The following is a 115,343-nucleotide window of genomic DNA, read 5'->3' as shown; positions in this document are numbered from 1 at the left end:
CCTCTTTTTGTCTTTCGCTGTCATCATTGCCAAGATTGACATTTTGTTTATGCTCCTGTTTTATTACAGTTTTCCGCTGCTTTTCAGTATTTTCCTCTGTACTGTCGGCAGCAAACCCGCTGATTATCTGTCCCCTCTGCTGAAGCTGATCCTGAATTTTACCTGCTTCGAACGTTCTGGGAAGTGCTATCTGCAGTTCTATTGATTTCAAACTCATCCCAGATCACATCCTTGATAACGTCTCACTTCTTATTTTCACTTGCCAGATCTTCATTTTTTTCCTTTGCAGAAAGAAATGTCATAAATCTATATGGCTTTTTCCAACAGCTGTCTCAGCTTAAAAATTGACTTTGAATGGATTTGGGATATTCGGGATGTTGATAGTCCCATTACTTCGCCAATTTCTGTAAGGGTTAATTCCTCTTTGTAAAATAAACTTAGCACAAGCTGCTCTTTTTCATTTAATTGTAAGATTTTTTCAGCCATTTCTTCCAAGATTTCATTCTTTAATACCTTTTCTTCCGGAATAATTGCTTTTTCATCCTTAATTGAATAGCTGGCATCTTTTTCTTCTGAATCAGGCTGCTCATCGATTGAGAGGATATTGGCGTAAAAGTGTTCGTTCATAATAGAATAAACTTCGTCTTCCTGCATTTCTGTTTCTTCAGCAATTTCACGCACTGTTGCATTGCGCATCAGCCGCTGCTCCAGCATCTCAGTGGCAGCTTCAATTTTTTTCGCCTTATCCCTCGTACTTCGGGGAAGCCAATCTTCTTTTCTTAATCCATCTAGAATTGCACCGCGAATTCGAAAGGAAGCATATGTATCAAATTTCAAATCTCTTGCAGGCTCAAACTTTTCCAGCGCATCGTACAAACCCATTAGCCCAAGACTTCGTATATCATCTCTTGAAACATTCTTCGGCAGGGCAGCGGATATCCGCTGTACATGATAGCTTACAAGAGGCAAATATTTTTTCACAAGAAAATTCCCCGCTTGAGCATCACGAGAGTCGACCCATTTAGCCCAGTAAGTGCTTTCTTCAGTTATCATGTCTGCCATGGCCATCCTCCTCAAACGTTTCCATTTCTATTAATTATTGTTAGTATATCAAAATGTTTCCTATAAAAATATTATCTTACATCCAAACTGCTTGGTTCGAAACCAATAAATAAGGGGTGTGTCCTTCGAGGAAATAATTAGAGAGAATAATTAATAAGACGGAGAGAAAATCAGCTTTTATGGCTGGCTGTGATCATCCGGCAGCATTTAAAACCTGTAAAGCCGACCAATATAAAGCTGATTCACTTGTAACTGCCCATACCTTAGAGCGGGAGCTTAAATAACAACTTTGTCTTTATTAACAGTCCGAATCACCAATTCGCCTGATTCAGGATTGAATTCAATTGTTCTGCCGCTATGCCCGCCAACATCTTCACCTAAAATAGCAATCTTTAAGGAATATAGTTCCTTTTTAACCGCTTCCACATTCCTTGGGCCAATCCTCATTAAATCACTTCCGGAGGAGTATTGGAACATCTGGGCTCCACCGGCAATCTTGGCATTTAATCGGGAAGCTTTTGCACCGTTTTTCATCAGAAGGCTCACTAAATCCCTGATTGCTGTATCAGCATATTTAGCTGAATTAAAGCTTGTGTTCTTTGCAAGAGAAGAATCAGGCAGCATAATATGCGCCAGCCCGGCAATTTCTGCACTAAGATCATAAAGAACCACACCGACACAGGAACCAAGTCCTGATGTCCTGATTAACCCGGGAGTTTTAACTATATTCATATCTGCTATGCCAACTTTTACAATTTCTAAAAGACTATTCATAATCCGGAACTCCCAATGCCTTAAAGATTATTTGAAAGGATTCAGGATCAGGAAGCAGAAAGAAATGGCCATTAACAGCATTCGTATTTTGAAGTTCATCATTTAAAGCTGTATCAATTACGATGGCGTAATCACTCACCTGCGAAATTTCAAGGAGACCCGTACCAATAATTGCCCCCACCATATCAATGCTAAGCATCGGCACTGAAGGGAAAAGTGACAGCTTAGTAAAATCCGATAATGATGATAAATATGATCCTGATAGAATGTTGCCAAGCTCCTGGAGTGCGGATACAGCAAGTTCATCATATGGCAGCTCATCTGCACAGAAAGGAATGTTTCCAGGCAGTTCCCGAATAAAGATTTCAGCCTGTTCAAGAGGCAGGACAAAAAACATGCTGCCAGGGGCGTCTCCTTCTATCCTTAGGAACACCCCTGCCACAACATTTTCCGGTCCTCCGGCCATATCAATCATTTCATCAAAAGAAACAATTTTCACATCCGGGACAGACATATCGATTTTTTTATTAAGCAGCGTTGATAATGCAGTAGCCGCATGACCCGCACCAATATTCCCGATTTCTTTAAGAATATCCAATTGAATGCTGCTGATATTTTTTTCTGAAAAATTCATCCCGCTATTCCTTTTCCATCCTGAGCTGCCAATTCTTCCGGATTCAGGACTTTTTCCAAATCTATTAGGATAAATAAACGTTTTTCGATTTTTGTAACACCTTTTATAAAATCGGCCTCTTCTGAACCGATTACCTCCGGAGGTGGTTCAATTGATTCAGGCGCCACATCAATCACATCATTTGCTGAATCTACAATCAATCCGACTTCCATATCATTCAATACTGCGATGATGACTCGTGAATGCTCATTATATTCAGCCTCTTCCAGATTAAATCTGCTTCTGAGGCTAATGATAGGTGTCACTACACCCCTTAAATTGATCACTCCTTTAACAAAGCCGACTGTTCGAGGAACCCGGGTTATATGCTCAACCTTTTCTATGGAACGCACCTGATTAACGGGAATCGCATATTCCTTATCTTTCAGCTGAAATACAATCAATTTTAAATCCGCGGCTGTCATCTCACTCATCATGTTCACTCCTCGTCAAAATTTATTTAATCAATGCATTGCAGTCCACTATCAGGGCAACCTGTCCATCTCCTAATATAGTTGCTCCGGAAATGGCAAACACACTTGTTAAGTAGTTTCCAAGTGATTTTAAAACGACTTCCTGCTGCCCGATAAAGGAATCCACCACAAGCCCGGCCATCTTTTCCCCTTTTCTTACGATAACAACGGAAATAAATTCATCTTCATGATTGTCAGATGGCACTTCAAAGATTTCCTTCAATGAAAGGAGCGGAACAACCTTGCCTCTGAAATCAATCACTTTCTGATTATGTGCACTTAAGACATCTGCTTTCCTGATAATAGCAGTTTCAATAATAGAAGATAGAGGGATTGCGTATTTTTCCTTCTCAATCTCGACGAGCATGACAGAAATAATGGATAAAGTTAATGGCAGCTGAATGGAGAATATGGACCCCTGTCCAACTTTTGAATCAATTGAAACTGATCCTCCCAATGACTCAATTGTATTCTTGACAACATCCAGCCCTACACCCCGTCCGGAAACATCTGAGATTTTATCCGCAGTTGAGAATCCTGAGGCAAAAATAAGTTCATATGCCTGCTTGTCCGTTAATGCTGAAGCGCTTTGCTCTGTAATGATGCCATTTTTTAATGCTTTCTTTATAACCTTATCTTTGTTTATGCCTGCGCCATCATCCTCTATTTCTATGAAAACATGATTGCCGCTGTGATAAGCCTTTAGAATGACATTTCCTTCTTCGTTTTTACCAATTGCTTTACGGACTTCCGGTGTTTCTACACCATGGTCTAATGCATTTCGGATTAAGTGAACAAGCGGATCGCCAATTTCATCGATAACCGTTCGGTCCAGTTCAGTATCTGCACCGACAATTTCTAGATTGATCTTTTTATTTAAATCTCTTGCTAATTGTCTGACCATTCTCGGGAAACGATTGAATACTGTTTCTATTGGGACCATGCGCATATTCAGAATAATATTCTGCAGGTCTCCGGATATCCTTGACATATGCTCAACTGTTTCATGAAGTTCCTGATTGTTTAATTCCTTGGATATTTGTTCAAGCCTGCCTCTGTCAATCACCAATTCTTCAAACAGGTTCATAAGGATATCCAGTCTCTCGATATTCACCCTAATGGTTTTGTTGCTGACTTGCTTTGCTGCAGGCGCCTTCTTTTCCTCTTTTGGCATCTCTGAAGCACGATCTGCCTTCTCCTCCACATCAGGCTTCAGGGTACCTTCATCCTTCACGGTTTCCCGGGAGATGTAATCCCCCATAGAAACCTCGACCACATCTATCCTATCCACTTCTGAGACCTTCAACAATTTCTGACGGATAACTTCGGGTGTTTCTTGGGTCACAATTGTTACAGAGAATTCCTGATCAAATTGCTCCTCTTCAAGCTGCTCAACAGAAGGAGTGGCTTTGATCACTTCCCCGCTCTTCTCAAGGACCTCAAAAACCATATAGACTCTGGCTGCTTTCAGCAGACAATCTGCCCGCAAGGCTATTGAAATTTCATAGGTTTCAAAGCCCTGCTCCTTCGATTGCTGAATCACGGTCCACTCGAAATCATCATATGTACTCTTGACTGGTCCTGGAGGTTCAGCAATTGCTGCTGCCGTTTCGGCTCTTGCTTTTGACAGTGCCGGGCTTTCCCCTTTTTCAATAAGCATCAACTTTTCAACAGCTATGGAAACATCCCTTTTTCCGTCTCCGCCTTCTGCTATTGATAGGACCATTGCTTCAAGATCATCAACAGCCAGAAAAACAACATCGAGAATTTCACCATTTACCTTAATCTTCTGATTTCTGATTGCATCAAGAACATTTTCCATCTGATGAGTTAGATTTGCGAGATCTTCATACCCCATGGTGGCCGACATGCCTTTCAGCGTATGAGCAGACCTGAATATCTCATTAACTATTTTTATATCATCAGGATTTTTTTCTAATTCAAGAAGCTGTTCATTGCACGACTGCAAATGCTCCTTGCTTTCTTCGATAAATACCTCTAAATATTGGTTCATCTCCATGTGCCTGCCCCCTCGGCTTTAAACATATTTCAATATGGATTCTGCTATACGTTCAATATTCTGCACCTCATCTGCAAGGCCAGATTCAATCACTGCTCTTGGCATTCCAAATACAATTGATGATTCTTTTGATTCAGCAATGGCTTTCACTTCACCGCTTTTCTTCATTGCCACCAGGCCATTTCTGCCATCTGCTCCCATTCCTGTCATTATGACAGCAATTTTTCTGATCTCTTTAATTTCACCTACAGATTCAAACATCACATCAACTGAAGGCCTGTGTCCGTTCCTTGGCGGTGATTCATCCAGATGAATCACAAGATCCCTGCCTGACCTTGCTGCTGTCAGGTGAAAGCCACCAGGAGCAATATAGGCTGTGCCGTTTTTAAGAATATCCCCATCTTCGGCTTCCTTAACAGATAACGACGATAATCCGTTTAGTCTGCTTGCCAGTGACTTCGTAAATCCGGCAGGCATATGCTGTACAATCAGAATCGGTGCGTTAAGATTTCCTGGAAGATCATTCAGCACTTTTTGAAGTGCACGAGGTCCGCCCGTGGAAGTTCCTATACAGATAATCTGTTTGACTTTTAGGCTCGGTTCATCAGCAGAACGATTGAGCTGAATAGATTTACACGGTTCTATTTTACTATAACTCCGGTGAAGTCCGGCAGTTTTTTTCCACTACCTGAAAAATTAACCAGCCCTTTCATATTCGCTTTGCTTGCCTGCACTACTTTATCTGTTAATTCAGTTTTTATTTTATGCAGGTCAAGTGAGATTGGCCCAGATGGCTTCGCTATAAAATCTACTGCCCCATATTCCATGGCTGTAAAGGTGTTTTCAGTACCTTCCTTCGTTGTGCTTGAAAGCATGACTACAGGAACAGGCATAGTTTTCATAATTATTTTGAGAGCCTCCAGGCCGTTTAGGACCGGCATTTCAACATCCATGGTTACTGCATCAGGATTTAATTCTTTAATTTTCCTTAAGCCCTCTTCTCCGTTTCTGGCTGTCCCAATAACTTGAATTCTCTCATCTTCAGACAAGAGATCCGCAATCAGTTTCCTCATAAAGGCTGAATCATCTACTACAAGCACTTTGACACTCTTCAAGCTGATTCACCCCCTATTAAAAAGAAATTTTTTGAGCTTTGAAATAAACTGGGAAGTATGATATTCACCAGTCTCCCCGCCAGCTCCGCCGCCAACTTTCTCAGTCATATTCCGAATCGCTTTTGAAGCAGCTGAATTTTCCTGATAAATAATGAAAGGAATTTGCCGTTTCACAGCCTGCTTTATGCTGCGATCATCCGGAATAATTCCCAGGAGGTCAGCATCTCTCCCTAAGAATCTTGATGCAACAGCAGAAATCCTCTTAAATGTTTCCTGCCCTTCTCTCTCTCCTTCAGACCGATTAATTACCAAATGAAATGGTATCTTATCATCCAAAAGATGTATATGCTTCATTACTGAGTATGCATCAGTGATGGACGTTGGTTCAGGTGTAGTAATGACCGCAATTTCCTGAACTGAGAGTATGAACTTCGCGGATTCTTCTGTAATGCCTGCACCCATATCAAAGATGATATAATCATAATTTTGAATTAGTTGGGCAAGTTCTCCGGTGAATCTTGAAATTTGCTCATCATCGAGTTTCACAATATGCGAAAGACCCGTCCCGCCTCCAATATAATCCAGTCCATATGGTCCCTCTGAAATAATATTATTTAAAGGCATATTCTTTTCTAAAAAATCAGCAATTGAATAACTGGCTGATCTTCCCATAAGAATCTCAACATTCCCCATGCCGATATCCATATCGAATAACAATACTCTGTGGCCCCTTTTGCATAGGGAAATAGAGAAATTCAATGAGAAATTTGATTTCCCTACTCCCCCTTTTCCGCTAACCACCGCTATTGTTTTAAATTGATGACTTCGGCTGTCTTCTTCTTTCAGCCTGGCTCTTAGCCTTTCTGCCTGATCGTTCATTTCTTATTCCCCATTAGTTGTTTTACAATATCTACCGGCCCTGCCGTCAGGATATCATCAGGAACATCCTGGCCATTTGTAATATAAGCTGTGCCCTTTTTATATTTATGAATGATGTTGTACATCGCACCGTAAGTTGACGTTTCATCTGCCTTTGTGAAGATAAGCTTATCAATGTCTATAATTGAGAACTGATTAAATATATCTTCCATATCCTTTTGTTTCGCAGTAAGCGAGAGCACTAAAAAAGTTTCCATCTCCTGCTCGAAATCAATCACATTCTTTAAATCTTCTACATACTTTCTGTTCCTGAAATTCCGTCCGGCTGTATCTATTAAAACAAGGTCATATTCTTTCAGTTTCTCTGCTGCCTGTCTGAAGTCATCTATTGTGTAGCAAACTTCTAAAGGTATATCCAGGATGCCTGCATATGTTTTTAATTGATCGATCGCAGCTATCCTGTAGGTGTCGGCTGTGATAAATGCAGCCTTTTTTTTATGTTTAATCACACACTCTGCTGCCATCTTCGCCAAGGTAGTTGTTTTCCCTACTCCAGTAGGACCTGCTACATTGATATATTTTTTGGTGAAAGAAATCCCGCAGAATGGAATATCCTCAATTTGCTTTATAAGCTCTTCTTGCATCCAGGCTTCCACTTCAGCAGCTTTAGCTTTGGCACCGCCCAAGTACCATTTTTCCAGCAATACTTGAAGTACCTGATCCTGTATTGACTTGTCAATTTCCTGTTCATTAAGTAATTGCATGACTTTTCTTATCGCTTCAGGGTAGACAGTACTTATCTGCTTTCCACCTGCCAATGAGGACATCATTTGTTTCAGGCTGCTTATCTCTCTAATCAGCTCATCTGATGTTCCTGATCCGGGAAATTGAGAATCTTCAGTGTTTCCCTTGAAATGATTTGAAGCAGCAGGGATTGCTGCAGGCTTAACAGCGGGTTTTTGCTCTATTTCCTTATTTGAATCCGCCGCTGCCATTATTTCTATATTTCTCTTTTTAAAAAAGCCTAAAACCCCGCCTGTATATACTACTCGTGAATTTATAATTACTGCATCCTTACCCAGTTCCGCGCGTATTTGTTTCATCGCATCAGGCATGGACGCTGCCATGAACTTTTTTACCTTCAATCTATATTCACCACCCCGACACTTTGAACTTCCGCATTTGCTTCCAGCTCGTTATAGGAAAGGATCGGTATCTGCGGGAAATACCTTTCTGTTAATTGCCTGACATACATTCTGACTGCTGGAGAACAAAGGACAATTGGCGTCTGCTCCATCAATGAAAGCTGTTCAACCTGGGAAGCAATTGATTCAAGAATATTCTGGGATACCGTTGGATCCATGGATAAATAATTCCCATGTTCTGTCTGCTGAACACCTTCTGCAACCATTTTCTCGACTCTCCCTGATAGGGTAACGACTTTTATAGAGTCACCCTGCTGTGAAAACTGGCTGGTAATTTGTCTGGCCAAAGCCTGACGGGCATATTCTGTAAGCAAATCTGTATCACTTGTAGATTTGGCAAAATCAGCAAGTGTTTCAAAGATAACCGGCAAATTTCGGATCGAAACGTTTTCCCTCAATAGTTTTGCAAGCACCTTTTGAACTTCACCAACAGACAATGGATTTGGTGTAACTTCTTCAACAAGGATTGGATAGCTTTCCTTAACATGATCAATCAGCTGCTTTGTTTCCTGGCGGCCTAATAACTCATGAGCATTGCTTTTTATAATTTCTGTAATATGAGTAGAAACAACAGATGGCGGGTCAACGACTGTATAGCCGAAAATTTCTGCCTGCTCCTTCATTTCTTCTGTTATCCATTTTGCCGGCAGGCCGAAGGAAGGCTCAATCGTATCAATTCCTTCGATGCTATCATCTTCAATACCAGGACTCATTGCCAAATAATGATCTAGCAGAAGCTCGCCGCGGGCCATTTCATTTCCTTTAATCTTCAATCTGTATTCATTCGGCTGCAGCTGAATATTATCACGTATTCTAACTACCGGAATGACTAGGCCCAATTCAATCGCCAGCTGCCTTCTGATCATTACAATCCTGTCAAGAAGGTCCCCGCCCTGATTCGTATCGGCAAGAGGTATTAACCCATAGCCAAACTCGAATTCTATCGGATCTACATTTAATAGGTTAACCACGCTTTCAGGACTTTTCATTTCATCGCTTTCGACCTCTTCTTCCATCTCCAGCAGCTGATCTTTATCCGGCTGTGGAGTCTTAGCTATCGTATATCCGCCAAAAATCATCAAGCCGCCAATCGGCAGTGTTAAAACAAGCCCTATCGGTGTCAATAACCCTAGCAGAATGATAGTTCCGCCAGTGACATATAACATTTTCGGATAAGCAAACAGCTGGGAAGTAATGTCTTTTCCAATATTTCCATCTGATGCTGCCCTTGTTACTACAATACCCGTTGCTGTGGAGATTAACAGAGCCGGAATTTGACTGACAATTCCGTCTCCAACCGTCAGCATTGAATATTTCATGGCAGCCTCTGCAAACGGGAGCCCCAGCTGCACCATGCCAATGACAACGCCAAATAATAAGTTGATAAGCGTAATAATGATCCCGGCAATGGCGTCACCTTTAACAAATTTACTGGCACCATCCATCGAACCGTAAAAGTCAGATTCACGGCTGATTTTTTCACGGCGTTCCCGGGCTTCATGCTCAGAGATCATACCTGCATTTAAGTCTGCATCGATGCTCATCTGTTTACCCGGCATGGCGTCAAGTGTAAAACGCGCCGCCACTTCGGAAACCCTCTCAGATCCTTTGGTAATGACGATAAATTGAATAATAATAAGAATTAAGAATACAACGAGTCCGACTATAACATTACCGCCGGTTACAAATGAACCGAATGTTTCAACGACCTTTCCTGCTTCCCCTTCCGATAAAATGGATCTGGTTGTAGAAACATTCAAACCCAGCCTGAATAATGTCATTAACAATATTAAGGAAGGAAAAATGGAAAATTCGAGCGCTTCCTTCATATTCATGGCCGTCAGCAAAACCATAAGTGCAAGCGCAATATTAATGATTATCAGTACACTTAAAAGCCAAGGCGGAAAAGGAATAATAAGCATGGCTACTATTAAAATTACACTCATCAATACTGATAAGTCTCTTACTTGCATCAAAACTCTCTCCTTACAAGAAAAGCGCAAGCGCCTTGCTCACCCCCGACACCTCGAGGGGGTAGGCGCTGGAGCTAGACAGTTATCGCAGTTCAAAGATCAATACTTTCTTATTTTACAAAAGCGGAAACGCCTTGGCAGCCATTCAACAGCTTCCTATGACCAGCTATTCCATATTTCTCTGGTTAAATTTTGTTTTTAGTTCTGTACACATATGCTAAAATCTCTGCAACAGCTTTGAAAAATTCTTCAGGGATGGCTTGGCCAATTTCCGCCTGACTATAAAGAGCCCTGGCAAGCGGCCTGTTTTCAACTGCAATCACATCATGCTCCTTTGCAATCAATTTAATCTTTTGGGCAACAAAGTCCACACCTTTCGCAACTACAATCGGAGCATCACTTTTTGTTTCATCATAGCTCAGGGCTATGGCAAAATGTGTAGGGTTCGTGATAACCACATCCGCTTTAGGGACTTCCTGCATCATCCTTCTCATTGCCATTTCCCTCTGTCTTTGTTTGATCTTGGATTTAATTAAAGGGTCTCCTTCACTATTTTTGTGTTCGTCTTTAATGTCTTGTTTAGACATGCGGATATTTTTTTCAAAATCATATTTTTGATAGAGATAATCCAAAACTGATAAAAATAGGAGAGCTGCTGATGCTATTAAGCCCATTTGAACGGTTAGACTTGCAATGGTGGCCAGCGCCGTTCCAACTGATTTTTGAGAAAGAATTAATATTTCATCTATTCTTAACCATAAAACCGCAAATGCAGCGACACCCACAAAAGCAATCTTGAGCATCGACTTCAGCAGCTCCACGATCGCCCTCATGGAAAAAATGCGCTTAAAGCCTTTTATTGGATCCAATTTCTCCAATTTAGGCTGTATTGCTTCTGTTGACAAAAGAGTACCTACCTGCATGAAGTTAGCAAGCACACCCGCAAGCATAGCAATCAGCATGATCGGACCTAAAAAAAGTACCAGTTCCTTTAAGACATCAAGAAAGATCACCTGAACATTCGCCTCTGTCAGAGGCATCATCATATAATCATTAAATGAGTGCGTAAATATATAAAGGATGATATTCTTCAAATACGATCCGGCAAACAGCAAAAACAGAAACACCGCTAAAAGGACGATGGCTGTATTAACATCCTGGCTTTTGGCTACTTGTCCTTTTTTTCTGGAATCCTGCCTCTTTTTCGGAGTGGCTTTTTCTGTTTTTTCTCCGGAAAACAGCTGGAGATCTAAAGAAAGCAATAACTTCATTCTATGAACCTCCCATAAGCTCCATCAGCCCTCTCATTGTTTCCAGCATCGTTTCAATTGCAATGGAAAACGCGTATATTAATACACTCATAACAATTATGAGGACAATAAAACTGACGCCTATTTTCAAAGGAAGCCCGACGACGAAAACATTTAGCTGCGGAACTGTCCTTGCGACAATCCCTAACGCGACATCCACGAGAAACAGACTGCCGACAACAGGGATGGACATCTGAAAGGCAATAACGAACATCGTATTCATGGCTTTTATGACATATTCAGTCATATTTTCATTCCCGAAAGAAATCCATGCCTGATCAAGCGGGATAAAATTATAGCTGTAAAACACTCCATCAAGCATGAGATGATGTCCATTGACAGTTAATAAAAAAAAGAGAGCGATCGTGTACAAATACTGTCCCATTAATGGGCTCTGCGCTCCTGTCTGCGGATCAATCACATTCGCTATGGCAAAACCCATCTGAAAATCAATAAATCCTCCGGCAATTTGAATGGCTGAAAGAATCAAATAGGCAATAAATCCAACCATCAGCCCAACCAATGCTTCTTTTATGATTAATAGAAAATAAGTACCGTCAATTTCAAGAGCCGGGACATCCATTCCGAGGAACATAATCCAGGCCAAAAAGAAGCCAAGGCCAATTTTGTGTGATGCCGGAATGGATCTGTATGAAAAAAGGGGCATCATTAAAAAGAAAGATGTCACCCTTACAAAAATAAGTAAAAAAGCAGGAAAAGAAGGCAGAAAATCTAACATGTCATCAGCCTACAAACCTGGTCAAATTAGAAAAAATCTCATTTGCATAAGATAGCATATGGCTAAGCATCCATGGTCCAAAGAAAACAACACCGACAAGGACCGCTACAATTTTAGGAATAAAAGCCAGTGTCTGTTCCTGAATTTGGGTTGTAGCCTGAAAGATGCTGACTACCAAGCCGACTACTAGTGCCAGAATTAGCAAGGGACCGCAAATCATCAATACGGTGATGATCCCTCTTTCTGCAATGGATATTACTGTTTCTGGAGTCATTCTGAATGTTCACCTGCTTAAAAGCTTTGTAAAAGGGATTTAACTACTAAGTACCATCCGTCCACCAGTACAAATAATAATATTTTGAACGGAAGCGAAATCATAACGGGAGGAAGCATCATCATCCCCATGGACATCAATACACTGGCAACAACCATGTCGATCACCAGAAATGGAATAAAAATCATAAAGCCAATTTGAAAAGCTGTTTTAATTTCACTTATGGCAAAGGCCGGAACAAGACTCGTAAGCGGAATATCTTCAATGGAAGCCGGTGCTTCAGCTCCGGAGTATTCAAGAAATAAAGCCAAATCCTTCTGCCTCGTATGGGCACTCATAAATTCTTTAAAGGGTATTGAAGCTTTTTCATATGCTTGTTCCAGATTTATTTCTTCATTGAATAAAGGTGTTAAAGCCTGTTCGTTCACTTCCTGCATGGTCGGAGCCATGATAAAGAATGTCAGGAATAAGGATAAGCCTATTAAAACTTGGTTCGGCGGCATTTGCTGAGTAGCAAGCGCCGTTCTGACAAAGGAAAGAACGATGACTATCCTTGTAAAACAAGTCATTAATATTAGAATACTCGGCGCGAGAGAAAGTACCGTCAGCAATAAAAAAAGCTTCACAGATGTAGATACATTTTCAGGAGAGCTGCTATTAAAAAACTCCATGAATTCATTCATCTTTCTTCTGGCCCTTTCTTTCTAACTCATCAAACAGTTTTTTTCTGCCCTTTTTCATTTCAGCCAGCTGAATCCCGAGCAGTGTACTGAAATTTTGGCTGCCTTGCTTGCTTTCATCTGTTTGCTGTGTTCTTTTCATCACCTTTGTCACAATATCGCTTGGACGGATAAGCTGTTCCAGTTTGTCATTATGCTCTTTGATGATCTGGCTGTACTCTTCTGAGTTGTCTATTTCTTTTAACAGCTGAATATTTTCTCCTACCCCTACTACCAAAATGCGCTTTCCCACTTTAATCAGCTGGACTGACCTGTTTGCACCTAAAGCTGTACCACCGAGGTTTTCAACTAATTGCGACCTGTTATATACTTTGCTTTTTTTATTGATGAACTTTAGGAGAGCATAGAGTAATCCAATAGTAAAGCCTGTTGCTAAAATCATTTTTATAAAATCCCAGGAAGTAAGACCGATCTTTCCGCTTTCATCCTGTTCAGGCTGTCCTTCAGCTGCCTCTGAATCCTTTGATTCTTTTGTTTCCTTTGATTCTTTTGTTTCCTTTGATTCCTGTTCCTTGCATTTTTCCGGGTTATCCATACATTCTTTAACACTATTATTCAATTGCTCTGCCTGGGCCAGCGGCTGCATGCCCAGCAGAACAATTGATAACAACAGCAGCAAAGAAATCACTTTCTTTACATTCCACACTATTTTGCACCCTCTAAAAAGAATAATCACTAGCCCAAAGTTTTGCCGATTGCTTCAAGAACTCTATCAGCCTGGAATGGTTTTACGATAAAATCCTTCGCGCCAGCCTGAATGGCATCAATGACCATCGCCTGCTGGCCCATTGCAGAACACATAATGACTTTAGCACTTGGATTCAATTTTTTGATCTCTTTCAGAGCTGTAATTCCATCCATTTCCGGCATGGTGATATCCATTGTGACAAGGTCAGGCTGTGTTTCCTTATATTTTTCAACAGCCTGTGCACCGTCAGCAGCTTCACCCACTACGTCATAGCCATTCTTGGATAAAATATCTTTTATCATCATTCGCATAAAAGCTGCATCATCAACTATTAAAATTTTATGTGCCATTCTTATAACCCCCACTTATTATCTTAATTTTTTTATACGGTCACTCTGGCTGATAATATCTGTAACCCTCACACCAAAGTTCTCATCAATGACAACTACTTCACCCTGGGCGATTAACCGGTTATTCACCAGAATATCAACAGGTTCACCGGCCAGTTTATCCAGTTCAATAATTGAACCGGAAGACAATTCAAGAATCTCCTTTACGGAACGTTTTGTCCTTCCCAGCTCAACCGTTACCTGAAGCGGTATGTCCAAAAGCATATCCAAATTCTTTGTTTCAGTCTCTTGCATATGGTATGGTTCAAAGCTCGAAAAAGCTGCCGGCTGTACATTCGGCTGCACCCCGTTTGCATAAGAGCCTCCGAAATGCTGCGGTCCGGACTGCTGAGCATGGTTTTGTGCAGGTGTATAGCTTTGAGGGTTCGATGCCTGATTCATAACCGGCTGTGAATAAGCCGGGGTCCCTGGATAATTTGTTTGAGCGTACTGCTGGTCATAACCCGAAGTGCTTACTTCTGGTTTTTTATCAAATGAAAGCTGACTATCCTGAAAATCAGAGTGAGACTGCATAACTGGTTTTTCATCAGGAGCCGCCCCCTCTGCCGGCAGACCTTGACCCGGATTCAATAATTCATTTACAAGACTTTTACCAAATTCCAAAGGAAGCAGCTGCATAATATTCGAATCAATAAGACTGCCTATCTTTAAGCGGAACGATATTCTTACCAGCATTTCTTCCTCAGGAACTCGTTCAGCACCTTCTCCATGCGGCAAATCAAGAAGATCAATTGCCGGTGGCGAAATATCAACCTTTTTACCAAAGATGGTTGACATCGAAGTGGCTGCAGAACCCATCATCTGGTTCATTGCCTCCTGAACAGCGCTTAACTGAATTTCACCCATTAGTTCAGCAGGGCTGGTCCCGTCTCCCCCAAGCATTAAATCAGCAATGATGGCAGCATCCGATTGCTGTATTACAAGCAGGTTGCTTCCGAAGAAGCCTTCCGTATAATTCACCTGAATTGCTACATAAGGATGCGGGAATTCATCAGCTAATTTCTTGCGCAAAACAACTGAAACAGCCGGAGTTGTGATATCAACTTTTTGATTTAATAACGTAGACAATGCAGTTGCAGAGCTTCCAAAAGAGATATTGCCGATTTCACCTAAAGCATCCTGTTCCATATGTGACAAATAATCCTCAGTTTGAAAAAATGCCTCATTATAACTTTCTGTTTCGTCACTGTCGTCAGCTGCTCCCCTTAATAGAGCATCAATCTCATCTTGCGAAAGCATATCATCACTCATCATCCTCATCTCCCCCTTTCACAGTGTCTAAAATTTGCACAGCCATTTTTTTGTTCAATTTTCCGGGTTGTCCAATGAATTTAGGGATATTGCCGACTTTTATAGTAAGCGGCCTATCAATTCCCTGGTTTAACTCAATGACATCTCCAATATCAAGTGATAAGAATTCCTGGATGGCTATGTCAGAACTGCCGAGTTCACATATGACCGGAACTTCCGCTTTCTGAATGTTTCGTTCAAGCCGGGCAATGACCTCCGGCTCCCTTTCCTTTTTGTCCGTCTGCATCCAATAATGTACAGACAGCTTAGGAATAATGGGCTCCAGAACGACGTGAGGTATACATATATTAATCATTCCACTCGTTTCACCAATTGTCGTATTTAGTGATATAACGACAACTGTTTCATTTGGCGAGACCATTTGCAGAAATTGCGGATTTACCTCAAAATCAGACAATATCGGATCAATGTCAGCGATTGTACTCCAGGCTTCCCTTAAGTTTTCAAATGCTCTTTCAAATGTAGCTGACATGATTTTTGTTTCAATTTCTGTTAAATTATCAACTTTATTGATGCTTGTCCCTCGGCCGCCCATCAGCCTGTCCATCATGGCATAGGCGACGTTTGGATTCACTTCCATAAGAATTCTTCCAGCCAGAGGGGGCACCTCAATTACATTCAATATAGTCATTTTAGGGATGGACCGGATAAATTCTTCATATGGTATCTGATCCGCAGAAGCAACCGAAATCTGGACATAGGTCCTCAGCTGGGCAGAAAAAAAGGTGGTTAGAAGCCGGGCAAAATTCTCATGAATTCTAGTTAAACTTCGAATTTGATCTTTAGAAAATCTTAATGCTCTCTTAAAATCATAAACTTTTACTTTTTTCTCAGTTTGTTCCTTTTTCAGCTCATCTGCATCCATTTCTCCGGTAGAGAGAGCCGAAAGCAGAGCATCAATCTCGCTTTGCGATAAAACCTCACCTGACATGAATCCTCACCTCCATCTATTGCAGTTAATTATTTGGTTATCACTGGAGGAGAGATTCAGTTATGTACACCTGAACGATCTTTCCTTCTTGCATTAAACCATTTATCTTGGTTTTCAAATCTTCCTGCAGCTTGATTTGGCCTTCTTTCCCCTGTATATCCTCTGATTTCATTTCAGACAATTCCTGGATGATGAGATTTTTAACCTGGAAATCTCTTTTTTGCAGTTCCTCTTTTGCTTTTTTGTTTTCAGTTTGTATCTTAAAAGAAATCCGGATATAATCATCACTCGCTAAATTGGCTGTAACTTGCGGAATATCCACAGAGGCCTCCAGCACTTCATCAATTGTCGGCTCTTTTGTTTCATTATCACCCGAAAACTTCATTACAAGCACAAGGGCAATAGCTCCTATAAGCGTGATTGCTACAAGCATCATTAACATTATCATTAACAGCTTATTGTTCTTCATTTTCAATTCCCTCCGCCAGCTGCTGCCCCAGTAGATTAACAGATTGATAGAATCCTAAAATCAAATGCATGACTCGGTCTTCAGTTTCCTTTACAACAAACTTCTTTCCATTAGTGAGCGTAATAGTCGTATCTGGAAAAGACTCTACTGTTTCTATGTACAAAGCATTCAATACAAAAGTTTTGCCGTTCAGGCGAGATACTTTAATCAATGTTTTTTTCAGGGCTCAAGATCCTGTATCTTCAGCCCTGACCCTCCTTTAGATTAACGTTTTAAATTAACAAGCTCCTGCAGGATTTCATCTGATGTTGTAATGATGCGGGTGTTTGCCTGGAAACCGCGCTGGGCTGTAATCATTTCAGTGAATTCTTCTGATAGGTCTACGTTGGACATTTCCAGGGAGCCGGAAGCGATAACTCCACGACCTTCTCCTGCTACGTTTATATTTGCAGTGCCTGAGTTGATAGATTCTTGGAATAAGTTATTACCAGTTTTTGTCAGACCTGATGGGTTACTGAATTTTGCTAGAGCTATGAAGCCAAGATTTTGTATCAGTCCATTAGAATAGACACCATTTATTTCACCCATTGATCCTATATTAAAACTTTCAAGGCTTCCTGAAGTGTTTCCATTCGGATCTGCCATGGCAGTCAGTTCGCCATCTGCAGATGTCAATTGATCAACATTGATATTGATATTTGCATCTGTAAAATCAGCATTACTATCTCCGTCTAAATCAATAGTCCATGATGATTCATTAAATGAAGCAGCCAAAGGAGTACCACTAAATGTTATATTTCCTATATCCGCCTCTTTAGTGCCTGAAATAAGCTTGACTGACCAAGTGTTGGTTGCACCTCTTTCAAACTGAACCTCAAAGTTGTGGCCATTTCCATTTTTATCAATTAACTTCATTTGTTGAGTAAATAATTCATTTTCTTGACCATAAAGATTCCCAGAAAAGGTAATAGTATCTGTTGCTTTTGAGGGCATAACCGAGTTAACGTTAACTGCTACATCACCAAGAATATTCGTTGGTTGTTTAGTATTGGGATTAACAGTATATGCTTGCACTTTTAGCCCATCGGCATTTACGAGGTTTCCATTGTCATCTAAATATAAGTTACCCGCCCTTGTATAATATTGTGCATCTCCTTGTCTTACAACAAAATACCCATCACCATCAATCCCAAGGTCTAACGAACGCCCAGTTGTCTGCAAACTTGAACCTGTATGAATCGTATCAATCGTAGCAATGGTCGAACCCAGTCCAACCTGCATCGGGTTTTTACCACCACGATTATCCTGGGCGGCACTTGCTCCAGAAATTGTCTGGTTCATCGTATCTTTAAAAGTTACACGGCCCTTTTTGTAGCCGAATGTATTTACATTCGCAATATTATTTCCAATGACATCAAGCTTCGTTTGAAAGTTTTTCATTCCGCTTATTCCCGAGTACATCGAACGTAGCATATCTTAAATCGCTCCTCTCTTTATTGGCAGCTTCTGTCATTCCGCAGCCCAGGCTTCCTTTATAAAGGTCCAGCCTTGTTAATTTAATCAAGAATAATAGTTCCATTGATGTTGGTGAAAATTTGAGTACCTGCTTCTTGTCGATCCATAGCAGTTATTACTGTATTGTTTTTGGCGCTTACAACAAGTGCTGCATCCTTCAGTAATACAAGGGATTCATTTACACCAAGCTTTTTTGCTTCATGCATTTTATTTTCAATTTGCTGCCAGCGCTCACCTGTAATTTCTATGCCTCTTTGGTTCATCCGCTGTTCTGCATGTTTACTGACAATTAGTTTGCTGTTATTTTCCAGGGCAGTCTGCAAATGTTTTGAAAAACCATTTTGCCCCTTGTTTGTTAAATGAACAGGTTTAGCCTGTTTGGTGACTACATTCTGGGTATGGATCGGACGAAACATCAACTTATCCATCCAATAACGCTCCTTTACTTATTCAACACCGATAATTTGAGACGCTGTTATGCTCATTTTGCCATCTTCCAATTGGAAAAGTGTCTTGCCATCTCTAAAAGAAACTGACTTGATTAGAGAAGAAACTTCCTTTTCGTCAGCATCCAGAAAAGTAACCTTCTTGCCAATCATCATACTGGCCTGCTGTACATGACTATCGTTAGATGCTTCCTTAACCTGTGATATATTTGCAGGTTCAAGTTTGGTTCCATCTTCTAAAATAAAGAGGACACTGCTGTCCTTAAACTGAATAGAAGCTACTTTGCCATTCCCCTCTTCAATAGTTGGCGGCTTAGCCGGGTCATCTGATTCTTTCAATTTATGCCATGTAACATTTTTCCCAACAAATTGATTGTAAGAAATTAATTGATTTTGCTCGTTGGCTTGAACAAACTTCTCCATCGTCTTATTCATATTGGTCATCTGCTCCAAAGACGAGAAGGTTGCCATTTGCGCAATGAAGTCCTTGTCCTGCATCGGATTCATTGGATCCTGGTTTTGCAGCTGTGTCATTAGAATTTTCAGGAAATCATCTTTTCCTAATATATCTGAGCCGGTTTTTCTGGTTTGGCTTTGATAGTTTGATAGCATCAGGGAAGAATCTATTGTGTTTGCCAATTACTATCACTCCTATGCTTCTGTATTAAGAAGTGCTTCTTCAAAAGAGCTGTTAAATTCTCTCTCAGGCTGCTGATTATTATGTTCATCCTTGTTTTGCTGCTGCCTCTGTTCCTGCTGCTGGGGATCTCTGTTGAAAGACCGATCCTGCTGTGTCATTTGCTGAGAGATTTCTATTCTCTCGATCTGGATGTTTTGTGAACTAAAGGCCTGCTTCAATCCATTAATATGTGAATCCAGAATTTCTTTAGCTGCTCCAGTGGAAGTAAGTATCCTTGCAATCATCGCAGAGTCTTTTTGAATAAGCTCTATCCGCAGCGCTCCAAGATGGTCTGGGTTCAGTTTGATAAATAACTTTTGCGCCCCTCCCATTTTTAGGAAATTACTCCGGGATAATATGTTTTCAAATTGCTGCATAAGCTGGTCTGCACTTACTGTCTTTCCCTGAGGACTCAGGAGAGACATCTGTTCAGGCTTTGAGAAGGATTGCACCTGAATAAATCCCTGTAAACCAGTTTCTGCTCTGTGAGCAAATTTACCGGCAGTCTCGCCCGCAGGTTCATTAGCAGCATTATTTGATTGTTTTATAGAGTTTAATTCGGCTGCAAGCGGGGTAAAAAGCTTCTGTAAAATACCCTCTCTATTTTTTATCAGACTCTCAATTTTCACTTGAACATTATTCAGGAAATCTTTCAGGTTTAGTTTACTAGTGTGAAAGTCCTGTTTCGCAGACAGCAATTCATACAATTTCAGAGCTTTTAATACCCCGTTAAAATCTTTCCCCTGCATGCTGATGCCTTCTTTTTGATCAAAATCGGAGATTGCTGAAATTAATAAACGGATTTTGTTTTCTGGATCTATATCTTCTTTGGAATATACACCCTTAAGCTTTACTTCCGGCAGTACCTGCTCAATAAATCCCTCAAGCATCTGCACCAATTCTTCCTGTGAAAGATCCAGCTGCTCTGAAATGATATCAATGATGCCAGTTTCATTTTGTAGTGAAATCTTCTCTAGCAGCTCGCTTCCGTTTTCTAAGTCGGTAATCTCACTTACTTTAAGAAATTCAATTATTTCCTTTAACTGTTCGATCTTATTCTCATCTGCTGCAGAAGTTAAACTTTCTCCTTGCGGTTTGGCTGATCCGGTTAAAGCGAAGAAAAGACTACCAAAACCTGGGCTGCCTGTGTCCTGCTGTGATAGTTTATCTTCAGATGAAAATTGTGACTGGATGAATCCTACCCCTCCAATTTGCACTTATTTCACCTCCTTTCAGGATTTCTGTTAATTATCCGATCCTCCTGCTTCTTTAGCTGCTGTCAGGAGTCCTGTATAACGTGCAGCATCTTCGGGATTCATCTTCTCCATGATGGCAGCCAGTGTATCAGAATTAACATTTGATAGGATTTTTACTGCTTCTTCATCCTTCATCTCCGTTAAAATGGGTGCAGCTTTTTTAGCAGAAATACTTTCATATGTCTTTACGATATCTTTAAATGCCCGCTTGTTCTCTTCCTTTATAGCTGTTAGCTCGCTGATTTCTTCCTCCAGCCTTTGCTTTTCCATCCCTGCCCTTTCTATTTCCAGCTCTTTGCTGTCAAGCTCGCTTTCCAGCTGAGATATCCTTGCTTCACGATCTTTTACTTCTGCCTGCAGCCCGATGAGCTGCTCCTCCATCACTTCCTGCGAACGGGAATTTGTATCATCAAAAACTGAAGCTATAAATGGCACTTTCCCGCTAAATTCTTTAGCTGTTTCAAAAATATTATTTCCGGTAATTGTAAAAACCAGCAGAGCTACAGTTATTCCGAACAGGATCGGGATTAAGAAAGCATATATAAACCACTTAAACCTGCTTGTTTTTGGTTTCTCTTGTTCTTCTGAAATTCTTTCCATTTAACCACCTAATTTCCCCGATTCATATACAGCTGAATCGAGATATCATCCATTTGCCTTCCTTCTGCTTGCTTCATGCTTTCCAAAAAGCCTGCTAAATCTTTTTCCTGCATTTTTTCATATTTTTTTACTTCAATATTTTTTTCCATCAGTTTCTCCTGCTGGAAATTCATTTGGCTTCTTGCATTTGCCACCATCTTTTGATAGTGGTCAATTGTTTTCTCAAGGCTGCTCACAAAATGCTGGTGATGCCTGATTTCCTGAACAGGAAGTCCTTTAGTCAGTCTTGATAGCTGATATTCTTCCAGATCTTCTTTCTTTTTCAGCAGGTCGTACAGTTTCTTTGCAGTTTCTTCGAATCGTTTTACAGCCTGATTGTATACATCAAACGCCTGATCTTTTTCTCTTTCTTTAATCTTCAGAATTTTATTGAATTTAAATTGGTACTGCATATTTTATTCTCCTTTTCCAGCTAATCCCTTTAATTGGCCAATGCTTTCCAAGATAGAAATTTTTTCATTCGTTTCTTGTTTCAAAAAAGAGATTATCGAAGGATACAATCGTATGGCTTCGTCTATTTCCATAGATGACCCGCGTTTATAGGCTCCAATATTTATTAGATCCTCTGCATTGATATATGTGCTCAGCATTTCTCTTACTTTTTCTGCTGACTTAATATGAGAGGCATCTGCGATATGATTCATTACCCTGCTTACACTTTTCAGGACATTTATAGCGGGATATTGCCCCTTGTTCGCTAATGACCGGTCCAGGACAAAGTGTCCATCCAGTATTCCCCTGACTGTATCTGCGATTGGCTCATTCATATCGTCGCCGTCCACCAATACGGTATAAAATGCCGTTATAGAGCCATATTCATTTGTTCCTGTTCTTTCAAGCAGCTTAGGCAAAACGGCAAAAACAGATGGCGTATATCCTTTTGTTGTTGGCGGTTCACCGACTGCAAGGCCGACTTCCCGCTGCGCCATTGCCACCCGTGTTACGGAATCCATCATTAACATGACATTTAAGCCTTTGTCCCTGAAATATTCAGCAATTGCTGTGGCTGTGTATGCCCCTTTAATTCTCATGAGTGCCGGCTGATCAGACGTAGCGACAACCACGATGGATCTTTTTAATCCCTCCGGCCCTAAGTCCCTCTCAATAAACTCCCTAACTTCCCTGCCCCTCTCGCCAATAAGGGCAATCACATTTAAATCTGCATTAGTATTACGTGCTATCATTCCAAGAAGTGTGCTTTTTCCAACTCCGCTGCCTGCAAAAATCCCGACCCGCTGTCCGTTTCCTACAGTCAGCAGGCTGTCGATCATTCTTACACCCACTTCAATAGGTTCAGAGATTGGCGGCCTTTTCAGCGGATTTGGAGGAGTTTGTTCCGTTAGGACAGGCGTCAGCCCTTTTGGCAGCATTGACCCATCGAGAGGCTGTCCCAGTGAGTCTATCGCCTGACCAATTAGAGTTGGACCTATCTTCACCTCAAGAGGTCTCGCGGTTGTCTCGACAAGAGAGCCTGGTGAAATATCTTGTACATCTGTATAAGGCATAAGAATCACATTCTCATTCTTAAATCCGACAACTTCCGCCTGGATCTTTCTTGTGCTCCCTTTGCCGATATGAATAATGCATACATCCCCAATCGAACTTTCCGGGCCTTGGGACTCAATCATCAGACCCACTACTCTTTTTACCCTGCCAAAACGCTTAAAGCTATCTACTTTTTCAATCTCGCTGATCAGCTGTCCAAGTTTCAATTTGGTTCACTCTCCAGCATTTCAAAGAGTTTTATTTTTATTTCTTCAAGCTGGCTGTCAACACTGGCTTCAATTCTTCCGTTTGCTGATTCAATTATGCAGCTTGTATTGCTTAGTTCATCATTTGGATAAATATATAAATCTGTCTCTTTAGGAAATACCCGGATTAGTTCTTCCTTATGGGATAGAAGCAAATCATAGTGCATTGGGTGCACATGAAGCTGAATCTCAGTATATTCTCTCGCTTCCTTTAAAGCCCTTTTTACAATTGAAAGGAATTGGTCACTATTCTGTTCAAGAACTTCGCCGAGTATTTTTCCTGCAACCTTTAAACCGATATTCAGAATGGTCCGTTCTGATGATTCGATGTGCTGCTGATAATCATGTTTAGCTGAGTTTACAACTTCTCTTGCCATTTGAATCAGTTCACTGTATTCCCTGAGAGCGGTTTGTCTGCCTTCATCTGCTCCCGCAGCAAATCCTTCTGATCGGGCTTCCTCAAGAACTTTTTGTTTTTCCTGTTCAAGCGCCATTCGCTGCTCTTCCATTTGCCGGGCCAAATTTTCTGAATCTATTCTTGCAGAGTTTACAATCCTCTCAGCTTCCTCACGGGCACTGTTCAGCATGGCTTGAACCTCTTCATGCGGTCTCGCTGCACTCTGCTCTACTTCCTCTTCAATATGGTTTGAATTGCTTTGCAGCAGTCTGATCGAAATGACCTTCTTTTCTTCTTCAGGCACTACGGAAGAGTATGATTTTATAAGCCTAGACAATAATATCATCTCCTCCGCCGCGTGCGACGATGATCTCCCCTGATTCTTCCAATCTTCTTATAATGCCAACTATTCTTGATTGGGCTTCTTCAACATCTCTTAATCTCACAGGACCCATGTATTCCATTTCATCCTTAAAGGTTTCAACCATTCTGGAAGACATATTTTTAAAGACAATTCCTTTAACTTCATCACTGGATACCTTAAGTGAAAGCATAAGGTCTTCACTTTCACAATCCCGGATAACACGCTGTATAGCGCGGCTATCAAGAGTAACGATGTCTTCAAACACAAACATTCTCTTCTTAATTTCTTCAGCAAGCTCCGGATCCTGAATTTCCAGCGCATCCAAAATGGTTCTTTCGGTCGCACGGTCAACTCCATTAAGCACATCGACAACTGACTCGATGCCACCGGTCTGGGTATAATCCTGCGTTACCGTTGAAGATAGTTTGCGCTCCAGAATCTGTTCAACTTCATTTATAATCTCAGGTGAGGTGCTGTCCATAACGGCAATTCTTCTGGCGATATCCGCCTGCATCTCCTGAGGCAATTCTGATAAAATCTGCCCTGCCTGAGCCGGATCAAGATAGGATAATATTAATGAAATGGTCTGCGGATGTTCATTCTGAATAAAATTCAGTATTTGTGCCGGATCCGCTTTTCTGGCGAAATCAAATGGCCTTACCTGCAGAGAAGACGTTAACCTGTTAATAATTGCTGAAGCCTGCTCTGTACCTAATGCTTTTTCCAGAACTGTTTTTGCATATCCAATCCCGCCCTGGGTAATATAATCCTGTGCCAGGGCGATCTGATGGAATTCTTCAAGGATTTCTTCCTTAACATAAGAATCAACTTTCCGAACACCCGAGATTTCCAGGGTCAACTTTTCAATCTCTTCCTCGCTCAAATGTTTATAAACAGAGGATGCAACATCAGGACCAAGGGAAATAAGAAGAATAGCCGCTTTTTGCTTGCCTGTTAATTCTTTCTGATCTTTTTTTGGCATCTTTCACCCTCCTTAATCTTCAGCGATCCATGTACGAAGAAGTTTTGCAAAGTCTTCAGGCTTTTCTTTTGCCATTTTTTCAAGCTGCTTGCGTTTCATTGTACTTTCTGTCTCCTGCTCTTCATTAACGTCAGGAAGATTAAATGTCTCAGCATCCTGTACTTCCATCTCATCTACCATTTCCTGTTTCTGCTTCTTTCTTGCTCTAATAAATAGGAAGATTAATATAGCAATAATCAATAGCAAAAGCCCGCCAATAGCATAAACCCACCAAGGAAGCTTGTAGCTTGACTCATTAGGAAACTCAACTTTTCCGTTGAATGGCTGTACCGAGACAACAATTTTATTCTGAATCGCCTCGTCTGTTAATTCCTCTTCTCCAGCAGCGTCTTTATTAATGGTTGTACGGACTACCGTTCCGAGTATCTGGGTGATATCGTTGATTCTCTCCTGCGGAAGTGATGCAGGATCATCCGCTGTCGGCGGTTCAACCATTACCTGAATGCCCAGGTCTCTGACTTTATATGGACTTTCGACTATCTCTTTGCGGATTTTATTTACTTCATTATTGATTGTTTCTTCAATTCGTTCATAGTCCCCATTGGAATTTCCATTTTCCTGATAAGTGGCAGCATCGGTGCCTGCAGGTTCATCATTGCCGCCAGCCGGAGTAAATCCGCCAGCAGCGTTACCGTTTCCAGTGAATGTTTCAGTTATCTTTTGAGCGCTGATCGCTATGCCTTCCATATTCTCCTCATCTACAGGTGTAACGAGGTTTTCTTCCCTGTTTTCCTGGGTAAAGTCAATATCAGCAGTTACAGAAACAACCACCTTATCCTGACCCATTAGAGTGCCAAGCATATTCTGGACCTGACGCTGCACATCCCGTTCTATCTCTTTTTTGATTTCATGCTGTGCTGCAAAGGTGCTTTCAGGTGAAGAATTTTCTTTATTTTTTAAATCAAAATACTCAAAAAACTGATTGGTAATGACGATATTATCAGTGGGAAGATTAGGCACACTTTTCGCAGCCAGGTGATAAAGCGCCTGAATTTGTGATTCTTCAAACTGATGACCCGGTTTGGTGTTAAGAACAATGGAGGCAGATGCTTCCTCTGCAGGATCATTTACAAAGATGCCTTTATCAGGCAGGTTTATCATTACCTTGGCATCGTTAACTCCATCGATCCCTTTCATAAGATTCGCTAATTCTGTCTGCATTGCCTCAAGCTTTAAAACATTAAATTCGTTTTCTGTCATACCAATGCCCGCATTTTGGCTAAAAAATGAATAATCAATACTTCCCGATTTAGGAATCCCTTCAGCTGCAAGTTCAACTTTCAGTGTATCGACCACCTCTTCAGGAACTTTAATTGTGGTTCCTCCATCTGCTATTTCAGATACAACCCCCCTGGCATCGAGACTTTCTTTAATTGTTCCAGTCTCCGAAGGTGTCAGGTTGCTGTAAAGAGGGACAAGTGTTGTCCTGGTGCCCAGAATTGCGCCAGCTGTGATAAGCAATAAACATAGCGCAGCAGCTCCGATCATGATCGTCTTTTGTTTTTTTGTCCTGCTGCCCCAGTATTCTCTAACTTTCCCTATATATCTCTGTAGCTTCTCATTCATCACAATCCTCCGGTTATTCTGTCTTAGCTAATAACCGCCCTAACTAGTTTTTAGCTTTAATAATTTCTTTAATTAAAAAATTGAAAAAACCCCACCAATCAGCGGATTCTTTCAATTTTCTAAGTTTTTTCAATGGAACAGCTGTAATATTAAACTTGCATTCTCATTGCTTCCTGATAAGCTTCAATTACTTTATTTCTAATTTCTAGTGCAGCCTGCATTGTAATGCTCGCTTTTTGAGATGTAATCATCACCTGGTGAAGATCAATATTTTCTCCCCTGGCAAGTTTTTCAGTCATAGCATCTGACTCAAGCTGTGCATTGTTTATTTTTTCAATTGATTGCTTTAAGACCGACGAAAAGCTTTGCTGGGCATCGAATGATGTATAAGTATGAGTCTTTTGATTTTCAGTAGGCTTAATAGCATTCACTGGCATAAAAGTTAAGTTATTCATTTAAGGTTCTCCTTATTTGCCGATTTCTAAAGCTTTCATCATCATACCTTTAGAGGCATTAAAAACCGTCACATTAGCTTCATAAGATCTTGTTGCACTAATAAGATCTGCCATTTCTCTTAAAGGGTCCACATTTGGCATTTCAACATAACCATTTTCATTTGCATCGACATGGGTTGGATCATAAACCATTTTAAATGGTGTTTCACGATCTTCTTCTATTCTTGACACCTTTACACCGTTACCAGCAGTGCTTCCCCCGGTTCTGCTCATTGCCATATTTAAGAAAGATGAAAATTGCCCTTCTTTCGGCTCCAATACAACCGACTTTCTCCTATAGGGCTCATCTCCATTTACACTTCTTGTTGAGTCAGCATTAGCCATATTTGAAGAAATCACATCCATACGGAGCCTTTGGGCAGTTAGTGCCGATGCTGTGTTATTCATACTATGAAACATAGACATTACTATTTGCCTCCCCGCAATACATTCTGCAGACTGGAAAACTTACCGCTTACCCGTTCAATAACTGCATTATAGTAAATCTGATTTGTAGCAAGATCGGCCATTTCCTTATCTAAATCAACGCTATTGCCATTATGATTGTAAGAAGTATCAGGTTTTGTCACTATACCTTGCCCTGAGGATGAACCATTTTTAAAATCGTAATGCCTGTAATCACTTTTGTTTGCTTCCATTGGATCATTTAAAGCGTTCTTGAAAGCGGCTTTAAAGCTTGCATCTTTTGCTTTATAGTTCGGAGTATCGGCATTTGCAATATTTTGTGATATTACTTTTTGTTTAAGTGAAGAATAATTCAGTGCTTGTTCTAATGTTGATATAGTGCCGGAAAACAGCTTCAATCATAACACCTCGCATAAAAACAAATTTTACATGGTAATTATTGTAGAAAATTGGTGATAATGGACAAAATATGTCATCATAAACATTATTGTAATGAATATGAAATAATATGTCTATGTACATAAGGTTAATTTTAATGATTCTTTGGACCTATTTTCGACAAATCTTTTAAATATGCTGAAAGTTACACAAGTTATTTTGTAATAATTACCATATAAGCTTAAATATGTATTCTTTCTGATTTTTCCCAAGATCCTCTTTTATAGTTCTTTCGAACTGCAAAATTAATTATCTCAATTGAAAAGTATGTAATCTATGTCTAATGAACTTATAAATAATGTTTAAAATACATAAATTTACCAATTACTTATGTAACAAATTTGTAACAAAAAAACCCGCCATTTAAGGACGGGTTTTACGGATTTTATTAGTTTGATTTAAGTTTTTCCAATTCAACCAGGAACTTGTCATTCAGGACTTTGATATAAGTACCCTTCATACCTAAAGACCGGGACTCAATAACTCCTGCACTTTCGAGTTTTCTTAGGGCATTTACGATTACAGAGCGGGTAATGCCTACACGATCAGCAATTTTTGATGCAACTAGAAGTCCTTCGTTGCCGTTAAGCTCTTCGAAGATATGCTCGATCGCTTCAAGCTCGCTGTATGAAAGAGAACTGATTGCCATTTGTACAACAGCTTTGCTGCGGGCTTCTTCTTCAATTTCTTCCGCTTTTTCACGAAGAATTTCCATACCAACTACGGTAGCACCATATTCAGCAAGAATTAAATCATCATCATGGAATTGTTCCTGCAATCTCGCAAGAATTAGTGTGCCGAGACGCTCACCGCCGCCAATGATGGGAACAATAGTAGTCAAGCCGCTTGCAAAAAGATCCTTGTTTTCAACAGGGAATGCAGTATATTCGCTTTCCATATCCAGATTTGATGAAGTCTCCTGGATGTTAAATAAATTTTTTGTATATTCTTCTGGGAACTGACGATCCTCAAGCATTTGTTTCATGCGCTCATTTTCGATTTGCTGGTTTACTGCAAATCCAAGCAGTTTGCCTCTGCGGCTTACTACAAAGATATTTGCTTCGATTACATCACTTAGTGTTTCTGACATTTCTTTGAAGTTAACCGGCTTTCCGGCTGCTCTTTGAAGCATAGCATTAATTTTTCTTGTTTTTGTTAATAAATCCATTGTATTTCCTCCTATTTGCTGCAACCCATAAACATATATTTTGTTAAAATTAAATATCTTATTGCTTCAGATTGAATCATACGTCATTTTGACTTTTTTCAGGATTCACTTTCCGTTACCCTTTGACCTTGATCTTTAAACTATAAGGTCACAGAATAAACTGGCTTAAATCCTTATTGCGGGAAATGGCTCCAAGTTTCTCCTCAACATACTGAGGGGTGATTGTGATTTTATCCATGGTGATGTCCGGTGCTTCAAAAGATAAATCTTCGAGCAGTTTTTCCATGATTGTATGAAGACGTCTTGCACCGATATTATCTGTATTTTGGTTAACTTCAAAGGCAAATTGAGCAATCCTACGAATAGCATCGTCAGAAAATTCAATTTGTATACCTTCAGTTACCAATAATGCTTCATATTGTTTTATTAATGCATTATCGGGCTCCACAAGTATTTTGTAGAAATCTTCAACGGTTAGCTTGGTGAGCTCCACACGGATCGGAAAACGCCCCTGTAATTCAGGAATAAGGTCAGATGGCTTTGCCATATGGAAAGCACCTGCAGCAATAAACAATACATGGTCTGTTTTTACAGATCCGTATTTTGTTACTACTGTTGAACCTTCCACCACCGGCAAAATATCTCTTTGAACCCCTTCCCTTGAGACATCAGCTGATGAACCGCCGCTGTTTTTGCTGGCAATTTTATCAATTTCATCAATAAATATTATTCCTGACTGTTCAGCACGGAATACAGCCTCCTGACTGACTTCATCCATATCAATCAGCTTTTGGGCTTCTTCATTTGTCAGGATCTTTCTGGCTTCCCTTACAGTCAATTTTCTTTTTTTCCTTTTCTTTGGCATAAGGCTGCTGAGTGCATCCTGCATATTCATGCCCATTTGCTCCATCCCCGAGCCCTGCAGCATGTCAAACATGGAAGGCTGCTGCTCTTCCACTTCAACGGTAATAACTTCATTTTCCAATTCGCCAAGTGCAAGCTTTTCTTTTACAATCTTGCGCTTTTCCTGGAGGTTTAAATCTTCTGTCTGATACGTATCCTGCTGCTGATCATTACCTCCGCCAAATAGCATTTCAAGTGGATTTTTATAATTAGCGGCTTTTTTGGCACCAGGTACAAGCAGTTCAAGAATGCGGCGGTTGGCACTTTCTTCTGCTCGTTCCTTTACACTGGCCATCTTCTCTTCTTTTACCAGACGGACAGATGTTTCCACGAGATCTCTGACCATGGATTCAACATCCCTGCCCACATATCCCACTTCAGTGAATTTGGTTGCCTCCACTTTAACAAATGGTGCACCGACTAATTTAGCCATTCTGCGCGCAATTTCAGTTTTTCCAACTCCAGTTGGGCCGATCATCAATATATTTTTAGGATTTACTTCTTCCCGCAATTTTTCATCCAGCAAGCTGCGGCGATAGCGATTTCTAAGAGCAACAGCAACTGCTTTTTTTGCATCTTTTTGACCGATGATATATTGATCCAAGCGCTCAACAATTTGGCGCGGAGTTAAACTAGTTCCTTTACCCATGCAACAGCACTCCTTTTATTAGAGTTCTTCCACAATGATGTTGTGGTTTGTATATACACATATTTCGGCAGCCATTTCAAGTGAGGCCTTGGCAATTTCTTTTGCTGACAAGTGTTCGCCTGCAAATCTTTTTAATGAACGTCCGGCTGCAAGAGCATAATTGCCTCCTGATCCAATAGCCAGAATTCCATCATCCGGCTCAATAACTTCACCTGTACCGGAGATGAGCAGCAGACTATCCGTATTCATTACAATAAGCATTGCTTCAAGCTTGCGCAAAACCTTATCGCTTCTCCATTCTTTTGCAAGCTCTACAGCTGCTCTCTCAAGGTTTCCATTATACTCTTCAAGCTTTCCTTCAAACATTTCGAATAACGTAAATGCATCTGCTACTGAGCCTGCAAATCCAGCAAGCACCTTCCCGTTGAATAGCTTTCTGACTTTTCTTGCAGTGTGTTTCATTACAACTGCATTTCCAAAGGTAACCTGGCCGTCGCCGGACATTGCACATTCTCCATTGTGATGCACAGCAAATATTGTGGTTGCATGAAATTCGGACATGAAAGACTCCTCCTTTGGAGCATATTGCCTTTGATTTTTTTCTGCAGACTATTCGTTAATGGCTTTTTCCCGTTATGCCCGCGGATGATGGGCCATATAAGTTTTTTTCAAGTATTCATTCGTAACATGTGTATATACCTGGGTTGAAGATAGAAATGCGTGTCCGAGCAATTCCTGGACTGTTCTCATATCAGCCCCATTAGCCATTAAATGCGTCGCAAATGTATGGCGAAGCATATGGGGGTGTATTGTGCCTGTTAAGGATGATTTCTCTATGATCCGATCAAGAATAGTCCTGATTCCCCTTGCTGTAAGAGGACCGCCCCGGGCATTCAGAAACAAATTTTCCTGCGAGTTTCCATTTGCAAGCAACTCTTTGCGTCCATGATTTATGTATGTGTCAATTGCGTCCTGGGCGAAGCTTCCGAAAGGGACATACCGTTCTTTGCTGCCCTTGCCCCGTACAAGAACCGTTGATAAATGCATATCCAGGTCTTTTAAGCGGATTTGACTGCACTCACTTACGCGGATGCCGGTTGCATATAATAATTCAAGAAGGGCTTTATTTCTTTGTCCAAGAGGAGTACTTGATTCACAAGCATCAAAAAGCTGTTTCATTTCCTCTTCATAGAAAAATTCCGGCAGCTTTTTCTGTGCTTTCGGAATGGAAACAAGTGCGAAAGGATTCTCAGAGACTATCTCTTCTCTAAGCAAAAATTTAAAAAAGCTCCTTAGGCTTGATATTTTTCTGGCAACAGACTTGCGTGACATCTTTCTATCGAAAAGATCAGTAAGAAATATCCTGACATCCTGATACTCGACCTTTGTTAAATCTGAAATGGCTTGTTCAGACATGAACATAAAGAACTCACTAATATCATGCTGGTAATGTTCAATAGTATATTGTGAATAATTTTTCTCGATTTGTAAATATTCAATAAACAATTTTAAAGAAACGTTCACATTTTCAGACATTAAATGTTCACCTCGCATGGGCTACTAAATAGTATCACAACTCAGCAGCCCAACGCAACATAATTTACAAATTTTTCATAAAGTTCTGAATTGTTCCCAGTGCTCTTTCTGCATGTTTTTCATTTCTTTCTTTTTTCCCTCTGATTTTTTCAGGAAGTTCAGGGAATAAACCAAAATTAGCATTCATAGGCTGGAAACTCTTCGGGTTTGCTGTAGTAATATAACGTGCCATGCTTCCAATCGCTGTCTCATGAGGAAACTCAATTGGATCTTCACCCATAATGAGTTTTGCAGCATTGATGCCTGCAACAAGTCCGCTGGCTGCAGATTCGACATACCCTTCAACTCCGGTCATTTGACCTGCAAAGAATAAATCATCCCTATTCTTGAACTGATATGTTGCACGAAGGACTTTTGGGGAATTGATGAATGTATTCCTATGCATAACACCATATCTTACTATCTCAGCATTTTCAAGACCAGGAATCAAGCGGATTACTTCTTTTTGAGGACCCCATTTCAAATGTGTCTGAAAACCTACAATATTATAAAGGGTTCCTGCAGCATCATCCTGGCGAAGCTGGACAACTGCATATGGCCTTTTGCCTGTCTTAGGATCTTCTAAACCTACAGGCTTCATCGGCCCGAAAAGCATGGTTTTCTTCCCCCTGTTTGCCATCACTTCGATTGGCATGCAGCCCTCGAAAAAGATTTCCTTTTCAAATTCCTTTAAAGGAACTGTTTCCGCGGAGGTAAGAGCCTCGTAAAAGCGGTCAAATTCTTCTTCAGTCATTGGACAATTCAGATAAGCCGCTTCACCCTTATCATAACGTGATTTCAAATAAACTTTATTCATATCGATTGAATCTTTTTCGATAATTGGAGCAGCCGCATCATAGAAATATAAATAATCTTCACCGGAAAGCTCTTTTAATTTTGCGGATAAAGCTTCACTTGTGAGCGGTCCAGTAGCGATAACAGTTGGCCCTTCCGGAATATCTGTCACCTCTTCGTTAAAAACCGTTACATTCGGATGGTTTTTGACTTGTTCAGTTACACGGGCTGCAAAATCATGGCGGTCAACTGCCAAGGCTCCGCCAGCAGGAACTGCACTGCTGTCAGCTGAATGGATAATAACAGAATTCAGCTTCCTCATTTCTTCTTTTAATACCCCGACTGCATTTGTTAAAGTATTTGCACGCAGGGAGTTGCTGCAGACAAGTTCTGCAAATTTATCGGTGTGATGAGCAGGAGTCTGCCTAACCGGCCTCATTTCATAGAGCTTTACCTTTATTCCCCTGCTGGCAAGCTGCCAAGCGGCCTCACTGCCTGCCAAACCTGCGCCAATTACATTCACTGCTGTATCTTTCATAAATTGAACCTCCATATATACTTATGATGACGATGTCATGAATAATTTATATTTTTAGAACAGTCTCTCTTACTTTACCCTGTTCTTATTCATTTTGCCATTTTACAGTACGATTTAAAAATAAAAAAGTTTCATGTACTAATTCATCTGAAAAAAGCCGGGCTGGAATTATTTTGGATGCTGATCCATCAATAGAAAAGAGTGAGCATTTAAGCTCACCCTTAACTTTGCTTTTCTTCCTTATAATCGCATTCAACACACTGAACCTGAACACCCTTTTTGAGTTTTTTCTCAACTAGAAGGTTATCGCATTTTGGGCAGCTTCTCGGCAGCGGCTTATCCCAAGATATAAAGTCACATTCAGGGAACCTGTCACAGCCGTAGAAGATCCGGCGTTTTTTGCTTTTTCTTTCAATTATATTTCCTTCTTTGCACTTTGGACATTTCACACCTATGTCCTTGACAATCGGTTTAGTATTGCGGCAGTCAGGGAAATTGCTGCAGGCCATGAATTTGCCATAGCGTCCCATCTTGAACACCATAGGATTTCCGCATTGTTCACAATCCTCACCGGCAGGTTCATCCTTAATTTCTACTTCCTGCATTTCCTTTTCCGCTATTTTAAGATTCTTTTCAAAATCTATATAGAAATCATCTATAATCTGTACCCAGTTGACTTTGCCCTCTTCTACATAGTCAAGGTCTTTTTCCATCTTTGCGGTAAACTCTATATCAAGGATTTCAGGGAAGAATTCCATGATTAATTCAAGAACGATTTCACCCAGTTCGGTCGGAATAAAACGTTTATTGTCCAGAGCAACGTAGCCCCGTTTTTGAATTGTATCAAGAGTCGGAGCAAAAGTGGATGGCCGCCCAATGCCCTGTTCTTCAAGTGTTTTCACCAGTCTTGCCTCAGTATACCTTGGAGGAGGCTGTGTGAAGTGCTGTTTAGGTTCGATGTCTTTTTTAAGGACTTCATCCCCTTCTTTCAGATCAGGGAGCATATTATCTTTTTCCTCCGACTGATCATCGGTGCCTTCGACATACACTTTCATGAATCCAGGAAATTTCACTTTAGAGCCTGTTGCCCTGAAGATCACTTCACCATTTTTCAGATCGACACTCATGGTGTCCATAACCGCTGGTGCCATTTGGCTCGCAACAAAGCGTTCCCAGATAAGCCTGTATAATCTAAGCTGATCACGCGACAAGTATTCTTTTAAACTTGCAGGGGACCTTAATGTGCTTGTCGGGCGGATGGCCTCATGGGCATCCTGGGCATTGCTGTTTTTCTTTTCTTTTTTCTTTTCACCCTGCAGGAACTCTTTCCCGTAGGAGTTTTGAATATAGTCGGCAGCTTCACTTTGCGCAATTTCGGATATACGTGTTGAGTCTGTTCTCATATAAGTAATTAAACCGACAGTTCCTTCCTTGCCCAGTTCAATTCCTTCATAAAGCTGCTGTGCAAGCATCATTGTTTTCTTGGCACGGAAATTTAATTTTCTTGCAGCTTCCTGCTGAAGGGATGACGTAGTAAAAGGGGCTGCAGGATTCCGCTTTCTTTCCTTCTTGGTAACCGATTCCACCTTGAATTTATTACCCTTCATTTTACTTAATATATTTTGTACTTCGCTTTCCGACTTCAATTCCACTTTTTCATTCTTAAATCCGTAAAATGATGCATCGAAGGCTGTTTTTCCTTTAAGGAACTCTCCGTCAATGGACCAGTACTCTTCAGGTATAAAGTCTTTAATTTCCTTTTCACGGTCGATGATCAACCTGACTGCAACAGACTGTACTCTCCCTGCACTTAATCCTTTTTTCACTTTCTTCCATAATAAAGGGCTGATATTATAGCCGACCAGTCTGTCCAGCATCCTTCTTGCCTGTTGTGCATCAACAAGATCCATGTTTATTGGCCTTGGATGCTTGAAGGATTCTTTAATGGCATCCTTCGTAATTTCATTAAAAACAACACGGCAATCCGACTTGATATCCATATCCAGGCTATGTGCCAAATGCCAGGCAATAGCTTCCCCTTCTCTGTCGGGGTCAGCTGCGAGATAAATTTTCTTAGCTTTTTTGGCCGCTGTCTTTAGCTCCTTTAAAACAGGGCCCTTTCCGCGAATCGTTATGTATTTGGGTTCAAAATTATTTTCCACATCTATGCCCATTTGGCTTTTGGGAAGATCCCTGACATGTCCCATGGAAGCTTTAACTTTATATTTTTTTCCTAAATAACGCTCAATCGTTTTTGCCTTTGCAGGTGACTCAACGATAACAAGAAACTCTGACATCAATAGTCCTCCTTGAGAGGGAATTTTAAAGCATTCAGGCAAAAATCTTTTTGAAATGCGGTATTTTTCACCTGCCAAACTTGCCTGTATTTCTTATTTATTACCAATAAAACAGCCTTATCTACTGCATGTGTATTGAAATATTCATTATTATTCTACATTCTATTCAAGTTTGTCAAACTTAATCGGAGTATTTCCGCAATCGTTTCCAAGAAAAAATCCTAAATTAACAAAATAAGCATTCTCTTACTTTCCTTAATACCTGTTGCAAAATGTATAACAGTTTTAATAGAATTTCAACCTTTTTGTAAAAAATCCTTTAAATAAACAAATTTAATATGAGTGATGTAAGAGAAGGAGCCGTTAATCTATATCAAGGCTCCTTTTTCATTTGACCTGATCAGTAAGGGAACTCCTCTAAGATTTCTTCAGCAGACTTAACAAGTTTGGCGCCTTGCTGAATTAATTCATTCGTTCCGCCTGAGAATGGGCTAAAAATATTCCCTGGCACTGCAAACACTTCTCTTCCTTCTTGCACAGCATAATTAGCAGTAATAAGAGAGCCGCTTTTGCTTTTCGCCTGGATTATCAGTGTCCCTCGGCTTATGCCGCTTATGATTCGGTTTCTCATTGGAAACTGCCACCTTGAAGGCCTTGTGTCAGGCGGATATTCAGATATAACCAGATGATTTTTCATCATTTCATAAGCAAGCTTCTGGTTTGCGTGTGGATAAATATGAAACAGGCCACCGGCTATGACACCGATTGTTTTTCCTTTATTTTTTATTGCCTCCTTATGCGCAATGGCATCGATGCCGGCAGCCAGACCGCTTACAATAATAACCCCCTGTTCAATAAGCTTGGGAAAAATAGACTGAATGGCTTTTTCGCCATACTCTGTTGCCTGTCTGGAACCAACAACTGCCAGATGAACCCCGCTATTCAAAAGACTGGTATCACCACTGGCATATAAAACCCAAGGCGGCTGGTATGTTTCTTTTAATAGAATTGGATATTCCTCATCAAAAATTGTGATGGCTTTAATGCCATTTGGTGAGTATTGGCGAATTTGTTCCTGGATTCGATCAGATTGCAGATCCTGGAGTGCATTGGAAAGAGTTTCCTGAGTGGTTATAGCCTGGGGCACTATTCGGCGGGGCGCATCATTATACAGAGATTTCAATTCGGGATCTTTCTTTAGAATGTAATAAATCATCTTCCAGCTCATTCCTCTGCAGTGATGGAGATGGGTGAGCCTCATATTAAAATCATTCATGGGAGCCTCCTGAAATGTTTTTGAAAAGACGGGGTATGTGGGGGATAACCGGATTTAGCTATGCAGAAATAGTCCCTCTTTTAGAGGGACTATTCTTAAGTTATTTGAAAAGATTAATGTGTTTTACACTGGTCATAAAGGCCTTTTTCTTTCAGAACCTTAATTAGTGTTTCACCCATTACGGATGGAGTGTCAGCTACCTGAATACCGCATTCATTCATTACACGGATTTTTTCATCAGCTGTTCCTTTGCCTCCTGAAATAATTGCGCCGGCATGGCCCATACGCTTTCCTGGAGGTGCAGTGCGTCCGCCGATGAAGCCTACAACAGGCTTAGTCATGTTCTCTTTAACCCATTCTGCAGCTTCTTCTTCAGCAGTTCCGCCGATTTCACCAATCATGATGACAGCATAAGTTTCCGGGTCTTCATTGAATGCTTTTAATACATCAATGAAGTTTGTTCCGTTAACCGGATCTCCTCCGATTCCAACAGCAGTAGATTGGCCTATTCCTTCCTGAGTCAGCTGATGTACAGCTTCATAAGTCAATGTACCGGAACGGGAAACAACTCCAACATGGCCTTTAGTATGGATGTAACCAGGCATTATGCCGATCTTACACTCTTCAGGAGTGATAACACCCGGGCAGTTAGGACCTACAAGGCGGGTCTTCTTGCCTTCCATATAACGTTTAACTTTAACCATATCCAATACAGGAATATGCTCAGTAATACAAATTGCAAGATCCAATTCTGCATCTACAGCCTCAAGAATAGCATCTGCAGCAAATGGAGCGGGAACATAGATAACAGAGGCATTGGCACCTGTCGCCTTAACTGCTTCCTCCACTGTATTGAAGACAGGAACACCCTCTACTTCAGTACCGCCTTTACCCGGAGTTACACCGCCGACAATTTGCGTTCCGTATTCAAGCATTTGCTTTGTATGGAAGAGGGCTGTTGAACCAGTAATCCCTTGAACTATAACTTTAGTATCTTTATTAATAAATACGCTCACGTTAATTCTCCTTTCTGGTCTAAAGAGTGCCATCCTGCGCTCAAAGGTTATAAGCAGAAAATCTTCATGCAAAAACTGACGATCGGATTCCGCTGAATGCCTTTAATACTGAACGGCCGCTCATTTTTGATTCTTACCCTACTAAAGAAACGATTTTTTGTGCGCCGTCAGCCATGGATTCAGCTGCGATGATATCGATATCGGATTCTGCAAGAATCTTCTTGCCCATTTCAACATTCGTGCCTTCCAGACGTACAACTAATGGCACAGTCAAGCCTACTTGCTTCGCTGCTTCCACTACACCAGTGGCGATGATGTCGCACTTCATGATTCCGCCGAAGATATTAACAAAAATACCTTTTACGTTTTTATCAGAAAGGATGATTTTGAAAGCTTCAGTTACTTTCTCAGCTGTCGCTCCGCCCCCAACATCAAGGAAATTGGCCGGGTCTCCGCCATAATGCTTAACGATATCCATAGTTGCCATCGCTAAACCTGCACCGTTAACCATGCAGCCGATGTTTCCATCAAGGGAAATATAGCTCAGGTCATATTTTGATGCTTCGATTTCCTTTGCATCCTCTTCTTCAAGGTCACGAAGATCCATAATGTCTTTTTGACGGTAAAGGGCATTTGCATCAAAGTTCAGCTTAGCATCCAGTGCCATAACCTTGCCGTCGCCAGTTACAACTAATGGATTGATTTCAGCAATAGAGCAATCCTTTTCAATATAAGCTCTGTATAAGCCCATCATGAATTTAACAGCTTGTCCGACAAGCTTTGATGGAATATTGATATTAAAAGCAATTCTGCGGGCCTGGAATGCTGTTAAACCAAGAACAGGATCGATTTCTTCCTTGAAGATTTTTTCTGGCGTTTGTTCAGCCACTTCTTCGATTTCTGTGCCGCCCTCTTCTGATGCCATTAACACCACGCGGGATGTGGCGCGGTCCAGTACAAGTCCCACATAATATTCCTTCTTAATGTCACAGCCCTCTTCAATCAGTAAACGCTTTACTTCCTTGCCTTCCGGGCCTGTTTGATGTGTAACAAGTGTTTTTCCTAAGATCTCACCTGCATATGTACGAACTTCGTCAAGATTTTTGGCAACTTTTACACCGCCAGCTTTGCCGCGTCCTCCTGCGTGGATTTGCGCTTTAACCACACAAACCTCAGTGCCAAGTTCTTTTGCAGCTTCGACAGCTTCTTCTACTGTAAATGCCACTTTTCCGTTCGGAACGGCTACCCCGTATTGTCTGAGGACTTCTTTACCTTGATACTCATGTATATTCATTTCCCATCCTCCTATCTAACTCTTCAAAAAAATAGACTGCGCTTTCATTTTATTAAATGACACAACCCTTGTCTACCATTTACTCTAAAATATTATATTTCTTTAAAAATTATAAATATTAGATAGTACACAAACCCTGTCATTATAGAGGGTTTGAACCTGATTTTATCGAAAAAATATTTTATTAAAATAAAGAAAAACTGCCTTTCGACAGCTTTCGATTCTATTTGATTTAAGTATAAACCCGCTCATTTCTGCGCGAAAAGATTATTGTGAGAGAAACATATTGGTTTACCAGAATAGATTATTTACTATTTTCCCTCTTTCCAGCTTCCTGATCAGCCCTGTAGATGAAAGCGAATACCTCAGCAACAGCCTGATAAAGTTCTTCTGGAATTCCTTCATTGATATTAAGCTTGCCAAGAAGCTCAACAAGGGCAGGATCCTCCTGAACCGGAATACCATGTTCCTTAGCCTTTGCAAGGATATTTTCAGCTGTCAGGCCCTTCCCTTTTGCAGATATCTTTGGTGCCCCATGACTCTCAGGGTCATATGTTAATGCTACCGCTTCTTTTCTTTGTGCAACACGCTCTTTTTTCATATTCTTATGTCTACTCCGCTGAATTGATTTGCCTGTACAATCGATGTCATTGTTTCTTTTGCTAAAAGTGAATCTCCTGCAGGCTCAGGCTTCTGAAAGGAAACCGAGGACAGCTTATAATTTAATTTTAATAAATTTGATTTTAGTTCAGCTGCAAATGGAGCTGTTAACTCCTTTAGCTGGCTGTGCTCATTAATAACTGAAATGTTGATGATTCTGTTTTGGACCTGCAGGTCGATAATCGTTTCATTCAGATGCTCCAGATCCAAATAAAAGATAACCCGGCAATGGCTCGGATCAATGTTTCCGCCTTCTGTTCTTCTCCCGCTCCACTGCATTGTCAACTCGGAGATCTTTCCCCATAAAGAAACCGGCAGCTGAAAGATGTAGTGCTGCAATGGTCCGGATTCCTGCGAGAGAGCCTGAAAGCCGGTTATTTTATGCAGAAGCCGTTCCGCTGCATCTTTAGCTGCATGTGCAGGTTCTTCCGTTAAGAAGCCCATCAGGAGCGGTTTGAGGGTGTCCAGATTTTTGGCGGCTTCATCATCATACTGTTTTAATAACTTTAGAACGTCATGTTCATGAGAAAACCCCAATGTTGTGATTATTCTCTTTAACTCACTATGTATATTACGCTGGTCATATGGGAAATAAGATTCTGGACGCATGCTATTTTTCAGTTCTTCCAGCATTGTGCTTTGCTGAGGGTTGAGAGCAGCTCCCGCGGATGGTTTTTCACCGTCCAATATTCTTCCCGCCTGAACAGCAGCCTGCCTGAACTTGTCTCCACCTATTAAATGTTCTAAATCATCATTTATTGTAAGAGATAGAGCCGATTTGAAAAAGGTGTTAAGTAAATTTTTTTCTGCAGGAAAAGATATCCTGCCATTTCGAAATTCATTGAGTAAGGTTTGTAGAGCTTGAGCCTGGCCGCTGCTTTCAGACCTTTGTGCAATAACACCATTGAGTTTGGCCAAATTCAATATAAATTCCTGCCTGTTCCCTGTTTCGTTTGTTTTGAGAAGTTCAGTCAGTGACTGAATAATCGGTTTATTTTGAACGCCGTCCTCAATAAGCTGTTTTATGGCAGCACCCTCGGCAGCTTCACCCGGAAACATCCCCACTGCCTTCAGGAGCTGGAAAGCTGTACGGGAACCTGCCTGATCTTTAGCATTCAGCCACTCTGAAAACAGTCTGACTACTGCCTGCTGGCCCAGTTTGTCCCTTGAAGTCTTTGTCAGGTTCCCCAGCAGGGAGTATATTTGCTGCCCTTTGGATGATAAATCGGCTCCCTTTAACTCATCCTGCAATTCTCCCATAAGGGAAGAAAGAGAGTCCCCGTTTAAGACTGAGGATAGCGCTGAATAAACATCCTTCGTAAAGGGAAGTTGCCTTATTATCAGCTCTTTTACAGTCTTCAGGCTTTCAGCAGCAGATTTGCTATCATAGATCCATTCCGATGCCATTCTTAATGTTTCACCAGTAATCGGAAGCTGCTCCTTAAGAAAATATTGAATGAGCATTTTATTTTCCCGGGACAACTGCATTCCCAGTTGACTTAAAAGGCTTTCAGCCGGAGCTCCTTTACTTTGTCCTTTTACAGATTCCATTACTCTTAACCGCAGCAGTCCTTCACCCGGCTCGACCCTGAACCAATATCTATTGTCCGCTGACAAAGGGGTTTCTAGCTGCGCAATCACTTTATGTGAACCGATCTGCACCTCTGCCGTCTGATTCGGAAATAGCTTTGCCACTTTTCCGCTGACAATTTGCCCTGGCCTGAATGCAGCCGTATTTCCTGCATTGCTCTGGTCATGCCTTATGATTTTTTGAATTAATTCAGACGGCTTCATACCTTCACCTTCTATTCTATTTTTAATAGGATCTTTTCGTATTAAATGTTGTTATCGCCTACCAATGTTTTCCGTTGATTTTCGCTCCAGGCTTCCCGTTTTCCGAGGAGCGTGTGTTAAGCCTCCTCGACGCTGCGCGCCTGCGGGTCTCACCTCTCCCGCTACTCCCTCTGGAGTCTCGCACCTTCCGCTACAATCAACTCAGTAAATAAAATACAAAAAGCAACAAACCTTGCGAAAACAGCCTTTCAATAAGAATCTTTTATTGGCGCAAAGCTTTTCCGGTGATAAGGCGTAATTCCATGAAGTGTTATCGCTTCAAGATGCTCCTTAGTCCCATAGCCCATATTTTTCCCGAATCCATACTGTGGATACTCTTTGCCTATTTCAGCCATCATTCTGTCTCTTGTAACCTTGGCTATGATCGAGGCTGCTGCAATCGTTACGCTTTTGCCATCTCCCTTAATGATTGCTTCCATTGGATAAGGTGTTAAAAGTTTTACGGCATCTACAAGCAGGAAGTCCGGTTTTGGATTCAGGCCTTCAATCGCTGACAGCATTGCCTTTTTTGTCGCTTCAAAAATATTGATGCGGTCGATTTCCTCTGGCTCGATGATCCCTACGCTGATCGCCTCGGCCTCAGTGTTAATGATTTCAAAATATTCTGCTCTTTTTTGTTCGGACACTTTTTTTGAATCATCTAATCCCGGCAGATAAAAGTTTTCAGGCAAAATAACTGCTGCAGCTACCACCGGCCCCGCAAGCGGCCCTCTGCCGACTTCATCTATTCCGGCAATTAATTGAAAACCCTGACTTCTGTACTGACATTCATACCTGGTCATTTCTTTATGCTTCTCATATATTTTCTTTTGTAACAGCTGACGTGAATGCCATTTTGCCAAAAGCTGCTGCACGCCTTTTCTGTCATCCTGTTTGATTGATTGAAGGAACGGATCATCCTCTAACTCAATTGTTTTCATCTTTTCTTCTATTTGGCGAATGGTTAACCTTGCCATGTTTTTCACCTTCTCATTCTAATCTATGTATCGGCATTTCTGCCAAAAAATAAAGGCCTTCTGCGAACAGAAGGTCTTCATTAAAATTATTCAGCTTCATTCCGCACTGCCATTTCTTCCGGCAGCTCCAGTGTAATTGGCCCCATTTTTTCAGAACGGAATTCTCTGATTACCAGCTCAGTTACCTTATCATAATCAATTTCGCCGCCGCCCATCAGGCAGCCGCGCAGCCTGCCGATTTTATCAAAGACTTCAACGATATCTTCCGGGATTTCTTCGATCTGGTAGCGGTCATTCAGACGATCCGGATATCTGTCGCCGAGAAAGCGCAAGGCATATACTGCAACATCCTGGAGATTTAAGATAGTATCCTTGATCGCTCCTGTCAGAGCCAGCTTAAGACCTACTTCCTGATCTTCAAATTTTGGCCATAATATTCCCGGGGTATCGAGCAGCTCCAGCTCTTTCCCTACCTTTATCCACTGCTGGGCTTTCGTAACGCCTGGAGTATTTCCTGTCTTTGCAATATTCTTTTTGGCCAGGCGATTGATAAGAGTGGATTTTCCGGCGTTTGGAATACCGACAATCATTGCCCGGATTGCCCTTGGCTTGACACCTTTCGCTCTCATTCGATCAAACTTCTCCTGAAGAATTTCCTGAGATGCAGAGACAATTTCTTTCATTCCTTGTCCAGCCTGTGAGTTTATTGCAAGTGCCCTTATGCCCTTATTTTCAAAATGTCTGATCCACTTCTTCGTCGCTTCTTTATCAGCCATGTCAGCTTTATTCAACAAAACAAGCCGGGGTTTATGCTGAATAATTTCATCAATCATCGGGTTTCGTGATGAATAAGGAATTCTTGCATCAACGAGCTCAAAGATGATATCAACCAGTTTTAATTTTTCTGTAACCTGCCTGCGGGCTTTCGCCATATGGCCGGGAAACCACTGTATCGTCACAGCTGGCCACCTCCATCCAATATGTATTTACAATAGGAAGAATCAATCAACGATTCGAATGTCCTCTATAGGCCAATATATTACCCCGGCATCTCCAAGGACTTCTTCCATAGCAACAGGGCCAATGTGACGGCTGTCCTTGCTGAAGCGGCGGTTGTCTCCCATTACAAACAAGTGGCCTTCTGGCACTGTTTCCTGTCCTATCTTTTCTTTTAAAGTAAACGGCTCCGTCAGCGGACCGTCAATTACCTGCTTCTTATATTCATCAAGGTATGGCTCTTCATAAGCTTTTCCATTTACATAAAGAGTATCATCTTTATATTCAATCTTATCTCCTGGAAGACCTATTACTCTTTTGATGTAATCTTTGTTTTCCGGTGCATGGAATACAATGATATCGAAGCGCTCCGGCTCTCCAATCTTATAGCTGAACTTATTAACAATCATTCGATCCTGATCATGCAATGTTGGCATCATGGATAAGCCGTCAACCACAATCGGCGCAAATAAAAAATATCTGATGACTGCCGCTAACAGGACTGCGATTACAAGAGCTTTTGTCCATTCCCACAATTCATTTTTCTTTTTTGCCATAGCCTTCCCCACCATTCTTCCGTCAAAAATTATGCTTATATCCCTGCATGTACCGCAGTAAGTGATTTCTATTGTTTATTGTACAAAAATTCATCTTAATAAACACGATGGGAATCTCATTTATATATTATTTAACATTTATGTAATATTATTTGCATTCTGCTTCATGAAAGAAAAAGGAGCTTGAATATCAAGCTCCTTCTTTTCTTTATTATCGAATTTCTTTGATACGAGCTTTTTTACCGCGAAGGTTACGCAGGTAGTAAAGTTTCGCACGGCGTACTTTACCGCGGCGGATAACTTCAAGCTTCGCAATCTTAGGTGTGTGCACAGGGAATGTACGCTCAACGCCTACACCGTAAGAAATCTTACGAACTGTGAAAGTTTCGCTGATTCCACCACCACGACGCTTAATCACAACACCTTCGTATACCTGAACACGCTCACGAGTTCCCTCAACAATACTTACGTGTACACGTACAGTATCACCAGGACGGAAAGACGGAAGGTCAGTACGAAGCTGTTCTTTTGTGATTTCTTCAATTAACTTTTGCATCGTTTTCAACTCCTCTCAACAGACGCTCTTGCACAACCTATGTTTGCAGCGGAACATCTTTATCAGACGTAAACTGAACAAGTTCAGCCTAAGTCACAAAAAGTATCATATCATATTTGGACGACAACTTCAATGTTAATTATCTTCTTTTTTTATTTCATTTAACCATTTTTGCTGTTCACTTGTTAATTCTGCATCTTCAAGAAGATCAGGCCGTCTTAAATAAGTTCTTCTCAAGGATTCTTTGGCTCTCCATTCTTCGACAAGGCGGTGATTGCCTGACATGAGAACATCAGGCACTTTAATGCCTCTGAAGTCGGCAGGACGCGTATAATGAGGATGTTCAAGAAACCCTGTGCTAAAAGAATCTTTCATATGAGATTCCTGGTTGCCTAATACACCGGGCAGCAATCGGACGACACTGTCGATTACGACCATCGCTCCAAGCTCTCCGCCAGTCAGCACAAAATCACCAATTGAAATTTCATCTGTCACAACATGTTCACGTATTCTTTCATCATACCCCTCGTAATGGCCGCATACAAAAATCAGGTGATCTGCTTCTGCCAGTTCTTCGGCTTTTTTTTGCGTATAGCGTTCCCCTTGGGGGCACAGCAGGATAACCCTTGGAGACGCACCGCTTTTACTGCGAAGATCCTCAACCGCATCAAAAATCGGCTGCGGTTTTAAAACCATCCCTGCTCCACCGCCATATGGGTAGTCATCAACGGTTTTGTGCTTATTGTCGGCATACTCCCTAAAGTTGACCACATTGTACGTTACCGCTTCATTTTCTGCGGCTTTTTTTAATATGGAATGCCCAAAGACCCCTTCAAACATTTCAGGAAACAGCGTGAGCACATCAATATTCATCATGAAAGCAATCCTTCAATCGCATTAATTTTCACAAGTTTATCTTCCACATTAACTTCTTTAACAACATCTTCAATATACGGGATTAGAATTTCCTTGCCGCCTTTTGCTTTAATTACCCACACATCATTCGCTCCGGGAGAAAGAATTTCTTTGATTTTGCCTACTTCTTCTCCATCAAGTGTTTCAACCGTACAGCCTATGATTTCATGGTAGTAAAATTCATCCTCTTCGAGATCGCCAAGCTGTTCTTCTGAAATTTTCAGAATGCCGCCCTTCATTTTTTCAATCTGATTGATGTTCTCGTAGCCTTCAAAAGTAAGAAGATCAAATGATTTATGAGTGCGGTGTGATTTCACTGTCAGTTCAATGGGATCACCTTTTGTGTCAGGCATGAACAAATAAAGTTTATTTCCCGGCTTATACCTGTCTTCAGCAAAGTCTGTTTTTGAAATGACTCTCGCTTCCCCTTTAATGCCATGGGTGTTCACAATTTTTCCAACGTTAAACCATTTCTGCATCCACTATCACCTCTAGCGTATTTCATCAACAATTCCATCTCTTATGATGATTGTTTTCCCTTTTTCTATGTCTTCCCAGGCGGTACCCTTTTGAACCTCGATAATCGCCTGGACTTCTTTTTCTTTTAATTCACTACCTAATGGTAGCATATGTAATTGTTCTATTTGAAAATCCAGCAGCTGGACTTTTTCCTGCCTCAGTTGAATTTCTTTTTCAAAGTGCTGCTTCAGACTGGCCGGATGCAGTTTTTTGGTTTTTTCCTGTTTTTTCAGTTCAAACCTCAGCTGATCACTTTCTTTCTGCAGCTGCTTTTTTTTGGCCGCATAGCCTTCCAGCAGTTCTTTCTTGCTGTTCTCTGTCAGCACCTGCTTAACTGTAACCGTTTGGATAATGTTCATGTACAGCGCCTCCCAAATCATAATCCGAATGAAAAAACGGCGTTACTGACACTGCTGTCACATTCATAGTTGGCGATGTTTATTTTTTAGATTGTAAAAAAAGGAGGGGAAACCCCTCCTTTTTTGGCTGCATCCTGCTCATTGCAGGATAATTATTCGATGATCTCTAAAAAGATCTTCTTTTGTTCTGATGAACCTGCTGCGTAAACAACGGTCCGTATTGCTTTCGCAACGCGCCCTTGCTTCCCAATTACTTTCCCCATGTCATTCCTGTTGACAGAAAGCTGATAGGTTACGCGCTGATCCTCTTCATGGACATTCACTTGAACATCTTCCGGAAAATCAACAAGGGGCTTAACAATCGTTTCGATAAGCTCTTTCATCTTATAATGAATTACTTACCGTTTTTAGCGTTATGGAATTTTTCCATAATGCCTTGCTTAGAGAAAAGGTTACGTACTGTATCAGATGGCTTAGCACCTGTCTGAAGCCATTTAAGAGCCAACTCTTCATTGATTTCAACGATCGCTGGTTGAGCAACCGGATTGTAAGTTCCTACTGTTTCAATGAAACGTCCGTCACGAGGAGAACGAGAATCAGCTACAACGATACGATAGAAAGGGTTTTTATGAGCACCCATACGCTTTAAACGAATTTTTACTGCCATTTTAAATAAGCACCTCCGAATAGTTTCACACAAGATAGTATAATATCAGATAGTTAATTAGTTTGTAAAGGTTTTTTTCTTTACATGTTATGAAAAGCTTAAATAGCGGCTTAAAAAGGGTTAAAAGGAAGCTTGAATCCGCCTTTTTTCTTGCCTTTTTGCTGCATGCCAGCCATTTGCTTCATCATCTTTTTCATGTCTTCAAATTGCTTCAGCAGACGGTTTACTTCAGGAACGGTTCTTCCGCTTCCCTTGGCAATCCGTTTGCGGCGGCTTGAATTGATGATTTCCGGATGAGTTTTCTCTTCCTTAGTCATCGACTTAATAATGGCTTCCACGTGAGTGATTTGCTTCTCATCGATTTGCATATTATTCAAGCCTTTGATTTTGTTGGCGCCAGGCATCATTTTCAGAAGCTCATCAAGAGGTCCCATTTGGCGGACCTGACCAAGCTGATCCAAAAAGTCATCAAATGTGAAAGAAGCAGTGCGCATCTTCTGCTCAAGCTCTTTTGCCTTTTCTTCATCCACATTGGCCTGTGCTTTTTCAATTAGGGATAAGACATCCCCCATACCTAAAATACGGGATGCCATCCGTTCTGGGTGGAATGCTTCAAGGGCATCAAGCTTTTCACCAAGACCGACGAATTTAATCGGCGTGTTTGTAACGGATCTAATGGATAGAGCCGCACCGCCTCGGGTATCGCCATCCAGCTTTGTCAGGACTACTCCTGTAAGACCCAGCAGGTCATTGAAGCTTTGTGCTACGTTAACCGCATCTTGACCAGTCATGGCATCTACAACAAGGAAAATTTCATCTGGATTGGAAAGCTCTTTGATTTGCTTTAGCTCATCCATTAAAGCTTCATCCACATGCAGTCTTCCTGCTGTATCGATTAGAACATAATCATTATGGTCCTCTTTTGCCTTTGCGATTGCCTGTTTTGCAATTTCGACAGGACTGACTTGATCGCCAAGGGAGAAGACAGGCATATTCAGCTGTTTGCCAAGCGTTTCGAGCTGTTTAATCGCCGCAGGGCGGTAAATGTCTGCAGCAACCAGCATCGGATTGCGGTTATACTTTTTGCGGAGCAGGTTCGCAAGTTTTCCGGTTGTAGTCGTTTTACCGGCACCCTGAAGACCGACCATCATAATGACTGTCGGCGGGCGATTGGAAACAGCAATTTTGCTCTGCTCTCCGCCCATCAGCTCCGTTAATTCTTCTTTAACAACCTTTATTACCTGCTGTCCCGGCGTCAGGCTCTTTAATACTTCCTGCCCGACAGCGCGTTCACTGACTTTTTTGACGAACTCCTTGACAACTTTGAAGTTAACATCCGCTTCCAAAAGGGCGAGTCGGACTTCACGCATCATTTCTTTTACATCCGCTTCATTGATTTTGCCTTTTCCGCGGATCTTCTGAATTGTATTTTGCAGTCGGTCGGCCAATCCTTCAAATGCCATATATGCCGCCTCCTAATCTAATTTCTCAAGCTCTGCCACTGCTTCTTCCAATGCCTCACGGGAAGGGGAGCCTTCCTGAAGCATTTCTTTAATTTCTGCAATCAGCTTGCTGCGCTCTTGAAATTTATGAAATAATAGTAGCTTTTCTTCATACTCTTCAAGCATTGCTTCTGTTCTCTTAATGTTGTCATAAACCGCTTGCCGGCTAACATCATATTCCTCTGCAATCTCTCCAAGCGAAAAATCATCCAGGTAGTAAAGGGACATATAGCTTCTCTGCTTAGGAGTTAACAACGATTGGTAGAAATCATAAAGGTAGTTCATCCTCGTTGTCTTTTCGAGCATCCCTATTCCCCCTTGTTAAGTGAAAAGCCTTTACAAAGTAAGTTTACATAGAATTTCACAGCATGTCAAGAAAATATCTTTACAGTGCTGGCTGCACCTATTTCCGGGTAAGCGCTGAAGGCATCATTCAACTCTGATTTAACTTATTTCTTCCTGTTTTTTGCATCCAGCAGCCTTTTCATCCGTTCTTCTTTTTCTTTCGGCGAGGGTTCTGATGCTGGTTTTAGCCGGTTTGGCTTTTTTGTTTTTGTTTTTTCCGATGTTTCCTTTATAGGAATTTCCCCTAGAAGTTTAACTGGCACCTGATCGGAAGGAGACGTTTTTTTTCTGGAAGCTTTAAGTTTTGGTATCTTCATAGGCACATCCGGCTTTTCTTTTACTTTTCTGTTTTTCTTCAAAATTCCCGCTGCGAGACCCGTTAGACCAAAGCGCCGTACTGCGATTTCTGAAAAAAAGAACAGGAATGCAGCCAGAAGCAGCCATTCGCTGATTGGCTGTTTAGTGCTTGCCGGTTTTTTCAGCGGCCGGAATGCTTCTTCTCCGCTCGCCAGCTCCTTGCCTCCAGTCATTTTTGAGAGTGACTTCAAATGCTCTTTATTTGTTCCCTTTTGCAAATACTCCTCAGAATAAGGAATGGTAAAACCGGTTTGATGAATCTGATCATTCCCATTCTGATCTGTCTGTTTAATATTTAAAAAATACATTCCCGCACTTTCAGGCATCAGCGCCTCATACTTACCTGGCGCAGTAAGCCTCATATTGGCTTCTACCTGTTCACCCGTTTCGGACACGATGGATGTTTCAATAGGCAAAGTAATGCTTGCCGCAGACTCCAGCCTGAGTACTGTACTACCATCCTTGTTCTCAACATCAACCCTATATGGTTCACTTTCATATTGCGGCAGGGTTTTAGTAACAAGCTGATTAATAAAGGACGGCCACTTTTCCCAGCTTGCCCATTCTCCCGACCACTTGCCGGAGATGTCGGATGTAAAGGCCGCAGTCCACCCCATTCCATATTGCCATTCAGCAAGTACCGGGTCTTTTTTTTCACTTAACAGCGGCACCTGTGCCCGCGGCTTAGCAGTGGAAGCTATATAAGCATTCATTTCCGGCACACCTTTTTCAAAGAGTGAGGACCAGTCCGGGTAGGGCTGGATACTTGGGTAAAATGGATTATCTTCGATATAGGTTCGCGTAGCCATTACGGTTTCACGAGATAAAATGCTCGGTATGACGGAAGAGTCTGTAACATCGTAAAAACGGCCTGAACCCATTCCCGCAAGTTCTTCCAGCAGCCCTCTATCAGCATCCTGGCCAAGTGCAACAGTTGAGAGAGTGATATTCTTCTCTTTCCCGCTTTCGATTAAAAGTTCATAGTCTCCATTTGTGGCAGACTGGCCATCTGTCAGCAAAATGATATGCTTTCTCTGCAGCTGTAAATCTTCAAGCTCATTGTATGCCTGTTCCAGAGAAGTAAAAATTTCTGTCCCCCCGCCTGGTGTAATGGATTTGATTTTTTCAATTGCCTTCTTCTTATCCTTAAGAGGCTTGGTTTCAAGGATTTCCCATGGCCGGTCATCAAATGCAATGAATCCGAGTGTATCTTCTTCACGCAGCAGTTCCACTGAACGGGCAGCCGCCTCTTTCGCCAATTCAATTTTATTTCCTGCCATGCTTCCAGAACGGTCCATAACTAACACAAGACCTAAGGAAGGCATTTCTTTCTTGCCTTTGATATCCATATTCACCGGAAGCAACTTCTCAATCGGAGTTTTAAAATAGCCCCCCAGCCCGAAGCTTTCTTCACCGCCAAACATAATAAAACCAGTGCCGAATTCTTTCACTGCCTTCTCCATCAGGATCATTTGCTTCTCTGAGATAACTGTTGCAGGGACATTATTAAAAATAATCGACTGATATTGCAAATAACCAGAGAGAACGGTCGGGAGCTTCTCTGGAATAACGGTGTCTGTATCCAGGCCTGAACCTTTTAAGAGATTCGCAATATCACCAGCTTCCTCTCCTTGTACAATCAGGACCTTAGGTGTCCCCTTCACATTCACAACTGAGTGAAGTGTATTGTTTTCAGAGTAGGCATCCCGGTCTGCAGCTATTTCTGCTTTATACACCGTTAACCCTGTGGTATCCGCTTTGTGGGTAAACGTATAAACATTTTTCCCTTCGTTTACTTGAACGGTTTCCTTTAATACTTCTTTATGATTTACCGATAGTCTGATATCAGCTTCTTTGGCAATATTGCTGGTAACTTCTATTGTAATCGGAGCTTCTTCTCCTAAATATATTGAAGGAGGAACGTTTAATTCTGAGATTGATACATCGTCACCTGCTGCTGTTCTTAATGGCACATGGTCAATCTCGATATTCCGGTTTTTTAAGACTGCTGCAGCTTCCAGGCTTTCGCCCTCCGTTTCATTCCCGTCCGTCATCAGGACAATTCTGCCGGAAGACTCCCGCGGAATGAGTGAAGCAGCAAATTGCAGGCCTGCTTCGAGATTCGATTGGGAATCATCAGCCATCCCATTAAATTCGTTTATAGCTTCACGGTTTCTGCCCAAATTCTGTTCAAGCACTGCATTTTTTCCAAAAGCGGCCACTGCAAATTGATCGTCATTTTTACTGTGGCTGATGCTGTTTTCTATCCAGGCCAGTGCTTCCTCATTTGTGCCAATGCTTGCAGAACGGTCTGCCAGAAATACGACGGTCTGTCCCTTTACCGGAAGAACCACCTGGGGAATAGTAAGTGCAATAATTAATAATGAGAAAATGAACAGCCTCAGGACTGCAATCCAGAATTTTTCATTTCCTTTTCCCCTGTGATTTCGAATAAATAAAAAGACGATCAAGACAGCAGGAATCAGGAGCAGAAACAGGATGGGATATTTAACCTCTATGCCCACGGCGATATACCTCCCATTCGATAGCAATCAGGATTAAAGCTATTAACGCCAGCCAGAACCAGAGACTTTCATTAGGCCTTTGGGTCATACTGCTTTTTTCTGATGATTTAGCATTCAGTGTGAAGGATTCTTCTGTTCCTGCACTTTTCTCCCTTTCATCCAGAAGGACGGAAAAATAATAAATTTGATTTCCTGATACAGCCTGGTAAGTTCCGGGTATTATAGGAGCTTTAAAGGTTTCCTTATTTAGATCAAGAGAGTATAAATTTTCGTCTTTATTATTGAAAATTTCCCAGCTTCCAGTTCCATTGCCGATATTAATCCATCTTTCTTCTCCGGAGCTGAAATATCCGAGGAAATCTGATTGCTGAGATAGCCACTGGTAAGAGTTATACAGAAAGATTGGAAAACCTGGCAGGAGAGGCCAATCTGTGTCGGACAGATCAAAATTGACGATAATAATTGGCTGCCCATTATGCATTCCCCTTTGGATTAAAGGAATATCTCCGCTTTTCAATACAGTCTCCCATTCTCCTTTCAGAACGGAGGATGCAGAACTGATATACACCTTTTCAAAGTTTGCATATTCAAAAAGACGATCATCATCCCCGGAAATTGCTTCTTCAAGTTTTGTTTTATCTTTGCTTGTATTAAAAAAGATCATCGGCAGCTCCGGGAGTTCCGATAAAGTGCTTCCTTCTGCCACAATGACACCTTTCATATCCAAACCTTTGAGAGCAGCCGGATCTGTCTGCAGCAAATCGGCACCAATAGTTTGAAAGCCCTTCACAGCAAATGGATTTACATCTCCCATAGTGTAAACCTCTGGTTTTGGGTCTGTGTAAATAGAGGCTGCATGATTATCTGCACTATAGCCATCACTAATGGAGACTGCTGCCTCGTAGTAAGGTTTTTCCGGCAGATTTTTTATTTGAACGGTTTTCTCCTCATTTGCTTTTAATGATAGATTCTGTTCAAACAGGACTTCTTCCTCAGATTTCACTGTGAAACCTGTCTCTATATTTCCAGAAGACTGGTTTTCTATCACTGCAACTGCTGAAATACCATCACCGGCGGCCGCTGTCCCAAATGACTGCAGCGACACATTCCCTGCGTTCTCTCCAATATTATGTACCACAGTATATAGACCGGCCAATTCCTTCATTAAATCTTTCTTTCCAGCTGAATCTGAAAAGATATGAAGAGCCGTGTCTTTTCCTGAAGATAAGGAGCCTGCCAAAAGAATGGCTTCTTCGATATTCTCATGTTCATAAGTAAGCTCAAGCCCCTCAATGGTTCTTCGAATAGCATTTGGATCATCTTCCCGGCTTAAAAGAATCTCATTTTTCTCTCCTGCTTTAATTAAGCTTACCTGCTGGCCATTAAGCTTGCCCGCCAGACCAAGCATTTCCTCTTTTGCGATCTCAAAACGGCTTTTCCCTCCGCTTTCAGCCGACATAGAGGCGGATGGATCTGTGATGATGATTATGTGTTCTCCTTTTAAAGAATTTTCAAGCCAAAATGGACGCACAAGAGACAGCATCAATAATAGAAGTGCCAATAATTGCAGCCAAAATAACAGATTCTGCTGAAGCTTTTTCAGCCAAGGGGAAGCCTGCCATTCATTCAGCACCTGCTCCCAGAGCAAATTGGATGAGATGGTCTTTTCCGTATACTGCTTCCGAAAGAAATAAAATAGGACAACTGCTCCGATAAAAACGGATAAAATAAAATAAGCAGGATTTAAGAATTGCATTTTGTTCTCACCTGACCAGCCCCTTCGCATACAGATCCCTGAAAAGAACTGTCTGAAGATCTCTTGTTTCAGGGGCAAAGATATATTGGCCGCCATACCGTTTGCATAAAATCTCAAGCTGTTCATTATGTTCTTTTAGGCGCTTTTCATATTCGGCCAAGACGGCAGGACTCATGCTCACATTTACAGCGGTCCCTGTCTCACTATCAATTAACTTTACATCTCCAGAATACGACGGTGTCATTTCTTCATTGGCCTGCACCTGAAATAGCCAGAACTCCTGTTTCAGCCCTCTTAGCTTCCTAAACAGGCTTTCCCATTCCTTAAGCGGCTCAAAGCCATCCGCTATTATTACAGCAAGCTGCTGATGTCTTGAAAGAGTGTCTTTAAGACTGCCAAGAAATTTATTGGACAGAGCTGGAGGTTCAATTTTGTGGATTTCCATAAAGGTTCGCCTGCTGTATACAGAGCCTTTTCTTTTAATAGGCTGTAAGCCATCTGAAGAAACAGGTGAAAACAGGAGCCGGTCTTCACCAGAAAGAACCATAAAGCTCAAAGCAGCAGCCAGCGCTTTGGCATACTCCCATTTTGCTTCCATTTTGGTCATTGATGAAGTGGCATCCAAATAAACAGCAATAGACAGTTCCTGTTCATCCAGGAAACGTTTTATATAATGTTTTTGTGTTCTGCCAAAGACATTCCAATCTATTTGCCGGATATCGTCTCCGGGCTGATATGCCCTGAAATCAGAAAATTCCATGGAAGATCCGAATTTATGGGATTGCCTGGAACCTGAATGAAACCCTCTTTTCCTGGTCTTTACAGCAATTTTACGCTTCTGCAGCTTTCCAAGAAGGATTTGATGGCCGTTCATCAGCTCTTATCTCCCCGGGAATTTTCTTTTATTAGAGCTTTAATTATCGAATCTGCCGTAATCCCCGCTGCTTCTCCTTCAAAGTTTAATATGAGGCGGTGGCGCAGAACGGGACAGGCAACATTTTTAAGGTCGCCTATTGAAACATGGAACCTTCCTGAGCACAATGCTCTTGCCTTTGCCATATTTATCAGACTCTGAAGGCCGCGGGGACCGCTGCCATATTGGACATATTCTTTTACTGTTTCCGGCGCATCCTCTGAATCCGGGTGTGTGGCTGTGATCAGCCATACAGCATAATCCAGGATATCCTCTGATACGAGTATTTCTCTTGAAAGTTCTTGAAGAGCAATAACATCATTCAGTCCAGCCGCCTTATTTAAATGAGTTTTTTGAACACCTGTAGTTCTCCGGGCAATTTCTTTTAATTCTTCTTGAGTCGGATAAGCTACATTCACCTTACATATAAACCGGTCGGTTTGGGCCTCCGGCAGAGGATAAGTTCCTTCCATATCAATCGGGTTTTGAGTTGCGAGAACAAAAAATGGCTTTTCCATCCTTTTGGTTTCACCCATAATGGTAACCGTTTTTTCACCCATCGCCTCAAGCAGGGCACTTTGTGTTTTAGGTGTTGCCCTGTTAATTTCATCTGCCAGAATGATGTTGGCGAATATGGGCCCTTTATGAAAACTGAATGTTTGCCTGCCTGCTTCATCAGGCTGAAGCAGCATCGTTCCGGTTATATCGGATGGCATAATATCAGGGGTAAATTGAATGCGGGAAAATTTGAGATCCAGCACTTCTGCAATAGTCTTAATCAGCATCGTTTTACCAAGCCCAGGCAAACCTTCAAGCAAAACATGGCCGCCTGAGAAAATGCTCCATAATACTTGTTCGACCACTTCCTCCTGGCCAACTATAAATGATTGAATTTCTTCTCTCACTCTTGCAATAATATCTGCTGCTTGTGCGAATTGCTGTTCTTTTTCCTGTGTTACGGACATTGAAGTCACTCCTTGTCAGGATCTATACTTGTAAAATAATTTTTAACAATTTCCTCTAAATCAGCCGGCAGCTTATACCGGTCCGCACTCTGCCTGTATGACGCCTCGTAATTTCCAAATACCTCACTGTAAGGTCTGATTGTTCCTTTTAATACAGGACCCTCCCCTTCAAACTGCTGGCCTGGCGTCCCCTGTCCAAGACTGCCATTATCATTTTCAATATTTCTCTTCCCTTCCATGCCTGATGGAATGGTGAGCAGATCCCTGGATCCCTGTCCGAGTCCGGCACCTCCTCCAAGACCGCTGCCCGAACCACTCCCTGTGCCTGAGCCTGTGCCTGCACCAGATCCCGAACCATTTCCGGAGCCACTGCCGGAGCCGCTGCCTGAACCTGTTCCTGAGCCGCTGCCATTTCCGTTGTTTCGGCTATTGCCGGGCTGATTTTGATTACTTTGTGGATTTGAATTATTCTGATGCACAGGCGGTGATGTATTAGGATTATTTGCCTGGCTCCCCGGCTGCCCGGGAGGAGCAAATGCAAGCTGCCCCGGCGGCATTCCATTCGCAGCCATTTTCTGCTGTAATGATAGCCCTGAACTCTGAAGAGCTTTTTGAGCTGCAGCCAGCTGTTTTAAGAGCCCTTCTGATTGCAACAGGTTCTCCAGCTGTTCAATAAGTTTTGACAGCTCCTCTTCAGACAGCGTCTCCTCACCGCCGGTAAGCTGTTTCAATGCATTGCTTTGGTCTACACTTAGTTCCTTCTTCTGCTTATCAAGCTTTGATAATTCTTCCCGAAAAGAAGACAGATCTTTTTCCTCCAGCATTCGGCTTAATTGCTTTAAACCGCTATTATCAAGGGTGTTTTTCATATTTTCCAGGCTCAGAGATTTTTCTTTTTCTTTGATTGCCTTTAATTCCAGGCTTTTTGTTTGTTTCGCCAGCTCCTTCAAAGCTTCCTCAGCTGACTTTTTTTCTGCAATCTTTTCTTTCGCTTTCTCTAATGCTTTTTTGACTTCAGGATTCTTTACTTTCTCAGCTTTTTTCTCAAGTTCCTCTTTTGCTTCTTCAACTATCTTGTTTTCCTTCTCCCATTTTTGCGCCAAATCCATTTTCTCTCCCGGAATCATGTATAAAAGTACTGCCAGGCATAGAAAAGCCAAACACATTAAAACAGGTTTAGGGTGAATGAAAACCTTCTTCCTGCCTAAAACCTGATGGTGTACCATTTTCATATGCTTAACTGCATCTGCAAGCTGCAATCTTGCCAGAACAGCATCATCCAAAAGGAAAGAATAGGCTGTAATGACCCTGTCTTCCGATACAAACCTGTTATACAATGAAGCTGCCTGGATTATGTCAGGCCGTTTCTTCCAAATTCGAAAAGCAGCGAAAATAGCTGAGAGCAATATAATCAGAAGGAAATAGTTTTGCAGGTATGGGATAACGAAAAGTCTTGCTAAAACCATAAGACATAAGGCCAAGACAGCCGCTATAGAAAGGAATACCTGAAATTCCTTAACAATCAGCTGAAATAAGAGCTGTCTTTTTACCGGTTTTAAGAGTCTAAGATATTGATTGCGGTCTTCCACCGATATCATTCCCTTATTATAAATTTCGGGCAATCCCCTCACCAGGGGATTTGCCCGAATAAAGTGAAACTTCAATCAGTGGGGGCTTTATCCCCCAATGATTGTTAGTTGAACCAATCTGGCCTTTACGAGCAGTTTGACTCCCACTTATCCTCCTTTGATTCCTCTTAGTCTTGAAGTGGGGGTCTTACTGCCCGTTAGACTGCGATAACCTACTAACGCTTTTTCATATTGGGACGGAGTTTTTTTATGCTAAGCAGCACAGCTCCAATGAAAATTAAAGTGTATGAAATTAAGTATGACATCCACAAAGGAAATTCAATGCCTGTTGATCTTGTAATTTCATTGGTCATTTCCGGCTCAAAGGTACTCATCAGAATAATGACCGGATTGAGCATAGCCGGGAAATATGCCAGCGGATTCGTCGGCTGAGTCCCTGTATATCCATATGCATTTGTTAATTGCATAAAAATTAATGCAAGGAAAGCCGTTCCGCCTGCTAAGAATAAAGTAACCCCATAGGTGGTAACCATCGAGACAATGGTTTTTCTGATTAGCGTTGAAAATAAGACTCCAATGCTTCCGTAAACCACAATTGTAAACAAATAAAATCCCATTGTCGTAAGCAGCTGGCCTGGAGAAATACCTCCAAATAAAAACACAAAGCTATAAAGAGGCAAACTTGCCGCAATCAGCAGAATTAAATATGAAATGGAAGAGATCAGCTTGCTTAATATTATGCTTGAGGAGCTTTGGGTCGTCGTGAGCAAGATATTTAAGGTCTGCCTCTCTCTTTCGCTGCTGATAACCCCTGCTGTTAATCCAGGGGTAATAAACAAAATCAAGCCAAGCTGCAATATAGATAAAACCATAAACATTGTCCGGCTCTGTTCCGGTTTAAAAAATCCCTGCATGTTGTTTGACAGTGATTCAATAAAAATAAAACCAACAATGATAAGCCCTAATGCCAAGAGGTAAAATAGGACCCCGAGGTAACTTTTAAAGCTTCGGAAGCGGAGCTTAAATTCTTTATTCAGTACAGGATTAACGACTAAATTCTTCATGTCAGCTCAACTCCCTTTGTAATTTCCATAAAGACATCTTCCAGGTCTGTTTCCGCTTCAGCAAAGCTGGTGATTGCCAGATTATTTAAAATGGCTCTTTTAAGAAGTTCTGTTTGTTCTTCAGCTGTCCCTTTATAAATAAACTGAAAAGATACCCCGTCCTCCTGCAAAGACAATTTAAAAATATTAGGATCATCTTCGAAAAAGGAGATGGCATTTTCTGGATTTCCATGAACTTTTACAAAAATCAGCCTTTCTCCTCTGAGCTGCGACTGGATATCAGCAACAGACCCCTGAGCCACCAGTTTACCCTGATCAATAATGCCGATGGTATCGCACATTTCTGCAAGCTCAGGCAGAATATGTGATGATATTAAAATCGTTTTGCCCATACTTTTCAATTCTTTTAATATTTCCCTCATTTCTACCCTTGCTCTTGGGTCAAGTCCCGATGCCGGTTCATCCAGGATCAGGACTTCAGGGTCATGAATCAGGCATCTTGCCAGGCAGAGACGCTGTTTCATGCCTCTTGATAGAAGGTCCACATATGACTCTCTTTTATGTGACAAGTTGACAAGGTCGAGCAGCTGTGGAATCAGCTTCTCGCGTTCTGCAAAAGGAATACCGTAACTTGCACCGTAGAAGTGCAGATACTCATCAGCCTTAAGCTGATCATAAACCCCGAAGAAGTCCGGCATATACCCAATTTGCTTTCTTACAAGCTTTGGATCCTTTTGCACATCATACCCGTTTACGTAAGCCGATCCCGAAGTTGGGGCAAGCAGGGTTGCCAAAATGGAAAAGGTTGTGGATTTTCCTGCACCATTCTGTCCGACAAAACCAAAGACACTGCCTTTTTCAATAGTAAGATTTAAGGAATCAAGTGCTGTGAATTTTCCATATCGTTTCGTTAAATCTATGATTTCAATCATTTCGCCACCTCCCCTTTTATTGTTACAGCCGGCAATGGAACGAAAGGATCTCCCTGTGAGGATTTAATAAGCTTCAAAATAAATCGGCCCTCTTTTGAAACAAACTGTGATAAGTCATCTTTACTTGTCAGCTTTAAGCTCCTTTGATCTGGTTCAATCGGGAGCCATTCTCCTGTTCTATGGTTTTCAATTGAATACTGTACGTTTTGGCTATTAATCCTAACCGAAATTTCTTCCAGTTTATAGGTTTTCTCTTTCAGCTGCATTGGAAGGCTTAGAGAATATTCATATTCTCCGTCTTCAAGCATCATTTCACTACTCGTGCTGCCCATGCCTTTTTCATAAATCTGGCCCTTTATCACATTCCAATCAGCTGCCATCATGCCATCCTTCAATGTGAATTTGCCGGAAAACTCATTTTTGGCCACAAATGGCTGAACAATCAGATTGGTGTTATTCTGTTTTGCTTTCTTCCCTTTCATGGCTACATCAATAACAGATTCTCTTGTAATTCCTGCAAGAACTGGCTGTGAAACATCTCCCAGAAGAAATGTATTGGAGGCATATTCAAGCTTTTCTCTTCTTAATCTATTAATATCATTTTGGCCATTGGCAGGACTTCCTCCATTAAATGTTCCTCCGTACGGTCTGCTCAGAAGGGACTGTTTTATGGATTTATCTAATTTAATTGTCTCACCTTTTTTGATTGAACCCAGTTTAATTGCTTCATTTCCTGACCAAATATATAATTCTTCAAAATCAAAGTCACTCTGGTTTTGAATTGTTCCTGTTAATCTTTTTTCTTTAAGGGTGATATCTGCTGTCAATTTCCCATTTATTTCTGTTTGAGCTTTTCCGTAAATGGTTTTGGATGACCAATATTCTACCTCTGGGAAAATTATCTCATTGTTTTTTACTCTTTCAGCCATAATTCCGCCTCTAAGCGGGTCAGATGACGTGGAATTGTTTGAATAAACCACAGCATTATATTCACCTTTTGGCATAGAGAGGATATATTCACCGCTTTTATTTGACAGCAGGGTTGAAGCCTGATAGCCGGTAAGCAGATTGTTATTCACTTTATATATCCCCATCTGGTTCAGCTGCGGCTGAGAAATTCTGTCTTTTGCCCCCATTCCAAAGACAGCTGCACCCATTAAAATGGCTATAGAAGGAATGATCCACCAGGAATGCTCTCGTTTATCAAGCTTTCTTAACACAAAATAAAGCACAGGCACTATTAGAATAATATAGCCTGCAAAAAGTCCAATAAGCTGTCCGACTGAAAAATTGGATGCAGGAAAGAATTCATTTATTTCTGCAAATTCCCAATAAAGCTGGTCTAGATAATCCTGTGAATAGGGGGTTGATCCATTGCCTGAACCTGATGCCTGTTTCATATAGCCTTCAAACCATGTGTCATATCCCTGCCATGAAGCTAAAGGCTCATCCCCCAGTGAAAAAGCTGTCTGCAAAATTGTCCCGCTTCCATACTCCTTTTTCAACGCTGCAGGGAGATCACCGCTTTTTGCAATAACTTCTGCACTCTTATCAACCGAACCAGTGAAGAAATTGAGCTCATCAAATTTTGGCTCCTCTCCCTTTGCCGGCTGAAGGAATTTGACTGGAGCGGATGCCTCATTTTCTGATTTCATCGGCAGCAGTGAATATAAATTTCCATAGGAGCCGCTGGCATCTGGTACTCCTCCGGCAATCAATGTTCCACCACTGAATATCCAGTCCCTTATTGCTTTTTGCTGTTTTTCACTAAGCTGGGAAACCTTAAACTCATCAATAAGCAAGTAATCGAGTGTTTCCAGCCCTGTTGCATCATCCGGCAAATCTTCCTCTTTAAGTTCAAGCAACGATTTAGAAGGAAGTGTCCGAAGCTCTTTTACACGGTCATAGTTTTCACTTAGAACTCCAATTACTTCAGTAGCCATATCTACAAATTTAGGCTTTAGTGTATTTTCTCCTTTAAAACTAACTTTTTTTCCGTCTTCCCAATCTCCTTCATAAAGAGTCAGCAATGGAATGTTCTGATACATGGAGGGGTGGTCCTCCGTCATTCCAGGTATGGAAACCAGATATTCCTTAGCTGTTCCGGCAGGCAGCTCTACTTTTACAGAAACCGCACCGCCGGTATTGAAGGATGGATGGTAACTTATCAGCAAATCTCCGCTAAATGCGTCACCTGAATTTTCCATCTTAATACGCAGAGGAAATCCCTCTCCTCTTTTTACTTTTCCGTCAAAGCCTTCATCGAGAGTAACTTTAATGCCTGTACCGGCAGCTTCTGCTGATTGGAATGGATGAAACAATAACACAAAGCAGAATAAAACCATAATGATTATTTTTAATTTACCGTGCAACCCAATCTCCCCTTTAAATATCGTAAGTATTAGCTTTTTATATTTATAGGCAGCTTCTATAACAAGGATTATTGCCAGCCTGATAACTTCTTCGATTTATAGACGCAGCTTAATGACAAAAAGTTCCTGAGGATATTAAAATAATTTGTTTTACAGGTTAATTTTGATGAAGAACAACATCATTATAGTGTAATTTTACACTATTAATTGCATTATTTAAACTATTTTTTATTTTCATTCTATTATCTTTAATATAAAAAACAGCCTGAGAACGGATTCTCAGGCTGTTTAATCAGTCATATTTTTATTCTTCCTTTTCTTCTGCTTCTTTTTCAACTATGTCGGCAAAGAGTCCATAGACATATTGTTCTGCATTAAATTCCTGCAGGTCATCCATTTTTTCACCTAAACCTACGAATTTCACAGGTATTTCCAGCTCATTTCTGATTGCCAGAACGATGCCGCCTTTTGCAGTACCATCCAGCTTTGTAAGAACAATACCGGAAACATCTGTTGCTTCCTTGAAGGTCTTAGCCTGAATCATGGCATTTTGTCCGGTGGTAGCGTCAAGAACAAGCAATACTTCGTGCGGTGCACCAGGCACTTCTCTTTCAATTACGCGCTTCACCTTTTCCAATTCTTTCATCAAATTGACTTTATTTTGAAGACGTCCCGCTGTATCACAGATTAAAATATCGGCTTTGCGCGACTTTGCTGACTGAACAGCATCATACATGACAGCTGCAGGATCAGAACCGGCTCCCTGCTTAATGACATCAACTCCGACACGTTCGCCCCACACCTCAAGCTGTTCAATCGCTCCTGCACGGAAAGTATCACCTGCTGCAAGAAGGACATTTTTCCCTTCGCTTTTGAACTTATGGGCAAGTTTTCCGATGGTCGTTGTTTTTCCGACACCGTTAACACCAACAAACAGGATAACCGTAAGTCCATCTGTCTGTATATTTAGTTCTGTCGAGGTTTCGCCTGCGCTGTCATAAATGTCTACAAGCTTCTCAGATATAACTGCCTGAACCTCGCGCGGATCCTGAATATTCTTGCGTTTTACTTCTCTTCTCAGTTCATCCACCAGTTCCATGACAGTATCAAAACCGACATCTGCCCCAATTAAGATTTCTTCGAGTTCCTCAAAAAATTCCTCATCCACTTTACGGTACCTGGAAACAAGGTCATTTACCTTATTTGAAAAATTATCGCGCGTTTTGGTTAGCCCGTCTTTAAACTTTTCAGTAACAGTATCTGTCTGCTTGGTGATTTTCTCTTTTAGTTTTTTAAAAAAACTCATGTTTTCACTTCCTTATAAAAGCAATATGTATAAGTGCGGAACAGTGTTACAAGCTGTTCCGCATTAAAGCTGCTATTGAGTAATTAATTCCCTGGTTTCTTCCAGACGTACAGATACCAGTTTGGAGACACCGGATTCCTGCATGGTTACACCGTAAAGGACATCCGCTTCTTCCATTGTTCCTTTTCTGTGAGTGATAACGATGAACTGGGTTTCGGCACTGTATCTTTTTAAGTATTGGCTGAACCTTTGGACATTCGCTTCATCCAAAGCAGCCTCAACTTCATCAAGAATACAGAATGGAACAGGCCGGACTTTCAAAATGGAAAACAGTAATGCAATGGCTGTAAGTGCCCTTTCTCCCCCAGATAATAACCCGAGGTTCTGCAATTTCTTGCCTGGCGGCTGTGCAACGATTTCCACACCTGTATTCAATAAATCATCAGGCTGGGTCAAGCGTAAATCTGCTCTGCCGCCACCGAATAAAGATTGGAAAACCGCCTCAAAATGAAATCGGATCCCTTCGAAGGTTTCTTCAAATCGCCTTTTCATTTCAACATCCATTTCATCAATAACCTGGAATAAAGTATCTTTTGCTTCCTGAAGGTCTGTTTTTTGCTCAAGCAGGAATTCATAGCGTTCCGATACTCTTTCATATTCCTCGATTGCTCCAAGATTTACAGCTCCAAGTTCCTCGATAGCCAGTTTTATGAGTTTTACTCTTTTTCGCGCCTCATCTATTTCAATCTGCAGGGGGTATTCTTCTTTAGCCGCTTCAAAAGACAGCAGGTATTCTTCTCTTAAATGATTCAGCCTATTTTCAAGCTCAACATCCAGCCGGTTCTGTTTAACTTCCTCATCTTTCAGCACTTCAACGAGGCCTTTATGCTGGCGTTTTAATTCTTTCGCCTCAAGCTCAAGATCCTCTAAAGATGTTTGGAGCTTTAAGCGTTCATTCCTTCTTGACGCAATCAGTTCAAGCGTTTCATTCTTTTCCTGCAGTTTTTGCTGTGCTGCTTCTTCCAGATGCTGTTCACCTGAAGAGCTGTTTGTCATTTCGGATGAAAGCAATTCTAAATCTTCTTTAACGGTTTTCAGCTTCTCCCGGGTAACAACAAGCTCAGAATTTATGGCGGCAAGCTTGTCCTCAGCATGGTTCAGCTGCTCACTTTTGGAAGCGAAGCTAATTTTCAGCTCATTAATTTCATATACTAAAGTTTCCTTTGAAGACTGCTGGGTGTTTTTTCTTTCTGTTAATGCTTTTATTTCATGATCAAGATTAGCTATTTGCTTTTGCTGCTGATCCAATAAAGCTGCAAGCTCGCTTTTTCTTGCCAGCAGCCTCTCTATATCTTGCGAAAACTGTGCTTTATCCATATCATAAAGGGATAGTCGCTCATTAATGCTTTTCTCTTCAAACTCTGCTTCTAATAGTTCTCCTTTTACCTTCTGTTCCATCAAACGAAGCTCTTCACCTGTTTTTCTAAGCTGTTCAATGCGTAAATCCTGTTTTTGAATTTCACTTTTTTGCAGTTTTACTTGCTTTTCGAGATTAGCTGTTTTGGATTCCATATCTGTAATTCTGGACTTCAGCTCTTCAAGTTCACCTTTACGGGAAAGAATTGAAGTACTTTTCTGTTTCACAGCTCCGCCGGTCATGGAGCCGCCGGGATTAACCACATCTCCGTCCATTGTTACGAGCCTCACACGGTATTGAAGCAGCTTCGCAAGTTCATTGGCACCTTTCAGATCACGGGCAATAACCACATTGCCAAGTAAGTTTTCAATCGCAGGCTGGTGCCTTCCTTCAAATTGTATCAGTGAAGCAGCTTCACCAATAAAGGCAGGGTGGCCTTGAACCGATTGCATTTGCCCGGTATTCAGCTTCTTCCCCTTAACTACACTTAACGGCAGGAAAGTGGCTCTGCCGTATGAATTCTTTTTCAAGAATTGAATAGCACTTCTCCCATCCTGTTCATCCTGTACGATGATATGCTGCATGGCACCGCCGAGAGCTGTTTCAATCGCAGTTTCGTATTCCTTTGGCACCTGAATTAATTCCGCTACGGCCCCTTCAATTCCCTTCAGCGTGCTGCCTCTTGCTTTCAATACTTCTTTTACCCCTTGGAAGAAACCCGAAAAGTCCTCTTCCATTTCTTCAAGCATTTCCTGCCTCGATTTTGCCTGCTGCAAATATTGATAAGCCTGATACAAGGTTATTTCCTGCTTTTGATAATTATTCTTTAATGATTCAAGCTTGCGGTCTTCATTTCGGAATAGATGAACTTGATTTTCTAATTCCTTTTGCAGGTTTTCCAGATTTGATTGTATCTTTTGTTTTTTCTCTTCATTTTTCTTGCGGTCAGCAATATATTTTTCATTATCCATTTCAAGCCTTGAACTGCGCTGACCCTGCTGACTCAGCTGCTGATCAATATTCTGTAATTCATTCCTTGAAGCTGCCTGGCTGTTCAGCACTTCAATATAATCACTTTTCAGTGATTCAATTTTTTCTTCTGTATTTTCACTGAATAGTTTGAGCTGCTCCTGCTTTTCCTTTAATGCTTTTTGAAGCTTAACAGCTTCTGTCTTCACTTTTTCCCTGAGAGCCGAGTGCTTTTCTTTCTGCTCTTTTAACTCAGCAATCTTCATTGTAAGTTCTCTCATGTTTCTATGAAGCTGGTCTTTATTCTGGCTGGCATTTTTCTTTCGCTCTTTGAGTACTTCTTTTCTGCCTTCCAGCTTTTCCAGCTCTTCACTGGCATGAAGGAGGACATCCTGCAGATCATTTACTGATTCATCAATTGCAGCAATATGATCCTTTAACTCTTCCATTTTCGCTTCTTTGTTTTGGATAACTGCCGAGAGCTTCATTTCATCTTCCGTATGCAGCTCGAGCTGACGTGAAAGCTGCTCCCATTTTGAATGCAGATCCTCTATCTCATAAACTGTAAGGGCAACCTCTATTTTCTCCAGTTCTTCCTTCTGCTGAAGATAATCTTTTGCGATCGAGGCCTGTATTTTCAAAGGCTCTACCTGGGTTTCCAGTTCATGAAGAATATCATTCACCCTGTTTAAATTATCCTGGGTTTCAGAAAGCTTGCCTTCCGCCTTTTTCTTCCTTGTCTTGTATTTAAGCACGCCAGCCGCTTCTTCAAATATCGTCCGGCGTTCTTCAGCTTTGCTGTTTAGAATTTCTTCAACTCTGCCCTGGCTTATGATTGAAAAAGCTTCCCTGCCAAGGCCAGAATCCATAAATAAATCTACGATATCTTTAAGTCTGCATGTTTGCTTATTGATCAGGTATTCGCTGTCGCCGGACCGGTAGACCCTTCTTGTAACACTGACTTCGCTATATTCGATCGGCAGACCCTGATCGGCGTTATCAAGCGTCAGCGTCACCTCTGCAAAATTCTGGGCTCTCCTGGAATCACTGCCCGCAAAAATGACGTCCTCCATTTTCGCTCCACGAAGGGACTTAGCTGATTGTTCACCCAATACCCAGCGGATGGCATCAGTTATATTGCTTTTCCCGCTTCCATTTGGACCGACAACTGCTGTGACGCCTGGAACAAAATCAACCGTTATCCGCTCAGCAAACGACTTAAATCCAATAACATCAAGCCTTTTTAAAAACAACCTTGGTCCCCCTCTGTCTCCTCATGTTTCTGCTCTTTGATGTCAGAGTTAGAAAATGTTCACTTTATATGATTTTTTAATACTTCAAGAGCCATTTGGGCCGCATGCTGTTCGGCTTCTTTCTTTGATCGGCCAGTGCCTGTCCCAAGTTCCCTGCCATTCAGAGAAACAGTGGAAACAAATTCTCGATTGTGGGCAGGCCCCTTTTCCTGAAGGATTTTGTATTCAATTGCACCTGCACCATCCCGCTGCACAAGCTCCTGCAGCTGGCTTTTAAAATCCATCACATGCGAAAAAGCACCTGAATCAATTTTCGGAAAAACAACTTTTTCCAAAAAACCGACAACTGTATCTAATCCTTTATCCAGGTATAATGCACCTATAAAGGCTTCGAATACATCTGCAAGCAAAGCCGGACGGGTTCTTCCTCCTGTCATTTCCTCCCCTTTACCAAGGAGCACCAGGCTGCCAAAAGACAATTCATGGGCAAAAGAGACCAGGGATGGTTCGCAGACAACCGCAGCCCTCAGCTTTGTTAATTCACCCTCGCTCATCATCGGATATTTTAAGTAAAGGAATTTTGAAACAGTCAGTTCCAGGACGGCATCACCCAGGAATTCCAGCCTTTCATTGTCTTCATAAGGCTTTCTCCGGTGCTCATTCACATAGGATGAATGGGTAAAAGCTTGTTTGAGTAATTTTTCATTTTCAAAGTGAATTCCGATTTCCGCCTGGAATTCTTTAAATTGTTTTTCGATTGCGCGAAATGATTTTCTTTCTTTATCTTTATTACTGCGCATATTGCATCCACCTTGCTAATATTAATATTCTTTTTAGTAGTAGTCTCATTTCAAAAATAGTGATGTTTTAGGTTTTGAACTAAGCCCGTTGATTTCCGCTACAGGCACTCGCTTTCCGCGGGGCGGGCGGTGAGCCTCCTCGACGATGCGCGTCTGCGGGGTCTCACCTGTCCCGCTGCTCCCGCTGGAGTCTCGCACCTTCCGCTCCAATCAACTCAATGAAAAATATAGATAAATGTCCAAAAACCATAAGATTTAAGTAGACTTACATTCACAAAAATCTTAAATAAATGGTCTTCCCTAAGTTTACGTAATAAAGAGGAAAAACGCAAAAAAACTTCTATATAAAGCAATTTTATAGTTACGGTTATTTTCACAGAAGAAAGCCCCGTTATCAAACGGAGCTTTTGAGAAACGTATTTACTGTCCACAGTCACCTGCTGCTGGCTGGAAGCTTTATTCCATGCTGCCCTTTTGATGCTGCAGGTAACACCGGACAGTAAACATCTGAAAAAAATTGCTGCAGTGAGGGGGGTTCCCTCACTGCAGAGTGGTTCTACTAACGATTATTGGCTAGCTTTTATGTAATTTACAGCGTCACCGACTGTTGCGATTTTCTCAGCATCATCGTCAGAAATTTCCATGTCGAACTCATCTTCTAATTCCATTACTAATTCTACAACGTCAAGGGAATCAGCACCTAGATCATCTTTGAAAGAAGCCTCCAGTTTCACTTCAGACTCTTCAACGCCAAGACGGTCCACGATGATCTTTGTTACACGTTCTAATACTTCTGCCATGCTTGTTCACCTCCCCTCAAGTATTATAGATTATTTTTAGCCTTTATTGAAAGGTTTTATAAAAAAATTTGCATTACAACCCTGTTACAAATTACATGACCATTCCGCCATCAACATGCAGGGTTTGTCCTGTCATATAACGGCTGTCCTCTGAAGCAAGAAACACTGCCACATTTGCAATATCAGCAGGATCGCCGAAGCGTGCCAATGGGATTTGTTTCAGCATCTGATCTCTTACATCCTCGTTCAGCTTATCCGTCATATCAGTTGTGATGAAGCCTGGTGCAATCGCATTGACTGTTATCCCTCTTGATGCAAGTTCCTTTGCGGAGGTCTTTGTCAGGCCAATAACACCTGATTTAGCAGCGACATAATTAGCCTGTCCAGGATTTCCGCTTACTCCGACAATGGATGAAATATTGATAATGCGGCCGCTGCGCTGTTTCATCATCTGCCTTGTAACAGCTTTGGTACAAAGGAAAACACCTTTAAGGTTAATGTTAATAACATCATCCCATTCTTCTTCCTTCATTCTCATAAGCAGGTTGTCCTTTGTAATTCCAGCATTATTAACCAGAATATCCAGCTTGCCAAACTTTTCTACTGTTTCTTTAACCATACTTGCCACGGAATCACTATTTGACACATCGCATTGAATAGCGAATGCATTTCTGCCTAATGCTTTTATTTCATCAACTACTTCGTTTGCCCTTGCCTCACTTCCGGAGTAGTTAACAGCAATATCCGCACCTTGCCTGGCAAGACCCAAGGCGATTTCTCTTCCGATTCCGCGGGAAGCTCCTGTTACTAAAGCGGCTTTTCCCTCTAGCTTCATCTCAATTCCTCCTTCAAGGATTCTGTAACTGCCTGGCAGGATTCAGCATCGGAAACGGCATACGTTTTGAGGGAACGATCAACCTTTTTCACTAAGCCCGACAGTACTTTTCCAGGTCCTATTTCAATAAATGTATCTACTCCAAGCTCTATCATTTTGCGGATTGAATCCTCCCAGAGTACAGGAGAATACAGCTGTTCAATCAATCTGCTGTTGATTTCTGAAGCGGAAATCATTTCAGAAGCCGTAACATTTGCAATGACAGGAACAGCTGCATCTTTGATCTCAATCTCATCCAGGATTTCCCTGAATTTCTCCGCAGCAGGCTTCATTAATTCAGAATGGAAAGGACCGCTTACCTCCAGCGGAAGAACACGCTTGGCACCTTCTTCTTTAGCCTTTACAGAAGCCAGTTCCACTCCTGCTTTTGAACCTGAAATGACAATTTGTCCAGGACAGTTCAGGTTTGCAAGCTGAACCGGATTTCCTCCTTCAGTAACCTCTTCTGTAACTGCAGTAAGCTTGTCCCTGTCAAGACCCAATACCGCAGCCATTGTTCCTTCGCCATTTGGAACTGCTTCTTCCATGAATTCCCCCCGCTTACGGACAGCATATACCCCATCCTCAAAGGATATAGCTTCCGCAGCAACTAGTGCAGTATACTCACCAAGGCTATGTCCCGCCACAAAATCAGGTTTTATACCAGATCTTTTAAAATAATCGAGAATGGCAATGCCGGTGGTCAACAGTGCAGGCTGAGCGTTTGTTGTCAAAGTCAATTTGTCCTGAGGCCCTTCAAAAATAAGTGCCGATAATGAAAAGCCAAGTTTTTGATCGGCTCTTTCGAAAAATGATTTTACTTTTTCATTCTGTTCAGCTAACGATTTACCCATCCCTGCAGCCTGGGACCCCTGCCCAGGGAATAAAAAGGCGATTTTACCCATCGTGCTTCCCCCCAAGTTAAAATGTGTTTATTTAAGAGCTGTTTTCTGGGCTTCTTTTTCAACTGCTTCCTTAATCGTATCAGCAACATTGTTTTCGACCATGTTCCTGGTCTGCCTCACTGCACTGAATAAAGCTGTTGCATCTGAAGAACCATGCGCCTTGATAACCGGCGCCTTTAATCCAAATAATCCTGCACCGCCGTATTCCGAATAATCCATTCTAGATTTAAGCTGGTATAAATCAGGCTTTAAGACTGCTGCTGCCAATTTTGTTTTAAAGTTGCTGGTCAGAGCTGTTTTTAGCATTTTGAATACAGATAGAGCAGTACCTTCAATTGTCTTGAGCACCATATTGCCGGTAAAGCCATCCGTCACTACAACATCCGCAGCTCCCTCAAGCAAATCGCGCGCTTCCACATTGCCGATAAAATTGATATCCGCCTTCTTCAGCAGATCAAATGTATTTTTTGCCAGCTCATTGCCTTTTTTCTCTTCCGTTCCGATATTTAGGAGCCCTACTCTGGGATTGGCTACACCCCGGACTTTTTCAGTATATATAGATCCAATAATCGCATATTGAAGAAGATGCTCTGGCTTCGCATCCACATTCGCCCCTACATCGAGCAAAAGGAAACCTTCCCCTCCTATTGTTGGAAGCGTAGGTGATAATGCCGGGCGTTCAATGCCCTCTATCCTTCCTACCACAAAAAGACCTGCTGCCATAAGAGCACCCGTGTTTCCTGCGGAAATGCAAGCATCAGCCTTACCATCTGTGACAAGCTGCGCTGCAAGCACCATAGATGCATTTTTCTTTCTGCGTACAGCCCTCACCGGCTCATCATCAGGCAAAATGACTTCATCTGTATGCAAAATGTCAATTCGCTCATTTGAAATAAGGTATTGGTTTATTTTTGACTCATCGCCTACAAGGGTAATATGTACATCTTTAAACTCTGCGGCGGCTTTCATTGCCCCAAGGACAATTTCCTTTGGGGCATTGTCGCCACCCATTGCGTCTATGGCAATTTTCATGATGCTTCATCCTTTAGTGATTATTTTTTTCTGAACATGTCAAATTCGCCCTTAAATACCTGTTCGTTATTTACAAAGCTGTTCACTTCAACCATTGTCCTTCCGCTGTCAATATCAATTGTAAGGACCTTTGCTTTTGCGATGACACGTTCATTTAATCTCACTGGCCTTGTAAATTGAATATTGGCTTTTGCCGTTAATGCCAGCTCATCATTTATTACAGCGACAGCCAGTGAGTTGGCCTGTGCAAACAAGTGATGGCCCCGGGCAATTCCATTACGCTTAAAGACATGTTCATTTTTTACATCGAAAATGGATATCGCCGTTTTATCCAATTCTATATCTATTATTTCACCGATTATTTCTTCTATTGGTAAAGATCGCACTTCATCCTCAAAACTTTTCTCGGCAACATGCTTGATTCGCTCACGCAATTCCGGAATTGATAATTCCAGCCGATCGAGCCTGATTGTCTGGACGCTGACAGAGAATTTGTCCGCAAGTTCCTCGTCCGTGACAAAAGGATTTTCTTTTATTGTGTCCGTTAATAATGCTTGACGTTCTTTTTTGTTTCTTTTCATTAAAATCCCACCGTCCGAGATATTAAGACTAGGTACTAATAGTAGTATATAATCAAAAAAAGCAGATTGCAAGAAAGAACTTTTCCGCAATCCGCTCTGATTACCTTATTTCTAATCCAGTTTTTCCCCTTCCAGCACTCCTGTTTCCTTTAAGTAATGCCGCAAAGGCAAGTACTCATCTGAGTGCCAGAATTCATCTGATTCCACCAGCATTGATGCATCGTTTCTGGCGGTTTCGAGCGCGCGGTAATCATGGACCATATCAGCGACTTTAAATTCAGGGAGCCCGCTTTGTTTTCTTCCGAAAAAGTCTCCAGGACCTCTCAGCTCGAGGTCTTTTTCACTTAGTGCAAAACCATCATTGGTTTCTGTCATGATTTTCATGCGTTCTTTTCCAACTTCCGATTTAGGGTCAGCCAGAAGCACACAATAAGATTGTTTATCTCCTCTTCCTACCCTGCCCCTCAACTGATGCAGCTGTGCAAGTCCAAACCTTTCCGCATCATAGATCACCATCATCGTTGCATTCGGAACATTTACACCCACTTCGACAACCGTCGTTGAAACAAGAATCTGATTTTCATTTCGGCTGAAAGCTTTCATAACATTTTCCTTTTCGTCCGGATGAAGCCTGCCATGCATGAGCCCGACATCATAACGGCCATGAAAATGATGCATCAATGTTGCGTGGACATCGATAGCGTTTTGAACATCCAGTTTGTCTGACTCCTCAATAAGGGGACAGATCACATATACCTGCTGACCTGCTGAAAGCTCCTTTTCCATAAAACCAAGAACCCTATCCAGCATTTCAGGTTTTGCCCAATAGGTTTCAATTGTTTTTCGTCCTGCCGGCATTTCATCTATGATGGATACATCCATTTCCCCAAAAACAGTAATGGCCAATGTTCTTGGGATTGGCGTTGCAGTCATGAAGAGAACATCCGGATTCTCGCCTTTTTCCCTGAGGATGCGCCTCTGCCCGACCCCGAATCTATGCTGCTCATCGGTAATGACAAGTCCCAATTTATTAAATTCCACTTCATCCTGGATAAGTGCATGTGTGCCTATGAGAACATCAATTTCTCCGTCCTTGAGATGCTGAAGAATTTCTCTTCTGCGTTTTCCTTTTACTGAGCTTGTCAGGAGTTCACATCGCATCCCAAACGGCAAGAGCATCGACTTTAAAGATTCCGCATGCTGTTCTGCCAGGATTTCGGTCGGGACCATTAATGCTCCCTGAAAACCCGCTGTCCTGCTGGCAAAAAGAGCAATCGCCGCAACTGCCGTTTTGCCGGAACCAACATCCCCCTGTAAGAGCCTGTTCATCCGGTATGGAGATTTCAGATCAGTCATGATCTCATTAACTACTCTTTTTTGTGCTCCGGTTAATGCAAATGGCAGTGAGTCAATGAACTCCATTAATCTTGAAAGATCATAAGCCTGTGCAACACCTTTTGACTGCTCTCTTTCAATCTTTCTTAGTGCCTGCATTTTTAATTGAAAATAGAAGAACTCCTCATAAACAAAACGTCGCCTTCCCTGCTTGAGTTCCTGATCATCGGCAGGAAAATGAAGTGATCTCACAGAATCTCGCCTATTTAAAAGTCTATATTGCAATAAATATTTTTCAGGCAAAGTTTCTGATATGTCATTCCCATACTGTGAGAAAGCTAGTTTAATAAATCGCCTGATTCCCTTGACTGTGATATTTCCTTTTACAGCGTAAACCGGCTCAAAATCCTTATTGTTAGAGGCATTTCCTATTTTAAGTTCACTGGCTGTTATGACCTGCCTATGCTGGTCCCATTTGCCAGTCACCGTAACAGTTTCATTTAATACAATTTTGTTCTTCAAATATGGCTGATTGAACAGGATCACTTGAATAAGATACCGTCCTACAAGCACCCGAACAGTCAGCCTGGAGCGTTTCCTGCCGTAATAAGCAAGTGAAGGTTCACTGTGAACCTTTCCTTCAACCGTCACTCTTTCATCATGCTTCATTTCTGCCAGATCCTTGAGCCTGTAATCTTCATATCTATATGGAAAATATTCAAGCAAGTCTTTTACAGTGTAAATATTCATTTCAGCCAATAATTCAGCTGATTCCTCTCCGATGCCTTTGACAGCTGTAACAGACTGGATTAAATTTGGATTCACCATTTATTGAACGGATGCCAATTATATTTTCTTTCAGGCAGTCCGTCACCCCTCCCTGCTCCGTTACTTTTATATATAGGCTTATATAGCGCCTGCTTTATAACTAGCACATTGTGATTTAAAAATGCAAGAAAGTAAACTTTAAACAAAAAATTCATGCTTCAAAAGCATTAATTAAATGTCTAAAATGGACAAAAGCGAAGGCTGGGCCCTCGCTTTGTTTATTATTTATTGGTTATTCAATTGCGAAAATGAAAGAGTATAGAGGCTGTTTTCCATCATGAAGCTCGACCTCAATATCTTCATATTTATCTTCAATATAGCTGATAAGTGAGTCTACTTCCTCTTCTGCTGCATCTTCACCTTTTAAGACGGTAAGGATCTCAGAGTCATCGTCGATCATTCCTTCCAGAAGATCTTTGGCAGCCTGTACTCTATCCTTGTTTTTCACAACAATTTTCCCGTCTGCAATGCCCATGAAATCATCTTTTTCGATCTCAAGGCCGTCAATGCTTGTATCACGGACAGCAAACGTGATTTGGCCTGTTTTCACATGCTGAAGGGCATCTGTCATGCCTTCTTCGTTTTCCGCAAGTTCAGCACTTGGGTTAAAGGCAAGAAGTGCCGCCATTCCCTGTGGAACGGTCTTTGAAGGAACAACCACTGCTTCTTCTTCAGTCACTTCTGCAGCCTGCTGTGCAGCCATGATGATATTTTTATTGTTTGGCAAAATGATTACTTTTTTTGCATTTACTTCTTTGATGGCTTTTACGATATCTTCCGTGCTGGGATTCATTGTCTGCCCGCCCTCAATGACCGCATGTGCACCGATGCTTCGGAAAAGATCTGCGATGCCGCTTCCCATTGATACTGTCACAATTCCGTACTCCCGCTTTTCTTTTGGCTTAGCCCCGGCTGCCAAAGGTGTAGGAACGTCTTCGACCAAGTTGGTGTGCTGCTGGCGCATGTTTTCAATCTTCATATTGATTAAGCTGCCATAGCGCTGTCCGTATGTCAGACAATCTCCCGGCTGTTCAGAGTGGATATGTACTTTTACAAGCTGCTCATCCGCAATCACCAGAAGTGAGTCGCCATATTGGCTTAAGTCCTGGCGGAACTTTTCTTCTGAAAAAGGATTACCAGAAAGCTTTTCATCTTCGAATTTGACCATAAATTCAGTGCAATAACCGAATTCAATATCCTCCGTGTTCATAAAGCTATGAACATTTTTATGGTGTTCTGCGTTAACCAGATCATCCATCTTTGGAAGGGCTGCCGGTGTATCAGGAAGTTTTTCGCCCTTTAGCTCGGCAAGGAATCCTTCATATACAAAAACAAGGCCCTGGCCGCCGCTGTCTACAACTCCAACTTCTTTTAAGACGGGAAGAAGATCAGGAGTGCGGTTTAGAGAAGCCTTTGCTTCTTTTAAAACTTCCTCCATAATCACTATGATATCATCTTCATGATTTGCAGCCTGAACCGCTTTCTTAGCGGAATCTTTTGCAACAGTAAGAATCGTTCCTTCAACCGGCTTCATAACAGCTTTATATGCCGTCTCTACACCAGAATTCAAGGCATCAGCAAACTCTTTTCCATTGATAGATGCTTTTTGTTCAATGGCTTTTGAGAAGCCCCGGAACAGCTGGGAGAGAATTACTCCCGAGTTCCCCCGTGCCCCCATCAGCAGACCTTTAGAAAGAGCCGAGCCTACCTTTCCAATATGCTCCTGGATATTAGCTTTAACTTCCTTTGCTCCGGAAGTCATTGACAAATTCATGTTGGTTCCCGTGTCTCCATCAGGAACAGGGAAAACATTTAACGCATCCACTAATTTTGCATTAGCAGATAAATGGTTCGCTCCTTGTATGACCATTTCGGCAAAAAGCTTCCCATCTAAATCTTTTTTTGACACAAGTCTTTCCTCCTCACTACGGGTTCGTTACTCGAACTCCCTGAACGTAAATATTAACCGAGTCAGTGCTAAGCCCAACTGTTTTATCAAGGGTGTATTTCACTTTAGATTGCACATTGTGGGCAACCTCGGAAATTTTCGTTCCGTAACTTACAATAATATACATATCGATATGTACTTCATCTTCTTCCTGGCGGACAATTACACCACGGGTAAAATTCTCTTTTCGCAGTATATCTGTAAGGCCATCCTTAATTTGATTTTTAGAGGCCATTCCTACGATGCCGTAGCAGTCAACTGCTGCTCCGCCTGCGATTGTTGCAATTACATCATTAGAGATATCAATTTGCCCGAAATTTGTTTTTAATTCGATGGACATGGTTCGTTCCCCCTTTGGAAATTGCTTTTCATAAAAGCTTCTTCAAGCACTCCCGCTTAACGATAGTGCTGGCTTTCCCCTGAATTGCATCCTGAAGGCTAAGCCTGCCGGCAAAATACAATTCAACTATTTTAGCTGGGCAGCGATCTTTCTGACTTCAAAGCTTAAAGCATACCTTATAATATTTTACTATATGGGCTGTGATATTGAAAGTCATACTTCTCCATCTCTATTATAGCTCATGTTCCATCCCCCTATGTCAAGGAAATTTTCTTGAAAGCAAACTATTGCAATCAGAAGGGTTGTATGATAAATTATTAAAGTATCTTTTAATGTCGAAACCCGCAAAGGGATTCCGCATTAATTCAGATGGATGAATCTGACTATTGCAGATGAAAGCATTGAAAAATAGTTTCAGCTTATGCTTTTAGTAAGGAGGGAAACATACATGCCACGCAAATGTGTAGTAACTGGTAAAAAAACAACTTCAGGTAACGCACGTTCTCACGCAATGAACGCTAACAAGCGTACTTGGGGTGCTAACCTTCAAAAGGTACGTATTCTTGTAGACGGTAAACCTAAACGTGTTTGGGTTTCTGCAAGAGCACTTAAATCAGGTAAAGTTGAGCGCGTTTAACATGCTCAGGGACATCCCTTTTGGATGTCCTTTTTATTTTCCTTTTTTGACCCACTATCATTCTCCCCCATTTAGACAAAAAATAAAAGCACCCCAATGAGGTGCCAAGTTTTGATGCTATTTTCTTTTTAATTTATGGGTGTTTACCCCTTTTTGAAGGTCCCTAACATGGCACGCACAATGCCCCCTAAAAATTTAGGAAGTTTGATTGTATAAAATCTCATTACTCGTGTCCCTCCTCACGATCTTACGCATCCATTCTGTCCTTAAATCGTCTTTACCATCTTATTCAAATAATGAAAGATGAGTACTCATGATTACAAAAAATGATCAGAAAGCAATTCATGCTAAGACTCTTATCCATCTTTCCCGCATCTTGCAGGGCAGCACCGGCCCGGCACTTAATCCTTGCTTCTTACAACCATTAATATGCCTTCAGTAAAAGAAAAAGTACCACAATCATCAATAAGTTCATTACTGATACAAAGAGTAGAACCGGCAGAGACGGTCCGATCTGTCAGCGGATACTTGAAATTTCTTAGAGTGAGGCCTTTAATTTCCATAGTGATCGGAACAAAAGAAATGTATTTGAAATTTGAATGCTGTTTTATGCTGTATTTACCTGGAGTCTTAATATAAATCTTGTTCGTTTTGTCAATAATTTCGACTGGAACAAAGACTTCCTCAAGTGCAGGCTTAATTAGCAGCTGAATATTTGCAAATAAGTGGTCAAGCCTGCCGCCTGTGGCGCCAAGTAAACGCACTTTTTCAGGTTTTTGACCCAGTGCCCAATTCAAGGCAAGCTCCATGTCCGTTTCGTCCTTCTCCGGCTTGAACCTGTTCAGCTCTTTTACATTTTCTTCAATGATTAAAAGCTCTTCATCTGTCACCGAATCAAAATCACCAAATGCCATTTCCGGCTGAATGCCACTTTGAATTAGAGTAAGCACCCCTCTGTCTACTCCTACCCAAATAGCACCTGTATTACTGAACGAATGCAGATCAGGCAGCAAGTCATCTGGGCCGCCAGCTAAAATATTGATAATCATTATACATTGCTCCATTCATTTATGTATGTATCTTAAATGACAAAAAGCCAGCTGTATTCCAGCTGGCTTTAATTATCGCAGTCTAACGGGCAGTAAGACCCCCACTTCAAGACTCAGAAGAATCAAAGGAGGATTAAGTGGGGGTCAAATTGTCCGTAAAGGCCCGATTGGTGAGATACAGTGAAACTTGCCGGCGCGCAGGCAGAGGCTTAGTTGAACCAATCGGGTTCGTAGTGGCGATTGATTGAAGCGCTAGCGGAGATCTTAGCGACACTAGAACGCGACTAACAATCAGTGGGGGATAAGGAAACCCCCCCACTGATTGAAGTTTCACTTTATTGCGAACCCTTTAAAGCAGCAATCGCTGCTGCTCTGTCTGTCTGATTATAAATTGCCGACCCGGCAACCAGCACATTCGCTCCAGCTTCAATGCACAATCGGGCTGTTTCTTCATTCACTCCGCCGTCCACTTCAATTTCAATATTTAGACCTTTTGCGTCAGCCAATTCCTTAACGGCTGCAATCTTCGCAAGAACAGCTGGGATGAATTTTTGCCCTCCAAAACCAGGATTAACTGACATAAGCAATACCATATCAATATCCTCGATAACATGCTCTATCATATTAACTGGTGTAGCTGGATTAAGAACCACTCCTGCCTTGACGCCAAAGGATTTAATAAAATGAACCGTTCTGTGAAGGTGCTTGCATGCTTCTGCATGAACAGTGATGTAATCAGCTCCCGCATTAGCAAATGCCTCAATGTAGCTATCCGGATCTTCTATCATCAAATGAACGTCAAGGGGCAGCTTTGTTACAGGACGGATGGCATCTACTATTAATGGACCAATTGTAATATTCGGCACAAAATGGCCGTCCATTACATCCACATGAATATAATCAGCGCCGCCGCGTTCAACGTCTTTAATCTCTTCACCCAATTTAGAAAAGTCTGCCGATAAAATAGAAGGTGCGATTTTTACCATGAATTAATACCTCGGCTTTCTATCTTTGATTTCCTGCAGAAAGGTTTTGTAATGTTCATACCTGTAGGATGGAATTTCACCGCCTTCACAGGCGGACTTTACAGCGCATTTAGGCTCAGCCATGTGCAGGCATCCTCTAAATTTGCAAAGTTCGCTTTTGTTCTGAATTTCAGGGAAGCAATAATTGAGATCCTCCAGTTCAATATCTGTGAATTCAAGTGAGCTGAAACCCGGGGTATCAGCAACAAGCCCTTTTCCAACCTCGATCAGCTCTACATGCCTGGTCGTATGCTTTCCCCTGCCCAAATGCGAAGAAATGTCATTTGTTTTCAGCTCCAGGTCAGGTCTTAAAACGTTTAACAAAGAAGATTTCCCCACCCCTGACTGTCCGGCAAAAACAGATATCTCACCTTCCAGATAGGGCATCAGATCTTTAACCCCTTCTTCTGTCTCAGAGGAAGTCAGCAAAACATCATAGCCTGCTTTGCGGTAATCTGAAGCATATTGCTGAATTTCCCTATACTCAGTTTCGTCCGCCAGGTCAATTTTAGTAATGCAGATGAGCGGCTTTATATGATTGAATTCAACCAGCACCAGGAAACGGTCCAGAAGGGATGTGCTAAAGCCCGGTTCAACAGCTGAGAATACAAGAATTGCCTGATCAACATTGGCAATCGGCGGACGAATCAGCTCGTTTTTCCGTTCCTTTACTTCTAGGATGTATCCTTCTGTATTATTTTCTGCCTGAAACACTACTTCATCACCGACTAGCGGTGTGACTTTATTTTTCCTGAAAACTCCGCGTCCGCGGCACTGAATGGTTTCATTTCCGCTTAATACATAATAAAACCCTGCTAAGGCTTTAATAATTTTGCCCTCAGGCATAGCAACACTCCTTGCTTATGATTCTTCATCCGGATAAGGTATTTCCTTTTCCTCAAAAACCTGGCCATCCCGCAGAACCTTATATGTGGCATTTTGTCCAGGGGCTATTGTCAGATCAATTGGTATTACCACATCTTCATATATCAGCTCTGTATGCATTGGTTCAGAACCTGTGTTATTCATATCCTTAATGATAATCTGAACTTCATTCGGCTCACCTTCAGCGGCAGGCTCATATGGAACGCTGATCTCAATATTTTCAGTCTTAGGAAGAAGTTCTTTTTTTCCTTTTGAAAGAACCACCGTCACCTTCTGTCCCCTTGTCAGATTTGTGCCTGGTGCCGGGTCCTGTTTGATGACCAGCCCTTCAGGGACTTCTTCATGGTACTCTTCTTCCCCATATTCTACTTTCAATCCGGAAGATTCTTCGTACTCCTGCAGACCCTTTTCGTTATAGCCCCGCAAATCTTTTAATGCTATTGGCGCCGGTCCTTTGCTCACAGTGAAAATCAATTCCGTATCCTCTGGAACGACAAGATCGCCTTCTGATAAGTTTTGATCCAGTATAGTCCCAGCAGGCTCACTATCATTAGATTCTTCGTTTTTTTCAATGCTTTTAAAATTTTTGCTGTCAAGCAGGCGGACAACATCATCAAATTGCCTGCCCTTGTAATCTGATAATTCAAATTTTTCCTTGCCGGAGCTTTCGTAGATATCGATAGAAGTTCCCTCTTTGACAGTCCTGCCTGCTTTCGGATCTGTTTTAACTACCAGGCCTTCTTCAACCTCAGGGTCACTTAACGGCTTTGTATCCCTGACCGTAAATCCTGCGGCAATCAGCTCTGCAACTGCATCTTCAACCTCTTTTCCGGACACATCCGGAACCTGTACATCCTTTGGCTCCATAAGATCAGGGAAAACGGTTATGGCCAGAATCCCTGTCACAATCAGAAACATAAAGACTGAAACGAGAATTATCGGCCATTTCTTTTTCTTCCTTTTTTCCTTTTTCTTTTCAGGGAGGGGTTTTGCTGCAGGCTGCGTGTCGCCCTTCAGGTCTTTTGCATGCACAAGGGTTTCGTCCATACTTTGGTATGGGCGGTCATCTGTAATAACAGGGATAGCTTTTGTAGCATCATCGTCAATCGGCACTATAAACTTTTTTTCATGAAGCCTTTCGGGCTCAAGAGCTGTTCTAATATCTTCTTCCATTTCTTCAACCGAATCATACCTATGGAAAGGATCTTTAGCTGTTGCTTTTAGAACGATATTTTCAACACTTTGCGGGATGGATGGATTCCACCTCTTAAGGGAAGGCGTTTCCGATTGCAGATGTTTGAGTGCAATTGATACCGCAGATTCGCCCGAGAAAGGAAGCCTGCCTGTCAGCAGCTCAAACATAACAATGCCAAGGGAATAGATATCAGACTTTCTGTTGGCCATTCCCCCTCTGGCCTGTTCAGGAGAAAGATAATGAACAGAGCCTAACACTGAATTAGTCTGGGTTATGCTGGTAGCACTTAATGCCATGGCAATCCCAAAATCAGTAATCTTAACATTACCATGCCTGTCTATCAAAATATTATGCGGTTTTATATCCCGGTGTATGATATGGTTCTGATGTGCATGAGATATGGCTGAGGTCAGCTGTTTCAAAATTTCCAGGGCATCATCTATGCGAATAGGGCTGTTTTGCTGTATGTATTGCTTTAACGTTTGTCCATCTACATATTCCATCACAATATAATAGATTGTATCCTCCTCGCCAACATCATAGATATTGACGATATTCGGGTGAGCTAAGCTGGTAGCGGACTGGGCTTCACGATGAAAACGGCGGATAAATTCTTCATCTTCGGCAAAGTCCATCCGAAGCACTTTCACGGCTACATCACGATCAAGAATCATATCATGGGCCAGGTAGACATTCGCCATGCCGCCTCCGCCAATCATATCAATAATCTTATAGCGGCCGCTTAATCTTCTTCCCTTAATCATCATTAATCATCCCGCTCTCATTGCTTTCATAATACTCAGCAATCACGAGCGTAATATTATCTTCGCCGCCATTATCATTGGCCTTTTCAATCAGCACAGAGGCTTTTTCTTCCAGTGTACCGCCACTATTAAGGATTTCACTCATTTCTGCCACAGACACCTTGTTGGACAATCCGTCAGAGCATAATAATAATAAGTCGCCTTCTTCGAATGTAATTGTTTTAATATCCATCTCAACAGCTGATTCCGTTCCCAATGCTCTAAGCAGCACATTTTTTCTTGGATGATTCTCGGCATCTTCCTTTGTAATCTGCCCTGACCTTACAAGTTCATTCACCAGGGAATGGTCTTCCGTCAGCTGCTGAAAACCTGATTCATTTAAAATATAACATCTGCTGTCGCCGATATTCGCAATAGTCGCAAAACGGTCGGTACATATCGCAGCAACAACAGTAGTGCCCATACCTTCGCACTGTTCATTCACTTTCGAATGCTCATAAAGAATGGTGTTGACCTCTGCAATATACTTCTGCAGCCACGCTTCAGCCTCATCGGCAGTCTGAAAGTCATCTGTCTGATCCCATAATCCTTTTAAGCTAGTTAAAGTCATTTCGCTTGCCACATCGCCGGCACGGTGGCCGCCCATGCCATCTGCTACGATGGCAAGGCGCTGCCCCCTGCTGTTCAAAAAGATGCCGCCATTATCTTCATTATGCTGCCTGACTTTGCCCCTATCTGTCATAAAAACAGCTTTCATTCTGTCACCTCGTCTCCTCTTTTCGCTCCTTTGCACGAAGTTGTCCGCATGCTGCATCTATATCATGACCGTGCTCCCTGCGAATGGTTACATTAATGCCGTGGTTCTTCAGTGTCTTTTCAAAAGCAAAAATTTGATCCTTGGGTGTCCTTACATAATCTCGTTCCGGCACATAGTTTACTGGAATCAGGTTAACATGGCACTTCACATTTTTTATTAACTTTGCCAGCTCTTCAGCATGTTCCACCTGGTCATTGACCCCTCCGAATAAGCCATATTCGAAACTCACCCGTCTGCCTGTTTTATTTATATAATACCTGATTGAATCCATAAGGTCCGGCAGCTTATAAGCTCTATTTATCGGCATCAGCCGGCTCCTGATTTCGGTGTTTGGAGCATGTAAGGAAATCGCGAAATTAATCTGCATATTTTCATCTGCAAATTTATAGATTTTTGGGATGATTCCGCTTGTCGAAACCGTTATATGGCGTGCTCCGATATTCAGCCCTTTATCATGGTTGATAATTTTAAGGAATGAGAGCATGCTGTCATAATTATCAAAAGGTTCACCGATCCCCATAATGACAACTGAGCTGACCCGTTCATCTGTTTCATCAAGTGCCTGTTGTACTTTTACGACCTGAGCAACGATTTCTCCTGCTTCAAGATTACGTTTTAATCCGCCTAATGTGGAAGCACAGAATGTACAGCCGATCCGGCAGCCCACCTGAGTGGTTACACATACTGAATTCCCATAGTCATGCCTCATCAGTACAGTTTCAATAGAATAGCCATCATGAAGTTCAAATAAAAATTTTATTGTCCCATCAGCTGACTCCTGCTGGATGATCGTTTTAAGGGTTGTCAGCGAAAAACTTGATGATAACGTATCCCGCAGCCCTTTTGACAGATTCGTCATATCCTCAAATGACGTGACTCTCTTTGTGTAAAGCCAATCAAATATCTGTTCAGCCCTGAAGGCTTTCTCATTATTCTCTTTTAACCATTCCTTCAGCTCATGAAGCTGTAAAGTATATATGGATGGCTTTTGTTCTGCTGCTGTAATTTTCTCTGCTGCTTTTTGTTCCATTTATTGCACCTTCTTTCTCAGACAGGCAATATAAAACCCGTCCGAACCAATATCTTGCGGTAAAATCTGCAGTTCAAAGCCATCCATTAATGGAGCAATCGCATTAGGCATCCGCTCCTGAACAGATAGATTTCCCTCAAATTCCGCATTGTCCTTTAAAAACGCGTGAACAACATGCTGATTTTCTTCTTTGTCCACTGTACATGTACTATAAACAAGGATACCACCTTTTTTCAGTAAAGGTGAAACGGCGTCCAATAGATTTCTCTGAATCTTATGGAGATGATATAAATCTTCTTCTTTTTTAGTGTATTTCATATCGGGCTTTCTTCTCATAACTCCAAGGCCTGAACATGGGGCATCCACCAAAATGCGGTCAAAAGATTCTTTTTCATAATGCTCCTGGACTTTTCTGCTGTCAAGGGCATTCGTCTTAATATTTGTCAGTCCCAGTCTATCGGCATTATCATTGATCAGCCTTACTTTATGCTCGTGAAGGTCCAGTGAAATGACCTGACCGGTGTTTTGCAGTTTTTCTGCTATATGTGTCGTTTTTCCTCCCGGAGCTGCACAGGCATCCAGGATCTTCTCATCGGGATTTCCTCCAAGAGCATAAGCAGCAAGCATGGAGCTTTCATCCTGAATAGTAATCAGTCCTTCTTTGAATACACGGGAATTGGCCAGATTGCCTCTCAAACATTTAATGGCAACTGGAATAAACGGACTTGGCTCCACTTCAAATCCCTCTTCCTGAAGAAGTGACAGGCACTCCTCCCTTGAAGCCTTTACCTCATTTACCCTTGCCGTCTGCAGCGGGGCAGTTAAGTTTATTTCGCACATTTTCTTTGTTTCTTCAAATCCCAGCTGATCGGCCCATCTTTTTACAAGCCATTCGGGATGGCTGGTCTCAATGGAGAGGCGCTTCACCCTGTCCTCAATTTGTTCGGGATCGGGAAGCCCCTTCCTCTGAATGTTTCTCAGCACACCGTTGACCATGCCGGAAATCCCTTTATGCCCTCTTCGTTTTGCTATTTCTACTGCCTCGTAAATTGCTGCCCGGTCAGGAATTTTATCAAGATAAACCATCTGATAAAGTGTCAGCCTCAAGAGCTGATTTACCCAGCTTTCGATTTTTTTATTAGGTGCCAAAAAGGGCTTCAGGTAAAAATCGAGTGTCATCCGGCGCTGAAGTGTACCATATGTCAGCTCGGTAAGCAGTCCAATGTCCTTCTGGTCAATTTCATTCTTTTTTATGGCGTTATTCAGTAAAAGATTGCTGTAGGACTGATTTTTTTCTATGGCCTCAAGAAGCTCCATTGCCGTTTCTCTAACATTTTTCGTCTGTAGTTTTTTCATTCGATGTCTCCCAGACGGCCGCCGGCAGTCAAATTGGACCCTGCACCTCTTAAAAATTGTTCTGCTGGCATCTTTTTCTTTCCTGAAGGCTGCAGTTCAGTAATTTTAACGGCTGTATCATTCCCTGATGCCACAACGATTCCGTCTTCCTCAAGCCTGATGATTGTTCCCGGCTCTTCGCTTTTAGCATGTTTGACTTTCTTTGAATTCCAGATTTTAACCACTTTGCTGTCAAATGTTGTATAAGCAACCGGCCATGGATTTAACCCTCTAATATGGTTATAAATTTCTTCTCCGGTTTTGCTCCAGTCGATTTTTTCCTGTTCTCTTTTAATGTTATAGGCAAAAGTGGCTTTTTCTTCATTTTGCCTGATGGGATTCAGTTCACCATTAAGCAGCTTTGGAAGGGTTTCAGACAAAAGCTTGGATCCTGCCTCGCTAAGTTTATCGTGAAGAGTGCCAACTGTATCTGTTTCAGTAATCTGCACCTCTACTTGTGTTAATATATCGCCGGCATCCAGCTTTTCAGCCATATACATAATGGTGATTCCTGTTTTTTCTTTCCCCTGCAGAATGGAGTAATGAATGGGCGCACCGCCCCGCAATTCCGGAAGCAATGATGCATGTACATTAATACAGCCAAACTTAGGCGCATCCAGAAGTTCCTTCGGCAAAATTTGCCCAAACGCCGCTGTGACGACAAGGTCAGGCTTAAGAGCAAGAACTTTCTCCAGCTCTTCCGGCTGGCGGATTTTTTCGGGCTGATACACAGGGATGCCCTGTTTTTCAGCTTCGACTTTTACAGGAGGGGGAGTAAGGACCTTTTTCCTTCCAACCGGCCTGTCAGGCTGAGTAACCACTCCGATCACTTCATATCCGTCCTCTATTATTTGCTTTAGTACCGGCACTGAAAAATCTGGTGTGCCCATAAAAACGATTTTTGTCATTCAGCTTCCAATCCTTCCAACTCTTCTTCATTCAAGTATCTTGTTACTTTTGAGGTAAATAGCACCCCATGCAAATGATCAATTTCATGGAGGATCGCTCTTGCAAGGAAATCTTCAGCCTCCAGGGTAAAAAATTTCCCTTTGCGGTCCTGCGCCTTTATTTTGACATATTCAGGCCTTGTAACTTCACCATATAACCCTGGAAAACTCAAGCACCCCTCAGGGCCTGTCTGCTCCCCATCCGTTTCAAGAATTTCCGGATTGATCATTTCAATTGTTCCAAACTCATCATCTATATCAACAATGGCAATTTGCAGCTTTTGCCCAATTTGCGGAGCAGCAAGCCCTACACCATCGAATTCAAGCATCGTATCATACATATCATTTAACAATTTGCCAAGCTTCTTATCAAACACTTTAACTGGTTCGCATTCTGCTTCCAGAATTTCAGCCGGATAAGTAACAATTTTTTTAACCGCCAAAACATTTCCTCCATTTTTATCTATTTTCAACCAATTTGGGTTTATTCATAACCAGAAAAGCTGGAGTGCCTTAAGGTACTCCTTCTAAAAGATGACTCCAGTAGAAACTACATTAAAATATATGGATTCAGGTCAATTGAGACGGTTAGGCCCCCGGCAGAAATTTCCTGCTGGTAATTATCCAGAATCTTTTTCAGCGTCTGGCCAAGTTCCGGCTCCCGCTTGTATTTTATCAGACATTGATACCGATATCTATTATTGATCCGCGGTATTGGGGAGGCAACAGGACCAAGAACAATGCTCTCTGCAGATAATCTTGACTGAATGTACTGCGTGATCTTCTCGGTTACCGAAACAGCCTTCATTAACTCCTCGTGGCTGACGGTGATAAGGGAGATATAGAAGAAAGGAGGATATCTATGGATTTTGCGGACCATCATTTCTCTATCATAAAATTTATCGTAATCCTGCTCCCCCGCCAACTCAATACTATAATGTTCAGGCGTATAGGTCTGAATGATTACCTCACCCTCTAATTCATGCCTTCCGGCTCGCCCGCTTACCTGTGTCAGCAGCTGAAAGGTTTTTTCGGAAGAGCGGAAATCAGGCAAGTGCAGCATGGTGTCTGCCGAGAGGACGCCCACTAAGGTAATATTGGGGAAATCAAGGCCTTTAGCAATCATCTGAGTCCCAAGAAGAATATCTGCATGTCCTTCCTGGAATTGATCGAGGAGCTTTTCATGTGCACCCTTCCTGCTGGTAGTGTCGACATCCATCCGGATTACCTTCGCTTCCGGCAGAATCTTTGCCAATTCCTCTTCCACTTTCTGCGTACCGGTCCCAAAATAGCGGATATGCTCACTTTCACATTCCGGGCATGCAGTCGGAACCAATGCTTCATAGCCGCAGTAATGGCATTTCATCTGCTGGTTATAACGATGATACGTCAAAGATATATCACAATGCGGACAATTAATAACATATCCGCAGTCCCTGCACATTACAAATGAGGAGTGCCCTCTTTTATTTAAAAATAAAACGATCTGCTCTTTTTTTCCAAGACGGTCTTTTATTTTTTCAAGGAGCTTCCTGGAGAACATAGACCGGTTTCCTTCTCGCAGCTCTTCCCGCATATCAATGATATCAACTGCAGGGAGAGCCTGATTGTTCATTCTGTTTTCGAGAGTGAGGAGATGGTAAACTCCTTTTTGTGCCCGCGCGAAAGATTCCAATGAGGGAGTTGCACTGCCGAGCACCACAGGACATTTATAATTTTCCGCTCTTTTGATGGCAACATCCCTTGCGTGGTATCTTGGATTTTCTTCCTGCTTATAGCTGGTTTCGTGCTCTTCATCAATGATAATAATTCCGAGGTTTTCAAAGGGGGCAAAGATCGCCGATCGGGCTCCGACAACAACCTTGACTTCCTTCCGCTGAATCTTTCTCCATTCATCATACTTTTCTCCCGCTGAAAGGCCGCTGTGCATAACCGCAACCTGATCGCCAAACCTTCCTTTAAAGCGTTTGACCATCTGCGGAGTTAAGGAAATCTCAGGAACAAGGACAATGGCTTCTTTGCCATCCTTAAGGACCCGCTGGATGGATTGCAGATAAACCTCCGTTTTTCCGCTTCCTGTTACCCCATAAAGCAAAAAGGTTTCATGCCTGTTTTCTTCAATAGAATCAAGGATGGGGATAATGGCTTTTCTTTGTCCATCAGTCAAAGAGAGAGGTTCGGTTCTTTCGAATTCACGGTCTGCAAAAGGATTACGGTAAATTTCAACGTCCTTCTGGCCAAGCAGCCCTTTTTGCAAAAGTCCTTTTAACGTGGAAGAGGTGATTCCAAGCAAGGAAAATAACTCTTTCTGATCGACCGGTCCCTCATCCTGAAGGAAATACTCCAGCACTTCCTTTTGCTTAGTTGCATTGCCTGGAAGCTTTTGAAGGTAATCAGCAAGCTCTTTAGCGGCAGCGGCCGCAAAAACCTGCTTGACTTTTTTCTTTTTGACCCGTTCTTTTACCTGGTAAATAATTTCAATATTTCCATTTGATGCTTCCTTCTGAAGAAGCGGTAAAGCACCGCCCTTTACTGCATCATCCCAGGTAATCTCTTGAGCATTCTGAAAGAGTGTGCTTACTTTTTCAGGAAGCAGCTTACGATCTGCATTTTCCGCCATTACGAGCTTCTTTTCATATTTTGCCTTCAATGCTGCAGGCAGCATAGCCTGAAAGGCTGAAATTTTGTAGCATAAAGTTTTTTCTGTCAGCCATTCACCAAGGGTCAAAAGCTCCCGATTAAGGACTGGATATAAATCCATCGGTTCTAAAATGGATTTTAACTGCTGAAGATCCGACTCTGCTTTTAATCCTGTAACAAACCCCTGTATTTTCCTCGGCCCAAATGGAACAACCACCCTCATGCCGGGGAAGATGACGCCATTCAGATGAGAGGGTATTTTATAGTCAAACGCGCGGTCAGTCTGTTTGGCAGGAACATCGACAATTACACTCGCTATATTCATTCATGCTCATCCTTTAGCAGCTTCGAGGCTTCTTCAAGAATTTTTTCGGCAACATCCTTTTTAGACATTAGCGGAAGTTTTTCCGATGATCCATCCTTTTTAATTAATGTAACAATATTAGTGTCAGTTCCAAAGCCTGCACCTTCTGCAGTTACATTGTTGGCAACGATCATATCGGCGTTTTTCTTCATTAGCTTGCCCTTTGCATACTCTTCGACCTGTTCGGTTTCTGCCGCAAACCCTATCAGGATTTGCTTTTTCTTTTTTTGTCCCAGCTCGAACAATATATCCTTTGTTCTTTCAAGCTCCAACACTTCATCCCCAGGCTTTTTTTTCATTTTTTGCGCAGAAGTCACCTTTGGACGATAATCGGAGACTGCAGCGGTCTTTATGACAACATCGGCATGATCAAATTCACTTATTGCCGCCTGATACATTTCTTCAGCAGATTCCACCTTTATCAGTTTTAAGCCGGCAGGCGCATTAATTGAAACAGGGCCGGATATTAATACAACTTCAGCACCTGCAGAGACGGCAGCTTCCGCTATTGCATAGCCCATTTTCCCAGTAGAATGGTTCGTAATATAACGGACAGGATCAATTTTTTCCCTCGTCGGGCCTGCTGTTATGACCACTTTTCGGCCAGTAAACTCCAATCTGGAAGGCTTGAAAAATTCACTGATTGTTTCTGTAATTTTCTCCGGCTCTTCAAGCCTGCCTTTTCCAACATAACCGCATGCAAGATACCCTTCTGAAGGCTCTATGAATCTGCAGCCAAAACCATATAAGGTTTCAATATTTTTTTGGACAGCAGGATGGCTGTACATATGCACATTCATTGCAGGTGCAATCCAGATCGGTGATGATGCAGCCAAAAGAGTTGTTGTGATCATATTATCTGCAATTCCATTGGCAAGCTTCCCAATAACATTTGCTGTAGCCGGGGCAACAAGAATTAAATCTGCCCAATCAGCCAGGTCGATGTGAGCGATAACCTTCGAGTCTTTTTCATCAAAAGTGTCGGTGTAAACATCATGTCTTGAAAGCGCCTGAAAAGTTAGTGGTGCAACAAAATTAGCAGCCGAATCACTTAGGATAACTTTTACCTTTGCCCCGGCCTGTGTCAGTTTGCTCGTTAAGGCTGCAGCTTTATAAACAGCAATTCCTCCGGTTACACATAATAGTATCTTCTTTCCAGTCAGCATTATATGACCCCACCAATCTCAAAAATAATTCTTCTCTATGAAAAACGGCCTGGCTATCAATTCTATATAAAGCCTGGCCATTAATGACAATTAGCTTTCATGATAGTTTTATTATGCAAGAAGAGCAGTGAATTTTCATCTAATAAAACCTCAAACAAAAATAACAACCTTTTGAAAGGTTGTTATTCAGCGATTTCACTCGTATGATTCATTGGCTGTTTTTTCGCCCAGGCGGTAATGAAGCTGGTCTGCATGTATTTCCTCAAGTGCTTTGCCCACATTTTTATGTGATTTGTATCTTTCAAGCTGCGGCCTTGCATTAAGCTGAAGCTTGCGGGCACGCTTGGCAGCAACTGAAACAAGTGAATATTTGGAGTCAATCTTTGTCATTAGAGAATCAATAGAAGGATAAAGCATAATTTATTCTACCTCCAGCATTTTTTTATATTTAGGTTCTACACGTTCCCTGCGGCAGTGTTCAGCTACCACAATAGATTTTATTCTTTCACAGGCCAGGTTGATTTGATCATTCTCTACAACATAATCATATAGATTCATCATTTCAATCTCTTCTTTCGCTGCATTCATGCGATTGTTGATGATATCTTCTGTCTCTGTCCCTCTCGTCACGATACGGTTCTTAAGCTCTGATAAACTAGGAGGAACCAGGAAGATGAACAGGCCGTCCGGAAATTTCTCGCGTACCTGGCGGGCACCCTGAACTTCAATTTCAAGGAACACATCTTTGCCGCGGTCGAGTGTTTCTCTTACATAGTCAACCGGTGTTCCGTAGTAGTTCCCGACAAACTCTGCATATTCAAGCAGCTTATCCTGCCTGATGAGCTCTTCAAACTCCTCGCGTGTTTTGAAAAAGTAATCAACTCCATTGATTTCTCCCTCTCTCGGAGATCTCGTTGTCATTGAAATAGAATATTCAAACGCTGTATCAGACTGAGCAAATATCTCTTTTCTTACTGTTCCTTTTCCTACACCTGAGGGTCCGGATAGAACGATCAATAACCCTTTTTCTTTCATTTATAAAATCCTACCCTTCCTCAATAATTTCATCACGGTCATTTAATCGGTGCGCGACAGTTTCCGGCTGGACGGCAGACAAAATGACATGGTCACTATCCATAACGATAACTGCACGGGTGCGCCTGCCATATGTAGCATCTATTAAAGAGCCCCGGTCCCGCGCGTCCTGAATAATCCGTTTTATCGGGGCAGATTCGGGACTGACTATTGATATAATCCGGTTGGCAGAAACTATATTGCCAAAACCGATATTGATCAGTTTAATTGACATTTGGGTCCTCCAATCATCAGTTATTTAGTTTGACCCCCAGATCCGGAATCTAAACAACTGCTATTCAATATTTTGAACCTGTTCCTTCATTTTTTCCAATAAACTCTTTATTTCAACCACTTCGGCAGCTATATCTGCACTATTTGCCTTGGAGCCGATCGTATTGGCCTCCCGGTTCATTTCCTGCAGAATAAAGTCAAGCTTTCTTCCTGCCGGATCTGTAAGCTGAAGTGTATGCTCAAACTGGCTAATGTGGCTATGCAGCCTTATCAGTTCTTCACTGATATCCGCTTTATCAGCGAATACCGCTACCTCTGTCAAAATTCTCGGTTCATCCACCTGGCCATCAAGAAATTCCTTCATACGCTTATGCAATCTTTCCTTGTAAAGCTGTGCAATCTTTGGTGCATACTCTCTCAGTTTGCTGACACTATTGCTTAAAAGACTAAGATGGCTGCGAAGATCTTTTTCCAGCTCATCGCCCTCTGCTTTCCTCATTTGCATTAACTGCTGGCATGCCTCTTCAGCAGCAGAAAGGACCAGCTGGCTCATTTCCTCATTGCCGGACTCTTTTTCTTCTATGCTAATTAATTCTTCGCGAATGACATCCCCGATGGATAGTTCCGTTTGAATTTGATACTTTGCTTGAATTGCAGTTATGTATTGATAATATTCATCTAATAGTGCCCAGTCAACATTTACTTTCCTGCTGGCCAGGACATCGCCGTCAATGGTGATAAAAACCTCGATTCTTCCTCTTTTGATATGCCTATTAAGCTTTTTCTTTATTTTGTCTTCAATATGCATCAGCTGTCTCGGCATTCTTATTTGAAATTCGGAAAAACGATGATTAACAGTTTTTATTTCAACCGTAATGGAGCCTTGCCCGGAATCTTTCTTGCTTCTGCCATAACCAGTCATGCTTACTGCCATTTCTCACACTTCCTTTTGGGAAAAGCACAGCTTATAAAAAGCACTTACTTTCAGTTAGCGGCATGTTGCCTGTGCAGTTTATGTATAAAAATCATGTAGTGATGGAGATTTATATGTTTGCGCAAAAAAGAAAGGTAATAGAGTTCTTCTCTACTACCTAAAGGATTATAACATATTTTATTTTGTTTTTCTTGCCAAAAATGTGCCAGCCAGTAAAAATGTTGGAATGGCTGAGAGTCCAGTGATCATAAACCAGTCACCTAATTCAATAGGGACAGTGTGGAAAATTGGCTGAAGCGGCGGATAATATATGACAATCAGCACTAAAATCAGGGAAGAGATGACTGCCCAGACTAAATATTTATTGCCAAATGGATTTCTTGAGAACACTGATTTTTCACTGCGGCAATCAAATACATGAATCAGTTGTGCCAATACCAATGTAGCAAATGCTACTGTCTGAGCATAAGCAAGATGATCCGGATTTGCCCGGTAGGCAAAAATAAACGCCAGTAATGTTACAAGTCCAATTAAAAACCCTCTTGAAACCACCTTCCAGCCAAGGCCTCTTGAAAAAACACCTTCCTTAGGGCTCCTTGGCTTCCGCTTCATCACATTTTCCTCAGGCTGGTCAAGACCTAGAGCCATTGCCGGAAGTCCATCCGTTACTAGGTTCACCCAGAGAATCTGAATTGGCACTAATGGCAGCGGAAGGGCTAGAAGCATAGCAAACAGCATAACCAGAATTTCACCAACATTTGATGCAAGCAAATACCTGATGAACTTGCGGATATTTTCGTAAATATTTCTTCCTTCTTTTATCGCAGCTTTTATGGTAGCAAAATTATCATCAAGCAATACAAGTGCAGATGCCTCTTTAGCAACATCTGTGCCTGTAATGCCCATTGAAATGCCAATATCCGCTGCTTTAATGGCCGGAGCATCATTGACTCCATCACCTGTCATGGCAACGATATGGCCTCTATTCTGGAGAGCCTTGACAATTTTCAATTTATGCTCAGGCGATACTCTGGCAAATACTGCGACATCCTCAACCACATCCTCAAGGTCTTCTACAGACATCTCTGCCAGGTCTTTGCCCTGAAGGACTTTGGAACCTTCTGTTAAAATGCCCAACTGTTTGGCAATGGCCTGTGCTGTAATCACATGATCTCCTGTGATCATTATCGTTTTGATTCCTGCTTCCCTGCATTCCTTTACTGCTTCTTTAACCTCCGGCCTTGGCGGATCGATCATCCCCTGCAGCCCGATAAAAGTTAATCCCTTCTCCGCCTCTTTTTCATCAAGAATGACATTTTTGGATGGGATTTCTTTATAGCCAATCGCGATGGTCCTTAATGCTTGTGAAGCCAGATCTTCTATGGCTGCCTGAATTTCACCATAAAGCTCCTTTGACAGAATCTGCCGCCTTCCCTCCCAAAGAACCGATTCGCTTTTTCCGGCTAAGACATCAGGGGCACCTTTCGTAACAATAAATTGTCTCCCATTATGATCCTTTACCACAACACTCATCATTTTTCTGGCTGAGTCAAACGGAAACTCATTAATAATCTTAAATTGATTTAGCAGACTGCTCCTGTTATAGCCGGCTTTCATGGCTGCTACAAGGAGAGCACCTTCAGTTGGATCACCATCAATCACAAACTCATTATTTTTCTGCTGTATTTCTGCATGATTGCATAGCATGCCAAACATCAGCATCTGCTGGAGTGCTTTATCACTTTTCGGCTCAATTTGGCTGTCATTTCTATAAAACTGCCCTTGCGGTTCATATCCGACTCCATCTACTCTCCATTCTTTCCCTCCGCTCCAGAGATGGGTGACAGTCATTTTGTTTTGGGTCATGGTTCCGGTTTTGTCTGAACAAATAACAGACGCACAGCCAAGTGTTTCAACTGCAGGAAGCTTCCGTACGATTGCCTTTTTCCTGATCATTCTTTGTACACCAAGCGAGAGCGCCACCGTGACAATGGCCGGCAGCCCTTCTGGAATTGCTGCAACAGCCAATGAGACTCCCGCAAGGAACATTGTATATAATTCCTGCCCCTGCATCACCCCTGCCGCAACAACGAGAACTGTAAGGAAAATCGCTGCCGTAATGAGGATTTTACCGAGCTGTTCCAATCTCCGCTGAAGCGGTGTTGTCATGGTTTCGGCATTTTGCAGAAGATCAGCAATTTGTCCCATAGCAGTATTCATCCCTGTTCCGACAACCACACCCAATCCATTGCCGCGGGTTACCATTGTACCCATAAAAGCCATATTTTCCATATCGCCAATAGCGAGGTTAGGCGTTTTCAGGGAACCGGTCCTCTTTTGGACAGGCAGCGACTCTCCCGTTAAGGCAGACTCCTCAATTTCAAGGCTATTGGATTCTACTATTCTTACATCTGCTCCCACTCTGTCTCCCGTGGAAAATTTAAGCAGATCCCCAACCGCCACTTCTTTTGAAGGGATTTTCTTCCATATCCCATCCCGAAGAGCAATCACTTGGGGAGCGGATAATTCTTTAAGTGCACTTAGCGACTTTTCCGCTTTCCTTTCCTGAAAAAAGCCCAGAAACCCATTTATGATTACGATCGCAATAATGGCAATCGCATCAATATATTCACCAAGCAGCCCCGAAATCAAGGTGGCAGCTAATAAAACAAGAACCATGAAATCTTTAAATTGACTAAAAAATAAGAGTAAAGCAGACTGCTTTTCTCCCTCTTTCAATTCATTAAAGCCATATTGCTTGTGGCGTTTTTTTACATCATCCTCTGTTAAGCCTGCCTTAATGTCTGTATTTAAGGCCTGCTCAACCTCCCTTTCATTCATTTCATGGAACTTCATCCGGACATCACACTTCCTCCTTTGTGGTTTGAGAAAAGCCATGAGTGTCTCCGGTGCAGGGAATAAACCGAAAAAAGAATCCCGGAAGCACTCACGGCCAGACTTTAAGAGAATGCGCCAAATGGCTTACTATCCTCTTCTGCTAAATTAAGGCAGAGTTGTCCAATCTCACTCTAAAGAAAGCATATTCAGCCCTGTCCAAAAAAATGCTATTATTATTAGAAAAGCGGAAGGCGCCCGCTTATCGGCGACAAGCATAAGACGAGCCGGCATGAAGGTTGTTTTTTAACCTTCTTGACGGATTGGCTTATGACCTCGAGCCGATGGTGCCTGGAGCTAGACAATATTAGAAAAGCGGAAGCGCCTTGCCCACCCCCGACAAGTACAAGACGGGGCTCCCGGAAAGGCGTCCTTTGCCTTTTTGGGAGGTCCGGCTTGTGACCTCGAGGGGGTAGTCGCTGGAGCTAGACAGTATTAGAAAAGCGGAAGCGTCTTGCAAATAGAAAAACCAAGCATTAAAACTTGATTTTTATTCAATAAATGAAAGAATAAGGTATACCTAATGTAATTATTATAGAAGAGGATGTTCCGATATGTCATTTGATGGTTTGTTCACAAGAGCTATGACGAAAGAGCTTATAGATACTTTAAAGGGTGGCAGAATCAATAAGATTCAGCAGCCATATAAAAATGAAATCATTTTAGTTGTGCGGGCAAACGGGAAGAATCACAGGCTTTTACTGTCAGCCCATCCAAGCTATGCGAGAGTCCAGCTTACGAATGAAACACACGAAAACCCTTCAGAACCCCCGATGTTCTGCATGCTATTAAGAAAGCACCTGGAAGGCTACATACTTGAAGATGTCCATCAAATCGGGCTTGACCGCATAATCGTGTTTGAGGTGAAAGGCAGGAATGAGATTGGCGATACATCCTATAAACAGCTGATTGTTGAGATTATGGGCAGGCACAGCAATATTACGCTGGTGGATAAATCCCGCAACATCATTCTCGACAGCATCAAACATGTTTCTTTTGCCGTTAATAGCCATCGTGCCATTTTGCCCGGACAGGAGTATGTACTCCCTCCATCTCAGGATAAAATGAATCCCTTCGAGGCGGATGAAGAAGCTTTACTGCGCAAGATTGATTTTAACAGCGGGAAAGTTGATAAACAGCTTGTGGCGGGTTTCTCCGGAATCTCCCCGCTATTTGCAAAAGAAGTGATGCACCATGCCGGTCTTGTAAACAGGACAACTCTTCCTAAGAGTTTCCAGCATTTTATCGGCTTGCTGAAAGACCATAGCATCAGGCCAGCCATTACAGAAGGGGAAAATAAAGAAAGCTTTTATTTATTGCCCCTGCAGCATATTAAAGGGGAAAGCAGGGAGTTTAATTCCCTGAGTGAAATGCTGGACCGCTTTTATTTCGGTAAAGCTGAAAGAGACCGGGTCAAACAGCAATCCAATGATCTTGAACGTTTTATAGTTAATGAGAAAGAAAAAAATGAGAAGAAGATTGAGAAGTTGAAGATAACCCTTCATGAAGCAGAAAATGCCGATAAACATCAATTATATGGGGAATTGATCACGGCAAATATTTATGCGATTCAAAAGGGGATGAAGCAAGCGGAGGTCATCAATTATTATGATGAAAATGGCGCTTCAGTGATTATTCCTTTGGATCCGCAGAAGACTCCTTCGGAGAATGCACAAAAGTATTTTACAAGATACCAAAAAGCAAAAAATGCCGTTATTGCAGTAAAAGGGCAAATTAAAAAAGCAGAAGAGGAAGCGGCATACTTCGAGTCCCTTCTTCAGCAAGTACAAACGGCATCAACAAGAGACATTGCTGAAATAAGGGAAGAGCTTGCTGAAGGCGGTTATATTCGTGAAAGGCAGAAACGGGGAAACAAAAAACAGCAAAATCTTAAGCCTGTTCTGGACCGTTATACTGCCACTGACGGAACGGAAATTCTAGTGGGTAAAAATAACAAGCAAAATGATTATTTAACGAACAAATTAGCCGGAAGGGATGAAATCTGGCTGCATACAAAAGATATCCCTGGTTCACATGTGGTGATCCGAAGCAAGGAGCCTTCAGAAAATACAATACTTGAAGCTGCATCCCTCGCAGCTTACTTCAGCAAAGCACGCAATTCCAGTTCCGTACCCGTTGACTTCACACAAGTCAGGCACGTGAAAAAACCAAGCGGCGCGAAACCTGGATTTGTCATATATGACAATCAGCAGACTGTTTACGTTACGCCTGATGAAGAAACGATTCTGTCCTTAAAACAAAACCTTTAATAAATGAAAAAAGCAAGCTCCGATGCTTGCTTTTTTCATTTGACTAAAACTGAAATACTTTTCCCCACTCAGCAGGGTCTTTTCGCCATTCAACCAGCTTCTTCATATCCTCTTCCCGGATAAAGCCCTTTTCAACCGCTACTTCTGTCATAGCTTCAATATCAGTCAGTGTATATGCTTCAATTTTCTCTTCGGCAAGCAACTGTTTGCCTTTTTCAAGCTGGTATGTGAAGATGGCCGCCACACCCAGCACTTCACAGCCCGCTTCTCTTAAAGCCTTGACAGCAGTGATGGCACTTCCTCCTGTTGAAATTAGATCTTCAACAACAACAACCTTCTGGCCTTTGTCAGCTTTTCCTTCAATTTGCTTGGCTTTTCCATGGCCCTTAGCCTTGGAGCGGACATAGCACATAGGCAATCCCATAATGTCACTTACCCAGGCAGCATGCGGAATGCCTGCTGTTGCTGTACCTGCAATTAGTTCTGCTTCAGGAAATTTGTCCAGAATGATTGCTTGAAGGCCAGCAGCTATTTCTTTTCTAACTTCAGGGTATGACAATGTAAGACGGTTATCGCAATAGATTGGAGCACGCAATCCTGAAGACCATGTAAATGGATCGTTTGGGTTTAATGCAACTGCTTTTATATCTAATAATTTTTCTGCTATCTTACGCTTCATTTAGAATGCCCTCCCAAGATTGCTTGCATTGAATATATTTTTCAAATGGATTTTCCGCTCTTGTAATCGATCGGCCTACTACAATTGCGGAAGCCCCTTCCTTTCTGGCGAATTCAGGTGTTGCCACTCTTTTCTGATCTCCGGAGTCGTCAGATGACAGGCGTATTCCTGGTGTTACAGTCAAAAAGGAAGATCCTATACGCGAACTTATCTCCCTTGCCTCAAAACTTGAACATACTACCCCATCAAGTCCTGCTTCTTTGGCAAGCTTGGCATAATGAAGAACAGATTCGTTTAATGAAGCAGGAATTAATTGCTCTGATTTCATTTGCTGTTCGGATGTGCTTGTCAGCTGTGTCACAGCAATACAAGATGGCCTTTTCCCTGGACTTCCGGCTTCAAGTCCTTCACGCGCTGCTTCCATCATGGCTTTTCCCCCTGCAGCATGGACATTAACCATATCGCAGCCAAGCCCGGCAAGTCTCCTCATGGCACTTTTAACGGTATTAGGAATATCATGAAGCTTGAGATCAAGGAAAATTTCATGCCCTTGTTCTTTTAAATCGTAAACGATGGAAGGACCCTCCTGGTAAAATAACTCCATGCCGACTTTTAGAAATAATTTTTCATTTTCAAAGTTTTTCAGAAAATGATTAACTTCCATTTTCCCTGGAAAATCAAGAGCAATAATGAGCGGCTTTTTCATGTTTCTTCCAACTCCTTCCTGTGCATTCTGAAATATGTTCATATCCCAGCTTTCCAATAAGTTCCGGCAGTTCACCGATAATTTTCGGACACACATAAGGATCTACGAAGTTAGCTGTTCCAACCGCTACTGCACTTGCACCTGCATAGAGGTATTCGATGACATCCTCTGCCGATTCAATGCCGCCCATTCCGATGATCGGAAGGGACACCTGCTGGCTCACTTCATAAATCATCCTGAGCGCGACAGGCTTAATGGCTGGACCTGAAAGTCCCCCTGTTCTATTTGCCAAAATCGGATTGCCTGTTTTTAGATCGATTCTCATGCCAACAAGCGTGTTGATCATCGTTAAACCGTCAGCTCCGCCATCTTCCACCGCTTTCGCCATTTCTACAATATTTGTGACATTTGGTGAAAGCTTCACATAGACAGGAACCTCTGAAACCTCTTTTACTTTTTTCGTTAGGTTTTTAGCAATTTCCGGTATAGTCCCAAAGGCAATTCCACCTGTTTTTACATTCGGACAGGAGATGTTGAGCTCAAGCGCATGTACATTCGGGCTTGCAGAAATTTTTTTGGCAACCACAACATAATCCTCTTCCTGCGAACCAGCTACATTGGCAATGATCGGTACATCAAATTGTTCAAGCCAGACCAGTTCCTCATTCACCACTTTTTCCAGTCCTGGATTCTGCAGTCCTATCGCATTCAACATCCCTGCTGAGGTCTCAGCAACTCTTGGTGTTGGATTTCCAAAACGGGGCTCAAAGGTTGTCGCCTTGATCATGATCGCACCCAATTGGCTCAAATCATAAAGCTGGCTGAATTCTCTGCCGAATCCGAAACATCCTGATGCAGGCATAATTGGATTTTTCAGTTCCAGTCCGGGCAGACTGACATTTAATGAGTTCATAGAACTACCTCCCCTGCTTTAAAGACCGGTCCGTCACTGCAGACTTTTTTATAACTGTATCCATCCGGATCATCCCCTGTATGGCAGACGCAAGCAAAGCACGCCCCGATGCCGCAACCCATTCGTTCTTCCAATGACAGGAATACCTTTTTATGAGGGAATTGATTTTCAAGTGCCTTCAGCATCGGTGTTGGACCGCAGGAATATAAAACATCGAAATTAATTTTCAATCCATTAATAACATCTGTAACAAAACCTTTCGTTCCTGCGCTCCCATCAGCTGTAGCCAGATAGGTCTCGCCTAGCATGGCAAATTTGTCTTCATAGAAAACCGCACTGGCCGATTGAAAGCCCAGGATGTGAATTACCTTAACGCCGCGGTTTACAAGCTGATTGGATAGTTCATATAAAGGGGGTACTCCGATTCCTCCCCCTACAAGAAGTGCCGTCTCTTCCCGGCCAGCTTCGCTGATGGGAAACCCATTTCCCAGCGGTCCCAATACATCAGTGTAATCACCGGGCTTTTTTTCTGAAAGTAATGCCGTTCCTCTGCCTTCAGCACGATAAATCATCTTAAACTGGCTTTCATCAGGTAAAATTTCAGCAATGCTGATTGGCCTTCTCAGCATTGGGTCATAGCCCTCTGATATTTTCAAATGGACAAATTGCCCGGGTTCTTTCATTTCATGAACAAGCTCACCTTGAAGGGTGAGCTCGTAAATATTTTCGGCCAGTTTAATTTGTGATATTACTTTACAATGTTCCTGTCTGATCAAGATAAAACCGCCTCCCGGATTTCTTCTGGCTTATCCATCGCATCTGCTGAAAAATTCATTGATTCGATAACTTGAAGAATTGCTTCTGCCGTATCAAGTGAGGTTAGACATGGCACGCCATTTTCTACTGATTCACGGCGGATGCGGAAGCCATCTCTGGCAGGCTGTTTTCCTTTTGTTAGAGTATTAATAACAAATTGCGCTTCCCCATTTTTTATGACATCCAGAAGGTTTGGCCCTTCTGACCCGATTTTTCCAGTCACTTTTACAGGAATGCCTGCAGTTTTAAGGAACAAAGCTGTTCCGCTTGTCGCCATTAGCCTGTAGCCGATGGATACAAATCTCTTTGCCAGCTGCAGAGCTTCTTCCTTATCCTTGTCTGCGACAGTCATTAGTACCGTTCCAAACGGCTGGATTTTCATGCCGGAAGCAACAAGGCCTTTATAAAGGGCTTTTTCAAGCGTTGAATCTTTTCCCATAACTTCACCGGTTGACTTCATTTCAGGCCCTAAAGTGATGTCTACTCTTCTTAATTTCGCAAATGAGAACACCGGTACTTTTACAAACACGCCTTTTCTCTCCGGCAGAAGACTTGTTCCGAAGCCCTGCTGAGCCAAAGTTTGCCCCATGATAACCTTCGTGGCGATTTTGGCCATTGGCACATTTGTAATCTTGCTCAGGAAAGGAACGGTCCGGCTTGAACGCGGATTGACTTCAAGGACATATACTTCCCCTTTTGCCACTACATACTGGATATTCAGGAGTCCTATAATGCCAAGGCCCTTAGCCATCTTCTCGGTATACTCAACAAGCTTGTCTTTGATTGCCTCTGAAATGTTTTGCGGAGGATAGACTGCAATGGAATCTCCTGAGTGTACTCCAGCTCTTTCAATATGCTCCATGATGCCCGGGATGAGCACATTTTCCCCATCCGAAATGGCGTCAACTTCAATCTCCTTCCCAGTCAGATACCGGTCGATTAATACTGGGTGCTCAGGATTCACTTTTACAGCGTTTTCCATATAATGCAGAAGCTCTGCTTCTTTATAAACTATCTCCATGGCCCTTCCGCCAAGTACATATGATGGACGGACAACCACTGGATAACCGATTTCACCGGCAATTGCTACTGCCTGCTCCACAGATAGGGCAGTCTTTCCTTTTGGCATCGGAATTCCCAGCTCTGCAAGGGCATTCTCAAATTTATCACGGTCTTCTGCCCGGTCTAAGTTTTCAAGAGAAGTTCCGAGAATTTTCACTCCTCTTTTTACCAGATCTGCTGCAAGATTAATAGCCGTTTGTCCGCCAAATTGCACAACTACACCTTCCGGCTTCTCAAGATCGATAATGTGCATGACATCTTCAATTGTTAGCGGCTCAAAATAGAGCTTATCGGAGATGCTAAAATCAGTAGAGACTGTTTCAGGATTATTATTAACGATGATTGCTTCATATCCTGCTTCCTTGATGGCCCATACCGCGTGTACAGTTGAGTAATCAAACTCCACTCCCTGCCCGATCCTGATTGGTCCTGACCCCAGAACGACAACACTTTTGCGGCCGGTTACTTCCGATTCGTTCTCATCTTCATAAGTTCCATAGAAATATGGAGTTTCCGATTCAAATTCCGCTGCACATGTATCAACCATTTTATAAACCGGTACAATCGCATGTTCTTTTCTCCAGCTGTATACTGCCATTTCACTTGAATCCCACAGCCTCGCAATTACCAGATCGGCAAATCCCATTTCCTTTGCAGCTTTCCCTGTTTCAGGGTCAAAAGGATTTTCAGTTAATATACTCTCAAAATCTATGATTTTCTTAATCTTATGAAGGAAGAATAAATCAATTTTGCTCCATTCATGGATCGTCTCGAAGGTAACTCCCCTTCTGATGGCTTCCCCGATATAAAACAGACGTTCATCTCCAGCTTTACGGATTCGCTTTTCGATCAATTCATCCGAAATTTGGCAGGCATCCTTCAGCTCAAGATGATAAACGTTTGCTTCAAGTGAACGGACTGCTTTCAGAAGAGATTCTTCAAATGTGCGCCCTATCGCCATTACTTCACCTGTAGCCTTCATTTGGGTTCCAAGAGAACGGTTCGCCGATTCGAATTTATCAAAGGGCCAGCGCGGGATTTTTGAGACAATATAATCCAATGCCGGTTCAAAGGAAGCATATGTTTTTCCTGTGACAGGATTCATCATTTCATCTAGAGTCAGCCCCACCGCTATCTTGGCTGCCAGTTTGGCAATCGGATATCCTGTTGCCTTTGATGCAAGTGCTGATGAACGGCTGACACGCGGGTTAACTTCGATAATATAATAATTGAAGCTATCCGGATCAAGGGCCAGCTGGACATTGCATCCTCCTTCAATCTCGAGAGCGCGGATAATTTTTAATGAAGTGTTTCTTAGCAGCTGATACTCACGATCACTCAAAGTTTGACTTGGAGCTACAACAATGGAATCACCTGTGTGGACACCTACAGGATCGAAGTTTTCCATATTGCAGACAACAATCGCATTGTCATTGGAGTCCCGCATCACTTCATACTCAATTTCTTTGAAGCCCGCAATGCTCTTTTCAAGCAGGCACTGTGTTACAGGGCTGTTCTTCAAGCCGCTTGTCACAATTTCGATTAACTCCTCTTCATCGTGGCAGATTCCCCCGCCTGTTCCCCCTAATGTGAAAGCAGGGCGTACGATGACCGGATAGCCAATCCTATTTACAAACTTATATGCTTCCTCCAGGTTATGGATAATTTCACTTTCAGGCACCGGCTCGCCAAGTTCATTCATCAGATTTCTGAAAAGATCCCGGTCTTCCGCTTTTTGAATAGCAGATAATTTTGTACCGAGGATTTCAACCCCGCATTCTTCCAAAACACCTGATTCAGCAAGCTCTACTGCCAGGTTTAATCCTGTCTGTCCCCCAAGAGTAGGCACAAGGGCATCAGGTCGTTCTTTTCGGATGATGCGGCTGACGAATTCCAGCGTAAGCGGCTCTATATATACCGCGTCAGCAATCTCAGTATCTGTCATAATGGTAGCAGGATTTGAGTTTACAAGAATTACGCGGTAGCCTTCCTCTTTCAATGCAATGCAGGCCTGTGTTCCGGCATAATCAAACTCTGCTGCCTGCCCGATGACAATTGGTCCTGATCCGATTACTAAAATGCTTTTTATATCTGTACGCTTTGGCATGCTGCAGCACCTTCCTCTTTATGTGATTCAATCAATTGCATGAATTGTTCAAATAATCCGTTTGCATCCTCTGGTCCTGGTGAAGCTTCAGGATGATATTGCACAGTGAATGCAGGGGCTTTTTTATGCTTTAAGCCTTCGATTGTTCCATCATTTAAGGCAATATGTGTTACTTCTAGCGGAGTACCTGTAATTGAATTTTCTTCTACTGAGTATCCATGGTTTTGAGATGTTAAAGCGACTTTTCCGGTTTGCAGATCTTTTACCGGATGGTTCGAACCGCGATGGCCGAATTTCAGTTTTTCTGTATTGGCACCGCAAGCAAGGGCAAAAAGCTGATGTCCCAGGCAAATTCCGAAAATCGGTACTTTCCCTAACAGACCTTTAATCATTGTGATGGCTTCCGGAACATCTTTCGGGTCTCCGGGGCCATTTGAAAGCATAACTCCATCGGGGCTCATGCTGAGTATTGCTTCAGCTGCTGTATTATAAGGCACAACAATCACATCACAATCCCGTTTGTTCAATTCTCTTAAGATACCGTGCTTCATGCCAAAATCCACAAGGACAACCCTTCTCCCGCGGCCGGGGCTTGGATAAGGCGTCTTAGTTGAAACTTGCTTAACCTGATCGTTTCGCAGCTTGGTTGCCCGCAGTTTTTCAATGATTATTTCCGGGTTTTCACTTATGCTGCAAATAGCACCTCTCAGCGTACCATGCTGCCTGATAATTCTTGTTAACTTTCTAGTATCAATGCCAGCAATTCCAGGGATGTTTTTCATTTTAAAATATTCTTCAATCGATTGTTCATTTCTCCAGTTTGAAGGAAACTCGCACGCTTCTTTTACAATGAAGCCGGAGATTGCCGGGGAGATCGATTCAAAATCGTCTCTGTTTATCCCATAATTTCCGATTAAAGGGTATGTCAAGGTTACGATTTGACCGCAATAGGAAGGGTCAGACAGGATTTCCTGATAACCCGTCATTCCTGTATTAAATACGACTTCTCCAATCGAAGTCGTATCACTACCAAATCCCTTTCCAATAAAAATTGTTCCGTCTTCCAGAATCAGCTGTTTTTTCATGCTTTTACACTCCCTCTGTTCCAAACAATTTTTCCTGCTGCTATTGTCACTACCGGCCAGCCTTTACAATCCCAGCCGGCGAATGGCGTGTTTTTCCCTTTTGATAAGAACTGTGCAGGATCAATCTTTTCCTGGTGGTTTAGGTCAAGCAGAACAAGATCTGCAATTTCACCAGCTTCCAATTTTCCTGATTGAATGCTGAATGCCTCTGCTGGCTTGATTGTTAAATAATCAATCAGCTGCTTTAGCGTGAATATCCCCTTCTCAACGAAGTGGGTGTAAAGAAGCGGAAAGGCTGTTTCAAGTCCAACAATTCCAAAAGGGGCCAGCTCCATCCCATCTTCTTTTTCTGCCGCTGTGTGAGGTGCATGGTCAGTCGCGATAAAATCAATCGTACCGTCCAGTAAGCCTTCTATTAAGGCAGCTCGGTCATCTGCCCCTCTTAGTGGAGGATTCATTTTAAAGTTAGCATCCAGACCCGGGATATCCTCTTCACATAGAAGGAGGTGATGGGGTGTCACTTCGGCCGTTACCTGGATGCCTGCCCGCTTGGCGTCTCTTACTACCCTGACAGACTCTTTCGTGCTGATGTGGCAGACATGATAATGGCAGCCAGCAGCTTCGGCAAGGAGTACATCTCTTGCGATTTGTACTGATTCACAGACGGAAGGAATACCATTTAAGCCGTTCTCTTTAGCAAAAACTCCATCATGTACGGAACCTTTGTTAATGAGGGTATTTTCTTCACAGTGCGCAACAATCGGCATGCTGATTTCTGCGGCATTTCTCATTGCCTGCAGCATCATGGCTGCTGATTGCACTCCAACTCCGTCATCTGTAAAAGCAAACGCTCCAGCTTCCTTCAGCGCTTTAAAATCGGTTAATTCCTGGCCAAGCTCACGGATTGTAATCGATGCATAAGGCAGAACCTTGACCGCCGCAGTCTCTTCAATACGGCTGTTCAATTTATCAAGCTGTTCTTTTGTATCAGGTACCGGCCGTGTATTTGGCATCGCAGCAACCGTTGTGAACCCGCCTTTAGCTGCTGCCTTTGTGCCGGTTTCAATAGTTTCTTTCTTTTCACCGCCTGGTTCACGCAAGTGTACATGCAGGTCAATAAAACCTGGTGCAACCAGCAATCCTTCTGCATCAATCACTTCCTGCGCCTCTTTCCCGACGCCTGCTCCTATCCCGGCGATTTTTCCTGACTTTATGTAAATGTCAGTTTTTTCAAAGTTCCCCTCATTAGTAAGCAACTGGCCATTTTTTATCAATGTTGACATGTGTAGCTCCCCCTTCAATATGTTCAATTGATCTTTTTAATACAGCCATTCGGATGTACACACCATTTTGCATTTGCTTGAAGATTCTGGATCGCCCGCATTCCACTAAACAATCAGCTATTTCAACACCGCGATTTACAGGCGCCGGATGCATAATAATGCTGTTTGGCTTCATTGTTCTTTCACGTTCTACTGTAAGGCCGTATGCCAGGTGGTATTCTTCAGCCGTTTGGTCAGCTTTCGATTTATGCCGCTCATGCTGGATTCTCAGCAGCATGACAACATCAGAAGTTTCTGTAGCTGTGTCAACATCTTCAAACATGCCATTTTCAAGCAATTCTTCATTGAACCATTCCTTTGGACCTGAAAAAACAACCTTCGCACCGAGCCGGACAAGTGCATCCGCATTGGATCTTGCGACACGGCTATGTGCGATATCACCTATGATGGCTACTTTTAATCCTTCAAATGAACCGAATTCCTGTTTAATTGTCAGCAGATCCAGCAGGGATTGTGTTGGATGGTGTCCGCAGCCATCCCCTGCATTCAGGATGGACACACCACTTTTATCTGCCAAATCGTCAAAGTAGCGATCCTCGCTATGGCGGATGACGACTGCATGCACACCGATCGCTTCCAGTGTTTTGACTGTGTCGTATAATGACTCACCCTTGGATACACTTGATGTGCTGACTTCAAAAGGAATAATATCCAATCCAAGCCGCCTTTCCGCCACTTCAAAGCTGCATTTAGTTCTTGTGCTATTCTCAAAGAAGAGGTTAGCTACAAATACCTTTTGTTCAGGCGTCCATGTTCCGCCATTTAGAAAATATTGTGCATCTTCAAGGATTTTATTGATTTCTTTAATTTCCAACTCTGAGGTAGTGAGTAAATGTTTCATTTTTTTCCTCCTCTTAAAAAAGAAAGCACCCTGCCGATTTGGTCAGGGTGCTGCAAAGTTGAGGCAGCCGGCTATACGGATACACTGATGCCGTTATAGCCAGGTTTGCCGCCAACACCCTTTTAAGCCTCTCGGGACTTAGTTAAAAAGCGTTAAGCTACATTATTTTTTTTTTCGTTTTCTGTTTCAAACATATCTTCCTTAGCCTCTTCCCTGCCAGGGAGAATCAGGTTCAGGAGAACACCGCTGATTGCTGCCAGTGCCATTCCTTCCAGTTTGAATGCCCAAATTTCGATGTGAGCTCCGCCAATTCCCAGTACAAGGATGACTGATGCGATAACCAGATTGCGGTTGTTTCCAAAATCCACTTTGCTGTCAACCAGCATTCTTAATCCTGAGGATGCGATGATCCCGAACAGAAGGATTGATACACCGCCCATTACTGGAGTAGGGATCGAGCTGATCAGTGCTGTTACCTTGCCAATGAATCCGAAGATGATGGCGATGACTGCAGCACCCGCAAGTACATAGACACTGTAAATTTTCGTTATGGCGAGTACACCAATGTTTTCACCGTAAGTTGTCTTTGGCGGACCCCCGATTAATGCCGAGATTATGGTTCCTGTTCCATCAGCAAGGATGGAGCGGTGAAGACCCGGTTCTTTAATGTAATCTTTTCCAACTACTTTTCCAAGGACAAGCTGATGGCCGATATGTTCAGAGATTGTCACAACAGCTACTGGAATCATTAGAAGCGCAAGATCGAGGGTTATCCTCACTTCATAGTCTGCAAACGGGATGAGGAATTCCGGCATTTCGAACCAGGCTGCCTGCTGCACAAGCGAGAAGTCTATCAGGCCCACAGCCAGTGAGTATACATAGCCGATGATGATGCCTGCCAGAATCGGCACCATGCTGAGCATACCTTTTGCATAGATGGAAAAGATGATTGTTGCACCTAAAGTGATAAGCGCTGCTGAGAAATGCAGCATGCTGTACTCCCCGGTTTCAGGGTTATTCATTGCCATACCGACTGCTGTACCAGCCAGAGCCAATCCGATTACAATGATAACCGGGCCAACCACAATTGGCGGAAGCAGATTCATAATCCAGCGGTATCCTGCTTTTTTGATGATCAGGGCAACAGCTCCATACACAAGTCCTGCCATGAAGCTCCCGATCATGGCAGCACCCGGTCCACCGGCAGCTTTGGCAGCTATGATCGGGGCAATGAATGCGAAAGATGAACCAAGGTATGCCGGCACTTGCCATTTTGTAATGATTAGAAAGGCTATCGTCGCCAGTCCGCTTGAGATTAAAGCAATGGCAGGATTTAAACCTACTAAGTAAGGTACAAGTATAGTGGCACCAAACATTGCGAATAAATGCTGTAAACTTAATGTCAGCCAATGGGCTGGTTTTGGAACATCCTTTATATCTAAAATAGGCTTATTCATTACGATCTCTCCTCTGCTTTTTATTAAAAAACCCTCCTTGCCAGATTCGCAAAGAGGGTATAAGAGCACAGCAATAGACAGACCGATTCTGCTGTGTTCCCCTTTGCCAGCCTCTCTGGACTGCATTTAAAAGGGCTATTTAATTTTCATATATACTTACCTGATCGTTTTCATCCACTTCCTTGAGCTCAACGACAATTTTTTCCGAACTGGAGGTTGGAATGTTCTTTCCTACATAATCAGCTCTTATAGGAAGCTCCCTATGGCCCCGGTCCACAAGGACTGCCAGCTGAATCTGCGATGGCCTCCCGATGTCAATCAGCGCATCAAGGGCAGCTCTTACTGTTCTTCCAGTATAAAGAACATCATCGATCAGGATCACCTTCTGATCGTTAATATCTTTTGGAACATCGGATCCTTTGACAAGCGGCTCCTGATTTTCAGTCTTTTTTGTAAGATCATCTCTATAGAGAGTGATATCAATTTCGCCTACATCAATTTTGGCTCCCTCAATTTGTTCAATCCTCTCCGCCAGACGGTTCGCCAGGTAAATTCCCCTGGTCCGGATTCCAATCAGAATACAATTTTCAATCCCTTTATTCTTCTCTATGATTTCATGAGCAATCCTTGTCAGCGCTCTCCTGATTGCCTGGTCATCCAAAACAATAGCTTTTTGCTGCGGCATCATGATCACCCCTATTATCAAATTTTATATACAAAAAACCCTCTCACCGATCAGGTGAGAGGGTAAACGATTTCTTTCTGCAGAATAAAGATACAATTCTCCTTATTCAATCCGTTTCCTTCCCAGCCTCACGGGACTGTTTTAAAGGACTTATTCAACTATTGTCATCATATAGCACATTTGGACAATTGTCAACGATTATTAGCCAGGTTATCTACTAGTTCCTTAAAATAAGCAGGCGCAGGTGCTTCAAATTCAAGGTACTCGCCGGAACGTGGATGTTTAAAGCCCAGAACGCCTGCATGAAGTGCCTGTCCGCCAATATCAAGAGTCTTTCTGGGACCGTATTTAGGATCTCCTGCCAGAGGATAGCCAATGTATTTCATATGAACACGGATTTGATGTGTTCTTCCCGTTTCCAGCTGGCATTCCACCAGTGTAAAATCCCTGTAACGCTCAAGGACCTGAAAATGAGTAACCGCATGTTTTCCATTGTCCACAACACTCATGCTTTGACGGTCTTTGGGATCGCGGGCGATTGGCGCATCAATTGTACCGTAATCGTGTGGAATAACTCCATGGACAATGGCCCGGTACTTACGTGTAACAGTTTTGTTCATCAGCTGGTTCACAAGACTTTCATGTGCCATATCATTCTTTGCAACCATGAGAAGTCCCGACGTATCTTTATCTATTCTGTGAACTATCCCGGGCCTCATGACCCCATTAATTCCTGATAAGTCTTTGCAATGAGCCATAAGACCATTTACAAGTGTGCCTGTTCCATGCCCGGCTGCCGGATGGACAACCATTCCTTTTGGTTTATTTACAACGAGGACATCCTGGTCTTCATAATAAATATCCAAATCCATTTCTTCAGGCACTACATCGAGTTCTTCCGGATCAGGTATTGATATTTCAATTCTATCGTTTTCAGAACATTTGTAATTGGTTTTAGGCTTTTGGCCATTCACTAAAACATTGCCATCCTTGATCCATTGCTGTACCTGAGTTCTTGACCAATCCGCATTCAATGTGGATAATACTTTATCTATTCTTTCTCCTGCCTGTTCATCAGGAATGATGTGTTCCATTTTCTCCATAAGATTTCTCCTTTTTCTTTGCTTCTCTCTCTTCAAGCAGCATCTGAATCATCAATAGTCCTACACCGATAACCAGCGCCGAGTCAGCAATATTGAAAACGGGAAAGTCATAGCCAAAAATATAAGTGTTTACGAAATCCACCACTTCTTTTCGAAATACCCTGTCAATAAAGTTTCCAATCGCTCCGCCCAGCATCAGGCCCAAAGAGACTCCAAGAAGCAATTTGCCTTTGGCTGCTTTTTGAATGTAATAAATGATACCAATTATGACAATAACGGTTATTACGTAGAAAAACCACATTTGCCCCTGCAGGATGCCCCAGGCAGCACCACGATTGCGGTGTGATGTAATATAAAGAAAGTCCTCGATAACTTTAACACTTTCCCCTAATTCAAAGTTCTTTACAATCAGCCACTTCGTAAACTGATCTAGTGCAATTACGAACAATGCAATTATGTAATAAAACACAAAGGCAACCCCCATATCTCATATCATTACCTTTGCATTTTAGCACAAACTTAATAAAAAACACAGCACGCGCTTAAACTCAGTGGAAAATAGACTTTCTGTAGAAATTCCCCAGCCTGCTGCAATCCTCCATTGTTTTTAACGTAGGAATCATCTGCAGCAAATCTTCCGGCAGCAGCTCACCTGAAATTTCACACTTGCCGAATTTTCCTGATTCAATTTTGCCTAGTGTTTGTTCAATATCATGCAGCTCTTCCAATAAAATAGGCTTTATCAACGGGGAACTGTTGCCTTCCATTAGCCTTTCCAATATTTCCTGTCTTGTATTACGGAGTTCTGTATATAGCCCTTCTGCTTTTGCATCCATGCTTTTTCCTCCGTTCTCTGATGTTTACTTTATTATTTTCTCGGAACGGGTTTCAGACACGGACAAACTTTTAGCAAACGGCACAACATTTAGTGAAGGTGGAATTATTTATAAAAAGAATTTGAAGAAGTTCAATTAAAAACAGTCCCCCAGTATTTGAGGGACTGCCGGTATTAAGCCAAGTGGCTATAATTATTTTTCACAACATCTGCACAGCGGGGGCAAAGCGTGTCATATCCTTCTGTCTGGCCAACTTCTGGAGTAACTGTCCAGCAGCGGTCGCATGTTTCACCTTCAGCTTTGGAAACAACAATAGCAGTGTTTTCAAATTTCACGGCATTTTCAGGTGCATCTGACAGGCTGCCTGCTACTTCGAATCCAGACACGATAAAGATTTGCTGAAGATTTTCCTGAATTGAATCCAGAAGGCTCTTGGCTTGATCATTTACATAAAGGGTTACTTTAGCAGTAAGGGATTTGCCGATCACCTTCTCATTACGTGCTTCCTCCAATGCCTTTAGGACATCATTGCGAAGCTTCATGAATGAAGTCCACTTGTCTTCCAGCTGTTTAGCGTTCGGAAGCTCCGTATATTCAGGCATATCTGTTAATTGAACACTTTCTTCTTTCACATTCTGAATAAAGCTCCAAACTTCATCAGATGTATGGGAAAGAATAGGTGCAACAAGCTTCACAAGAGCAATCAGGCTCTCATAAAGAACAGTTTGGATTGCACGGCGTTCTGCATTATCTTTTGCTTCAATATAAAGGACATCTTTTGCAAAATCAAGGTAAAATGCACTAAGGTCCAATGTACAGAAATTGTTGACAGCATGGTAGATGCTGGCAAATTCATAGCGATCATAGGACTCGCGAACACTCTTGATCAGTTTGTTCAGCTTCACTAGCATAAACTGATCCACTTCACGCAGATTCTCAAAGGATACCAAGTCTGCTGCCGGATTAAAATCATCCAAATTTCCAAGCAAGAAGCGGAAAGTATTGCGAATCTTTCTATACACTTCGGCAACCTGCTTCAGAATAGCATCAGATACCCGGACATCAGCCTGATAATCAACTGAAGCCACCCATAAACGCAAAATGTCAGCTCCAAGCTGGTTCATAACTTTTGCCGGAACAACTACATTTCCTATGGATTTACTCATTTTCCTTCCTTCACCATCAAGTGTGAAACCGTGGCTCAGCACTCCTTTGTAAGGCGCTTTCCCTGTTACTGCTACCGCAGTTGAAAGTGAAGAGTTAAACCAGCCTCGGTATTGGTCAGAACCTTCAAGGTATAAATCTGCTGGACGCTGTAAATCATCGCGCTCTAAAAGAACTGCCTGGTGGGAAGAACCGGAATCAAACCAAACATCCATAATATCCGTTTCTTTTGTAAACTGGCCATTCGGGCTTCCGGGATGTGTAAACCCTTCAGGAAGCAATTCTTTCGCTTCTTTCTCAAACCAGATATTTGAACCATGTTCTCGGAAAAGATTTGATACATGTTCAATCGTCTCATCTGTGATAATTTCTTCGCCATTTTCCGCATAAAAGACCGGGATAGGCACTCCCCATACACGCTGGCGGGAGATGCACCAATCACCGCGATCCCGGACCATATTAAATAGTCTGGTCTCACCCCATGCAGGATACCAATTTGTTTCTTTAACAGCTTCCAAAAGCTCATTGCGGAAATCCTTAATGGATGCAAACCATTGGGCCGTAGCACGGAAAATAACAGGCTTTTTCGTTCTCCAGTCATGTGGATAAGAGTGAGTAATAAAAGTCAGCTTTAATAATGCTCCTGCTTCCTCAAGTTTCTCAGTAATCGGCTTATTGGCTGCATCATAGAATAACCCTTCAAAGCCGGGAGCTTCATTTGTCATGTTTCCTTTATCATCTACAGGACATAATACGTCAAGCCCGTACTTCATGCCGACTTGGAAATCATCTTCCCCATGTCCGGGAGCAGTATGGACACATCCTGTACCAGCATCAGTTGTAACATGTTCCCCCAGCATGACAAGAGAATCACGGCCATAAAGCGGATGTTCGGCAATCACATTCTCAAGGTCAGTCCCCTTAACCGTCTGGACAACTTGATAACCTTCCCATTCGAACTCTTTAGCCACAGCTGCCAATAAATCTTCTGCAACCATAAACTTTTTGCCGTTTACCTCAACTACAGTATAGGAAAGGTCCGGATGAACTGAAATTCCAAGGTTTGCCGGAATGGTCCATGGAGTTGTAGTCCAAATGACGATATTAGTATCCTGGTCCAATACTTCTTTGCCATCTTTTACTTTAAATGCAACATAAATGGATGGCGAACGTTTGTCTTTATATTCAATTTCTGCTTCTGCCAAAGCAGATTCAGATGACGGAGACCAATAAACAGGCTTCTTGCCTTTATAGATATAGCCTTTTTTCGCCATCTCCCCAAAAACTTTAATTTGCTGGGCTTCATACTCCGGCTTCAGTGTGATATATGGGTTCTCCCAATCACCTCGGACACCTAAGCGCTTAAATTGTCCGCGCTGGCTGTCGATCTGCTCATATGCGTATTCTTCACATAGCTCGCGGAACTCAGCAACACTCATTTCTTTACGCTTTACGCCTTTGTTTGTCAGCGCCTGCTCAATTGGCAGACCATGTGTATCCCACCCAGGAACATAAGGAGCATTATAGCCAGTCATCGACTTAGAGCGTACGATGAAATCCTTTAAGATCTTGTTCAGCGCATGGCCGATGTGGATGTCGCCATTTGCATATGGAGGTCCATCATGAAGAACAAACATCGGACGTCCTTTTGTCCGTTCCTGGACCTTTTCATAAATGTTCATCTCTTCCCATTTCGCCTGAATTTCAGGTTCGCGCTTTGGAAGATTTCCACGCATTGGGAATTCAGTTTTTGGCATTAATAAACTATCTTTGTAATCCATTCCTTTTCCTCCTGTTTGTAACTCATTAAATACCATGATAGCCAATGAGAGCTTAGAACAACCTCGGGATAATACAAAAAACCCTCTCATCCCAAAAAGGGACGAGAAGGTTTTATTCTCCCGCGGTACCACCCTTGTAGATGAAATATAATGAAATTTCATCCGCTCAAAGCATTCTTAACGTGAATGATCCGCCTTGGCCTACTGATTTCTTAACGTTCGGCAAGGAACTCAAGGGTGATTTTCCAGCTTTTGCTTATACCCGGGCTTCCACCATCCCCGGCTCGCTTTTAGAGTGAGTATGCCACTCTGAAAATAAGCTATTTGATAAGACTGTACTGTCCCTCTCATTGTTGATAAACATTGTATTTACTTTGTTTTAAAATTATATGCGATATTTCCAGCTTTCGTCAAGCCAGTGATTCTTCTTCTTCTCTTAATGATTTGAGTTCAGTGGAATCCAGCTTATATTCCATTAAGTGATCCCAATCATCGTTATTCAGCATATCAAGCTGTGCTTCAACAAGCATTTTGAAGCGTGTTCGGAATACTTTGGACTGTTTCTTTAAATCTTCAATATCCAGTGCGATTTTTCTCGCTTTGGATAGGGATTCGTTTACAATCCTGTCAGCATTTTTTTCAGCTTCTTTGATGATTAGCTTTGCTTCTTTGTGAGCATTGCGTTTTAATTCTTCTGCTGCTTCCTGTGCAACCACAATAGATTTATTAAGTGTTTCTTCAATTGTGGTAAAGTGGCCAATGCGGTCATTTGTTTCATTGAGTTTTTCTTCAAGCTCTTTTTTTTCCCTGATCAGTATTTCGTAGTCCTTTATGATTTGGTCGAGGAATTCGTTCACTTCGTCTTCGTCATAACCTCGGAATCCTTTGCTGAATTCCTTGTTATGAATATCTAACGGTGTTAATGGCATGAGTGCCACCTCCCAGGTCTGTTGATCTTATGTAAATTGGTATGAGCCTGCTGGTTCATTTTAATTATAGCAGACTCCTTAGTCTTTTGATTATTTATTCGACAGGTTGTTTCAAAATCCTTCAAATTAAAATTATTTCTTTTAACTGTCTTTTAATTATTTTTGGCTTTTAATATT

Annotated in this window: 108 protein-coding genes, 1 pseudogene and 1 other annotated feature (1 of these 110 running past the window's edge); of the genes and pseudogenes, 2 read left to right on the top strand and 107 right to left on the bottom strand. The window is 42.1% G+C overall.

Annotated elements, in window-relative coordinates; genetic code table 11:
- The 75 genes and pseudogenes from PBF_RS07570 to PBF_RS07205 all read right to left on the bottom strand — a co-directional run.
- Positions 1-217, bottom strand: partial view of a hypothetical protein gene (locus tag PBF_RS07570; RefSeq protein WP_035329007.1) — the 5' portion only. 95 nt of this gene lie to the left of the window's left edge; 217 of the gene's 312 nt are visible here — the first part of the coding sequence; its start codon is at positions 215-217; its stop codon lies beyond the left edge, outside the window.
- Between the two features lie 89 nt (positions 218-306).
- Positions 307-1,062 carry a FliA/WhiG family RNA polymerase sigma factor gene (locus PBF_RS07565; RefSeq protein WP_035329005.1) on the bottom strand — a complete coding sequence of 252 codons (756 nt, stop codon included), beginning with the start codon at positions 1,060-1,062 and terminating at the stop codon, positions 307-309.
- 276 nt (positions 1,063-1,338) lie between these two features.
- Positions 1,339-1,836 (bottom strand): chemotaxis protein CheD, encoded by a 498-nt coding sequence (locus PBF_RS07560; RefSeq protein ID WP_035329004.1) that lies wholly within the window; start codon positions 1,834-1,836, stop codon positions 1,339-1,341.
- Positions 1,829-2,470 carry a chemotaxis protein CheC gene (locus PBF_RS07555; protein WP_035329002.1) on the bottom strand — a complete coding sequence of 214 codons (642 nt, stop codon included), beginning with the start codon at positions 2,468-2,470 and terminating at the stop codon, positions 1,829-1,831. The genes PBF_RS07560 and PBF_RS07555 overlap by 8 nt, the downstream gene beginning before the upstream one ends.
- Positions 2,467-2,943 carry a chemotaxis protein CheW gene (locus PBF_RS07550; RefSeq protein ID WP_035329000.1) on the bottom strand — a complete coding sequence of 159 codons (477 nt, stop codon included), beginning with the start codon at positions 2,941-2,943 and terminating at the stop codon, positions 2,467-2,469. Before PBF_RS07550 ends, PBF_RS07555 begins: the two co-directional genes overlap by 4 nt.
- A 22-nt stretch (positions 2,944-2,965) precedes the next feature.
- Positions 2,966-5,002 (bottom strand): chemotaxis protein CheA, encoded by a 2,037-nt coding sequence (locus tag PBF_RS07545; protein ID WP_035328998.1) that lies wholly within the window; start codon positions 5,000-5,002, stop codon positions 2,966-2,968.
- 18 nt (positions 5,003-5,020) lie between these two features.
- Positions 5,021-6,117 (bottom strand): annotated as a pseudogene (locus PBF_RS07540) (protein-glutamate methylesterase/protein-glutamine glutaminase).
- A 6-nt stretch (positions 6,118-6,123) separates the two neighbouring features.
- The gene (locus PBF_RS07535) at positions 6,124-6,996 is read right to left on the bottom strand and encodes a MinD/ParA family protein (protein WP_035328996.1); all 873 of its coding nucleotides are present in this window, start codon (positions 6,994-6,996) and stop codon (positions 6,124-6,126) included.
- Positions 6,993-8,141, bottom strand: coding sequence for a flagellar biosynthesis protein FlhF (gene flhF / locus PBF_RS07530; RefSeq protein WP_035328994.1), 1,149 nt, complete (start codon positions 8,139-8,141; stop codon positions 6,993-6,995). Before flhF ends, PBF_RS07535 begins: the two co-directional genes overlap by 4 nt.
- Positions 8,138-10,174 carry a flagellar biosynthesis protein FlhA gene (gene flhA, locus PBF_RS07525; protein ID WP_035328992.1) on the bottom strand — a complete coding sequence of 679 codons (2,037 nt, stop codon included), beginning with the start codon at positions 10,172-10,174 and terminating at the stop codon, positions 8,138-8,140. Before flhA ends, flhF begins: the two co-directional genes overlap by 4 nt.
- A 185-nt stretch (positions 10,175-10,359) precedes the next feature.
- Entirely contained in the window at positions 10,360-11,445 is a 1,086-nt protein-coding gene (gene flhB, locus PBF_RS07520; protein ID WP_035328990.1) for a flagellar biosynthesis protein FlhB, read from the bottom strand.
- A 1-nt stretch (position 11,446) separates the two neighbouring features.
- Positions 11,447-12,223, bottom strand: coding sequence for a flagellar biosynthetic protein FliR (gene fliR / locus PBF_RS07515; RefSeq protein WP_035328988.1), 777 nt, complete (start codon positions 12,221-12,223; stop codon positions 11,447-11,449).
- 4 nt (positions 12,224-12,227) lie between these two features.
- Positions 12,228-12,497 (bottom strand): flagellar biosynthesis protein FliQ, encoded by a 270-nt coding sequence (fliQ, locus tag PBF_RS07510; RefSeq protein WP_009330744.1) that lies wholly within the window; start codon positions 12,495-12,497, stop codon positions 12,228-12,230.
- A 17-nt stretch (positions 12,498-12,514) separates the two neighbouring features.
- Positions 12,515-13,180 carry a flagellar type III secretion system pore protein FliP gene (gene fliP / locus PBF_RS07505; protein WP_035328986.1) on the bottom strand — a complete coding sequence of 222 codons (666 nt, stop codon included), beginning with the start codon at positions 13,178-13,180 and terminating at the stop codon, positions 12,515-12,517.
- Entirely contained in the window at positions 13,173-13,883 is a 711-nt protein-coding gene (locus tag PBF_RS07500) for a flagellar biosynthetic protein FliO (protein ID WP_235192216.1), read from the bottom strand. The genes fliP and PBF_RS07500 overlap by 8 nt, the downstream gene beginning before the upstream one ends.
- Before the next feature lie 29 nt (positions 13,884-13,912).
- Complete coding sequence (locus PBF_RS07495; protein WP_035328984.1) at positions 13,913-14,275, bottom strand: response regulator; 363 nt, start codon at positions 14,273-14,275, stop codon at positions 13,913-13,915.
- An 18-nt stretch (positions 14,276-14,293) separates the two neighbouring features.
- Complete coding sequence (gene fliY / locus PBF_RS07490; protein ID WP_035328982.1) at positions 14,294-15,589, bottom strand: flagellar motor switch phosphatase FliY; 1,296 nt, start codon at positions 15,587-15,589, stop codon at positions 14,294-14,296.
- Positions 15,579-16,577 (bottom strand): flagellar motor switch protein FliM, encoded by a 999-nt coding sequence (fliM, locus tag PBF_RS07485; RefSeq protein WP_035328980.1) that lies wholly within the window; start codon positions 16,575-16,577, stop codon positions 15,579-15,581. Before fliM ends, fliY begins: the two co-directional genes overlap by 11 nt.
- 40 nt (positions 16,578-16,617) lie before the next feature.
- Positions 16,618-17,046 (bottom strand): flagellar basal body-associated protein FliL, encoded by a 429-nt coding sequence (gene fliL, locus PBF_RS07480; RefSeq protein ID WP_035328978.1) that lies wholly within the window; start codon positions 17,044-17,046, stop codon positions 16,618-16,620.
- Entirely contained in the window at positions 17,033-17,257 is a 225-nt protein-coding gene (locus PBF_RS07475) for a flagellar FlbD family protein (protein WP_035328976.1), read from the bottom strand. The genes fliL and PBF_RS07475 overlap by 14 nt, the downstream gene beginning before the upstream one ends.
- A 53-nt stretch (positions 17,258-17,310) precedes the next feature.
- The gene (locus PBF_RS07470; protein WP_035328974.1) at positions 17,311-18,519 is read right to left on the bottom strand and encodes a flagellar hook-basal body complex protein; all 1,209 of its coding nucleotides are present in this window, start codon (positions 18,517-18,519) and stop codon (positions 17,311-17,313) included.
- The gene (locus PBF_RS26425) at positions 18,461-18,610 is read right to left on the bottom strand and encodes a hypothetical protein (RefSeq protein ID WP_200870024.1); all 150 of its coding nucleotides are present in this window, start codon (positions 18,608-18,610) and stop codon (positions 18,461-18,463) included. The genes PBF_RS07470 and PBF_RS26425 overlap by 59 nt, the downstream gene beginning before the upstream one ends.
- Positions 18,603-18,989: a TIGR02530 family flagellar biosynthesis protein gene (locus tag PBF_RS07465; protein ID WP_035328972.1), complete on the bottom strand. Its 387-nt coding sequence runs from the start codon at positions 18,987-18,989 to the stop codon at positions 18,603-18,605. The genes PBF_RS26425 and PBF_RS07465 overlap by 8 nt, the downstream gene beginning before the upstream one ends.
- A gap of 18 nt (positions 18,990-19,007) precedes the next feature.
- Positions 19,008-19,646, bottom strand: coding sequence for a flagellar hook assembly protein FlgD (flgD, locus tag PBF_RS07460; RefSeq protein ID WP_035328969.1), 639 nt, complete (start codon positions 19,644-19,646; stop codon positions 19,008-19,010).
- 12 nt (positions 19,647-19,658) lie between these two features.
- A complete protein-coding gene (locus PBF_RS07455; protein WP_035328967.1) occupies positions 19,659-20,903 on the bottom strand; it encodes a flagellar hook-length control protein FliK in 1,245 nt (414 codons plus the stop codon).
- Positions 20,904-20,930: 27 nt separating this feature from the next.
- A complete protein-coding gene (locus PBF_RS07450) occupies positions 20,931-21,542 on the bottom strand; it encodes a MotE family protein (protein WP_035328965.1) in 612 nt (203 codons plus the stop codon).
- A gap of 8 nt (positions 21,543-21,550) precedes the next feature.
- Entirely contained in the window at positions 21,551-21,994 is a 444-nt protein-coding gene (gene fliJ / locus PBF_RS07445; protein WP_035328963.1) for a flagellar export protein FliJ, read from the bottom strand.
- 3 nt (positions 21,995-21,997) lie between these two features.
- A complete protein-coding gene (fliI, locus tag PBF_RS07440) occupies positions 21,998-23,314 on the bottom strand; it encodes a flagellar protein export ATPase FliI (RefSeq protein WP_035328961.1) in 1,317 nt (438 codons plus the stop codon).
- Positions 23,311-24,096, bottom strand: a complete 786-nt coding sequence (gene fliH, locus PBF_RS07435) for a flagellar assembly protein FliH (RefSeq protein ID WP_081757239.1) — start codon at positions 24,094-24,096, stop codon at positions 23,311-23,313. The genes fliI and fliH overlap by 4 nt, the downstream gene beginning before the upstream one ends.
- Complete coding sequence (gene fliG / locus PBF_RS07430) at positions 24,080-25,096, bottom strand: flagellar motor switch protein FliG (protein WP_035328957.1); 1,017 nt, start codon at positions 25,094-25,096, stop codon at positions 24,080-24,082. Before fliG ends, fliH begins: the two co-directional genes overlap by 17 nt.
- Positions 25,097-25,108: 12 nt before the next feature.
- Positions 25,109-26,722: a flagellar basal-body MS-ring/collar protein FliF gene (fliF, locus tag PBF_RS07425; protein WP_035328955.1), complete on the bottom strand. Its 1,614-nt coding sequence runs from the start codon at positions 26,720-26,722 to the stop codon at positions 25,109-25,111.
- A 149-nt stretch (positions 26,723-26,871) separates the two neighbouring features.
- Positions 26,872-27,177, bottom strand: coding sequence for a flagellar hook-basal body complex protein FliE (gene fliE, locus PBF_RS07420; protein ID WP_035328953.1), 306 nt, complete (start codon positions 27,175-27,177; stop codon positions 26,872-26,874).
- A gap of 12 nt (positions 27,178-27,189) precedes the next feature.
- Positions 27,190-27,642 carry a flagellar basal body rod protein FlgC gene (flgC, locus tag PBF_RS07415; RefSeq protein WP_035328951.1) on the bottom strand — a complete coding sequence of 151 codons (453 nt, stop codon included), beginning with the start codon at positions 27,640-27,642 and terminating at the stop codon, positions 27,190-27,192.
- 2 nt (positions 27,643-27,644) lie between these two features.
- Positions 27,645-28,040 carry a flagellar basal body rod protein FlgB gene (gene flgB, locus PBF_RS07410; RefSeq protein ID WP_035328949.1) on the bottom strand — a complete coding sequence of 132 codons (396 nt, stop codon included), beginning with the start codon at positions 28,038-28,040 and terminating at the stop codon, positions 27,645-27,647.
- A 428-nt stretch (positions 28,041-28,468) separates the two neighbouring features.
- Entirely contained in the window at positions 28,469-29,248 is a 780-nt protein-coding gene (gene codY, locus PBF_RS07405) for a GTP-sensing pleiotropic transcriptional regulator CodY (protein WP_035328947.1), read from the bottom strand.
- 148 nt (positions 29,249-29,396) lie between these two features.
- The gene (hslU, locus tag PBF_RS07400; RefSeq protein ID WP_035328946.1) at positions 29,397-30,800 is read right to left on the bottom strand and encodes an HslU--HslV peptidase ATPase subunit; all 1,404 of its coding nucleotides are present in this window, start codon (positions 30,798-30,800) and stop codon (positions 29,397-29,399) included.
- Positions 30,801-30,818: 18 nt separating this feature from the next.
- Positions 30,819-31,361 carry an ATP-dependent protease subunit HslV gene (gene hslV, locus PBF_RS07395; RefSeq protein ID WP_035328945.1) on the bottom strand — a complete coding sequence of 181 codons (543 nt, stop codon included), beginning with the start codon at positions 31,359-31,361 and terminating at the stop codon, positions 30,819-30,821.
- 72 nt (positions 31,362-31,433) lie between these two features.
- The gene (xerC, locus tag PBF_RS07390; protein WP_035328944.1) at positions 31,434-32,336 is read right to left on the bottom strand and encodes a tyrosine recombinase XerC; all 903 of its coding nucleotides are present in this window, start codon (positions 32,334-32,336) and stop codon (positions 31,434-31,436) included.
- A gap of 64 nt (positions 32,337-32,400) precedes the next feature.
- A complete protein-coding gene (trmFO, locus tag PBF_RS07385; protein WP_035328943.1) occupies positions 32,401-33,708 on the bottom strand; it encodes an FADH(2)-oxidizing methylenetetrahydrofolate--tRNA-(uracil(54)-C(5))-methyltransferase TrmFO in 1,308 nt (435 codons plus the stop codon).
- 221 nt (positions 33,709-33,929) lie between these two features.
- Positions 33,930-36,005, bottom strand: a complete 2,076-nt coding sequence (topA, locus tag PBF_RS07380) for a type I DNA topoisomerase (RefSeq protein ID WP_035328942.1) — start codon at positions 36,003-36,005, stop codon at positions 33,930-33,932.
- Between the two features lie 400 nt (positions 36,006-36,405).
- Positions 36,406-37,281: a DNA-processing protein DprA gene (gene dprA / locus PBF_RS07375; RefSeq protein WP_035328941.1), complete on the bottom strand. Its 876-nt coding sequence runs from the start codon at positions 37,279-37,281 to the stop codon at positions 36,406-36,408.
- A 113-nt stretch (positions 37,282-37,394) separates the two neighbouring features.
- Positions 37,395-38,297: a succinate--CoA ligase subunit alpha gene (sucD, locus tag PBF_RS07370; RefSeq protein WP_035328940.1), complete on the bottom strand. Its 903-nt coding sequence runs from the start codon at positions 38,295-38,297 to the stop codon at positions 37,395-37,397.
- A 133-nt stretch (positions 38,298-38,430) separates the two neighbouring features.
- Complete coding sequence (sucC, locus tag PBF_RS07365) at positions 38,431-39,591, bottom strand: ADP-forming succinate--CoA ligase subunit beta (RefSeq protein ID WP_035328938.1); 1,161 nt, start codon at positions 39,589-39,591, stop codon at positions 38,431-38,433.
- Positions 39,592-39,895: 304 nt separating this feature from the next.
- Positions 39,896-40,192: an EscU/YscU/HrcU family type III secretion system export apparatus switch protein gene (locus tag PBF_RS07360; RefSeq protein ID WP_035328936.1), complete on the bottom strand. Its 297-nt coding sequence runs from the start codon at positions 40,190-40,192 to the stop codon at positions 39,896-39,898.
- Positions 40,189-42,045, bottom strand: coding sequence for a hypothetical protein (locus PBF_RS07355; RefSeq protein ID WP_035328934.1), 1,857 nt, complete (start codon positions 42,043-42,045; stop codon positions 40,189-40,191). The genes PBF_RS07360 and PBF_RS07355 overlap by 4 nt, the downstream gene beginning before the upstream one ends.
- A gap of 248 nt (positions 42,046-42,293) precedes the next feature.
- On the bottom strand, positions 42,294-43,061 hold the full coding sequence (locus PBF_RS07350; RefSeq protein ID WP_035328932.1) for a ribonuclease HII: 768 nt from the start codon (positions 43,059-43,061) through the stop codon (positions 42,294-42,296).
- 86 nt (positions 43,062-43,147) lie between these two features.
- Positions 43,148-44,020, bottom strand: a complete 873-nt coding sequence (gene ylqF / locus PBF_RS07345; protein ID WP_035328930.1) for a ribosome biogenesis GTPase YlqF — start codon at positions 44,018-44,020, stop codon at positions 43,148-43,150.
- Between the two features lie 42 nt (positions 44,021-44,062).
- Entirely contained in the window at positions 44,063-44,614 is a 552-nt protein-coding gene (lepB, locus tag PBF_RS07340; protein WP_035328928.1) for a signal peptidase I, read from the bottom strand.
- Positions 44,615-44,825: 211 nt separating this feature from the next.
- Positions 44,826-45,170 carry a 50S ribosomal protein L19 gene (gene rplS, locus PBF_RS07335; RefSeq protein ID WP_009330779.1) on the bottom strand — a complete coding sequence of 115 codons (345 nt, stop codon included), beginning with the start codon at positions 45,168-45,170 and terminating at the stop codon, positions 44,826-44,828.
- Between the two features lie 135 nt (positions 45,171-45,305).
- On the bottom strand, positions 45,306-46,043 hold the full coding sequence (trmD, locus tag PBF_RS07330) for a tRNA (guanosine(37)-N1)-methyltransferase TrmD (RefSeq protein ID WP_035329117.1): 738 nt from the start codon (positions 46,041-46,043) through the stop codon (positions 45,306-45,308).
- Complete coding sequence (gene rimM, locus PBF_RS07325) at positions 46,043-46,564, bottom strand: ribosome maturation factor RimM (protein WP_035328926.1); 522 nt, start codon at positions 46,562-46,564, stop codon at positions 46,043-46,045. Before rimM ends, trmD begins: the two co-directional genes overlap by 1 nt.
- A gap of 12 nt (positions 46,565-46,576) precedes the next feature.
- Positions 46,577-46,963 carry a YlqD family protein gene (locus PBF_RS07320; RefSeq protein ID WP_035328924.1) on the bottom strand — a complete coding sequence of 129 codons (387 nt, stop codon included), beginning with the start codon at positions 46,961-46,963 and terminating at the stop codon, positions 46,577-46,579.
- A 152-nt stretch (positions 46,964-47,115) separates the two neighbouring features.
- Entirely contained in the window at positions 47,116-47,346 is a 231-nt protein-coding gene (locus PBF_RS07315) for a KH domain-containing protein (RefSeq protein ID WP_035328922.1), read from the bottom strand.
- Positions 47,347-47,357: 11 nt separating this feature from the next.
- Positions 47,358-47,630 (bottom strand): 30S ribosomal protein S16, encoded by a 273-nt coding sequence (rpsP, locus tag PBF_RS07310; RefSeq protein ID WP_009330784.1) that lies wholly within the window; start codon positions 47,628-47,630, stop codon positions 47,358-47,360.
- A gap of 110 nt (positions 47,631-47,740) precedes the next feature.
- A complete protein-coding gene (gene ffh, locus PBF_RS07305) occupies positions 47,741-49,093 on the bottom strand; it encodes a signal recognition particle protein (protein WP_035328920.1) in 1,353 nt (450 codons plus the stop codon).
- 12 nt (positions 49,094-49,105) lie between these two features.
- The gene (locus PBF_RS07300) at positions 49,106-49,438 is read right to left on the bottom strand and encodes a putative DNA-binding protein (protein ID WP_035328918.1); all 333 of its coding nucleotides are present in this window, start codon (positions 49,436-49,438) and stop codon (positions 49,106-49,108) included.
- A gap of 143 nt (positions 49,439-49,581) precedes the next feature.
- A complete protein-coding gene (locus PBF_RS07295) occupies positions 49,582-52,359 on the bottom strand; it encodes a VWA domain-containing protein (protein WP_035328916.1) in 2,778 nt (925 codons plus the stop codon).
- Positions 52,343-54,115 carry a vWA domain-containing protein gene (locus PBF_RS07290; RefSeq protein WP_035328914.1) on the bottom strand — a complete coding sequence of 591 codons (1,773 nt, stop codon included), beginning with the start codon at positions 54,113-54,115 and terminating at the stop codon, positions 52,343-52,345. The genes PBF_RS07295 and PBF_RS07290 overlap by 17 nt, the downstream gene beginning before the upstream one ends.
- 7 nt (positions 54,116-54,122) lie before the next feature.
- Positions 54,123-54,989, bottom strand: a complete 867-nt coding sequence (locus PBF_RS07285) for a DUF58 domain-containing protein (RefSeq protein WP_035328912.1) — start codon at positions 54,987-54,989, stop codon at positions 54,123-54,125.
- A complete protein-coding gene (locus tag PBF_RS07280) occupies positions 54,989-55,993 on the bottom strand; it encodes an AAA family ATPase (protein WP_035328910.1) in 1,005 nt (334 codons plus the stop codon). The genes PBF_RS07285 and PBF_RS07280 overlap by 1 nt, the downstream gene beginning before the upstream one ends.
- A gap of 5 nt (positions 55,994-55,998) precedes the next feature.
- Positions 55,999-57,624, bottom strand: a complete 1,626-nt coding sequence (locus tag PBF_RS07275; protein WP_235192220.1) for a hypothetical protein — start codon at positions 57,622-57,624, stop codon at positions 55,999-56,001.
- A gap of 173 nt (positions 57,625-57,797) precedes the next feature.
- The gene (locus tag PBF_RS07270; RefSeq protein WP_035328906.1) at positions 57,798-58,646 is read right to left on the bottom strand and encodes an ABC transporter permease; all 849 of its coding nucleotides are present in this window, start codon (positions 58,644-58,646) and stop codon (positions 57,798-57,800) included.
- On the bottom strand, positions 58,643-59,578 hold the full coding sequence (locus PBF_RS07265; protein WP_035328904.1) for an ABC transporter ATP-binding protein: 936 nt from the start codon (positions 59,576-59,578) through the stop codon (positions 58,643-58,645). Before PBF_RS07265 ends, PBF_RS07270 begins: the two co-directional genes overlap by 4 nt.
- Complete coding sequence (locus PBF_RS07260) at positions 59,575-61,950, bottom strand: hypothetical protein (RefSeq protein WP_035328903.1); 2,376 nt, start codon at positions 61,948-61,950, stop codon at positions 59,575-59,577. The genes PBF_RS07265 and PBF_RS07260 overlap by 4 nt, the downstream gene beginning before the upstream one ends.
- A gap of 304 nt (positions 61,951-62,254) precedes the next feature.
- Positions 62,255-63,256 (bottom strand): signal recognition particle-docking protein FtsY, encoded by a 1,002-nt coding sequence (gene ftsY, locus PBF_RS07255; protein WP_035328901.1) that lies wholly within the window; start codon positions 63,254-63,256, stop codon positions 62,255-62,257.
- A gap of 72 nt (positions 63,257-63,328) precedes the next feature.
- The gene (smc, locus tag PBF_RS07250; RefSeq protein WP_035328899.1) at positions 63,329-66,895 is read right to left on the bottom strand and encodes a chromosome segregation protein SMC; all 3,567 of its coding nucleotides are present in this window, start codon (positions 66,893-66,895) and stop codon (positions 63,329-63,331) included.
- 59 nt (positions 66,896-66,954) lie between these two features.
- Positions 66,955-67,695: a ribonuclease III gene (gene rnc / locus PBF_RS07245; RefSeq protein ID WP_035328897.1), complete on the bottom strand. Its 741-nt coding sequence runs from the start codon at positions 67,693-67,695 to the stop codon at positions 66,955-66,957.
- A gap of 566 nt (positions 67,696-68,261) precedes the next feature.
- Positions 68,262-68,495, bottom strand: coding sequence for an acyl carrier protein (locus PBF_RS07240; RefSeq protein ID WP_009330799.1), 234 nt, complete (start codon positions 68,493-68,495; stop codon positions 68,262-68,264).
- A 91-nt stretch (positions 68,496-68,586) separates the two neighbouring features.
- Positions 68,587-69,330 carry a 3-oxoacyl-[acyl-carrier-protein] reductase gene (gene fabG, locus PBF_RS07235; protein ID WP_035328895.1) on the bottom strand — a complete coding sequence of 248 codons (744 nt, stop codon included), beginning with the start codon at positions 69,328-69,330 and terminating at the stop codon, positions 68,587-68,589.
- Positions 69,327-70,274, bottom strand: coding sequence for an ACP S-malonyltransferase (fabD, locus tag PBF_RS07230; protein WP_035328893.1), 948 nt, complete (start codon positions 70,272-70,274; stop codon positions 69,327-69,329). The genes fabG and fabD overlap by 4 nt, the downstream gene beginning before the upstream one ends.
- Before the next feature lie 27 nt (positions 70,275-70,301).
- Positions 70,302-71,306 (bottom strand): phosphate acyltransferase PlsX, encoded by a 1,005-nt coding sequence (plsX, locus tag PBF_RS07225; protein WP_035328891.1) that lies wholly within the window; start codon positions 71,304-71,306, stop codon positions 70,302-70,304.
- A gap of 20 nt (positions 71,307-71,326) precedes the next feature.
- Positions 71,327-71,887, bottom strand: a complete 561-nt coding sequence (gene fapR / locus PBF_RS07220; protein ID WP_035328889.1) for a transcription factor FapR — start codon at positions 71,885-71,887, stop codon at positions 71,327-71,329.
- Positions 71,888-71,998: 111 nt separating this feature from the next.
- Positions 71,999-74,050 carry an ATP-dependent DNA helicase RecG gene (gene recG / locus PBF_RS07215; protein WP_200870020.1) on the bottom strand — a complete coding sequence of 684 codons (2,052 nt, stop codon included), beginning with the start codon at positions 74,048-74,050 and terminating at the stop codon, positions 71,999-72,001.
- Positions 74,051-74,282: 232 nt separating this feature from the next.
- Entirely contained in the window at positions 74,283-75,959 is a 1,677-nt protein-coding gene (locus PBF_RS07210) for a DAK2 domain-containing protein (RefSeq protein ID WP_035328887.1), read from the bottom strand.
- Between the two features lie 16 nt (positions 75,960-75,975).
- The gene (locus tag PBF_RS07205) at positions 75,976-76,338 is read right to left on the bottom strand and encodes an Asp23/Gls24 family envelope stress response protein (RefSeq protein WP_009330806.1); all 363 of its coding nucleotides are present in this window, start codon (positions 76,336-76,338) and stop codon (positions 75,976-75,978) included.
- A 448-nt stretch (positions 76,339-76,786) separates the two neighbouring features.
- Here PBF_RS07205 and rpmB point away from each other — a divergent pair, with 448 nt between their 5' ends.
- Positions 76,787-76,975 carry a 50S ribosomal protein L28 gene (rpmB, locus tag PBF_RS07200; protein WP_019381740.1) on the top strand — a complete coding sequence of 63 codons (189 nt, stop codon included), beginning with the start codon at positions 76,787-76,789 and terminating at the stop codon, positions 76,973-76,975.
- Between the two features lie 143 nt (positions 76,976-77,118).
- On the opposite strand, the gene spoVM is transcribed toward rpmB, so the two are convergent.
- The 17 genes from spoVM to PBF_RS07115 form a co-directional block, all read right to left on the bottom strand.
- Complete coding sequence (spoVM, locus tag PBF_RS07195; RefSeq protein ID WP_019381739.1) at positions 77,119-77,199, bottom strand: stage V sporulation protein SpoVM; 81 nt, start codon at positions 77,197-77,199, stop codon at positions 77,119-77,121.
- A 177-nt stretch (positions 77,200-77,376) separates the two neighbouring features.
- Entirely contained in the window at positions 77,377-78,024 is a 648-nt protein-coding gene (locus tag PBF_RS07190; RefSeq protein ID WP_035328885.1) for a thiamine diphosphokinase, read from the bottom strand.
- Between the two features lie 335 nt (positions 78,025-78,359).
- Positions 78,360-79,010, bottom strand: coding sequence for a ribulose-phosphate 3-epimerase (rpe, locus tag PBF_RS07185; RefSeq protein WP_035328883.1), 651 nt, complete (start codon positions 79,008-79,010; stop codon positions 78,360-78,362).
- 3 nt (positions 79,011-79,013) lie between these two features.
- Positions 79,014-79,895: a ribosome small subunit-dependent GTPase A gene (gene rsgA, locus PBF_RS07180; protein ID WP_035328881.1), complete on the bottom strand. Its 882-nt coding sequence runs from the start codon at positions 79,893-79,895 to the stop codon at positions 79,014-79,016.
- Positions 79,896-79,910: 15 nt separating this feature from the next.
- A complete protein-coding gene (gene pknB / locus PBF_RS07175) occupies positions 79,911-81,893 on the bottom strand; it encodes a Stk1 family PASTA domain-containing Ser/Thr kinase (RefSeq protein WP_035329113.1) in 1,983 nt (660 codons plus the stop codon).
- Positions 81,886-82,650 carry a Stp1/IreP family PP2C-type Ser/Thr phosphatase gene (locus tag PBF_RS07170; RefSeq protein WP_035328879.1) on the bottom strand — a complete coding sequence of 255 codons (765 nt, stop codon included), beginning with the start codon at positions 82,648-82,650 and terminating at the stop codon, positions 81,886-81,888. Before PBF_RS07170 ends, pknB begins: the two co-directional genes overlap by 8 nt.
- Positions 82,651-82,654: 4 nt before the next feature.
- The gene (rlmN, locus tag PBF_RS07165; RefSeq protein WP_035328877.1) at positions 82,655-83,740 is read right to left on the bottom strand and encodes a 23S rRNA (adenine(2503)-C(2))-methyltransferase RlmN; all 1,086 of its coding nucleotides are present in this window, start codon (positions 83,738-83,740) and stop codon (positions 82,655-82,657) included.
- Positions 83,741-85,096, bottom strand: coding sequence for a 16S rRNA (cytosine(967)-C(5))-methyltransferase RsmB (gene rsmB, locus PBF_RS07160; protein ID WP_035328874.1), 1,356 nt, complete (start codon positions 85,094-85,096; stop codon positions 83,741-83,743). It lies immediately after the preceding gene.
- Entirely contained in the window at positions 85,093-86,043 is a 951-nt protein-coding gene (gene fmt, locus PBF_RS07155; RefSeq protein ID WP_035328873.1) for a methionyl-tRNA formyltransferase, read from the bottom strand. Before fmt ends, rsmB begins: the two co-directional genes overlap by 4 nt.
- A complete protein-coding gene (gene def / locus PBF_RS07150; protein ID WP_035328871.1) occupies positions 86,040-86,525 on the bottom strand; it encodes a peptide deformylase in 486 nt (161 codons plus the stop codon). The genes fmt and def overlap by 4 nt, the downstream gene beginning before the upstream one ends.
- 107 nt (positions 86,526-86,632) lie before the next feature.
- On the bottom strand, positions 86,633-89,047 hold the full coding sequence (gene priA / locus PBF_RS07145; RefSeq protein ID WP_035328869.1) for a primosomal protein N': 2,415 nt from the start codon (positions 89,045-89,047) through the stop codon (positions 86,633-86,635).
- Complete coding sequence (gene coaBC, locus PBF_RS07140; RefSeq protein ID WP_035328867.1) at positions 89,044-90,252, bottom strand: bifunctional phosphopantothenoylcysteine decarboxylase/phosphopantothenate--cysteine ligase CoaBC; 1,209 nt, start codon at positions 90,250-90,252, stop codon at positions 89,044-89,046. The genes priA and coaBC overlap by 4 nt, the downstream gene beginning before the upstream one ends.
- Positions 90,253-90,447: 195 nt before the next feature.
- Positions 90,448-90,669 carry a DNA-directed RNA polymerase subunit omega gene (rpoZ, locus tag PBF_RS07135; protein ID WP_035328865.1) on the bottom strand — a complete coding sequence of 74 codons (222 nt, stop codon included), beginning with the start codon at positions 90,667-90,669 and terminating at the stop codon, positions 90,448-90,450.
- A 3-nt stretch (positions 90,670-90,672) separates the two neighbouring features.
- Positions 90,673-91,287 (bottom strand): guanylate kinase, encoded by a 615-nt coding sequence (gene gmk / locus PBF_RS07130; protein ID WP_035328863.1) that lies wholly within the window; start codon positions 91,285-91,287, stop codon positions 90,673-90,675.
- A gap of 10 nt (positions 91,288-91,297) precedes the next feature.
- Complete coding sequence (gene remA, locus PBF_RS07125; protein ID WP_026585597.1) at positions 91,298-91,561, bottom strand: extracellular matrix/biofilm regulator RemA; 264 nt, start codon at positions 91,559-91,561, stop codon at positions 91,298-91,300.
- Between the two features lie 60 nt (positions 91,562-91,621).
- The gene (locus PBF_RS07120) at positions 91,622-92,494 is read right to left on the bottom strand and encodes a YicC/YloC family endoribonuclease (protein WP_035328860.1); all 873 of its coding nucleotides are present in this window, start codon (positions 92,492-92,494) and stop codon (positions 91,622-91,624) included.
- Positions 92,495-92,671: 177 nt separating this feature from the next.
- Positions 92,672-95,350, bottom strand: coding sequence for a calcium-translocating P-type ATPase, SERCA-type (locus tag PBF_RS07115; RefSeq protein WP_035328858.1), 2,679 nt, complete (start codon positions 95,348-95,350; stop codon positions 92,672-92,674).
- A gap of 593 nt (positions 95,351-95,943) precedes the next feature.
- Between PBF_RS07115 and PBF_RS07110 the strand changes: the two genes are divergently transcribed.
- Positions 95,944-97,659: an Rqc2 family fibronectin-binding protein gene (locus PBF_RS07110; RefSeq protein ID WP_035328856.1), complete on the top strand. Its 1,716-nt coding sequence runs from the start codon at positions 95,944-95,946 to the stop codon at positions 97,657-97,659.
- Positions 97,660-97,702: 43 nt separating this feature from the next.
- Here PBF_RS07110 and pyrE read toward each other — a convergent pair whose 3' ends face one another.
- The 15 genes from pyrE to PBF_RS07035 all read right to left on the bottom strand — a co-directional run bounded on the left by pyrE (position 97,703) and on the right by PBF_RS07035 (position 115,166).
- Positions 97,703-98,338 carry an orotate phosphoribosyltransferase gene (pyrE, locus tag PBF_RS07105; RefSeq protein ID WP_035328854.1) on the bottom strand — a complete coding sequence of 212 codons (636 nt, stop codon included), beginning with the start codon at positions 98,336-98,338 and terminating at the stop codon, positions 97,703-97,705.
- Positions 98,328-99,044 (bottom strand): orotidine-5'-phosphate decarboxylase, encoded by a 717-nt coding sequence (gene pyrF, locus PBF_RS07100; protein ID WP_035328852.1) that lies wholly within the window; start codon positions 99,042-99,044, stop codon positions 98,328-98,330. The genes pyrE and pyrF overlap by 11 nt, the downstream gene beginning before the upstream one ends.
- On the bottom strand, positions 99,016-99,957 hold the full coding sequence (locus PBF_RS07095) for a dihydroorotate dehydrogenase (protein WP_035328850.1): 942 nt from the start codon (positions 99,955-99,957) through the stop codon (positions 99,016-99,018). Before PBF_RS07095 ends, pyrF begins: the two co-directional genes overlap by 29 nt.
- Positions 99,954-100,730, bottom strand: coding sequence for a dihydroorotate dehydrogenase electron transfer subunit (locus PBF_RS07090; RefSeq protein ID WP_275451090.1), 777 nt, complete (start codon positions 100,728-100,730; stop codon positions 99,954-99,956). Before PBF_RS07090 ends, PBF_RS07095 begins: the two co-directional genes overlap by 4 nt.
- Positions 100,730-103,942, bottom strand: a complete 3,213-nt coding sequence (gene carB, locus PBF_RS07085; RefSeq protein ID WP_035328846.1) for a carbamoyl-phosphate synthase large subunit — start codon at positions 103,940-103,942, stop codon at positions 100,730-100,732. Before carB ends, PBF_RS07090 begins: the two co-directional genes overlap by 1 nt.
- Entirely contained in the window at positions 103,921-105,027 is a 1,107-nt protein-coding gene (locus PBF_RS07080) for a carbamoyl phosphate synthase small subunit (protein ID WP_035328844.1), read from the bottom strand. Before PBF_RS07080 ends, carB begins: the two co-directional genes overlap by 22 nt.
- Positions 105,024-106,310, bottom strand: coding sequence for a dihydroorotase (locus tag PBF_RS07075; protein ID WP_035328842.1), 1,287 nt, complete (start codon positions 106,308-106,310; stop codon positions 105,024-105,026). The genes PBF_RS07080 and PBF_RS07075 overlap by 4 nt, the downstream gene beginning before the upstream one ends.
- Positions 106,273-107,211 carry an aspartate carbamoyltransferase catalytic subunit gene (locus PBF_RS07070; RefSeq protein WP_035328840.1) on the bottom strand — a complete coding sequence of 313 codons (939 nt, stop codon included), beginning with the start codon at positions 107,209-107,211 and terminating at the stop codon, positions 106,273-106,275. Before PBF_RS07070 ends, PBF_RS07075 begins: the two co-directional genes overlap by 38 nt.
- A 152-nt stretch (positions 107,212-107,363) precedes the next feature.
- Complete coding sequence (locus PBF_RS07065) at positions 107,364-108,668, bottom strand: solute carrier family 23 protein (protein ID WP_035328838.1); 1,305 nt, start codon at positions 108,666-108,668, stop codon at positions 107,364-107,366.
- Between the two features lie 139 nt (positions 108,669-108,807).
- Positions 108,808-109,353, bottom strand: a complete 546-nt coding sequence (pyrR, locus tag PBF_RS07060; RefSeq protein ID WP_035328836.1) for a bifunctional pyr operon transcriptional regulator/uracil phosphoribosyltransferase PyrR — start codon at positions 109,351-109,353, stop codon at positions 108,808-108,810.
- A 191-nt stretch (positions 109,354-109,544) separates the two neighbouring features.
- Positions 109,545-110,456 (bottom strand): RluA family pseudouridine synthase, encoded by a 912-nt coding sequence (locus PBF_RS07055; RefSeq protein ID WP_035328834.1) that lies wholly within the window; start codon positions 110,454-110,456, stop codon positions 109,545-109,547.
- A complete protein-coding gene (gene lspA, locus PBF_RS07050) occupies positions 110,428-110,925 on the bottom strand; it encodes a signal peptidase II (RefSeq protein WP_009330836.1) in 498 nt (165 codons plus the stop codon). Before lspA ends, PBF_RS07055 begins: the two co-directional genes overlap by 29 nt.
- A gap of 79 nt (positions 110,926-111,004) precedes the next feature.
- Positions 111,005-111,292, bottom strand: coding sequence for a hypothetical protein (locus PBF_RS07045; protein WP_035328832.1), 288 nt, complete (start codon positions 111,290-111,292; stop codon positions 111,005-111,007).
- Between the two features lie 173 nt (positions 111,293-111,465).
- On the bottom strand, positions 111,466-114,237 hold the full coding sequence (gene ileS, locus PBF_RS07040) for an isoleucine--tRNA ligase (RefSeq protein ID WP_035328831.1): 2,772 nt from the start codon (positions 114,235-114,237) through the stop codon (positions 111,466-111,468).
- Positions 114,238-114,331: 94 nt separating this feature from the next.
- Positions 114,332-114,597: a binding site (T-box leader), on the bottom strand.
- Between the two features lie 50 nt (positions 114,598-114,647).
- Entirely contained in the window at positions 114,648-115,166 is a 519-nt protein-coding gene (locus tag PBF_RS07035) for a DivIVA domain-containing protein (protein ID WP_035328829.1), read from the bottom strand.
- Positions 115,167-115,343: the final 177 nt, after the last annotated feature.

The sequence above is a fragment of the Cytobacillus firmus DS1 genome (assembly GCF_000565285.1).
Taxonomy (GTDB): Bacteria; Bacillota; Bacilli; order Bacillales; family Cytobacillaceae; genus Cytobacillus; species Cytobacillus firmus_A.
The sequence above is the reverse complement of the archived record's forward strand: the minus strand, read 5'-3'. Positions and strand labels throughout refer to the sequence as shown.

Excerpts from the sequence above, each read along its gene's own strand:
- rsmB (WP_035328874.1), bottom strand. The coding sequence starts at position 85,096 with ATGAAAAAACTACAGACGAAAAATGTTAGAGAAACGGCAATGGAGCTT.
- PBF_RS07280 (WP_035328910.1), bottom strand. The coding sequence starts at position 55,993 with ATGTCCGTAACACAGGAAAAAGAACAGCAATTCGCACAAGCAGCAGAT.
- sucC (WP_035328938.1), bottom strand. The coding sequence starts at position 39,591 with ATGAATATACATGAGTATCAAGGTAAAGAAGTCCTCAGACAATACGGG.
- PBF_RS07355 (WP_035328934.1), bottom strand. The coding sequence starts at position 42,045 with ATGAAGCCGTCTGAATTAATTCAAAAAATCATAAGGCATGACCAGAGC.
- lepB (WP_035328928.1), bottom strand. The coding sequence starts at position 44,614 with ATGGCAAAAAAGAAAAATGAATTGTGGGAATGGACAAAAGCTCTTGTA.
- rpe (WP_035328883.1), bottom strand. The coding sequence starts at position 79,010 with ATGGTAAAAATCGCACCTTCTATTTTATCGGCAGACTTTTCTAAATTG.
- topA (WP_035328942.1), bottom strand. The coding sequence starts at position 36,005 with ATGTCAGAGTTTCTTGTTATCGTTGAGTCACCTGCAAAGGCAAAAACG.
- PBF_RS07190 (WP_035328885.1), bottom strand. The coding sequence starts at position 78,024 with ATGATTATCAATATTTTAGCTGGCGGCCCAGATGACTTGCTGCCTGAT.
- rnc (WP_035328897.1), bottom strand. The coding sequence starts at position 67,695 with ATGCGCAGTAATAAAGATAAAGAAAGAAAATCATTTCGCGCAATCGAA.
- rpoZ (WP_035328865.1), bottom strand. The coding sequence starts at position 90,669 with ATGCTTTATCCTTCTATTGATTCTCTAATGACAAAGATTGACTCCAAA.
- PBF_RS07045 (WP_035328832.1), bottom strand. The coding sequence starts at position 111,292 with ATGGATGCAAAAGCAGAAGGGCTATATACAGAACTCCGTAATACAAGA.
- gmk (WP_035328863.1), bottom strand. The coding sequence starts at position 91,287 with ATGAAAGAAAAAGGGTTATTGATCGTTCTATCCGGACCCTCAGGTGTA.
- pyrR (WP_035328836.1), bottom strand. The coding sequence starts at position 109,353 with ATGCCGCAGCAAAAAGCTATTGTTTTGGATGACCAGGCAATCAGGAGA.
- fliF (WP_035328955.1), bottom strand. The coding sequence starts at position 26,722 with ATGAATGAGAAGCTACAGAGATATATAGGGAAAGTTAGAGAATACTGG.
- ileS (WP_035328831.1), bottom strand. The coding sequence starts at position 114,237 with ATGGATTACAAAGATAGTTTATTAATGCCAAAAACTGAATTCCCAATG.
- rsgA (WP_035328881.1), bottom strand. The coding sequence starts at position 79,895 with ATGCCTGAGGGCAAAATTATTAAAGCCTTAGCAGGGTTTTATTATGTA.
- PBF_RS07450 (WP_035328965.1), bottom strand. The coding sequence starts at position 21,542 with ATGGAAAGAATTTCAGAAGAACAAGAGAAACCAAAAACAAGCAGGTTT.
- fabD (WP_035328893.1), bottom strand. The coding sequence starts at position 70,274 with ATGGGTAAAATCGCCTTTTTATTCCCTGGGCAGGGGTCCCAGGCTGCA.
- fliR (WP_035328988.1), bottom strand. The coding sequence starts at position 12,223 with ATGTTAGATTTTCTGCCTTCTTTTCCTGCTTTTTTACTTATTTTTGTA.
- remA (WP_026585597.1), bottom strand. The coding sequence starts at position 91,561 with ATGTCAATTAAACTGATCAATATCGGTTTTGGCAATATAGTTTCTGCC.
- ftsY (WP_035328901.1), bottom strand. The coding sequence starts at position 63,256 with ATGAGTTTTTTTAAAAAACTAAAAGAGAAAATCACCAAGCAGACAGAT.
- PBF_RS07550 (WP_035329000.1), bottom strand. The coding sequence starts at position 2,943 with ATGAGTGAGATGACAGCCGCGGATTTAAAATTGATTGTATTTCAGCTG.
- plsX (WP_035328891.1), bottom strand. The coding sequence starts at position 71,306 with ATGAAAATTGCCATAGACGCAATGGGTGGCGACAATGCCCCAAAGGAA.
- PBF_RS07240 (WP_009330799.1), bottom strand. The coding sequence starts at position 68,495 with ATGGCAGAAGTATTAGAACGTGTAACAAAGATCATCGTGGACCGTCTT.
- flgC (WP_035328951.1), bottom strand. The coding sequence starts at position 27,642 with ATGTCTATGTTTCATAGTATGAATAACACAGCATCGGCACTAACTGCC.
- fliE (WP_035328953.1), bottom strand. The coding sequence starts at position 27,177 with ATGAATAACTTAACTTTTATGCCAGTGAATGCTATTAAGCCTACTGAA.
- fliQ (WP_009330744.1), bottom strand. The coding sequence starts at position 12,497 with ATGACTCCAGAAACAGTAATATCCATTGCAGAAAGAGGGATCATCACC.
- PBF_RS07285 (WP_035328912.1), bottom strand. The coding sequence starts at position 54,989 with ATGAACGGCCATCAAATCCTTCTTGGAAAGCTGCAGAAGCGTAAAATT.
- rpmB (WP_019381740.1), top strand. The coding sequence starts at position 76,787 with ATGCCACGCAAATGTGTAGTAACTGGTAAAAAAACAACTTCAGGTAAC.
- PBF_RS07350 (WP_035328932.1), bottom strand. The coding sequence starts at position 43,061 with ATGGCAAGGTTAACCATTCGCCAAATAGAAGAAAAGATGAAAACAATT.
- xerC (WP_035328944.1), bottom strand. The coding sequence starts at position 32,336 with ATGTCTGAAAATGTGAACGTTTCTTTAAAATTGTTTATTGAATATTTA.
- dprA (WP_035328941.1), bottom strand. The coding sequence starts at position 37,281 with ATGAATGATTTTAATATGAGGCTCACCCATCTCCATCACTGCAGAGGA.
- PBF_RS07315 (WP_035328922.1), bottom strand. The coding sequence starts at position 47,346 with ATGAAAGAGCTTATCGAAACGATTGTTAAGCCCCTTGTTGATTTTCCG.
- flhA (WP_035328992.1), bottom strand. The coding sequence starts at position 10,174 with ATGCAAGTAAGAGACTTATCAGTATTGATGAGTGTAATTTTAATAGTA.
- PBF_RS07170 (WP_035328879.1), bottom strand. The coding sequence starts at position 82,650 with ATGAAAGCTGTTTTTATGACAGATAGGGGCAAAGTCAGGCAGCATAAT.
- PBF_RS07470 (WP_035328974.1), bottom strand. The coding sequence starts at position 18,519 with ATGCTACGTTCGATGTACTCGGGAATAAGCGGAATGAAAAACTTTCAA.
- hslU (WP_035328946.1), bottom strand. The coding sequence starts at position 30,800 with ATGGGTAAAGGAACTAGTTTAACTCCGCGCCAAATTGTTGAGCGCTTG.
- fabG (WP_035328895.1), bottom strand. The coding sequence starts at position 69,330 with ATGAAGCTAGAGGGAAAAGCCGCTTTAGTAACAGGAGCTTCCCGCGGA.
- fliY (WP_035328982.1), bottom strand. The coding sequence starts at position 15,589 with ATGATGAGTGATGATATGCTTTCGCAAGATGAGATTGATGCTCTATTA.
- PBF_RS07320 (WP_035328924.1), bottom strand. The coding sequence starts at position 46,963 with ATGAACATTATCCAAACGGTTACAGTTAAGCAGGTGCTGACAGAGAAC.
- rpsP (WP_009330784.1), bottom strand. The coding sequence starts at position 47,630 with ATGGCAGTAAAAATTCGTTTAAAGCGTATGGGTGCTCATAAAAACCCT.
- PBF_RS07070 (WP_035328840.1), bottom strand. The coding sequence starts at position 107,211 with ATGAAACATTTACTCACTACCTCAGAGTTGGAAATTAAAGAAATCAAT.
- PBF_RS07075 (WP_035328842.1), bottom strand. The coding sequence starts at position 106,310 with ATGTCAACATTGATAAAAAATGGCCAGTTGCTTACTAATGAGGGGAAC.
- PBF_RS07115 (WP_035328858.1), bottom strand. The coding sequence starts at position 95,350 with ATGAAGTTCCATGAAATGAATGAAAGGGAGGTTGAGCAGGCCTTAAAT.
- PBF_RS07545 (WP_035328998.1), bottom strand. The coding sequence starts at position 5,002 with ATGGAGATGAACCAATATTTAGAGGTATTTATCGAAGAAAGCAAGGAG.
- trmFO (WP_035328943.1), bottom strand. The coding sequence starts at position 33,708 with ATGAAAGATACAGCAGTGAATGTAATTGGCGCAGGTTTGGCAGGCAGT.
- codY (WP_035328947.1), bottom strand. The coding sequence starts at position 29,248 with ATGGATTTATTAACAAAAACAAGAAAAATTAATGCTATGCTTCAAAGA.
- fliJ (WP_035328963.1), bottom strand. The coding sequence starts at position 21,994 with ATGCAGTACCAATTTAAATTCAATAAAATTCTGAAGATTAAAGAAAGA.
- PBF_RS07205 (WP_009330806.1), bottom strand. The coding sequence starts at position 76,338 with ATGTCCATCGAATTAAAAACAAATTTCGGGCAAATTGATATCTCTAAT.
- PBF_RS07565 (WP_035329005.1), bottom strand. The coding sequence starts at position 1,062 with ATGGCAGACATGATAACTGAAGAAAGCACTTACTGGGCTAAATGGGTC.
- PBF_RS07035 (WP_035328829.1), bottom strand. The coding sequence starts at position 115,166 with ATGCCATTAACACCGTTAGATATTCATAACAAGGAATTCAGCAAAGGA.
- PBF_RS07535 (WP_035328996.1), bottom strand. The coding sequence starts at position 6,996 with ATGAACGATCAGGCAGAAAGGCTAAGAGCCAGGCTGAAAGAAGAAGAC.
- PBF_RS07095 (WP_035328850.1), bottom strand. The coding sequence starts at position 99,957 with ATGAACTCATTAAATGTCAGTCTGCCCGGACTGGAACTGAAAAATCCA.
- PBF_RS07555 (WP_035329002.1), bottom strand. The coding sequence starts at position 2,470 with ATGAATTTTTCAGAAAAAAATATCAGCAGCATTCAATTGGATATTCTT.
- spoVM (WP_019381739.1), bottom strand. The coding sequence starts at position 77,199 with ATGAGATTTTATACAATCAAACTTCCTAAATTTTTAGGGGGCATTGTG.
- PBF_RS07465 (WP_035328972.1), bottom strand. The coding sequence starts at position 18,989 with ATGGATAAGTTGATGTTTCGTCCGATCCATACCCAGAATGTAGTCACC.
- hslV (WP_035328945.1), bottom strand. The coding sequence starts at position 31,361 with ATGTCCGAATTTCATGCAACCACAATATTTGCTGTGCATCACAATGGA.
- fliL (WP_035328978.1), bottom strand. The coding sequence starts at position 17,046 with ATGAAGAACAATAAGCTGTTAATGATAATGTTAATGATGCTTGTAGCA.
- PBF_RS07300 (WP_035328918.1), bottom strand. The coding sequence starts at position 49,438 with ATGCTCGAAAAGACAACGAGGATGAACTACCTTTATGATTTCTACCAA.
- PBF_RS07120 (WP_035328860.1), bottom strand. The coding sequence starts at position 92,494 with ATGGCAGTAAGCATGACTGGTTATGGCAGAAGCAAGAAAGATTCCGGG.
- fliG (WP_035328957.1), bottom strand. The coding sequence starts at position 25,096 with ATGCCAAAAAAAGATCAGAAAGAATTAACAGGCAAGCAAAAAGCGGCT.
- coaBC (WP_035328867.1), bottom strand. The coding sequence starts at position 90,252 with ATGCTGACTGGAAAGAAGATACTATTATGTGTAACCGGAGGAATTGCT.
- pyrF (WP_035328852.1), bottom strand. The coding sequence starts at position 99,044 with ATGAAAAAGCCGCTCATTATTGCTCTTGATTTTCCAGGGAAAATGGAA.
- priA (WP_035328869.1), bottom strand. The coding sequence starts at position 89,047 with ATGAATATAGCGAGTGTAATTGTCGATGTTCCTGCCAAACAGACTGAC.
- PBF_RS07265 (WP_035328904.1), bottom strand. The coding sequence starts at position 59,578 with ATGATTGAAATCATAGATTTAACGAAACGATATGGAAAATTCACAGCA.
- rimM (WP_035328926.1), bottom strand. The coding sequence starts at position 46,564 with ATGCAGAAATGGTTTAACGTTGGAAAAATTGTGAACACCCATGGCATT.
- PBF_RS07560 (WP_035329004.1), bottom strand. The coding sequence starts at position 1,836 with ATGAATAGTCTTTTAGAAATTGTAAAAGTTGGCATAGCAGATATGAAT.
- trmD (WP_035329117.1), bottom strand. The coding sequence starts at position 46,043 with ATGAATATTGATGTGCTCACGCTGTTTCCTGAAATGTTTGAAGGGGTC.
- PBF_RS07290 (WP_035328914.1), bottom strand. The coding sequence starts at position 54,115 with ATGCAATTCTTAAATCCTGCTTATTTTATTTTATCCGTTTTTATCGGA.
- PBF_RS07110 (WP_035328856.1), top strand. The coding sequence starts at position 95,944 with ATGTCATTTGATGGTTTGTTCACAAGAGCTATGACGAAAGAGCTTATA.
- fliP (WP_035328986.1), bottom strand. The coding sequence starts at position 13,180 with ATGAATGAATTCATGGAGTTTTTTAATAGCAGCTCTCCTGAAAATGTA.
- PBF_RS07270 (WP_035328906.1), bottom strand. The coding sequence starts at position 58,646 with ATGAAGAATTTAGTCGTTAATCCTGTACTGAATAAAGAATTTAAGCTC.
- rplS (WP_009330779.1), bottom strand. The coding sequence starts at position 45,170 with ATGCAAAAGTTAATTGAAGAAATCACAAAAGAACAGCTTCGTACTGAC.
- fliM (WP_035328980.1), bottom strand. The coding sequence starts at position 16,577 with ATGTCAGGTGAGGTTTTATCGCAAAGCGAGATTGATGCTCTGCTTTCG.
- flhB (WP_035328990.1), bottom strand. The coding sequence starts at position 11,445 with ATGAAGTTATTGCTTTCTTTAGATCTCCAGCTGTTTTCCGGAGAAAAA.
- PBF_RS07065 (WP_035328838.1), bottom strand. The coding sequence starts at position 108,668 with ATGAATAAGCCTATTTTAGATATAAAGGATGTTCCAAAACCAGCCCAT.
- PBF_RS07080 (WP_035328844.1), bottom strand. The coding sequence starts at position 105,027 with ATGAAAAAACAGCTGATTCTGGAAGACGGAACAATTTTTATTGGAAAG.
- rlmN (WP_035328877.1), bottom strand. The coding sequence starts at position 83,740 with ATGGAACAAAAAGCAGCAGAGAAAATTACAGCAGCAGAACAAAAGCCA.
- ffh (WP_035328920.1), bottom strand. The coding sequence starts at position 49,093 with ATGGCATTTGAAGGATTGGCCGACCGACTGCAAAATACAATTCAGAAG.
- fmt (WP_035328873.1), bottom strand. The coding sequence starts at position 86,043 with ATGACAAAAATCGTTTTTATGGGCACACCAGATTTTTCAGTGCCGGTA.
- PBF_RS07055 (WP_035328834.1), bottom strand. The coding sequence starts at position 110,456 with ATGGAGAAAATGGAACACATCATTCCTGATGAACAGGCAGGAGAAAGA.
- carB (WP_035328846.1), bottom strand. The coding sequence starts at position 103,942 with ATGCCAAAGCGTACAGATATAAAAAGCATTTTAGTAATCGGATCAGGA.
- PBF_RS07495 (WP_035328984.1), bottom strand. The coding sequence starts at position 14,275 with ATGGCACATAAAATTTTAATAGTTGATGATGCAGCTTTTATGCGAATG.
- pyrE (WP_035328854.1), bottom strand. The coding sequence starts at position 98,338 with ATGAAGCGTAAGATAGCAGAAAAATTATTAGATATAAAAGCAGTTGCA.
- fliH (WP_081757239.1), bottom strand. The coding sequence starts at position 24,096 with ATGATATTATTGTCTAGGCTTATAAAATCATACTCTTCCGTAGTGCCT.
- PBF_RS07360 (WP_035328936.1), bottom strand. The coding sequence starts at position 40,192 with ATGAAAAAAGAGCGTGTTGCACAAAGAAAAGAAGCGGTAGCATTAACA.
- fapR (WP_035328889.1), bottom strand. The coding sequence starts at position 71,887 with ATGAAAAGAAACAAAAAAGAACGTCAAGCATTATTAACGGACACAATA.
- pknB (WP_035329113.1), bottom strand. The coding sequence starts at position 81,893 with ATGATTAAGGGAAGAAGATTAAGCGGCCGCTATAAGATTATTGATATG.
- recG (WP_200870020.1), bottom strand. The coding sequence starts at position 74,050 with ATGGTGAATCCAAATTTAATCCAGTCTGTTACAGCTGTCAAAGGCATC.